A 110,977-nucleotide genomic window follows, 5' to 3' on the forward strand; every position below is an offset into this window, starting at 1 on the left:
CTGCGCGGTGCGCCCGCCGGAGCGCTCCGACCAGAGCCATTCGGCGTACTTCGCGAAGCCCTCGTTCAGCCAGATGTGCCGCCAGTCGGCGATCGTCACGCTGTTGCCGAACCACTGGTGCGCGAGCTCGTGGGCGATGAGGCGCTCCGAACCGCGCGCGCCGTCCACGTGGTTGGTGCCGAACAGGGAGAGGCCCTGGGCCTCGACCGGTACGTCCAGTTCCTCGTCGGCGACGACCACCGTGTACTCGCCGAAGGGGTACGGGCCGAACAGTTCCTCGAACAGCTGCATCATCGCGGGCTGCCGGGCGAAGTCGCGGGAGAACTGCGCCAGCAGGTGCGGGGGCACGTGGGCGCTCTGCGGAACGCCGCCGAGCCCGGGGTCGCCGAGCAGCACCGTCTGGTGCATGCCGATGGACAGGCCGACGAGGTAGCTGGAGGTGGGCGCGGACTGCTCGTACACCCAGGTGGTGGTGCTGGCTCTGGTGGTCCGGGTGAGCAGCCGGCCGCCGGCCACGACCGTGTAGGCGGAGGGCGTGTTGACGGAGATGTGGTACGAGGCCTTGTCGGCGGGCCGGTCGTTGCACGGGTACCAGGAGGGGGCGCCGACCGGCTGGCTGGCCACGAGCGCGCCGTCGGTCAGTTCCTCCCAGCCCAGGCCGCCCCAGGGGCTGCGCACCGGCTTGGGGTTGCCCGCCCAGTGCACCTCCACGGTGAAGGCGGCGCCGGCGGGCAGCGGCTTGGCCGGCCGGATGCGGAGCTTGCCGCCGCGGTGGGTGTAGTGCGGCGCCCGGCCGTTGACCAGGACGCGCCCTATTCTGAACTCGGCCAGGTTGAGGTGGAACTCCGCGAGCGGTGCCCGCCCGGCGATGGCGCTGAGCCGGGCCGTCCCGGCCAGCCGGTTGGGGCCGGGGCGGTATTCCAGAGCGAGTTCGTACCGGTGCACGCGGTAACGGGAGTCGCCGTTGGCCGGAAAGTACGGGTCCGACACCTCTGTCTTCTGGCCGCTCACTGCCGCTTCCGCTCCCTGCGCTGTGCTCGTACGACGTGCTGGTGTCCTGCTGCCGCCACTGCCGCTCCCGACCACCGCAGGGGCGGCCCTTTCAGGACCGCCACGCCTCGATCGGATTGCCCAGCCAGCGGGTGTCGGCGGGGACGGACTCCCCGGCCATCACGAGAGAGGCGGGACCCAGGGTGCTGCGGGCCCCGACCGTGCTGCCGGGCAGGACGATTCCGCCCGGGCCCAGGGTGGCGCCCTCGCGGAGGACCACAGTATCCGTCCTCAAGATCCGGTCGTGGAAGAGGTGTGTCTGCAACACACAGCCGCGGTTCACGCTGACCGCGTCGCCCAGCTCCACCAGGTCCGTTTCGGGCAGCCAGTAGCTCTCGCACCACACGCCGCGGCCGATCCGGGCCCCCAGCGCCCGCAGCCACAGGGACAGCAGCGGGGTGCCGGGCACGGATCCGGCCAGCCACGGCACGGCCAGTACCTCGACGAAGGTGTCGGCCAGCTCGTTGCGCCAGACGAAGGCGCTCCACAGCGGGTGCTCGCCGGCCCGGTGCCGGCCCACCAGCAGCCATTTCGCGGCCACCGACACCGCACAGGCGGCCAGGCCCGCGGCCAGCAGGACCGCTCCGGACAGCAGCGCGGCTCCCCAGGTCCCCAGCCCGGTCGCCGTGATCAGCGCGCAGAGCGCCGCCACGGTCAGGACGGCCAGCGCGGCCGAGCAGAAGACGGGGACGAGCCGGCACAGTTCCACCAGGCCGCGCGCCCAGAGCAGGTGCGCGGGCGGGTCGTACGTCCGGCTCTGGTCGGCGTCGGCGGTTGACCGCGGCAGCTTGACGGGCGGCAGGCCCAGGTACGAGCTGCCCTTCTTGGCCTTCTTCGGGGTGGCGGACAGGACGCCGACCAGCCCGTCGTCCGGCACGGTGCGGCCGGGGGCGGTCATTCCGGAGTTGCCGAGGAAGGCCCGGCGGCCGATCTCGGAGTGTCCGATGCGTACCCAGCCGCCGCCCAGCTCGTAGGGGGCGGTCAGGGTGTCGTCGGCGAGGAACGCGCCTTCTCCCACGGTGGTGAGGCTCGGCAGCGCGAGGACGGTGGACACCTCCGCACCCCGGCCGATCTTCATGCCGAGCAGCCGCAGCCACACGGGGGTGATCAGCCCGGCGTAGAGCGGGAAGAGCGTCTCCCGGGACAGGTCCATCAGCTGGGTGACCGTCCAGGCCTGCCAGCCGACCCTGCTGTGCGTCGGATGGTTGCCCGTGCGCAGGCCGAGGCTGAGCAGCCGTACGGAGACCAGCAGCAGCAGTGCGTAGGCGAATCCGAAGGCGAGCGCCCCCGGGACGACGGCGATCAGTGCTCCGCGCAGGGCCTGGACGAGGCCGGCGTCGGCGGGCACGAACCGGCTCACCACGAGCAGGGCGGGCACGGTGGCCAGCACGGGCAGGGCGGTGAAGCAGAAGCCGGTGGCTCCGTACATGGCCCGCCAGTGGACCGAACGCGGCGGGCGTTCCTTGGGCCAGTTGCGCTTGGCCTTGCCGAGCTTGCCGGCGGGCGCTCCGGCCCAGCGCTGGCCGGTGGGGATCTGGCCGACCACGGCCGAGCCGGGGGCCACCTCGGCCCGCTTGCCGACGCGGGCGCCGGGGAAGAGGATGCTGCGGGTGCCGACCACCGCGCCGGCGCCGACCTTGATCGTGCCGATCTCCAGCCGGTCCCCGTCCAGCCAGTGCCCGGAGAGGTCGACCTCGGACTCCACGGCGCAGCCGCGGCCGAGTTTGAGCATGCCCGTGACCGGGGGCAGGGAGTGCAGGTCCACCTCGGGGCCGATCTTGGCGCCGAGGGCCCGCCCGTAGCGTTCCAGCCAGGAGCCGGTGAGTGAGGTCGCGCCGACGTACTCGGCCAGCCGTTCGGCCGTCCACAGCCGCAGGTGCACGCTTCCGCCGCGCGGGTAGCGGCCCGCCTTCACCCCGCGCAGCAGCAGCCGGGCGCCGCCGGCCGCGATCGCGAGGCGGCCGGGCGGGCTGAAGAGCAGCGCGGCTCCGGCGGCGACGAGCCACCAGGACGCGGTCGGCGCCCACGGGTAGGGCCCGAACCAGTGCAGGACGTTGCCCAGGGCGAGCAGCGCCACCGTCCAGCGCAGGCCGACCAGGGTGAAGAGCGGGAGCAGCAGGAGCGACTGGGCCACTTTGGAGCGGAGCGGTACGGGGGCGATGGTCCGGGCCGCGCCGTCGTCCTGGACGGACTTCTCCAGCCGCCGGGCCAGCTTGCGCAGGGTGGGCTGCTGGTAGATGTCGAGGACGGCCGCGCTCGGGTAGCGGGTGCGCAGCCGGGTGGTGAGCTGGGCGGCGGCGAGGCTGTTGCCGCCGATCGCGAAGAAGTCGTCGGCGGCGCCGGTGACGGCCACGCCGAGGGTCTCGGTCCACTGCTCGGCGAGCCAGGCCTCGGTGCCGTAGAGCTGCTCGGCGGGCCCGGTGGTCTCCAGTTCGGGCAGGGGCCAGGGCAGCGCGTCGCGGTCCACCTTGCCGGAGGTGCGGGTCGGCAGCTCCTCGACCGGTGCGAGCAGCGGTACGAGGGCCGCGGGCAGCTCGGCGCGCAGCCGCTCGACCGCCGCCGCGTGGTCCCAGCCCTCCTGGGTGACGAGGTAGCCGACGAGGAGCTGGTTGCCGCTGCGGGCGGTGCGTACGGCCGCGGCCGCGCCGGCGACGCCGGGCAGGGCCTGCAGTGCGGCGTCCACCTCGCCCAGCTCGATCCGGCGGCCGCCGAGCTTGATCTGCTCGTCGGCGCGGCCGAGGAAGACCAGGCCTTCCGGTTCGGCGCGGACGAGGTCGCCGCTGCGGTAGGCGCGCTGCCAGCCGAGGGATTCCAGCGGGGCGTACTTCTCGGCGTCCTTCTCGGGGTCGAGGTAGCGGGCGAGGCCGACGCCGCCGATGACGAGCTGGCCGCTGCCGCCCATCGGCACGGGCTCGCCGGATTCGTCGACCACGGCCAGTTCCCAGCCGCTGAGCGGCAGGCCGATCCGGATCGGTTCCTCGCCGGTGAGGAGCGCGGCGCAGGCGACGACGGTGGCCTCGGTGGGGCCGTAGGTGTTCCAGACCTCGCGGCCCTCGGTGACCAGGCGCTGGGTGAGCTCGGGCGGGCAGGCCTCGCCGCCGAAGATCAGCAGCCGGACCTCGTTGAGGGTCTCGGGCTCCCAGAGCGCGGCCAGGGTCGGCACGGTGGAGACCACGGTGATCTCCTGGTCCGCCAGCCAGGGGCCCAGGTCGGCGCCGCTGCGGACCTGGGAGCGCGGGACGGGCACGAGGCAGGCGCCGTAGCGCCAGGCGAGCCACATCTCCTCGCAGGAGGCGTCGAAGGCGACGGACAGCCCGGCCATGACGCGGTCGCCGGGGCCGATCGGCTCCTCGGTGAGGAACAGCGCGGCCTCGGCGTCCACGAAGGCGGCGGCGCTGCGGTGGCTGACGGCGACGCCCTTGGGCTTGCCGGTGGATCCGGAGGTGAAGATGATCCACGCGTCGTGCTCGGGGCCTGGGCGGGAGGTGGCCGCTCCGGCGCCGGCGGGGCCGGTGACCTCGATGCGCGCTCCGGCGCCCAGCACCGCCCGTACCCCGGCCTCGCCGAAGACCAGCTCGGCGCGCTCGTCCGGGTCCTCGGCGTCGACCGGCACGTAGGCGGCGCCCGCGGCGAGCACGGCGAGGATGCCCGCGTACAGCTCGTTGGTGCCGGAGGGTACGCGTACCCCGACCCGGTCGCCGAGGCCGACCCCGGCGGCCGCGAGGGCCCGCCGGCGGCGCTCGACCTCGGCGGCCAGCGCCCGGTAGGTCAACCGGGTGGTGCCGTCGTCCAGGGCGAGCTCGTCGGGGTACGCCCGTACGGAGGCTTCGAAGATGTCGACGAGGGTGCGCGTCGGGGCGGCGGGTCCGGCGGAGAACCGGGCGGATTTGCCGGACTCCCCGCTCTCGGCCCCGTACGCGTCCCCGCCGTCGAGCAGAGTGAGTTCACCGTGCTCAGGTGTTGCAGCCATCGGCCCTCGCGTCTCGTTCCCGGAAACCGTCCGGGTCGCCGGCGGAGCCCAGGTCTGCCCGGGTTGTTCCGTTCCAGCGCCAAACAACCCACCAGTCTAGTGCGGCATCAAGGATTTTCTTGTTGAAGCCTGACGTGTGGCCGGGAAGGAACGATGGCGCCGCACCGTGGTGAACGGGTCGTGAACGGTCCGTTCAGTGCTCGGCGGTGTACCGGATCCGCGCCCACAGCGGGAGGACGAACCAGCACAGGAGGTACCAGGCCAGTACTCCGGCCACGAGCCAGGGCACGAGGGCGTCGTGGGTGGCCACCCTGAGGACCAGGAGCAGGGCCGAGGTGCAGGTGGCCAGCAGGAGGACGAGCCCGGTGAAGGTGAGGCGCGAGGCCCAGGCCACCGCCTCGCGCTTGATCCGCCGGCCCGAGACGATGCGGTGGAAGGCGACGGGTCCGATGAGCGCGCCTGTCGCCAGGGAGCCGAGCACGACGGTGACGATGTAGATGGTCTTGTCGGTCTGCGGAAGCTGGTGGAAGAGGGGGGTGAAAACGACCGTCAACAGGAAGCCGAAGAGGATCTGCACGCCCGTCTGGGCGACGCGGATCTCCTGGATCAGCTCCTGCCACTGCCGGTCCGCGCGTTCTTCCTCGCTCTCGCTTCTTCCGTCGGGGGCCTGCGACATGGCGTCTCCACGGGTCAATGGCCGAGTTGGCGCTTGAGGTCGGCCTTGTTCATGGAGGACCGGCCGTGCAGGTTGCGCCGCTTGGCCTCTCCGTAGAGCTGGTCGTACGTGGGCCCCTGCGCGCCGCTGTGGGAGCGCCGTCCGCCCCGTTCGGCGGAGGACATGTCCTGGAGCGACGTCTTGCTCGCCGTCTTGGACTCTCCGGCGCGGGCCCGTTCCTTGTTGACCGTTCTCGCGGCGATCTCCTCGGCACGCCCGGTGCTCTCGCCGCGCTTCTGCGCGCTCTCCTTGATGTGTTCGTACTGGCGTTCGCGCTTGGGGCTGAAACTGCGGGGCATGGTGACTCCTCGGTCGGAATCCGGTGTGCGGCGCCTACCCCCTCCGCGCCCGCTCACTCCCGGGTCCCGCCCGCACCCGTCAGGCGCAGGCCGGGCACAGACCCCGGTAGGTGACCTCCACGCCGGACACCGTGAAGCCGAAGCGTTCCTCCGCCGGGAGGCCGGCCAGCGGGCTTCCGGTCGGGTGGACGTCGCGGATCAGACCACAGCCGGAGCACACCAGGTGCTGGTGCGGGTGGTGCGCGTTGGGGTCGTAGCGCTTGGCCCGGCCGTCGGTGGTGACCTCCATGACCTCGCCGAGGGCGACCAGTTCGCCGAGGGCGTTGTAGACGGTGGCCCGGGAGATCTCGGGCAGCCGCTCGGCCGCGCGGGCGTGCACCTCGTCGGCCGTGAGGTGCACGTGGTCGCCGTCGAGGACCTCCGCGACCACGCGCCGCTGGGACGTCATCCGCCAGCCACGCCCGCGCAGCCGCTGCAGCAGGTCACTCATATCGGCTCACCTGTTTCAGGTTCGACGGGTACCCGCAGTCCATCGGCGGACGTCCGGGATCCGATCGGATATGGGCTTGGTGTGCTTCTTGACTTGGATTCCGTCCATCGTAGGATCGGTTTCGTAGATAGCCAAGAGACAGGAAGACTCCAGAGCGGCAGGTGACACCGTCCGGGACGGTGACCGCCTCGGCGTCGGGCCGACCGACGGGGCCGGGGCCGTGCACGGGGCCCTTGCCCGGCAGTTTCCTCGCATTCAGTTCCTGAACACCGTGATCCGCCTGGTACGGAAGGATTCCCATGTCCGAGAACCATGCCGAGAACCATGAGGCAATCGTCGTAGACGCCGCGTCGCAGGGCGGTGGCTGCCCGGTCGCACACGAGCGCGCCCCGCATCCGACCCAGGGCGGCGGAAACCGGCAGTGGTGGCCGGAACGGCTCAACCTCAAGATCCTCGCCAAGAACCCCGCCGTGGCCAATCCGCTGGGCGAGGAGTTCGACTACGCCGAGGCCTTCAAGACCCTCGATCTCCCGGCGGTGAAGCAGGACATCGCGCAGGTGCTGACCACCTCCCAGGACTGGTGGCCCGCCGACTTCGGCCACTACGGCCCCTTCATGATCCGGATGGCCTGGCACAGCGCCGGCACCTACCGGATCAGCGACGGCCGCGGTGGCGCCGGCGCCGGCCAGCAGCGCTTCGCACCGCTCAACAGCTGGCCGGACAACGGGAACCTCGACAAGGCCCGCCGGCTCCTGTGGCCGGTCAAGAAGAAGTACGGCCAGAGCCTGTCGTGGGCCGACCTGATGATCCTGACCGGCAACGTGGCCCTGGAGCAGATGGGCTTCGAGACCTTCGGCTTCGGCGGCGGCCGCGCGGACGTCTGGGAGCCCGACGAGGACGTCTACTGGGGTCCCGAGACGACCTGGCTCGACGACGAGCGCTACACCGGCGACCGCGAGCTGGAGAACCCGCTCGGCGCGGTCCAGATGGGCCTCATCTACGTCAACCCGGAGGGCCCGAACGGCACTCCGGACCCGCTGGCCGCCGCGCGCGACATACGGGAGACGTTCCGCCGGATGGCGATGAACGACGAGGAGACGGTCGCCCTCATCGCCGGCGGCCACACCTTCGGCAAGACCCACGGCGCGGGCCCGGCGGAGAGCGTCGGCGCCGACCCCGAGGCCGCCTCGATCGAGCAGCAGGGCCTCGGCTGGGCGAACTCCTATGGCACCGGCAAGGGCGCCGACGCGATCACCAGCGGTCTCGAGGGCATCTGGACCAACACCCCGATCACCTGGGACAACAGCTTCTTCGAGATCCTCTTCGGCTACGAATGGGAGCTGTTCAAGAGCCCCGCCGGCGCCCATCAGTGGCGGCCGAAGGAGGGGGCCGGCGCGGGCACCGTGCCGGACGCCCACGACGCGTCCAAGAGCCACGCTCCGACGATGCTGACGACCGACCTCTCGCTGCGGATCGACCCGGCCTACGAGCAGATCTCCCGGCGCTTCCTGGAGAACCCCGCCGAGTTCGCGGACGCCTTCGCCCGTGCGTGGTTCAAGCTGACCCACCGCGACATGGGCCCCGTCGCGCGCTACCTCGGCCCGGAGGTCCCCGCCGAGACGCTGCTGTGGCAGGACCCGCTCCCGCCGGTGACGCACGAGCTCGTCGGCGCCGGCGACATCGCCTCCCTCAAGGAGCAGGTCCTCGCCTCGGACCTGACGGTGTCCCAGCTCGTGTCCACGGCGTGGGCCTCGGCCTCGTCGTTCCGCGGCAGCGACAAGCGCGGCGGTGCCAACGGCGCGCGCATCCGGCTCCAGCCGCAGAGCGGGTGGGAGGTCAACGAGCCCGATCAGCTGGCGACGGTGCTGCGCACGCTGACGGGGATCCAGGAGTCCTTCAACGCCGCCCAGTCCGGCGGCAAGCGGATCTCGCTCGCCGACCTGATCGTGCTCGCCGGCGCGGCCGCCGTCGAACAGGCCGCCAAGGACGCCGGTTTCGACGTCACGGTGCCCTTCACGCCGGGCCGTGCGGACGCGGCGCAGGAGCAGACGGACGTGGAGTCGTTCGCCGCGCTGGAGCCGACCGCCGACGGGTTCCGCAACTACCTCGGGAAGGGCAACCGGCTGCCGGCCGAGTACCTGCTGCTCGACCGGGCGAACCTGCTGAACCTGAGCGCGCCCGAACTGACCGTCCTGGTCGGTGGCCTGCGCGTGCTCGGCGCGAACCACCAGCAGTCCTCGCACGGCGTCTTCACCACCTCCCCCGGGTCCCTGACCAACGACTTCTTCGTCAACCTGCTCGACCTGGGGACGACGTGGAAGGCGACGGCCGGGGACGAGAGCACCTTCGAGGGCCGTGACGCCGCCACGGGCGCCGTCAAGTGGACCGGCACCCGTGCCGACCTGGTCTTCGGGTCGAACTCGGAGCTGCGGGCGCTCGCGGAGGTCTACGCGAGCGACGACGCGAAGGGGAAGTTCGTGAAGGACTTCGTCGCCGCGTGGGACAAGGTGATGAACCTGGACCGGTTCGACCTCGTGTGATCCTGAGTCCGGGCCGGCCGTCCACCCCGGCCGGCCCGGACGCCTGGGAGGCAGAACTTTGGAAATGATCTTCCGGAAACTTCCGGACGACCGCCACGCACTCGAAGTCCGGGACCGGCGGGGCCCGGACGTCCGGCTGCCGGCCGGGCCGACCGGCCCGACCATGCCCCACGACCTCGTGCACGCGGCGGTCGAGAGCGCGCTCGGCATCACCGACGGGTTCTGGGGTGCCATGGCCGAGGGCGCCACCTTCGAAGGATTCGAACCGGTCGGGCCGACCCGCCACCGCCGGTCGGGACTGAAGGTCCTGCGGCGCAAGGGCGACGCGGTCATGCGGGCCGAGCTCTGCGTCAACTGGGCCTACCGCGTCTGGACCGGGCTGCCCACGGACGGGCGGGGGCTGGGCCGCAGCCCCCTCGACGACCGGCAGACCGCCCTGGCCACGGCCGCGCTCGACCGCGCGGCGCAACGCTGGTCCGAGGTCGAGGAGGGCGAAGCCCTCACCTGGCGCTGGTGACCGACGCCCCGCACCGCACGGACGCCCTCCGGCCCGCCCCGACGGTGACGCCTTCAGCCCTGCCGCCAACCGCCTCTGACGCTCCTTCAGCAACCGAGGAAGGACAGGCGGACCTGGCGCCGGGGGTTGTCCCGGTTGGTGTCCACCAGGGTGACGGACTGCCAGGTGCCCAGCGCGAGCGTTCCGTCGATCACCGGCAGCGTCGCGTGCGGCGGGACGATCGCGGGCAGGACGTGGTCCCGCCCGTGGCCGGGGGATCCGTGCCGGTGCCGCCAGCTCGCGTCGGCGGGCAGGAGGGACCGCAGGGCGCTCAGGAGGTCGTCGTCGCTGCCCGCCCCCGTCTCGATGACGGCGAGGCCGGCGGTCGCGTGGGGCGTGAACACGTTCAGCAGTCCGCACCGGCCCCGTGCCACCTCCCCGAGGAAGGCGGCGCAGGCGTCGGTCAGGTCGTGGACCGTCTCCCGGTCGCCGGTCGTCACGTCGATGGTGCGCGAAGCGAAGGTGTCGGGCATGGCCCCATCCTCACGCCGCGGCTCCCCGCAACCGTGCAGCCACGGCGGTGTCGGCCGGCCCGACGCGGGCAGGCGGCCGAATCGATGGAAGGGGGGCCGGTGGAGGGCGAGGTGTCGGTGGTCGAGGTGAAGGCCTTGACGGAGGAGCTCGTCGCGCTCGATGTCACGGCCGGGGCACGGTGGGCGGTGGGCGCGGCCCTGGAGGCGGTCCGTACGGTCGATGGCCGCGGGCCGGTGCGGGACGACGCGGGGCTGGACGACGCGGAGCGAGACGACGCGGGGCGGGCCGCGCGCGCCCGACTGCTCCAGGTCGCCGCGTGGATCGCCTTCGACGCGGAACGGCACGGCGTGTCGCGGCGGCTCCACCTACGGGCCCTGGAGCTGGCCCGGGGCGGCCGCGGGGCCGGACCGGCCACCGTGGAACCCCTGATCCTCGCGGTGCTGGCGATGCAGGAGGAGCATCTGGGGCGGCCCGGGAGCTCGCTGCGGATCGCCTCATCCGTGCTGGCCCGCGAGGACCTTCCCGGGCGCGTCGCGGCGATCTTCCAGGTGCGCGCGGGGCGGGCCCTGGCCCGGCTGGGGCGCGGGCCCGAGGCCGGGCGGGCCCTGCGCACGGCCGCCGAGCTGCTCGCCGATCCGCCGACGGACCGGGACCCGCCCTGGGCCTGGTGGTTCGACCGGCCCGAGCTCGAAGGCCACCAGGGGCTGGCGCGGGCCGCGCTGGGGGACCTGGACGCGGCGGCCGCCCTCCTCCACGGCGCCGCGCACGCCGGCGGTGATGGCCCGGCCTACCGCGTGCTGTTCGCCGCGGAGCTCGCCCGGGTCCTGGCCCGGGTGGGCGACTGGCGCGAGACCGGCACGGCCATGGCGACCCTGATCGACGCCGTGCCGGCCGTCGGGTCCGTGCGGGCCCTGCGGACGATGGGCCGGGCCGCCCGGCTCGTCGAAGGCGGCCGCCGCGTACCGCGCCGTACCCGCGAGACCGCCCGCCACCTCGCCCGGGCCCTGCGCGAAAGCGACCGGAACGCCCCTTAGGAATTGGGCAGTTGAGCCGCCACGATGACGTTGCCGTAGAGGTCGGCGAAGTGCAGGGAGCGGCCCGCGTCCCCCACCCGTTCGTTCCACACCCGCACGCCGTGGGCACGCAGGTGCGTGCCGGTCCCGCGTACGTCGTCCGTGTAGAGGACGAGCATCGGCTGGCCACCGCACTGACGGCCGATCAGGTCGCGCTCCCGGGCCGTGCCCGCGGGCATCAGCCAGAGGCCGGCCGCCGGAAGTCCTGTGGAGCCGGGCAGGCCGATGTGCAGGTAGCGGTAGCCGTCGGCCGTCCGGTCGTGCAGCACGACGAAGCCCAGGACGTCCCGGTAGAAGGCCAGGGCGGCTTCGGCGTCCGCGACGAGCAGCACCGTCCGGCCGAGGGCGGTGAAGGGTGGTTCGCGGTCGGGAGAGGGAGCCATCGGAGAGTCCTTCCGGTGTCAGTCGACGCCCAGCAGACGCCGTCGGTCGTCGGGGCGGGACGCGAACTCGGCCGCGTCCGCCCGGTGCACGATGCGGCCCTTCTGCATGACGGCCACCTGCTGGGCGGCGGACAGGGCCAGCCCCAGGTTCTGCTCGACGAGGACGACCGTCATGCCCTGCGCGCTCACCTCGCGGATCACCTCGCCCACCTGCGCGACGATCGCCGGGGCGAGCCCGTCGGACGGTTCGTCGAGGAGCAGCAGCCGTGGATTGCCCAGCAGGGCCCGGGCGATCGCGAGCATCTGCTGCTCTCCTCCGGAGAGCTGGTCGCCGCGGTGCCCCAGCCGCTCCCCCAGTCGCGGCAGCAGGTCGAGGATGCGCGCCCGGGTCCACGGCCCCCGCGCGCGGCGCCGCGGCGCCGCGATCGCTAGATGTTCCGCCACGGTCAGCGGTGCGAACACCCGGCGCCCCTGCGGGACGACGCCCACCCCGGCCCGGGCGATCACGTCGACGCGGGCTCCGCCGATCTCCCGGCCGTCGAGCGCGACGCTGCCCTCGTAGGGCCGGACGAATCCCATGACCGTGGAGATGAGGGTGGTCTTCCCGACCCCGTTGCGGCCGAGGACGGCGAGGGTCCCGCCCGCTTCGAGATCGAGGTCGACGCCGCCGAGCACGACGCCGCCGGCGTAGCCGGAGCGCAGGCCGCGCACGCTGAAGAACGGTTTCACGAGGAGACCTCCGTGGTGCCCAGGTAGGCGCTCTGGACCTCGGCGGAAGCCCGTACTTCGTCCGGGGAGCCGGTGGTGAGGTGGTTGCCGAGGTGCATGACGGTCACGGTGTCGGCGAGCTCGAAGACCATGTCGAGGTCGTGTTCGATGAGGAGGACGGTCACCTCTTCGGGCAGGGCGGCGATCAGTTTCGTCAGCCGCTCCGTCTCGGCCGGGGACATCCCGGCGGCCGGTTCGTCCAGGAGCAGCAGCCTCGGTTCGGTGGCGAGCGCCACGGCGACCTCCAGCTGTCGCCGTTCACCGTGCGAGAGCTCGGCCGCCGGCAGGTCGTGCCGGGTGGGCAGGCCGACGCGCTCCAGCAGCGTGCGCGCCTGCGCGGTCGCGGCGGCCCGGGCGCCGGCCCTCCGCCGGCCGGCGGGCCCCCTTCCGGCGCCGGCTCCGGCCCGGCGCAACGCCGCGAGCAGGACGTTCTCCAGCACGGTCTCCGGCAGGAAGAGGCTGGAGTGCTGGAAGGTCGCGGCGATGCCGAGCCCGACCCGTCGGTGCACGGGCAGCCGGGTCACGTCCCGCCCGTCGAGGAGCAGGGATCCGGCGGAGGCGGGCAGGGTTCCGGAGACGAGGCCGAACAGGGTGGACTTGCCTGCGCCGTTCGGGCCGATGACCGCGTGGCGCGCGCCGGGGCGCACGGTGAAGCTGACCTCGTCCACGGCGCGGAAGGACCCGAAGTGCTTCGAGACTCCGCGCAGTTCCAGGAGATCGGGTGCGGGATCGCTCACGCCGTCCTCTTCCGGGTCGGCCTCGACGGGAGCCGTACGCCGGCCAGTCCGCGGGGCAGTGTGTAGACGGCGACGACGAAGAGCAGCCCGAGCAGCAGCGGCCCTCGTCCGGCGACGGCCTCGAGGTTGCCGAGGTGGTCGCGGGTGGTCCAGATCAGCGCGGCCGCGGCGCAGGCCCCCCACATCGAGCCCGGGCCGCCGATGACGACGGCCAGCAGCGCCAGGGCGGCGATCTCGAATCCGGCGTCGCCGGGCGAGACGAACCGCTGTACGGAGACCCACAGCGACCCGGCGGCGCCGGCCAGCGCCGCGGCGCCGCAGTAGACGGTCAGGGCGTACCGCCGGGTGGGGTAGCCGATGGCCTTCATGCGGGCCTCGTTGTCGCGGATTCCGCGCAGGGCGAGGGCGAACGGGGTGGAGCCGAGGCGGCTGACGGCCGCGAAGAGCAGGAGGAACACGGCCAGTACGTAGAAGTAGACCAGGCCGTCGAGCTCCAGCGCGGGCAGACCGGGCAGCGGTACGACCGGCGGGATGCCGGACATGCCGTCGCTGCCGTTGGTCAGCGTCTTCCAGTTGACCGCGGCGCTGTACGCGATCTCGCCGATGGCCAGCGTCAGCATCAGGAACACCACGCCGCGGGCCCGGACGGCGAGCCACCCGGTCGGAACGGCCACGAGCGCGGACGCGCCCGCGGCGATCAGGAGTTGGAGTGCGCCGATGTCGGTGAGCCGGGTCGCGACGATCGCCGCCGTGTAGGCGCCGACGCCGAAGTACGCGGACTGGCCGAGGGTCGGCAGTCCGGTCAGGCCGGTGAGCAGGTTCACGCTCAGGGCGAGCAGGGCGAAGACGAGGACCCTGGAGAGGGTGCCGATGGCGTACGAGCCGAGGAGGAAGGGGGCCAGGGCGAGTCCGGCGACCACGGCGGTGACCAGCAGCCGCCGGGTCGCGGAGCCGGGCCTTGCCGAACGGGACGGTGCGGAGCGGCTCATGTGCGCACCGCCGGTGCGACGAGGCCGTGCGGGCGGACCACGAGCACCAGCAGCATGGTGCCGAAGAGGAGGAAGGGCGCGTACTCGGGGAGCAGGGCCACACCGAGCGTCTGGACCTGGCCGATGAGCAGGGCGCCGGCGAGGGCGCCGCGCACGGAGCCGAGGCCGCCGACGACCACGACGACGAGCGAGAGGACGAGCACGCTCTCGTCGACGCCCGGCCCCGGGCCCAGGATCGGTGCGCCGAGGACCCCGCCGACCGCGGCCAGGGCCGCGCCGGCGGCGAAGACTCCGTAGAGCACCTTGCGGATGTCGATCCCCTGGGCGCGGACCATGTCGCGGTCCGCGACGGTGGCCCGTACGAGGGCGCCGAGCGAGCTGCGTTCGAAGACGAGGTACACGAGGGTGGCGAGGCCGGCGGCGATGGCGATGAACACCAGCCGGTACACCGGATACGTGTGGCCGAGGAGGTCCACCGTCCCGCGCAGCGAGGCGGGCGGGTCGGTGGGGAGCACCTCGCCGCCGAAGGCGGCGGCGAGGAGGTCGGCGACGATGAATGTGATGCCGAGCGTGAGCACGGCCTGGTCCAGGTGCCCGCGCCGGGCCAGCGGCTGGGTGAGCGCCGTCAGCGCCGCTCCACCCAGGGCGCCCACCAGGGTTCCGGCCGCCAGGGCGAGCAGGAGGCCCGGCAGGGTCCCGTCGGAGAGTGCGTAGGCGGTGTAGGCGCCCGCGAGGTAGAGCGTGCCGTGCGCCAGGTTGAGGACGTCCATCATGCCGAACACCAGGGAGAGGCCCACGGCGATCGTGAACAGCAGCAGTCCGAAGGCGACTCCGTCGACGACGCTGACGAGGTTGCCGTCCAGCCATCCGCCCATCTCAGCCGCCCAGCCGGCCGAGGTCGCCGGCGACGGTGTTGGCTCCCTGCCGGACCTCCCGCAGGTACCAGGGCTGTACGGGCGTGCCGCCGCCGTTGAACCGCCAGGTGCCGCGCGGGCTGTCGATGTCCCCCACCGTGGCGATGGCGGCGTTGACCGTCTCCGGGGTGACGGAGGCGCCGGCCGCCCCGATCGCCTTGTCGAGGACCTGCGCCGCGTCCCAGGAGGCCATCGCGTAGGTGGTCGGGTCGGCGCCGTAGGCGGTGCGGTAGGCGGGTGCGAACTGCTTGTTGGCGGCGTTGTCCAGGTCGGCGCTGTAGTTGAGCGCGGTGAGGATGCCGGTGGCCGCCTCTCCCTGCCCCTTCAGTACGCCGCCCTCGGTGAGGAAGCCGGGCGCGTAGAGCGGGATCTTGCCGGCGAGTCCGAAGTCGCGGTACTGCTTGACGAAGTCGACGGCCGCGCCGCCGGCGTAGAAGCAGAAGACGGCCTTGGCGCCGGAGTTCTCGATCTGGGCGAGGTAGGGCTGGAAGTTCTTGGTGGCCGGGAACGGGGTGTAGACCTCCTCGCCCGCGATCTTGCCGCCCGCGGGGAGGAAGGTGGACTTGAAGCCCTCGATCTCGTCCTTGCCCGCCTGGTAGCCCGCGGCGATGAGGAAGACCGGGCCGCCGGCCTTCTCGGCGACGTGCCGGCCCAGGGCCTTGCCCGGCTCGTCGTTGACGTAGGAGGTGCGCCAGACGTACTTCGTCCCGGTCAGGGTCGTGGGTGAGGCGTTGGAGCCGACGAGCGGGACCTTGCTGGTCTCGAAGAGGTCCTTGACCCCGTTGATGGTGGCCGAGCTGACCACCCCGCTGACCGCCAGCACCCGGTCCTGCTTGACCAGCTTCTCGGCCGCCGCCTTGCCGGAGTCGGCGGTCTCCCCCTCGTCGGCGACCACGATCTGCACCTCTCGGCCGCCGAGCCTGCCGCCGTGCTGTGCGACGTAGAGCTCGAAGCCCTGCTTCATGTCGTCGCCGAGCGCCTTGTAGGTCCCGGACTGCGGGACCAGGAGTCCGATCTTCACGGGCCCGCTCTGCTTGCTGCCGTCGCCGTTGCCGAGGCTGGCGCCACCGCATGCCGTGGCCAGCAAGAGGCCGGTGACTGCGGTGATCAGACCTACGGGGCGAAACCGACCTGCCATGGGGACTCCGTACGTTGTGACCCGGCCCTGGCGGACCGGATGGTGCCGATGGGGTGCGGAATGGTGGTGCGGAACGGGTGCGGAGTGGGGGTGCCCGACGGGGTCCGGGAGAGGAGCGCGGGGTCGAGGTGACACGTGTCTATCGCGTATTGACGACGCTCGTCAATAGTTCACGAGATATGCGCGGCGAGCGCGCTCCGCCCCTTGACCCGGGTCGCTCGTATGCCGTAGCACTGACCCTCGTCAATTTCACGCTATGCCGTTACGGCAGCGGGGCCCCCGATCCGTCAGGGAGTGAAGCACCATGACCGACGATCCATCGCGGCGCAAAGTCCTCAAGAACAGCGGGGTGTTGGCCGGCGCCGCATTCCTCACCGGCCTTCCGGGCCTCCCGGGCGCTTCGCCGGCGCAGGCCGCACCCCGGGCGAACGAGCCCTCGCCCGTCGTGGACCTGCCTGCGGGCCGGCTGCGCGGAGTCATCGAGGGAGTGCTCGCCGTGTTCAAGGGCGTGCCCTACGCGGCGCCCCCGGTCGGCGCCCTCAGATGGCGGCCCGCCCAGCCGCACCCCGGATGGCAGGGGACGCGCGAGGTGACCGCCTTCGGCCCGAGCGCACCCCAGCCCTATCAGGAAGGGGCCGTCGGGCCGATCGGCAACCACGGCGCGCCCCCGTTCAGCGAGGACTGCCTCACGCTCAACGTCTGGACCCCCGCGGCCGATGCCGGCAAGCGCCCCGTGCTGGTCTGGATCCACGGCGGCGGCTTCATCTCGGGTTCCGGTTCACTGCCCAACTACTCCGGCGAGACCTTCGCACGCAACGGTGACATCGTCGCCGTGACCCTCAACTACCGCCTGGGCCCGCTGGGATACCTCTACTTCGGCGAGGACGGCGCAGGCGGGAACTTCTGGTTCACCGACCAGCTCGCCGCGCTGCGCTGGGTCCGGGACAACATCGCCCGGTTCGGCGGGGACCCGGACAACATCACGCTCGCGGGACAGTCCGGCGGCGCCTTCTCGGTGGCGGCGCTCGCCGGCGCCCGGCCCGCCGGCCGCCCGCTGTTCCGGCGGGCCATCCTGCAGAGCCCGCCGCTCGGGCTGCAGATCCCCACCCGCGCGGAGTCGCTGCAGCGCAGCGCCGCCTATCTCAAGATCGTCGGAGTGCCGGACGTGGCCGCGCTGCGGGCCGTGCCCTGGCGCCAACTGGTCGACGCCACCTTCGCGATGCTCGGCCACACCAAGCAGTGGGGGTACTGGTCGACGCCCTATCTGCCGGTGATCGACGAGGTGACGCTGGACCGCAACCCGGCCGACCTGCTGCTCAGCGGCCCCGGGGCGGACATCGACGTCCTCATCGGATGGACCCGGGAGGAGGCCAACCTCGCCTTCGCGCTCAACCCGGAATACGCCGGCGCGACGAAGGACCAGGTGCTCGCGAGGATGCGGAACACCTTCGGAGCGCGGGCGGGCGAGGCCTACACCGCGTACGAGGAGGCCCGGCCGGGCGCCCGCCCGCTCGACGTGCTCATGGACCTGATCGGCGACGACCTGTGCCGCATGCCGGCCGTCTCGCTGGCGGAACGGCGGGCGGCCCGCGGGCGGCCGGTCTGGGCGTACCAGTTCGACCTCCCGACGCCCGCCTACGACGGCCAACTGCGGTCGGCGCACTGCCTGGAGCTGCCGTTCGCGTTCAACAACTTCGACAAGTGGTCGCAGGCGCCGTTCCTGGCGGGGCTGGACCCCCGGGTCCGTGACGGCCTGGCCTCGAGCATGCACGCGTCCTGGATCTCCTTCATCCGCACCGGCGACCCCAACCCCGGCCCCATGCCGAACTGGGCGCGCTACGAACGCGGTTCCCGCACCACGATGCGGCTGGACTCGGTCACCTCGGCCGTCGACGACCTCGCCGGGTACTGGCGGCGCCTGCACCAGCCGACGGGGCGCTGAGCGGCACGAGCCCGGGCATGCGGCCCTCCCGGAGCAGGACCCGGCCGGGAGGCCGCACGCCCCGGTGGCGCCCGAAGACCGCCTGGCCTAGGGGGTGTCGGGTCCGGACCCGGACCCCGGCGGCTCCTCCGCCAGGCCCGTGACCTCCTGTACGTGGCGCAGGCCGGGCGCGGCGAGCACCTCGTTCAGCTGCTGGAAGATCTGCCGTGCGGCGACCGCGTTCCAGTCGGCGGGGAGCAGTTCGGCGGGCAGGCCCGGGTCGAGGTACGGCAGGCGGCGCCACTGGGTGAGCATCGGGACGTAGGCGCGGAAGGCCTCGGCGCCGTCGATGTCGCGCTGCCCGGTCAGCTGCGCCGCGAGGGGTCCGTAGGCCTCGGTGAAGCCCGCGTACTGCTCCTCGATCGCCGGGAAGTCCCACCAGGAGCTGACGGTCTCGGGCAGCCGGCTGAAGGCGGCGTAGTCGGCGGCGAACAGGTGCACGTAGTCGCTGAGCCCGCGGCGGACGAGCATGTCGCGGGCGTCGCCGAGGAGGCGGCCGGGCGCCAGCCACACGCCGGGGGCGATGTTGCCGAAGCCGAGCCAGGTCAGCCGGGTGCGCAGCTGGTAGCGGTAGGAGCGCTCGGACTCCGGGACGGAGAAGACGGCCATCGCCCAGCCGTCGCTCAGCTTCGCCGGTTCCAGGCTGCCGAAGATGCGCCGGTCGCCCTCGTCGAAGACGGGTTGGGCGGCCGGGCTGAGCCGGTACCCGGTGGCGCCGCGGCGCTCCGGTTCTAGGACGCCCTTCTTCTTGAGCCGGGAGATGGCCGAGCGCGCGGCCGGGCCGTCGACGTCCAGTTCGGACATCAGGGTGACCAGGTCGGCTACGGAGATCCAGCCTCCGAGGCGTCGCAGGAACGCCCCGTAGACCGTGTTGATCAACGAGCTGGGCCTGAGGGGACTGTCCGCCATGATCGCCTTCCGTCGTATGCGGTCGCGATCCTACCGAGCCGCGCGAACGCGGCGCCGTCCAGTCCCGCCGGGCCCGGGCGGGCCGGGCCCGGGCAGGTCCGGGTCAGAGGCGCGCGGCGCGTTCGAGGCGGCCCAGGTCCACGTACTTGAAGTCGGTGTCGGTGCGGGCCTCCCCGTCGGGACCGGTCGTCACGGGGGTGTTGGCGCCGTCCTGGACGACCAGCAGGCCGTTCGGGAACTTCTTGCCCAGGGGTGCACTGGTGACGGCGGCGCCGTCGCACTCCTGCGACCCGTCGGGCGCTCCGGGCCTGGTGCCCGCCGCGATGCGGAAGCTGCGGACGTACGCGTTGCCGCGCTCCCGCTCGAAGACGGCGAAGGTGTCGTCGCCCTGGCTGGAGGCGAGCAGGTAGCCGCCGTGCCCGGGGTGCTCCGGGTCGCGCCAGATGGTCAGTCCCTCCACGTCGGCGGAGATGTGCCGGCCGCCGAAGCCGGGGTCCGCGCCCGCGTCGCATTCCTCGGTGTCGGGGTTCCAGGTGCCGGGCACTCCGAAGGAACGGACCTTCTCGATCAGCCGGGCGGGCGAACGCAGGTCGGCGTCGAGCTTCCAGATGCCGACGTCCTCCTGTCCCGCGTAGAGGTCGCCGGTGTCGGGATCGATGACCATGCCCTCGACCTGCGGGAGTTCGCCCGGTTCGCCGCACGGGGTCCACGCCTTCCCGTCGGGCAGGGTGAAGGTGGAGGGCAGCGAGGTGGTGCGGACCGTGCGGTAGCCGACCTTCCCCTGGGCGTTGGGCACGAGTTCGGCGAGCGCGAGGGCGGTGGCGTGGCGCCGGCTGGTGACCGCGAAGGAACGGCCGCTGCGGCGGTCGGTGTACGCGGCCAGGCCGTAGACGGTCCGCTGGTCGTTGACCTCGTCCTGATCGGCGGAGAAGACCTGCGGGGCCGCCGACTCGTCGGTGACGTCGACCAGGGGGGCGGCGGGCCGGCGGGGGTCGATCCGGTAGACGCGCAGCTGGTCGCGGCCCCGGTCGGAGACGACGGCCACGTCGTGGCGGGCGCCGCCGGGGAAGCGGAGGCCGGTGATCAGGTCGACGTTGTTGAAGCGGCCGGGCGCGTCGCCGTCCCTCGGCGGCGGCGGCGGGGCCGGCAGGGACTGCACCTGGCGCCCGTCGAGGTCGTACACGCGCAGGCCGCCCTCCTTGGCGGTGGCGATGACCAGGCTGCGGTCCGGGTCCTTCGCGTTGCGCCAGATCGCGGGGTCGTCGGCGTTCGCGTTGCCGCCGGCCTCGTCGTCGAAGAGGGAGGGCGTCTCCAGGGAGGCCTGCACCTGCGGCAGCGACGACGGCGCGCCGTGGTCACCGCGGGCGTGCGCCGGCCCGGCGACCACTCCCAGGGCCACGAGGGTCGCCACTGCCACGACCGGCGTCCGCCTTCTCCTGATCACGCTCATCCTGCCTCCTGCTCATCGTATGGGGTGGGGGGCCTGGCCGCGGTTCGATCCCCTGGGGGTGGTCCCGGGCCGGCGCCCCCACCGTGGTCCACCCGCGGGTGGCCGCCATGGAGCGGACATGACGTGCACATGACCGAGCTGTGAAATCCCTCCAGCCGAGCGGCTTTCTTAGCGGAACGTTAGATCTGCGTGCCGGAGCTTGTCCGGGTACAACGGCCGACGCATGCTCGGGACACTTCCCCGCCACCGGGGCATTTCTCCCTCTCCCCTCGGGGACTTCCGTCAGGAGCCGCCATGTCCGCGTCCGCCGTCATGCCCGCTTCACCTCCCGGGGACGAGCGCAAGAAGCGCCGCCTCGCCCTGATCGGCGGATCACTCGGCAACCTGGTCGAGTGGTACGACTGGTTCGTCTACGCCAGCTTCGCGATCTACTTCGCCGACTCCTTCTTCCCCGGCGACAATCCGACCACGCAGCTGATGAACACGGCGGGCATCTTCGCCGTCGGCTTCCTGATGCGCCCCGTCGGCGGGTGGATCCTCGGCCGCGCCGCCGACCGGCACGGCCGCAAGAGCGCCCTCACCCTCACCGTCACCATGATGTCGGTGGCCGCCCTGCTGATCGCCGTGGCCCCGACCTACGGCCAGGCCGGCTACTTCGGCGCGCTGGTGCTGCTGCTCGCCCGCCTGCTCCAGGGGATGAGCATCGGCGGCGAGTACGCGGCCAGCGCCACCTACCTGACCGAGGCGTCGGCCCGCAACCGGCGCGGCCTCGGCTCCTCCTTCCAGTACGTGTCGATGACGTGCGGCCAGCTGCTCGGCCTGGGCATCCTGATCACGATGCAGCACACCCTCACCACCGCCCAGTTGGAGAGCTGGGGGTGGCGGATCCCCTTCGTCCTCGGGGCGTTGTTCGCGGTGGTCGTCTTCTGGCTGCGGCGCCGGCTCCAGGAGACCGACGCGTTCAAGGAGGAGTCGTCGGGCGAGGACGCCCACGACGACAGCACGCGCGGCACGCTGAAGGCCCTGTGGCTCTACCGGCGGCAGGCCGGCCTCGTCATGGCGCTCACCCTCGGCGGCACCGTGGCCTACTACACCTACACCACCTACCTCACCAAGTACCTGGTCGGCAGTGCGGGCATGCCGAAGACGACCGCCACCCTGGTCAGCTTCACGGCGCTGACCCTCTTCGCCGTGCTGCAGCCCTTCGCCGGGATGCTGTCCGACCGGATCGGCCGCCGTCCGCTGCTGATCACCTTCGCGGTGGGCTGCACCGTCGGCACGTACCCGATCATGACCGCCCTCGGGTCGGCGTCCTCGTACTGGTCCGCGCTGGGCCTGTCCCTGCTGGCCCTGGTCGTCATCACCGGCTACACGTCGATCAACGCGGCGGTGAAGGCGGAGCTGTTCCCGACCCGCGTGCGCGCCCTGGGCGTGGCGCTGCCGTACGCGATCGCCAACGCGCTCTTCGGCGGCACGGCGGAGTACGTGGCGCTGTGGTTCAAGAACAGCGGCCACGAGAAGATGTTCTTCTGGTACGTCTCCGGGTGCGCCCTGGTCTCCCTCGTGACGTACGTCCTGATGCCGGACACCCGCAACACCGCGCTCAGCCGCGCCGAGGCGGAGGCCGACTCCGGTGCCCGTGCGGGTGCCGGTGCCGATGGAGCCCTGGGGCGTCCGGCCTCGGCTCCCGTAAGCTGAGCCGACCCGGTCACAGGTCGCGAGGGAACTGTCTATGCACGCGCTTCTCGTCGAGGACGACGACCGGATGGCCCGGGCCCTCGGCACCGCTCTCGCCCAGCGCGGGCACACGGTGCGCCGGGTGGGCCGGGCCCTGGACGCCCTGCGGCACGTGCACGAGGCCGAGTTCGTACTGCTGGACCTTGGCCTTCCCGACCTCGACGGGCTCGAACTGCTGCGGCGGCTGCGGACCGTCTGCGACGCGCCCCTGATCGTGGTCACCGCGCGCTGCGAGGAGCGCGACATCGTGCAGGGGCTGCGGGCGGGCGCCGACGACTACGTCGTCAAGCCGTTCCGGATGGCCGAGCTGATGGCCCGTATCGACACGGTGCGCCGGCGGACGGACAGCCACTCCGGCCGGGCGGGCGGCCACCCCGCCGACACCACCGGCGCCGGTGGCGGGCCGGTCCGCACCGGGGACGTCGAGGTGGACCTGGCGGGCCGTACCGTCACCGTGGCGGGCGCCGAAGTACGGCTGACCCGGCGCGAGTTCGACGTCCTCGCCTTCCTCGCCGCCCGCCCGGACGAGGTGCATTCCCGCGAGGCGATCCTGGACCGGATCTGGGGGGACGCCTTCCTCGCCGCCTCCCGCTCCCTGGACGTGCACGTGGCCGGGATCCGCGCCAAGACCGGCCGCTCCCACCTGGTGCGCACGGTCCGCGGCTTCGGCTACCAGCTCGGCTCCCCCACCGCACCCACGGACGGGGACGGGGACGGCGCGCGATGAGGCGCAGGCTCCTCGCCGTGCTGATGGTGCTGATGGGGGCCGCGGCCCTGCTGCTCTGCGTCCCCCTGGCCGACGCCTACGCGCGCGGCCGCACCGAGCACCTGCTGCTGCAACGGCGTTCGGAGGCCGTGCGGTTCGCCGATCTCGCCGACCGGATGCGCACCGCCGCCGACCGGGCGGAGCTCTCGGCCGAGATCGTCCGCTACGCCGAGCTGTACGGAGCCGGGGTGGTGGTCGACACGGCGGGAGAGACCATCGCGCGGGCCGGATCGGGACCCGCGTCGCAGGCGGCCACGGACCCGGCCGCCGATGCCGGAACGGACACGGGCGACGCCGCCACCGGTACGGGCACCGGCACCGGCACCGGCACCGGCGCCACCCCGAAAGCCCCTTCCGCGGCGGCGGAGGCGCGTCGCCGCGCCCTCACCGGCCGCTCCACCGACCGGCTGCCCACCCTGCGTCCCTGGGGTCCGAGGACCGTCGTGCTCGCCGAACCGGTGGGCCGGGACGAGCGGGTCAGCGGGGCGGTCCTGCTGGCCGTCCCCACCGACGCCGCCCGCCGGGACGTGGCGGTCCGCTGGTCGCTCATCGCCGCCGGAGCGGTCGCCGCATTCGCGGCGGCGGCCCTGGTCGCGGCGGGGATCGCGCGCTGGCTGATGCGCCCGCTCCTCGATCTGGACCGGGCGGTGGAACGGTTGACGGCCGGCAGCCTCCAGGCGCGGGCCGTCTCCGACACCGGGCCGCCAGAACTGCGGCATCTGCGGCTGCACTTCAACACCATGGCGGAGGCCATGGCCGACTCCATCGGCCGCCAGCGCGACTTCGTCGCCGACGCCTCCCACCAGCTGCGCAACCCGCTGGCCACCCTGGTGCTGCAGCTGGAGAACGTGGAGCCGCACATCGCTCCCGGTCCCGGCCTCACCGAGCACACCCGCGCCCTGGACGAGGCGGAGCGCCTGGAAGAGCTCCTCGACGGCCTGCTGTCCCTGGCACGGGTGGAGTCCGGCACGGCGGAGCCGAGCGATCAGGACGTGGCACAGGCGGTACGGGACCGGGTGACGGCCTGGACCCCGGTCTTCCGCGCCGCGGGGCTGCGCCTGACGGCCGCCGGCCTGCCGGAGGAGCTGCGGGCACGGGCCCTGCCCGACGCGGCGGGCCGGATCCTGGACGCGCTCCTCGACAACGCCGTCAAGTTCGTGCCGCGTGACGGCCGGGTCGAGGTGTTCGCCGCGCGCGCGGCCGACGGGAGCGCGGTGGTCCGCATCACCGACGACGGCCCGGGCGCGCCGGAGGACCAACTGGCTCTGCTGCTCAGGCGTTTCGCGCGCTCCCCCGAGCACCAGAACGTGCGCGGCAGCGGCCTGGGACTGGCCATCGCGGACGAACTCGCCCGCGGCAGCGGCGGCGGACTGGACCTCCGCGGCAACGTGCCGCACGGCCTGATCGTCCAACTCCGCCTCCCGCCCCCGTGACGGCCCGGCCTAGCCGTACACCGACCGGTAGTAGGCGACCGCCCCCGGGTGGAGCGGCACCTCCCCGGTCGAGATGGCGAACCGTGGCTCCAGCCGCGCCCCCGCCGTGACCTCGCGAAGCAGGTCGCGCCATTGTTCGAACACGACGTGGAGCAGATCGCGCGCGGCACCCTCCCCCACGTCCGCGCGGGCGAGGAGGTAGTTGCCGACCCCGATGGTCGCGACCGGCTCCGCGAGCCCGTACACCCCGGCCGGCAGGGTGACCGCCGAGTAGGCGGGGGCGTACCGCTCCCGCAGCGCGCCCACGTAACCGTCGAGGGGCAGGAAGCGCAGCGGCAGCTCGCGCGCCAGTGCCGACAATGCCGGTGTGGGCACGCCCCCGGACCAGAACAGCGCGTCGACCGCGCCCTCGCGCAGCGCCCCGACCGAGGCGGCCAGGCCCAGTCGCCGTGCGCGGGCCGGCGCGGGGCCCTCGCTCAGCCCGGCCGCGCGCAGGACCCGTTCCGCCACCACCTGCACGCCCGAGCCCTCCGCGCCGGCCGCGACCGGACGCCCTGCGAGGTCCTGGACCGTGCGCACCGGCCCGTCCGCCGGGACGAGGAGGTGCGTGTAGTTCACGTACACCCGGGCCAGTGCCGTCACCGCGGCCGGCCGGGAGAAGGACTCGCGCCCGAGTACCGCGTCCTCGGCCACGTCCGCCATGGCCAGTGCCAGTTCCACGGAGCCCTCGTCCAGCCGGCTCAGGTTGTCCACGCTCGCCGCGGTGCCGACGGGCACGATCTCGAGCGGCCGGCCGCTCGCGGCGACGGCCTGGGCGAGGGCCTTCCCGAAGGCATTGTACGGTCCGCCTTCCGGCCCCGTCGCGAGCCGCAGCCGGCGTACCGGTCCGGCCTCGCCCGCGCATCCGGCCAGCGCGCCGACGAGGGCGCCGAGCCCGCCCGCCATCACCCGTCGGCGGCTGGGCTCTGCACTGGTCACCGGCCAAGAGTAGGCCCTGTCCGGGTACCGCCGTGGTGGCGAAGGGCTGCTTCGCGGCCCGGCATGGCAGAGTCCTCTCATGGTCATTTCGATACGCGAGCCGCGCCGTTGCTCCGCCGCGGCCGCTCTCCTCCTGGGCGCCGTCCTGTCCCTGACCGCCTGCGGCGAGCGCCGCGGCACGGACGCGGCGCCCGCCGCCCCGGACGCGCTCCCGACCGCGAGCCCGGCTGCGACCCTCGGTGCGAGCCCCACGGCCGCCGGCGCCTCCCCCTACGTGGAGCCCGGGGCCGGCGACGGCGCCCCGCACTACGGGGACAACAACGCCCACCGCCGCTCCGGCGAGATGTCCCCCGCCAGTGCGAAGGACGCCCGGAGGGAGGCCGACCGGATCGAGCCGGTGCTCAAGCGGCTCTGGGAGGAGGGGAAGTGGGACCCCGAGAGCGTGCGGTCGGCCTTGCGGCCGCTCGGATACGAGGAGGAGAAGACCGGGCCGAAGGGAGAGCGGCTCGGCGGGACGCTCGGCGTGCGGGAGATGGAGCCGCGCTTCCAGACCGACCACTACGTCACGCCCGAGGGCACCCGCGTCGGGCTGCGGGTCCACGACGACGCCTGTGTGACGGCGTTCGTGCAGAAGACCAACTACCAGGTGAAGACGAACGGCCCCTACATGGAGAGCGGCTGCTTCGAACCGCCCTTCGCCCACTGACGGCCCGCGGCCCCCGTGCGCTACCACCACGTCGACGTCTTCACCGGCCACCCCTACAGCGGCAACAGCCTCGCGGTGTTCCCCGAGGCGGATGCACTGACCGGCGGACAGATGCAGGCCGTCACCCGCGAACTGCGCCACTTCGAGTCCGTCTTCCTGCTGCGCGACGGCTCGCCCGCGCACCCGCAGCGGGCCCGGGCCCGTGTCTTCGACCTCACCGGGGAACTGGACTTCGCCGGTCACCCGCTCATCGGCGCCGCCGCCGTGCTGCACGCCCTCCACGGCGCCGCCGACCACGAAACCTGGACCCTGCGGCTGCCGGCCAGGACCGTGGAGGTCACCACCGAGCGCCGCGGTCCGGGCCGGTACGCGAGCCTCCTCGACCAGGGCGCCGCCGCCTTCCTCGGCCGCCCCGACCCGCACGGCCTCGCCGCCCTGTTCGCGCTCGCACCGGAGGACCTGGACCCCGGTCTGCCGCCGGAGGTCGTGTCCACGGGCCTGCGCTACCTGGTGCTCCCCGTCCGCGGCGACGCGCTGGCCCGCGCCCGCGTCACCGCACCCCTCGACGGGCCCCTGGCGCGCATCGGCGCCCGGTTCGCCTACCTCCTGGACGCCGCGGCCCTGGAGGGGCGGCACTGGACCAACGACGGGGTCCTCGAAGACGTGGCCACCGGCAGCGGGGCCGGCTGCGTCGCCGCCTACCTGCGCCGCCACGGCCGCATCGGCGCCGACGAGCCGGCCGTTCTGCGCCAGGGCCGGTTCACCGGCCGCCCCAGTGAGATGACCGTCATGGCCGGCGGTCACGGCGAGGACGTCCGCTCCGTGCGCGTCGGGGGCGGCGTCGCCTTCGTCGCGGAGGGCCGACTGCGCGAACTGCCGCCGCAGTGAGCTCCCGTACGGCGTACGGCCCCTTCCCCACCGCGTCCCCCCATGATCATCCGCCTGGCGGGAAGAGTACGTCGGCGTGGGCCATTCAGGGCGACCGCCGTGTGTCGGCCCTCCCTGGCGGGGCGGGGCTCCTACCTTCCGGAGGTGTACGTTCCGAATCTGCGAAAGGCATCGCCGTGAAGCGAACCGTCCGTACCACCTCCCGCGCCCTGGCCGTCCTCGCCGCCGGCACCATGCTCGGCCTGTTCGCCGCCGCCGCGCCCGCGGCCGCCGACTCGGGCCCGACGTACGTGTTCGTCGTCGGCAGCACCATCGTCCAGTCGGCCCAGGACGACATCTTCAACGCCGGCCGCGACAACACGGTCGGCTCCCACAACGGGGAGACCGCGGCCACGTCCGTCTCGGCCTTCGAGACCATGCCGCTCATCGACTGGACCGAAACCTTCTGACCGACGGGGCGACGCGTCCACGAAGCCCGAGGACAGGGGCCGATCGCCGTCCGGGCGGCCCCGTCCCCGGCCACATCGGCACCCTGTAATTCGCCAACTCAGCGCGAAATCGGCACCAACTCTTACCCACTCGCGGTCCACTTAAAAGATGCCCAAGACAACTGTGTTGTCCGACAGGTGAGTTACCAACAGGAAGTGATGGAACGTCGCACAGAGTTGCGGTACCTTCCATCACGTCGCCGCCACACCCGGGGCACAGGGCCCCATGGGACTTGCGGCGCAAAGGACCCGACACCTGTTGACGACAGCGACCGAAGTCTTCACAGTCCGGCCGTACACCCCGCACTGCCAGGTGATTAGCACCGAAGGCGACCATGCCGTCATAGGCATCTCCCCGGGGAACAGCTATTTCTCCGCCCAGCGCGTTCTCGACCTCGCCCAATGGGGGATGCGCAACTTCGAGCAGGTCGACCTCATTTACACCGACCTGCACGTAGCAGAGATGTACGAGGCCCTCGGCTACGGCGAGGACGAGGCCCGACGCAAGGCGGTCAAGAATCTGCGGGGCGTTCGCGCCAAGGTGAACAACGCCGCCGCGGAAGCCGACCCCACCGGCACCCGCCTGCGCGCCCGGCCGATGTCCTCCCTCACCGACATCCCGGCCTACCGCGCCCTGCACAGCCACCTGAACAACCTGCTCGACAACGACCCGGAGTTCCGCACGACCTGCAACTCCCTGGTCGACTCGTTCCTCTCCTCCAAGGTTCTCGACGGGAAGTCCGCCACCACGCGGCAGCGCGAGGTGTGCCTCGAGTACGTCTGTGCCGAGGCGCCCCTCTTCCTCGACACGCCGGCCATCCTCGGCGTGCCGTCTTCGCTCAACTGCTATCACCAGCTCCTGCCGATGGCGGAACTTCTCTACTCCCGCGGTTCGGGGCTGCGCGCCTCGCGCAACCAGGGACACGCCATCATCACGCCCGCCGAAGGACACCCCGATGCCCACTGACACCCTGCTCGACTTCCCGTTCTCCGCGCGCGGCGACCAACTCCCCCGTGAGATCGAGGCGCTCCGCAGCGAGCCCGTGAAGCGGGTCCGCACGATAGCCGGCGACGAAGCCTGGCTCGTCTCCTCCTATGAACTGTGCAAGCTGGTCCTGGAAGACCCCCGGTTCAGCCTGAAGGACACGTCGGCTCCCGGCGTGCCCCGCCAGTACGCCCTGACGATCCCGCCCGAGGTCGTCAACAACATGGGCAACATCACCGGAGCCGGCCTGCGCAAGGCCGTGCTCAAGGCGATCAACCCCAAGACCGACGGCCTCGTCGACTGGATGCGCGCCGAGGCCGATGCCCTCGTCGACAGCCTGCTGGCCTACGGTGCTCCGGTGGACCTGCGCGGCCAGTTCGCCAACCCGTACGCCGAGCGCCTCCACTGCCGCATCCTCGGCATTCCGGAGTCCGACGCCCCGCGCCTGGCCGCCAGCCTCGACATCGCCTTCATGAACTCGGCGTGCCCGGTCACCGGTGCCAAGCTCAACTGGGACCGGGACATGGCCTACATGGTCGAGCGCCTGGACGACCCGGCCACCACCGGGCTCATGTCCGAACTCGCCGCCCTGCGCGAGGACCCGGACTACGCCCACCTGACGGACGAGATGCTGGCCACGGTCGGCGTGACGCTGTTCGGTGCCGGTGTCATCTCCACCATGGGCTTCCTGACGATGGCGCTCGTCTCCCTCATCCAGCACCCCGAGGTGTGGGAGCAGTTGCGCGAGGCGCCGGAGAAGATCCCCGCCGCCGTGGACGAACTCCTGCGCATCAACCTCTCCATCGCCGACGGGCTGCCCCGCCTCGCCCTGGAGGACGTCACCCTCGGCGACGTCGAGGTGAAGAAGGGCGAGCTGATGCTCGTCCTGGTCGAGGCCGCCAACACCGACCCGGCCGTGTACCCGGACCCGCACGTCGTCGACATCGACCGGGCCAACGCCGGCACGCACCTCTCCTTCGGGGGCGGGCAGCACTACTGCCCCGCCACCGCCCTCGGCAAGCGGCACACCGAGATCGCCATCCAGGTCCTGCTGGAGAAGATGCCCAACCTCCAGCTCGCCGTCCCCGTCGACCAGTTGGTCTGGCGGACCCGCTTCATGAAGCGCCTTCCGGAGCGCCTGCCCGTGTTCTGGTAACCACCGGGCGCGTGCGCGCGTACGACGACTGCCCCGGCCGGAACATCCGGCCGGGGCAGTCCCCGTGGCGGTTCGCCCGCGACGCCGTGGCAGGTGTCAGGCCCCGACGTAGGCCGCGAGGTGCTCGCCGGTGAGCGTGGAGCGCTTGGCCACGAGGTCGGCGGGAGTTCCCTCGAATACGACCTTGCCGCCGTCGTGACCGGCGCCGGGGCCGAGGTCGATGATCCAGTCGGCGTGGGCCATGACCGCCTGGTGGTGTTCGATCACGATCACCGACTTGCCCGAGTCGACGAGCCGGTCGAGCAGGCCGAGCAGGTGCTCCACGTCGGCGAGGTGGAGGCCGGTCGTCGGCTCGTCGAGGACGTAGACGCCGCCCTTCTCCGACATGTGGGTGGCCAGCTTGAGCCGCTGCCGCTCGCCGCCGGACAGCGTGGTGAGCGGCTGGCCGAGGGTGAGGTACCCGAGGCCCACGTCGGCGAGCCGGTCGAGGATCTTGTGCGCGGCCGGCGTGTGCGCCTCGCCGGCGCCGAAGAACTCCTCGGCCTCGTCGACGGACATCGCGAGGACCTCGCTGATGTCGCGGCCGCCGAGCCGGTACTCCAGCACCTCCGCCTGGAACCGCTTCCCCTCGCAGTCCTCGCAGGGGGTGGCGACGCCCGCCATCATCGCCAGGTCGGTGTAGATGACCCCGGCGCCGTTGCAAGTGGGGCAGGCGCCCTCGGAGTTGGCGCTGAACAGCGCCGGCTTCACGCCGTTGACCTTGGCGAACGCCTTGCGGATCGGGTCGAGCAGGCCGGTGTAGGTCGCCGGGTTGCTGCGCCGGGAGCCGCGGATCGGCGTCTGGTCGACCGACACCACCTGCTCGCGTGCCGGAATCGACCCGTGGACGAGGGAGCTCTTGCCGGAACCGGCGACCCCCGTGATGACGACCAGGGCCCCGAGCGGGATGTCGACGTCGACGTCCCGCAGGTTGTTCGCCGTCGCGCCGCGGATCTCCAGCGCGCCGGAGGGCTCGCGCACCGTCTCCTTGAGGGCGGCCCGGTCGTCGAGGTGGCGGCCGGTGATCGTGTCGCCGGCCCGCAGGCCCTCGACGGTGCCCTCGAAGCAGACGGTGCCGCCCGCCGTCCCGGCGCCGGGGCCGAGGTCGACGACGTGGTCGGCGATCGCGATCGCCTCGGGCTTGTGCTCCACCACGAGGACCGTGTTGCCCTTGTCGCGCAGCCGCAGCAACAGGTCGTTCATCCGCTGGATGTCATGGGGGTGCAGGCCGATCGTCGGCTCGTCGAAGACGTAGGTGACGTCGGTGAGCGCGGAGCCGAGGTGGCGGATCATCTTGACGCGCTGCGCCTCGCCCCCCGACAGCGATCCCGCGGGCCGATCGAGGGCGAGGTAGCCGAGGCCGATCTCCACGAAGGAGTCGAGGGACTGCTGCAGGGCCGCCAGCAGCGGTGCCACCGAGGGCTCCTTGAGGCCGCGGACCCATTCGGCGAGGTCCCTGATCTCCATCGCGCAGGCGTCGGCGATGCTGATCCGCTTGATCTTGGACGACCGGGCCCCCTCGCTGAGCCGGGTGCCGTCGCACTCGGGGCAGGTGGTGAAGGTGACCGCCCGCTCCACGAACGCCCGGATGTGCGGCTGCATCGCCTCCTTGTCCTTGGACAGGAAGGACTTCTGGATCTTGGGGATCAGCCCCTCGTAGGTGAGGTTGACGCCGTTGACCTTCACCTTGGTCGGCTCGCGGTACAGGAAGTCCTGCATCTCCTTCTTGGTGTACCGGCGGATCGCTTTGTTCGGGTCGAGGAATCCCGACTCGGCGTAGATCCCGACGGTCCACACGTTGTCCGACTTCCAGCCGGGGATGGTGAACGCGCCCTCGGCGATGGACTTGGAGTCGTCGTAGAGCTGGGTGAGGTCGATGTCCGAGACCTTGCCGCGGCCCTCGCAGTGCGTGCACATGCCGCCGGTGCGGTTGTAGGTCGCCTTCACCGTCTTGGTCTTCGCGGCGCCGCGTTCGACGGTGATCCCCCCGCTCGCCCGGACCGTGGCGGTGTTGAAGGAGTACGCGCTGGGCGGGCCGATGTACGGCTTCCCGAGCCGGCTGAAGAGGATGCGCAGCATGGCGTTGGCATCGGTGGCGGTGCCGACCGTGGAGCGGGGATCGGCGCCCATCCGCTGCTGGTCGACGGTGATCACGGTCGTCAGGCCGTCGAGGACGTCGACCTCGGGGCGGGCGAGCGTCGGCATGAAGCCCTGGACGAAGCTGCTGTACGTCTCGTTGATCAGCCGCTGGGACTCCGCGGCGATCGTGTTGAACACGAGCGAGCTCTTGCCCGAGCCGGAGACCCCGGTGAACACCGTCAGCCGGCGCTTCGGGATCTCGATGCTGACGTCCTTGAGGTTGTTCTCGCGCGCGCCGTGCACGCGGATCACGTCGTGGCTGTCGGCACCGTGCGGCGCGGACGACCGCGCCCCCGTCCCCGTCCCCGTGGCCTTGCTCATCGTGTCTCCGTCGTTCGGGCGGGGACCGCGTGCGCGGTCCCCGTCGGTTTCGCTGGTACGGACTCTGCTGGTACGGACTCTGTTGCGGGCCGGCTCTACCGCTTCGGCTGGTTGAAGCGGAGCATGTTGCCGGCCGGGTCGCGGAAGGCGCAGTCGCGGACGCCGTACGGCTGGTCGATCGGCTCCTGCAACACCTCCCCGCCGGCTGCCTGGATGCGCTCGAAGGTCGCGTCGACGTCGTCGGTGGAGAAGATCACCCCGCGCAGCATGCCTTTGGCGAGCAGCTCCGCCATCTGCTGCTTGTCGGTCGGGGAGGCGTTGGGGTTGGCGAGCGGGGGTTCGAGGACGATCTCCACATCGGGCTGCTCGGGTGAGCCGACGGTCACCCAGCGCATCCCCTCGAACCCGACGTCGTTGCGCACCTCCATGCCGAGGACGTCGCGGTAGAACGCGAGCGCCTTGTCGTGGTCGTCGACTGCGATGAAGCACTGCGAGAGCTTGATGGTCATGCCTCCGACGCTACGAGGCGGCGGCCGATTCCGCTTCTCCGTTTCTGATCGGTCGCGTATGGATTTTCGCGATGCACGCCGGGATCGCCGCGCCGGCCTCGTGGCTGCGGGCCCGGTACGCGCTCGGGCTCTCGCCGACGAGCTCGGTGAAGCGCGAGCTGAACGACCCGAGCGAGGTGCATCCGACCTCGAAGCAGACCTCCGTGACGCTGAGGTCGCCCCGCCTGAGCAGTGCCTTCGCACGCTCGACGCGGCGGGTCATGAGGTAGCTGTACGGGGTCTCCCCGAAGGCGGCGCGGAAGCTGCGGGAGAAGTGCCCGGGCGACATGAGGGCGACATTGGCCAGCGCCGGGACGTCGAGCGGCTGGGCGTAGTCGCGGTCCATCGTGTCCCGCGCGCGACGCAGGCGTACCAGGTCCTCCAGGGTCATGGACCCAGCATCGCACGAGCGGGGCCGGGGTGTCGGCCGCCTGTGCGAACTCGGTCGGGCGGCTGCGAGCGAGCGTTCGGGAGCCGGGCCGCCCGGTACCGGTTCAAGATCAACTCACAGCCAGCCGGCCTGCGCCGCCCGCAGCCCGGCCTCGAAGCGGCTGCGGGCACCGAGCCGTTCCATGATCGATGCCATGCTGCGGCGGACGGTGCTCAGGGACACCCCCAGCCGCCCGGCGGCCGTCTCGTCGGTGAGCCCGTTGGCCAGCAGGGTGAGCAGTTCCCGTTCCTGCGGGGTGAGCCCGGTGTCCTCGTCCCGGGCCTGCCGTGCGCCGAGCGGCAGGGCGACCGCCCACACCTGCTCGAAGAGCGTCGCCAGCGCGGTCATGGCCCCGGCCGCGTGGAGGAGGACGGCGCCGCGGCGGGTGTCCGACGGGTCCAGTGGGACCAGCGCGCTGGCACCGTCGATGAGGATCATCCGAAGGGGGAGGCTGGGAACCGTGCGCACCTCGCCCCCGGACTCGGTCAGCCAGCGCGCGTACTCCAGCGTCGGAGCGCTGTTGCGGACGCTGTCCAGGCAGACCGTCCGGACCTCCACCGCGGAGCAGGATCTGGGCGTCGTTGTGCCGGGCCGCCTCGATGGACGCCGTGGAGTGTCCGCCGCCCGGCATGAACGTGCAGACCGAGGTGGTGGCCTTGTCGGCGATCTGCTCCAGCCGGCTCTGGATAGCGTCCATGCCGATGAGGCGCTCGCTGTCCGTCTCCTCACCCTCGCCTTCGCCCGCGATCCCGCTTCCGGGCTCGGCGATGTCGGCGATGTCGGCGATGTCGGCGATCATGCGGGTGACCGCGACGTGGGTCTCGTCCAGTTCCCGTCGGCGCTGCTCCAGTTCGTCCTGCTGGCGGCGGAGCAGCAGCTGCAGCCCCAGTTCGGGGTGGATCGCGCGCCACCCTCCGGGCCGGTCCGCCGACCTGCGCAGCAGGGAGAGCTCGGCAAGTCTGTCCAGCGCGTCCCGCACGTGCTGTTCCTCAAGTCCGAGCCGCTCGGCCATCTGCCCGACGCCCCAGCCCTCGGGGCGGGCGGCCAGCAGCATGTAGACGGCCTCGGTCGATGTGTCGAGTCCCAGTGCGGACAGCATCGCGGTGCTCCTACCCACGTCATCAACGTCTTTTCCAGGCGTACAGCAGCATGGGGGGGGAGACAGCGGCGGCGGTCTCGTGGGAATCGGAGTTCAGGCCGTGTCAGGGAGCAGCAGGCTGGTCACCCGGCCCGGCACCCGGTCCAGCGCCGAGCCGGGCGGCAGGCCGCCGGGGCGGGCCGCGAACCGGGACGGGGTGAGCCCCGTCATCGCCTTGAACTCGCGGATGCGGTGGGCCTGGTCGTGGAAGCCGCCGAAGGCCGCCCCCTCGGCCCCGTCCAGGCCGAGCGACGGGAGGCGCAGTGCCGCGCGGACTTCGGGCGAGACGGTGGCGCCGCGGTCGCCGCTCCGGCAGCGGGCTCCGGAGCGCGAACGATCACGACCATGCCTACCCCCCGTATAGGGCGCCTACGGTCCGGACGGCCACCAGGATGCATCAGCCCGGGCGGAATCCACAGGCGGGTCTCGGCCAATTGCCGTGCGGGCACGGCAATTGGCCGGTTCCAAGTGGTGACACCAAGCTCTCCGGAGTACTTGCTCCCACCCGTCCTCCCTTTCACCGGCCCCGGCCGGGCGGAAGGCTGTTCACCAGCCCGGAAGCCCGGGTCATTCCGGAAAACAGAATTGAGGTAATGCCGTGATCTGGGACTGAACCGACCCGACTCATCGAGGAATCGCCCGGAGGATCCGACGGGAAAGGCAGGCAGCACCGTGAAGTTCCCGGTGAACTCCCGGACCGGATCCGGGGACCGCGGGCGGCGGCCGCCGGCCTCAGCCCGCGCCCGGCCCTTCGGCCAGGACCTCCCGGATCACGTGCCGGGCGTTGCGCGCCATCGCCGGGTTGGTCGTCCGGTAGTACGGCAGGGCGATCAGCGCCTGCGAGAGCGTCCGGCCCCGGCCCCGCCTCCAGGTCGCGCCGTCCACGCCGAGCCCCTCACGGAAGACCTTCCGCGCATCGGCCGGCAGCAGGTTCCACGCCGGGAACAGATCGCACGCCGGGTCCCCCACCCCCGTGCACCCGAAGTCGATCACCGAGCTCAGCCTGCCACCGCGCACGAGGAGGTTGCCCGGCGTCAGATCGGCGTGCAGCCACACCGGCGGCCCGTCCCAGTCCGGGGCCCGCAGCGCGTCCTCCCATACGGCGGCCGCCGCATCGCAGTCGACGCCCTCCTGCGGGATCCCGCGCAGTTCCTCGATCGCCGACCGGGTGGCCCCGTCGAGCGAGGCGACCGGCCCGCCGCGGTAGGCCCGCGGCGCCCCCGGCAGGGTGATGCTCCGCATCGCCGTCACGAATCCGGCCAGGTCGCGGGCCAGCGCAGCCGGTTCGCCCAGCGCGCCCGCCTCCGGGTTCTCGCCCGCCAGCCACCGGTACACCGACCACCGCCACGGATACCCCTCGGCGGGCTCCCCGGCCCCGAGCACCTCGGGAACGGCCGTGGGCAGCCGGGATGCGAGGCGCGGCAGCCACTCCCGTTCCGTGGGGACGTCATCGGCTCCGCCCTCGAGCAGGGGCAGCCGTACGACCATGTCCGCACCCAGCCGGTACATCGCGTTGACCGTGCCGCCGGAGGGGTACCTCTCCACCGGCATCCCCGCCCACTGCGGGAACTGCCGGGCGACCAGCCGCCGTACGAGGTCGTCGTCGACGGGGTGCTGACCGGGGTGCATCTGTCCTGTGCTCACGTCCGCCATCCGACCCTGGTGGGCCGCCTGGATCAATCGATTTATCCCGGACGGTGGCGCCGTTGCCCGGAGGGGGTCTTGATCGTTCGGTTTGCTGACGGGATGTCCGGGGCGGTCCTCGGCAGGTGCGTACGTCGACAGGTGAGGCGAGTGGTCGGAATGCGAGTGGCGCGCAGGACCGTGTTGCAGGCGGCTTCGGCGGGAGCCGCGGCGGCACTGCTCGGCCGTTCCCCCGCGGCCGGTGCCCAGGACCCCGAGGCCGTTGCCCGGGACTCCGCGGCCGCGGCGGCGCCGGTCGCGCTGCGGTTCACCCGTACGACCAACGGAGCCGCGACCGCCACGGCCGGCGGGGACCGGATCGTCGCCGAGGTGCAGAACGTCCTGTGGTCGCTGCCCCCGGACGGCGGGCCCGCGACTCCCCTCACCCCGCCCGATCTGGAGCCCGGGCGTCCGGTGTTCTCCCCCGACGGCCGGCAGGTCGCGATGAGCGCCTACCGCGGGGGCGTCTTCCACCTCTGGGTGATGAACGCGGACGGCTCCGGTCTGCGCCGGCTCACCGACGGTCCCTTCGATCACCGCGCGCCGGCCTGGTCGCCCGACGGCCGCACCCTCGCCTGCTGTTCCGAGCGCGGCGGTGATCCGGTGGCCGGCAGCCCGTACCGGATCTGGGCCGTCCCGGTCACCGGTGGCCGCCCGCGCCGGCTGACGGGCCTGCCCGGGCAGGACGGGCCCGGCCAGGACGGGGAGTGGGAGGATTTCGACCCCGTCTGGTCGCCCGACGGTTCCCGCGTCCTGTTCGTCCGCGCCACCTCGACCGCCGGCACGCCGGGCGGGGACACGCTGACCGCCCGGACCATCGCCTCCGTCGCCGCCGACCCCGGCGACGGGCCCCGGACCGGGACCGTACGGATCGAGCACACCGTCACCGACGGCCGGCTGCTGGCCCCCGCGCTCTCCCCGGCCGGCCGCACCGCCTGGCTGTCCGCGGCCCCCGGCCCCCGCAAGGCCGAGAACCTGACCCTGTTCGCCGACGGCCGTCCGGTCCCCCTCGACGGTGACCTCGCGCCCGCTCCCCCGCGCTGGATCGGCGACGACGGGCTGCTGATCACCCTCGACGGCCGGTTCCGGGTGATCCGCCCGCACCGTGACGGCGGCGACGGCCGGGAGATCCCCCTCGATGCCACGCTCGACGTCACGCGCCCCCGCTACCGGGTCAAGGAGTACGTACTGGAGGCCGAGCGGAGCCGCCCGGTCCGGGGCATCCACCTGCCCGCCCTGTCCCCCGACGGCCGCAGCGTGGCCTTCGCCGCGCTGAACGCGCTGTGGACCGCACCCGTCGCCGGCGGGGCGCCGCGCAAGGTCGTCCAGGCCCCCGCCACGGCCTACGTCCAGGGGCCGGTGTGGACCCCGGACGGCCGGGCGCTGGTCTACACCGACGACCGCGACGGCCTGAACACCGTCCGCCGCCGGGAGCTCGACGGCGGACGGGAGAGCGTGCTCGCGCCGGGCGGCCGGGTCTACGGGGCGCTCTCCCCGGACGGGAAGCGGCTCGCCGCGCTGGACCTGGCCGGGCGGCTCCTCGTCCGCGATCTCGCGACCGGGACGGAGACCCCGCTGGTCCCGGCACTGGGCGGCGGCGGACTGCCCGGCCCGCCCAGCTGGTCGCCCGACGGCCGGCACCTCGCCCTGTGCGACCGCAACCGGCTCAGCCGGCGCTTCCGCGAGGGCTACAACCTCATCCGGATCGTCGACACCGCCACCGGCGCCGCCCGCCTGCACGCGCTCGCCCCGCACGTCTCGCTCGCGGACCGCTACGCCTCCGGACCCGTCTGGTCACCCGACGGCCGCTTCCTGGCCTGCGTCAGCGAGTCGGCCCTGTGGCTGCTGCCCGTCGGGCCCGACGGCACGCCCGCCGGCCCGGCCCGCCGCCTCACCGACGAGCCGGCCGACCACCCCTCCTGGTCCGGGGATGCGCGCACCCTGCTCTACCAGTCCTGCGCCCGGCTGCGCCTGCTCGCCCTGGACGGCTCCGGCGCACCCGCCGGGCCGGCCCGCACCGTGCCCGTCTCCCTCTTCTACCGGCGCCCCGCACCCGTCGACACCGTCGTGCACGCGGGGCTGCTGTGGGACGCCACCGGCTCCCCGCCCCGGGCCGACGTCGACGTCCTCGTCAGCGACGGCCGGATCACCGCCGTCGAGCCGCACCGGCCGGGCCGCCGCGCCGCCCGCACCGTCGACGCCTCCGGCGGCACGGTCCTGCCGGGCCTGTGGGACTCGCACGTCCATCCGTACCCCTACACCTACGGGGCGCGCCAGGGTGTGCTGCACCTCGCGTACGGGGTCACCACCGTGGTCTCGCTGGGCGGTTCGGCCTACGAGCAGGCCCGGCTGCGCGAGGACATCCGGGCGGGGCTGCTCGCCGCGCCGCGGCTGCTGGCCGGCGGGGAGCTCCTCGACGGCTCGCGGGTCGCCTACAGCATGGGGCGCGCCCATCGCACCCGTGCGGGATTCGCCCGCTCGCTGGCCCGGGCCGAGGCGCTGGACTGGGACTTCGTCAAGACGTACGTACGCGCCCCCTACGAGCTGATGGCCGAGGCGGCCCGCTTCGCCCACGACCGGCTCGGCGTCCTGGCCGGCTCCCACCTGTGCGCCCCCGGCATCCAGGCCGGCCAGGACCTGACCACGCACCTGGTGGCGACCGAGCGCGCGGAGTACGGCCACGGGGCGACCCCGCGGGGCCACACGTACCAGGACACCGTGGAGGTGTACGCGCGCGGCGGTTTCGACCTCGTCGCCACCCCCTTCACCGCGCTGCCGCTGCTCGGCGCCGATCCGGCGCTCGCCGCCGATCCCCGGGTGACGGCCCTGATGCCGCCCTGGGACGTGGAGGCGGTCCGGGCCGCGGCCGCGCATCCGCCGAGCCCGGAGCAGAGCGCCGTCCTGGAGCGGGAGGTTGGCGTCTACCGGCGTGTCGTCGAGGGGGGCGGCCGCCTCGCGCTGGGCACCGATGCGCCGCTCACCCCCGTCGGGCTCCACCTGCACCTCGCCCTGCGCGCGCTGCACCGGTACGGGATGTCGCCGGCGGAGGCCCTGACCACGGTGACCCGGACCCCGGCCCGGGTCTTCGGCGTCGCGGACCGGCTGGGCACGGTCGAGCCGGGCAGGATCGCCGACCTCACCCTCGTCGACGGCGATCCCTTCACCGACTTCGCGGACCTGATCCGCGTACGGGCGACCGTGCGGGCCGGTGTCCTGCGGGAACGCCCCTCCCTGGAGCGCGCCTTCACCCGGTCCGGCGCGACGCCGGACGCTGCCCCCGGGGACTGGCGGGCCGTGCTCCACCAGATGCTCCGGGACGGCTGCTGCACCGCCCCCGAGGACACCCGCTGAAGTCGGCGGAACGCGCCGTCGGCGTTCGCGGTCAGGGCTGGTCGAACCAGGCGAAGGCGGCGATCCGCCAGCCCTCCGGGGTCCGGACGAACTGGATGGTCTTGGTCCCGCCGCCCTCGAACGGCTCGCCGTCGAGGATCCCGGACTTGCGGTACTCGCCGAACCGCGAGGCGATGTCTCCCGCGATCTCGGTCCGTTCCGAGGTCTCCCACTCGGAGAACTCGGCCAGCCGGCCGCCGGACAGCAACAGCCGGCGCGGCTCGACGAACTCGTCCACGGTGTAGGAGGTGAGGTCCGGGCCGGTCTTCACGATGACTCCGCCCGGCAGCATCAGCCGGCGGATCCGTCCCACGTCGGCGGCCTTGCCGCCGCGGTTGTCGAAGGCGCCGAAGAATTCGGCGGTCACCACGTCTATCTCGGCCTTGGACATGGCGCGACAGTAACACCCGTGGGGGCGGCGGACGTCGCTCCGCTTTCAGGGGTTCCGGCCGCGCGCCTCGCGGCTGCGGCGCCGGGCGATCGCCTTGGCGTACAGCAGGTGGCCGATGGCCTCGGCGGCGAGCAGCAGGACGACCTGCCAGGGCGTGAGGTGACCGGTGCCGAGGACGACGAGCAGCGGAATGACGACTCCGGGCAGGGCCCAGGTCGCGACGTATCGCAGGGGACGGCCGAAGCGCAGTGCGATGGCGGCGTGGGCCAGGTGGTAGAGGGCGAGCCCGCCGGCGAGGGCCCAGACCGCGCCGCGGGGCAGGTGCGCGTGGCCGGCCTCCTCGACGGCGGTGGCGAGCCCGGCGGCCATGCAGATGACGGCGGCGGTGACGAAGAAGTGCAGGAAGCCGCCCACGTCGCGGGCGAGGAGGTAGGCCCGGTTGCCCTCGGCCGATCCGAGGACGAGCTCGGCCGAGGTCGCGGCGAAGTCGAAGTACGACCACCAGAGCGCGGCCAGCAGGACGAAGCCCAGTGCGGCCACGACTGCGGCCTGCGCCGTCCACACGTGGTCGGCCGAGGTCACCAGGGCGATCACCGATTCGCCGAGCACGATGATGACGAACAGCCCGACCCGCTCGACCAGATGTCCGGTGTGCACGCGGCCGGGGACCCCGCGGCCGCGGGAACCCAGCAGCAGCACGATCTCGGCGGTGAGCAGCGCGGCCCAGACGGCGTACCGCCAGGGCAGGGGCACCGCGACCGACGCGGCCCAGAGCACGGCGGAGACCAGGCAGTAGCTCAGGGGCCGCCAGCGCGGGACGCGCAGGGCCGCGGGGAAGCGGGTGGCCGGCCACCACAGCCCGAGCAGCACCAGCCGGGTGCCCGCGTAGCCGAGCGCGTACGCCGCCGCGCGGTTTCCGTCTTCGTCGGCGCCCGGCACCGCGGCGGCCATCACCGCGAGGCAGAACATGGCCGAGAGCATGAGCAGGCGGCGGCGCGGGCCGTCGTCCTCGAAGAGGTTCGCGGAGACCGTCAGGCTGGGCGGCGAAGGCGACGAAGACGAGGTCGAAGAACAGTTCCAGCCAGCCGGCGTGCCGGTCCTCCCGGGCCGGCGGTGCGGGCGACGCCGGCGGTGGGGGCGGTGCGGCCTGCGCGTTCACCGCGGACCGGCCGGGTCGCCGTGGCCGGGGTCAAGGCCCGCGGACCCGCGGCCGGTGCCGCTCATGCCTCGTCTCCCGTCCATGGGCCGTCCGTCCGGTCAGGCCGCCAGCGCCCTGGTGATCACCAGGGGCGGCCTCTCCCGCTCCGCCTGCCACGCGCGGCCGGCCGCGAGGTCCGGGTCGGCGACGGTGAGCGCCTCGTCCACGGTGGGCCGGTGCTGGACGACGTCCCGGAATCCGGCGCTCTCCAGCAGGCCCGGGTAGTAGCCGACGGGCCACGCGTGGTTGCGCATCTCCTGCCAGGATCCGTCCGTGCGCCGCAGCCGTACCGTCAGCTCGTCGCCCGGCCCGTACACCTCGCCCGTTTCGCCGACCCGCAGCGAGGCGTACTCCGTGCCGTTGCAGGCGGGATCGGTGCTCAGCAGCACGAGGGGGGAGTCCGGCCGCAGCAGGCGGCGGATCTCGCCGAACACCTCGAGCACGGCGTCCTCGGTCGGCAGCGACGCGAGCACGTGGTTGCACATGACGGCGTCCGCGCAGCCGTCCGCGAGGCCGGTCACCCGGCCGTTCTCCACGAGGTGGTACTCCGCCACCGCGGTGGCCGAGGCGCGGGCGAGCACCAGCATCTCCGGGGAGGTGTCCACCCCGATGACCCGCGCCCCCAGCTGCCGGGCCGCGCGGTCGGCCACCTGGCCCGGCCCGCATCCGTAGTCCACCAGGACCGCGCCGGGGCCGATCCGTGACAGGGCCCGGAAGACGAACGGGTACCCGAGCAGCCAGTCCGTGGCCGCCTCCACCGCCGCGAATGCCCGCGCGCCGTCACGTCCGGACCAGGCGGCGCCTTCTGCGGCGCCGCGCTGCCCGGGTCCCTCCGACCAGTCGCTCACAGCCCCACTATCGACCCAGTACGACCGCACGGCATTGTTACGACACGACCGCTAGAGGTTGATCCAGTAGCGCCGTTTGGGGCCGATGAGGGTGTCGCGGACGTCTTCCAGCACGCCGCCGTTGGCCTCGATCGTGCGGATCGACGCCTCGTTGCCGGGGTCGCAGGTCAGCAGTACCCGGTCCATGCCCAGCAGGCGGGCCTCGTGCTGGACGGCCGCGAGGGCCCAGGTGGCCAGGCCGCGGCGGCGGGCCGAGGGGCGGACGCTGTAGCCGATGTGGCCGCCCGCGTCGAGCAGGAAACCGTTCAGGTAGTGGCGCAGGTCTATGGCGCCGAGGTAGGTGTCTCCGTCGGCGATCCACCAGTACGTGGCGTGCACGCGGCCGTGCTCGACCGGCAGCGTGCGGTCCGCGTACCGGTGCAGCCGGTCCACCCAGGCCGCGAAGCCCTCCGGGCTGTCCACGTCGTCGTCGGAGCCGAGCCCGGCGCCGTCCATGGGGGCCTCGGGGCCCGCTTCGAGCTGTGCGGCGAGCCAGGAGCTGTGCAGGCGCGGGGTGGGGTTGATGAGCTCTGGCATACCTCGGACCCTAACAGTCGGATCATCCGACCCGATCCGGTGCTGCCGGGGGGTGGACCTCAGCCGGACGTGGGTGAGGGCTGCACGGGTGCCGACGATTCGGGCGCGGACGGCTTCGGCGCCGGCGACTCGGATTCCGGCGGCTTGTGGCCGGGGTACACGTGGTCCGGCGTCACGATGCTGGTGATCGCCTCGCCGAAGAGGGTGCTGGGCTCCTGGCCGTCGTGCAGGACGTCGGTGTTGAGGATGACCACCAGGGTCGCCTGCTCCTGCGGCAGGTAGACGCCCAGGCTCTCGTAGCCCGGGAGCGAGCCGTTGTGCCCGATCCAGCCCTGGACGTTGAAGAGGCCCAGTCCGTAGCCGGCGCCGGGAATGCCGAGCGAGGTGGTCTTCAGGCGCTGGGCCTGTGTGGCGGACGTCAGCAGCGTGCCCGTGGCGAGGGTCCGTGCCCAGCTGCGCAGGTTCTGGAGGTCGGAGATCATCGCGCCCGCGGCCCAGGCCCAGGACGGGTCCCAGTCGGTGGCGTCCTCGATCTTGCCGGAGGCCGTCTGGTCCGTGTAGCCCTGCGCGTGCGGTTCGGGGAATTCCGCGCCGGTCGGGAAGAGCGTGCGGCGCAGTCCGGCCGGCCCGACGACGTCCTGGTCGATGACCTCGTCGAGCGGCCTGCCGGTGACCTTCTCGATCAGCAGGCCGAGCAGGATCAGGTTGGTGTTGGAGTACTCGAACTGCGCGTTCGGCTCGAACTGGACCGGGTGCTTGAAGGAGTACGCCAGCAACTGCTGGGGCGAGAAGGGGCGATCGGGGTCGGTGGTGAACGCCTTGTCGAAGTCCGGGTCCTCGCTGTAGTTGAAGAGCCCGCTGCGCATGCCGGCCAGTTCGCGCAGGGTGATGCGGTCCCCGTTCGGTACGCCGCCGATGTAGTCGCCGATCGGGTCGTCCAGGCCGACCTTGCCCTGGTCGACCAGCTGGAGGAGGGCGGTGACCGTGAACGTCTTGGTCAGGCTGCCGATGCGGCTGTTGAAGTCGGTCCGCATGGGTGCGCCGGTCGCCTTGTCGGCCACGCCGAAGGCCCTCACGTAGCTGCCCTTGCCGGGTGCCCACAGCCCCACGATCACGCCCGGCACCTGCGCCTCGTTCATGACCTTGCGCACGGCGGCGTCGAGTTGGGCCGCGACGGCGGGCGTGAGCACGGGGAAGCCGCCGTCGGCGTCCGGGGTCGGGGCGGCGGGGGCGGCCCGTACCGGGGCGGGCGTGCCGTACGCGGAGCCCGCGACGGCCGGGGCGACGAGCAGACCCGCTGCGGCGGCGGCCGCACACGCCCGGCGGAACCGTATGTGCGTCGGAGTCACCAGATGCCTCCTGCCGTACAGGGTCAGGGCACAGCGATCACGATCAGCCTAGGCTCGTGGCGGCCGGGCCGCGAGGCGAGCGGTCCGCTACTGCAGGGGCCGCGCGCGGGCGATGACCAGGGCGACGTCGTCGTGGTCGTCCGGCCGGCGCAGGGAGTCCAGGAGCCGGTCGCAGGTCTCCTCCAGCGGGCGGCCGGTGTCGGCGAGCAGGTCCAGGAGGAGGTCGAGGCGTTCGTCGATGGGCTGGTCGCGGGTCTCGACCAGGCCGTCGGTGTAGAGCACGAGTTGGTCGCCGGGCTCCATGGCCACGGTCGTGGCCTCGAAGGGGATGCCGCCCACGCCCAGCGGCGCGCCGGTGGGCAGGTCGAGGAGTTCCGGGGCGCGGCCGGCGCGGATGAGGACGGGCGGCAGGTGTCCGGCGACGGCCACCCGGCACGTGGCGCGGTGCGGGTCGTAGACGACGTAGACGCAGGTGGCGATGGTTTCTTCGAGGGCGGCGGTGGTGCGGTCGAGCTGCTGGAGCACCTGGGGCGGGTCGAGGGCGAGTTCGGCGAGGGTGCGGGTCGCGGTGCGCAGCTGTCCCATGCTGGCGGCGGCGTTGATGCCGCTGCCCATGACGTCGCCGATCACCAGGACGGTGGTGTCGTCCGGGCCGGCGATGGCGTCGAACCAGTCGCCGCCGATCTCGCTGCTGGCCGCGGCGGGCCGGTAGCGGGAGGCGACCTCCAGGCCGGGTGTGGGCGGCGGGTGGTGCGGGAGGAGGTGGTGCTGGAGGGCGAGCGCGGTGTGGTGTGCGTTGCGGTACCAGCGGGCGTTGTCGATGCACACGGCGGCGCGGGCCGCCAGTTCGCCGGCGAGCACGATGTCGTCGTCGTTGAAGGGCAGCGGGTTGCGGGTGCGTTTGAGGTCGAGGGCGCCGAGGACCTCGCCGCGGGCGATGAGCGGCACGGCCAGGTACGAGCGCAGGCCGGCGCGGGTCAGGAGGGTGGCGGCGGTGCTGTCGCGGGCGATGCGCGAGATGTCCTGGGCGTGCACGTGGGCCACCAGCACCGGGTGGCCGGTCGTCACGGACTGGGTGACCAGCCGGTCCGCGGCGTACGCGGCGATGTCGCCCGGCGGGTCCGCGGCGCGGACGGCCTCGCTGGGGAAGGCGGACGCGACGGCCAGGGCACGGAACACGGCGGGCTCGTGGGCGGACGACCGCAGGGTCGGCCGGCCTTCGAGGACGGAGTCGAGGATGTCGACGGCGGCGATGTCGGCGAGCTCCGGCACGACGACGTCGGCGAGCTCGCGGGCGGTCTGGTCCAGGTCGAGGGTGGTGCCGATGCGGACGGTGGCGTCGGCGATCAGGGCGAGGCGCCGGCGGCTGCGGGCGATCTCCAGGGCCGCCTGGTGACTCTGGGTGACGTCGACCACGGAGGTGGCCAGGCCGAGGACCCGTCCGGTGGCGTCCTCCAGCCGGTAGTAGGACACCGACCAGGCGTGTTCGCGCTCCCCGCCGTGGGTCCGGCCGGCCGTGAACTGTTCGAGCAGCGGGGTGCCGGTCGCCAGGACCTGGCGCATGGCCGACTCGGCGGCCTCCGCGTCGTCGAGGAAGGACAGGGCCTCGCGGACGCCCCGGCCGATGTGCTGGGCGGCGGGCAGCCCGTTGATCCGCTCCAGGGTCGGGTTGACCAGGACGTAGCGCAGTTCCGTGTCCAGGACCGCGAGCCCGATCGGGGACTGGGCCACCAGGCGTGCGGAGAGGGCGAGGTCCCGCTCCAGCTGCCGCAGCCGGGTACGGTCGGTGGCGATGCCGAGGGCGTACAGCTCGCCGTGCTCGTCGAGCAGTCGCATGTTGCGAAATTCCACCAGGCGCGTACCGCCGTCCTTGTGGTGCACCGGGAAGGCGCCCGCCCAGTCCCCCGCGCCGCCCATGACGCGTGCGAAGAGCTCGGTGACCAGCCCGACGTGGTCCTTGGAGGCCAGCAGCTGGGCGGCGGGGCGGCCGAGCGCCTCCTCGGCCGACCAGCCGAACAGCTGCTCGGCCTGGGGGCTCCACAGGGCGACCCGTCCTTCGGAGTCGAGGACGACCGCCGCGACGTTCAGGACGTCGAGCAGCCCGCTGGGCGCGGCGAGCCCGACCTCGGCCCGTCCGGCCCCACCGGCCCCCAACCCGTCGATCGAACCCATCGGGGACGCTCCCTTCCGGCACCCTCGGCCCGGCGCCCACCCGCCCAGGGGCGGCCCGGGGCGCACGGCTACCTCTCATCGTGCCCCGGAACCCTCCCGGCAGCGTCCGGAGCGCCGCCCGGCCGGGTGGTGGTCATCGGCCGGGATCGGTTCACTCAGCGCGCGCATCTGCGATTCACCGCGGCCCGGGCGCCGGCGCCGGGACCACGTAGGCTCGGCGGATGGCGAAATACTTCGACGTGCACCCCGAGAATCCTCAGCGTCGCACGATCGGCAACGTGGCCGACATCATCCGCTCCGGCGCGCTCGTCGCGTACCCGACAGACTCCTGCTTCGCGCTGGGCTGCCAGCTCGGCAACCGTGACGGCATCAGCCGGATCCGGTCGATCCGGAACCTCGACGACCGTCACCACTTCACCCTGGTGTGCCAGAACTTCGCGCAGATGGGCCGGTTCGTCCAGATCGACAACGACGTGTTCCGCGCGATCAAGGCGGCGACACCCGGCAGTTACACCTTCATCCTCCCCGCGACGTCGGAGGTGCCGCGCCAGTTGCTGCACCCGAAGAAGAAGACGGTCGGAGTCCGGATTCCCGACCACGTCGTCACGCAGGCCCTGCTCGAGGAGCTCGGTGAGCCGCTGCTCTCCAGCACCCTGCTGCTGCCCGACGAGGCCGAGCCGATGACGCAGGGCTGGGAGATCAAGGAGCGGCTCGACCACGAGGTGGACGCCGTGCTGGACTCGGGCGACTGCGGCACCGAGCCGACCACGGTCATCGACTTCTCCGGCGGCGAGGCCGAGATCGTACGGCGGGGCGCCGGCGACCCGGCACGGTTCGAGTAGCCGCACCGGGTCCGGGCGCTCACGCGGAGGGGCGCACGTCCCGGTAGAGGCCCAGGTACCGGTAGGCGCCGGATTCGGCCCGGTAGAGATGGGCGATGCGCTCTCCGGTCAGGACGTGGGTGCCCGTGTCGAAGGCGAGCGGCTTGGCCAGGCCCTGGTGGGTCGTCCGGAAGATCCGCCGGGTCAGGCCGGCGCGGCCCCGCCCCTCCTCGTCCAGGCCGGTCAGGGCCGCGGCCAGCAGGCCCACGGCGTCGTACGCCTCGGTGGCCCAGCGGCCGGGCGGCGCCCCGTGCGCGGTGCGGTGGGCCCCGACGAACTCGGCGGCGGCGGGGACGGCCAGCGGGTCGGTGAAGAGGGCGCTGAACACCCAGCCTTCGGCCGCCGGCCCGGCGTCCGCGAGGAAGGCCGGTTCCATGACGTGCTGGAGGCCCACGCGCGGGCCCTGGAATCCGGCCTCGGTCAGGGCGCGGGCCAGTCGGGCCGCGCGCTGCGGTGAGGTGCCGGCGTAGACGACGGCCTCGGCCCGGGCCTCGGTCAGGGCGCGTGCGGCGCCCGCGAAGTCGGAGCCGCCGACCGGGATCCGGTGGACGGTGAGCGTGCCCATCGAGGGCGGGCTCTGCCGCAGGGTGCGCACGAACGGCCAGGTGGGCTCGCCGCCTTCGGCGTCGTCGACCAGGCCCGTGTGCCGGACGGGCCGGATCCGGCTGAGGTAGTCGATCACCGGGAGGGCGAAGCGGTCCCCGGCCGGGCGGGTGGCGCACAGGGTCCGCCACTGCGACTGGGCGGTCTCCGAGCTGTCGACGGACACCAGCACCAGGGCGAGATCGGCCGCGGCGCAGGCGGTGGCCAGCTCGGGCACGGCCGCGTCCCAGGTGGGGCCGGTGAGTGCGGCCACCGTGGGGTCGGCGGCCAGCTCCTTGACCACTTGCGCGGCGCGCGTCGGGTCCCCGCCGTCGTCGGCGACGCGCAGGGCCAGCCGGAACGCGGCGTCCTTGCGGCCGTTGTGCCGCTCCACGGCCAGTTTCATGCCGCGCTCGTGGGCCTGGCCGCTCTCCTTCCCCGGCCCGGTCAGGTCGGCCTGCAGAGCGAGGGTGAGGGTGGCGAGTTCGCGGGCCGGCGGCGGCGCCGCGCCGCGCGCCTTCCCCCGGGTGGCGAACCAGGCAGTCGGTGCGCCGACGGCGGCCAGGCCCGCGCCGGCCGCGAGCAGCCGCCTGCGCGTGAGGCCCCGTACGGGCGTCCGCGGCGCGTCGATGCGGGTCGGCTCCGGGGCGGGCAGGTCCAGGGCCCTGGTGGAGCGTTCGGCTATGAGGCGGGACAGCGGGGGCGGCAGCCAGTCCTCGGCGTCCGCGCCGGAGGGGTCGTCTCCGAGGAGGGCGCTCAGCCGGGCCGGGGTCGGCCGGGCGGCCGGGTCCTTCGCCAGGCAGGCCAGCACCGGTTCGAGCAGCTCCCCGGGAAGTCCGGTGAGTTCGGGCTCGTCGTGGACCGTGCGGTAGACCACGGCGGCGGCGTGCCCGCCGCCGAACGGGCCGTGACCGGTCGCCGCGTACGCCAGGACGCAGCCGAGGGAGAACACGTCGCTCGCGGCGCCCGCGGCGGCGCCGCCCGTCCGGGCCTGTTCCGGGGCCAGGTATCCGGGCGTGCCGATGACGGCGTCCACGGCCGTGAGCGTGTCGGCCCCCTCGGCGCGGGCGATCCCGAAGTCGATCAGCCGGGGCCCGTCGGGGGCGAGGAGGATGTTGCCCGGTTTGACGTCGCGGTGGACCAGCCCGGCGGCGTGCACCTGCGCGAGCGCCTCGGCGAGCCGTGCGCCCAGGGTCCGTACGGCCCGGACGGGCAGCGGACCGTACCCCGCCACCGCCTCGGACAGGGCGGGCCCGGGGACGAACGGGGTGGCGAGCCACGGCTCGCGCGCCTCCGCGTCGGCGGCGACCACCGGGACCACCCAGCGCCCGGTCAGCTGCCCGGCGGCCTCCACCTCGCGGCGGAAGCGGAGGCGGAAGTCCGGATTGGAGGCGTGGTCGGCGCGGATGACCTTGACCGCCACCAGGGTGCCCGTGGCGGAGCGCGCGAGGTACACCGTGCCCATGCCGCCCGAACCGAGCCGTCCCAGCAGCCTGTTGCCGCCGATCGCGGCCGGATCGGCTGGGATGAGGGGGCGCATCCGCCGCTATCCCGCCGGGGACGCGGTGGGCGCGGGCCCGGAGGCCGGGCCCACGTAGCGGATGCGGCCGCCCTCCACCTTGTGCAGGAAGTAGGTGTTGCCCTTGACCTGCCGGCGTTCGTCGAAGGCGTACTCCTTGGTGAGGCCGCGGAAGGTGCCCTGGGTGAGCCCGGTCAGCAGGTCGGCGCGGTTCGGGCGGCTGCCGCCCGCCGCGGCGGTGACGAGCCGTTCGATGACCAGGCGGGTCGCGTCGAAGGCCTCCGCGGTCCAGATCGCGGGGGCCGACCGGTACGCCGCCTGGTGCGCGCGGGCCACCTCCGCGACCTCGGGGGCTTCGGGGCCGGTGTACGGCGTGCAGAACTGCCAGCCCTCGGCCGCCTGCCCGGCGGCCGCGAGGAACTCCGGGCCTGCGATGGTGTAGTCGGCGGCGCGGGGCCCCTTGAAGCCGGCGGCCGCCAGCAGTGCGGCCGCCTTGGCCCCGCCCGCCCGGGTGCCCGTGTAGAAGAAGCCGTCGACGCCGTGGGCGAGCATGTCGGTGATCACCGGGGCCAGGTCCTGGGTGCCGCGCGGGACGACGCGCACGTAGAAGGTGGCCTCGGGCGCGAAGAGGGCGAGGGTGCGGCCCACGAGCAGGGCCGCCTGCCAGGTGTCCGTGTCGCCGTCGCGGTCGCTGAGGATCCCCATCTTCCGGACGCCCTGTTTTCCGGCCAGTTGCAGGTTGACCGCGGCGGCCTGGGCCGAGGAGATCGGGCAGACCTGGAAGAAGCTGCGCCGGTCGGTGACGCTGAAGGTGGTCGCCAGGGCGGACACGGTCACCAGGGGGACGGAGCTCTCGCCGTAAAGTTCGAGGCAGGGGATCACGGAGTCGTTGCCGGTGGGGCCGATCACCGCGAACAGGTCGCGGTTGGCGATGAGTCCGGTGGCGGCGGCCGCCGAGCGGTCGGCCCTTCCGGCGTCGTCGGCGGTGGCGACGGTGAGCGTGAACGGCTTGTCCTTGCGGGAGTTGAACGCGTCGACGGCCAGCCGCACCCCGCGCTCCTGAGCCTGCCCGGCGGCCTTCTGCGGGCCGGAGAGGTCGGCGTGCAGACCGATCACCCAGGGCCGCGGGGTGTCCGCGGCCGCGGTTCCGGGCTCGTCCCGCTCGCGCAGCGCCAGCCAGGCGGCCAGGCCGCCGCCGGCCGCGAGCACGGCGCCACCGGAGGCGAGGGCGAGGAAACGCCTGCGGGTGGGTGCGGCCGTGCCGGGTGCGGGGGCGGCCTCCGGATCGGCGACGGTCTCGTCGATCCCGGGCAGGGCGAGCAGCGCGGCGGCGCGCTCGGCGATGGTGGCGACGACCGGGTCGGGCAGCCAGTCGGTGCCCTCCCCCGGGGTGTCCTCGGTCAGCGCCGCGTCCACCTCGTCCGCGGTGGGGCGGATGTCGGGGTGCTTGGCGACGCAGGTCCGCAGGAGCGCGGTGAGTTCGGGGTCGGCGAGGACCTCCGGGCCGAACTCGGGTTCGTCGTGGACGGTCCGGTAGAGCACCGCGTCCACGGTTCCGGTGCCGAAGGGCAGGCGGCCGGTGGCGGCGTACGCGAGGAGGCAGCCGAGCGAGAAGACGTCGCCGGCCGGTTCGGCGGGGCGGCCCTCGGCCTGCTCGGGCGGGAGGAAGCCGGGAGTGCCGAGGACCGCGTCGGCGGAGGTCAGGGCGGTGTGCTCGCCGCCGCGCGCGATTCCGAAGTCGATGAGCCGGGGCCGGTCCATGCCGAGCAGCACGTTGCCGGGCTTGACGTCCCGGTGTACGAGGCCCTGTGCGTGCATCCCCCCGAGGGCCTTGGCCAGGGCCTTGCCGAGGATCCGTACGGCGCGCAGCGGGAGCGGGCCGTGGGCCGCGACGGCCTCGGCCAGGGAGGGGCCCGCGACGAAGGCGGTGGCCAGCCACGGTTCGGGCGCGTCCGGGTCGGCGCCGGTGATCCGTACGGCCCACGGGCTGTCGACCTCCGCGGCGATCTCGGCCTCGCGGCGGAAGCGGGCCCGGAAGTCCGCCTCGTCGGCGTACTCCGCGCGGATCACCTTGACCGCGGCGAGGGCCCCGTCGTCGGTGCGGCCGAGGTAGACCACGCCCATGCCGCCGGCGCCGAGCCTGCCGAGGAGGCGGTACCCGGCGATCCGGGAGGGGTCCGAGGGATGGAGCGTCTCCATCAGCCCGCCGCCTTTCCGAGCTCCTGCTTGGCCTGGATCATCAGCCGGCTGGTGCCCTGGACGACGAACCCGACCATGTCCTCGTCGGTGTAGCCCGCCGCACCCTTGCCTGCGACGGCCACGGTGACCGGTCCGAACTGGGCCTGGTGCCATCGGTAGTGGTGGGGCCCGCCGTGCTTCGTGCTGACGTACTCGCCGGACTCGCTGAAGGCGTCCTCGGTCCAGCCGTTCCCCTGTTCACCGAGGTAGAGGGAGCCGCCCCACAGGTTCTTGAGCTCCTCCCCCTCCCGCAGCTTCTGGGTCGGGCAGCGCAGGACCTCTTCCATGGCGCGGGCGGTCTCCCAGCCGGATTCCTGGCGGTTGCGGTGGACGGTGACCGTGGCGTTGAGCTGCAGGCGGCCGCGGCCGTCCTTGGCCGGAACGTGGAAGGAGCGGGTGCTCGTGGCGAGTACGTCCTCCGGCAGGCCCGCGGTCTGCCAGACGCAGTCCTCGTCGATGACGGGCCAGCGGGACGGATCGCTCTCGAACGGGGTGCTGCGCACGACTTCGGGGCCGAAGGCCGCCTCGGTGATGGCGATCCGGCCGAGCAGGTCGCGGGCCTCGGCGACCGTCTTCGGCTGCTTCGACTCGTCCAGCTCAGGCACGAGGGGGAACCCGGAACTGCTGGGCGAGGCGGCCGGCGTGCTCGCGCCGGAGCCGCCCGGAGCCGGGCCGCCCGTGGCGGGCGACGACGCGGCCGGGGTGCGGCCGGGCGCGTCGCTCGTCGCCGCACCGCCCTTGGCCGTGCCGTCGGCCGTACAGCCGACGAGTAGGAACAAGCCCGCTGCGGCGCACCCGTAGGTGTGCAGCGCGGAGCGCCGTCTGCGTGTCTCCGGTCCCCCCACGGCACGGATCGTACCCCGCCGCGACCGCGCGCAACTGGCCTATGGAAAAGCCGTGTTGGGGGCGCCCCGGACGACGGTCTCAGTGCCGCGTGCCGAGGGTCCAGGCGGACTCGTGGCGGGTGAAGCCGATGTGCGGGTAGTAGCCGACCGCGGCCGGGGCGGAGAGCAGGATCACGTTCGCCTCGGGCGCCGCCTCCTGGGTGACGCGGATGAGGTCGCGGCCCACGCCCTTGCCCTGGTAGGCGACGTCGACGGCCAGGTCGCTGAGGTAGGTGGCGTACGCGCCGTCGGTGATCGAGCGGGCGATGCCGATGAGACCGCCGTCGTCGGCTCGGGCGACGACGACGAGGTTGGCGCCGGCCAGCATCCGGGCGAACCGCTCCCCATCGGCGACGGGACGGCGCTCGGCGAGGGTGGAGGCGCGGTAGAGCCCGATGACCTCCTCGACGTCCAGGTCTGCGCCGACGACTCGCTCACAGGTCCACATACCGCTGCAACTCCTCGCACGTAATAGGCATTATTCAACAGTGATTATTACATGCAGGGGAAAGGGGAAACACAAACCGGTGGACCGGTATGCGTGACGCGCGAGCTGGGCAGGATCCGGGAGCGTCCGTCCACGGAAGGAGCGCTGTGCTCACTCACGTTCCCGCTTGGCTCCGACGGTTCCTCGAACGTTTCACCGGCACCACGGCCCGTGGCGCCGGCCCGGCGAGAAGCGGGGCCCCGCTCTTCACCGCGGATTTCGGGTCGGCCGCCCAATGGGTCGCCGGCCGCTCCTGGGCCTATCCGAACGGCGGACCCACCAACCCCGGCGACAACAAGCTCGACCATCTGGTGGCGGACCCGTCCTACAGCCGCACCGGCACCTTCCGGGCCGTCCGCCGCCCGGACGGCAACTGGAACGCGGGCCTGCTGACCACCGAGGGCAGCGACGAGGGCTTCATGGTGCGGGCCGGGGACGTACTGGAGTCCCGGGTGCGGCTGCCCGTCGAGGCCGGCGCCTGGCCGGCGATCTGGACCTGGCGGGACGGCGGCAACGAGGTCGACGTCTTCGAGTACCACCCGGACAACCCCGACCTCCTGGAGCTCTCCAACCACGTCAAGGGCGGATCGCGCTACCACCGGGACCCCGCGGTCGCCCCCGGCGGCTGGGTGGACCTGAAGGTGGAGTTCGGGGCGCGCTCGGTCGTGTGGTGGGTCAACGGCGCGCGGGTGTTCGCCGACCGGCGGGGGGTGGGGCGCAACTGGAGGGCGTACCTCATCGTCAACCTCTCCGTCTGCGCCGGGCGCTACCACCCGGCGCCCGACGCGAACGTGTCCGAGATGTCGTACGAGGTCGCGTACCTGCGCGTCCACCGCCCCTAGGAGGCAGAAGCCGGGGCGGGGGCCGGGGCGGCGCAGCTCTCGTGGCCCCAGCGGCTCCCGTTCTTGGCGATCATGTCACCAACAACGTAGGGCTTCCCGCAGGGGCAGCTGCCCGGGAACTTCGCCTTGATGGCCCGGGACGCGCGGCCCGGTGCGGCCCCTTCGGCCGTCCGCTTCCTCGCCGTGCCCGCCTTCTGGCGCGCGGGCGCGGCCGGGGCCGGTACCGGCAGGTCCGCGTGTCCGAGGGCGGTGCCGGCGGCCTCCTGCGTACGGGCCGCGTCGCTGGCGGCCTGGTCGGCGATCGCGTTCAGGAGGTCACCGTCCTCCCGGTGCGCCGGAACGTAGACGAACGTCACGTCACGCTCGGCCAGCAGCAGGTCGATCTGCTCGACGAGTCCGCGGTTGGCGACGGGCTGGCCGGAGGCGGTCTTCCAGCCGTTGCGCTTCCAGCCCGGAAGCCACTGCGTCACGGCCTTCATCGCGTACTGGGAGTCCATCCGCACCTCGACGGACGTCCCGGGGGCGAGCGCCTCGAGCAGCCGCTGGAGGCCGGTCAGCTCGCCGATGTTATTGGTGGACCGGCCCAGCGGCCCGGCCTCCCAACGCTCGGGGCGTCCCTGGGAGTCGGCGATGACCCAGCCCCAGCCGGCCGGCCCGGGATTACCTTTCGCCGCTCCGTCACAGGCGGCAATGATGCGATCAGACATCCCCCGATCATGCCTCATCCCCCGGGGTGGCGAGCGGTCGGCTCGGGAGCACGTCCTTGGCCGCCAGGCGGGAGCCCGCGTAGCAGAGCCGGTAGACGTCGGCCTGGTCCAGGAGGCTGCCGTGCGAGCGGTAGTACGCGCACTCCGTGCCCGGGGGTGCGGGCAGTGCCCTGAGGACGTCCGGTACGTACCGGAACTCACGGTCCGGGAGCAGGTGCGCGAGCTCGCCGCGCTCCTGGCCGGTCCGGAGGGCCGCGAAGTCCGCGGGGCGCAGCACGCAGGCGGTCAGCTGGTGGGCCAGGTAGAGGGCGGAGCCGAGGAGGACCAGACCGAGTCCGGCGGGCGCCGCGAAGGCGACGGCGAACCGGCGCCGGGTACTGCGCCGGGCGGCCGCGAGGCCGCGCGCCGATTCCGAACCGGTGTCCTGCAGGAGCTCCGCGTCGGCTCCCGGCCGCCGGGGGCCCACCTGGTGCGGCAGGGTGGCGAGCACCTCGAAGCCGCCCCGGCGGGGCGCGGCCTGCAGCGTTCCGCCGATCAGCCGGACCCGTTCGCGCAGGCCGGTGAGCCCGCGGTGGCCGGAGGCCGGCGCGCCGGCGGGTACGGGGACGGGCGACGGGCCCGCGGGCGGGGCGGAGTTGGCCACCCGTACCTCGGTGCGGGCGCCCTGGTGGACGATGCGGATCCGGATCGCGGCGCCAGGGGCGTGTTTGATGGCGTTGGTCAGCGACTCCTGCACCACGCGGTACGCCGTGCGGTCCACCAGGGGCGAGAGGGCCCCGGCCTCCCCCTCCTTCCGCAGCTCCACCGTGACGCCGGACTCCCGCACCCGGGCCACGAGTTCCTCCACCGGCTCCACGGAGGAGGCCGTCGGATCCCCGTGCGGTCCGTGGCCGCCCGGGCCGTCGGTTCCCTCGCGTACGACACCGATGGTGTCCCGCAGGTGGCCGACGGCGTCCGAGACGGCCGCGCGCAGCACGGCCAGGTCCGCCCGGTCCTGGCCGGACAGGGTGGGCGAGAGTTCCAGGGCGCCGGCGCGCAGGGCGATCAGGCTCAGTTCGTGGCCGAGCGAGTCGTGCATGTCGGCGGCGATCCGGGTCCGTTCCCGCAGCCGGGCCTGCTCGGCGACGAACCGCTGCCGCTGTTCGAGGCCGCGCGCCCGCTCCCAGCCCCCGCGCACCAGGGCCAGCCTGGCCTGCCGGTAGCGGCCCGCCAGCCAGGGCAGGAGGAGGGCCGAGGGGATCATCGACACCGCGTAGAACCAGTACACGGCGCCGACGCCCAAAACGGCGCACAGCACGAGGTCGACGGCCATGCAGGCCCCGAAGAGCAGGAGCGCCGCCCCCGTGCGGGTCGACCGGACGCCGAGGAGGTACGTCAGCAGGGCCAGGGCCACGAGGTACGGGCTCGCCGTCGCGGTCGGCTCGGCCAGGCTCAGCGCGCACACCGCGTTGGCCAGGAACACGGCCGCGCCGGGCCGTTTCCGGCTGCCGGGAACCGCCACCGCCAGGATCGACAGGGGCAGGACCAGTCCGAGTACCGGGGAGGCTTCGGCGACGCGCTCCCGGTAGCCGAAGACGCCCGCGCCCGCGAGAGCCGCCCACAGCGCGGCGTCGCGCACGGCCGGGCCGGTCCCCCAAGCGGCCAGAGCCGTCGGCGTCCTCACGCGTGCCCCGCCTTCCCCCTCGTGTTCCCCCACGTCACCGGCCGAGGCTAGTTGACGTCATGCGTCACGGCGCCGCAGGACGGCCCGGCCGGCCAGATGGGCGGCGGCCGTCCAGGCCAGCACGATCAGGAACCCGACCGCGGGCGGGTAGGGGGCGCCCTCGCCGGCGCGCATGAAGTGGCCGCCGGCGCTCTGCGGAAGGTAGTCGTACACCGTCAGGAGGAAGGAACCGCCGAGTGCGGTGCACATGCTCAGGAGGACGGAGAGCAGTACGACGACGGCCGACAGGGTGCCGGCCGCGGTCCGCAGGGCGAAGGACAGCCCGACCGTGAGTACGGCGGTCAGGGCGTGGTAGAGGCCCATCGCCAGGACCTGGGAGAGCGCCTCGGCCGGGTTGAGGGCGGCGTGCCCGCGGAAGGGCGTCCAGGCCACGGCCATGCCGAGGATCGCGAACAGGACTCCGGCGGCGAAGGCCACCGCGGCCGCCACGACCGCCTTGGCCAGCTGCAGGCGGTGCCTGACCGGCACCCACTGGAGCGAGGTGCGGGCGCTGCCCGTGGCGTACTCGGCGGTGACCGTGCTCATCGCCAGGACGACGATGACGAACTGTCCGAGGACGGCGGAGGAGACCGGGGCGTTGCCGAGTGGCTGGACCGGCCTGTCGTCGATCCGGGCGATCGAACCGTAGTAGAAGGTGAAGACCCCCGTCAGCAGGACGCCCGCGAGCAGGCAGGCGTACGGCGCGCGGACGGACCACAGCTTGGTCCACTCGGCGCCGACCGCACCGGCGAATCCGCCGCGGGACGCCGCGGCACGGGTGGTGGGCGGCAGGGGTGACGTGGCTGATGTGGCTGACATGTGTTTCACACCTCGGTCGTTGCGGTCGGGGCGGGGCCGGCGGACACCTGCGGCCGCCCTCGCGCCGCCGTTCCGTACTCGACGCTGTGCTCGGTCAGTTCCATGTAGGCCTGCTCCAACGAGGCCGGAACCGTGTGCAGTTGGTGCAGCCGGACGCCCAGGTGGTGGGCGAGGTCGCCGATCTCCGCGGCGGCCCGGCCCCGGACGACGATCTCGTTCCGCTCACCGCCCTGGGACTCGACGGACACCTCGTCGTACGCGCCCAGGTGGCCGGCCAGACTGTCGAGGTCACCCGGGTCGGCGGTGCGCACGCGCACCGAGGCCGAGGCGCCGGCCGCGAGGAAGTCCGCCATCGGGGTGTCGGCCAGCAGCCGGCCCCTGCCGATGACGACGAGCCGGTCGGCCGTGAGCTGCATCTCGCTCATCAGGTGGCTGGAGAGGAAGACCGTACGGCCCTGGGCGGCCTGGGCGCGGACGAGTTCGCGCACCCAGCGCACCCCGTCGGGATCGAGGCCGTTGACCGGCTCGTCGAGGATGAGCACCTTCGGATCGCCGAGCAGGGCGCCCGCGATGCCGAGCCGCTGGTACATGCCGAGCGAGAAGGCCCCGGCGCGCCGGCGCGCCACCTTGGCCAGGCCCACCGTCTCCAGTACCTCGTCGACGCGGCGGACGGGGATGCCGTTGCTGCGGGCCTGCGCGATCAGGTGGCTGCGCGCGGAGCGGGCGGGGTGCAGGGCCTTCGCGTCGAGGAGCGCCCCGACCTCGCGGACCGGGTGGCGCATCGAGGCGTACGGCCGGCCGTCGATGAGCGCCCGGCCGGCGGTGGGCCGGTCCAGGCCGAGGATCATGCGCATCGTGGTGGACTTTCCCGAGCCGTTGGGGCCGAGGAAGCCGGTGACGCGTCCCTCCTCGATGTCCAGGGTCAGTCCGTCCACGGCGACGGTGTCGCCGTAGCGTTTCGTCAGGCCTCGCAGGGTGATCACGGGGGTTCCCTTCGGTGTTCGCGGTACTGCCACGACCGTAGGAATCGCCCGGTCCGCCGCGCATCGGCCGCAGGTCGGCGATCGGCTCCCCTACTTTCGTCAGGGGTCCCCGCCGAACGGCCGGGCCGCCGCCCGTCGTTAGACTGCACCGGTGGTCCAGGTGCTGGTGGCAGACGACGAGGCGATGGTCCGGGCGGGCGTACGCGCGATCCTGGCGAGGGATCCGGGGATCGAGGTCGTCGGCGAGGCGGCCGACGGGCACGAGGCCGTCGACGCCGTGCGCAGGCTCCGGCCGGCGGTGGCCCTGCTCGACATCCAGATGCCCCGGCTCGACGGGATCGCGGCGGCCGCCCGGATCCACCGCGAGCTGCCCGGCACGGCGGTGATCATGCTGACCACCTTCGGCGAGGACGAGTTCATCGGGCGGGCCCTGCGCGAGGGGGCGAGCGGCTTCCTGCTCAAGGCGGACGACCCGAGGGAGCTGCTGACGGGCGTGCACGCGGTGGCGGCGGGCGGCGCGTACCTCTCGCCGAGGGTCGCCGCCCGGGTCATCGCGGGGCTGCGCACCGGGCGGATGGCGGGCGGAACGCCGCCGCGGGCCGCCGTGGAGCGGCTGACGGAACGGGAGAACGAGGTCCTGGCGCTGCTGGGCATCGGGCTGTCCAACGCCGAGATCGCCTCTCGCCTGCGTCTGGTCGAGGGCACGGTCAAGGCCCACGTCAGCGCGATCCTCGGGAAACTCGGCGTACGGAACCGGGTGGAGGCGGCACTCGCCGCCCACGAGGCGGGCCTGACCGAGAAGCCGGGCAGCTAGCCCCTGCCGGACGTTTCTGCTGCCGTGAAGGCGCCGCCGAGGAGGACCGGGACGACCTCGCAGACGTCCGGTTCGGTCGCGAGGGCCACGTCGCAGGCGAAGCCTGCGGCCGTGAGTTCGCGGCCGGACGCGCTGCCGGTGACGGAGGTGACGGCATCCGGCGTGGCCTGGTGGCAGTCGGCGGCGGCCGCGGCCTCGGGGGACAACGGGCCACGGCCCAGCGTCCGCAGGGCCGCGAGGACCGCTCCGGCGCCGAGGAGGTCCTCCAGCGCCGGGCGCAGGCTGCCGTCGGGCCAGCGTTCGCCCGAGGCTATGACGGCGACCGGGCGGTCGGGGTTTCCGTAGCCGTGCCGGGCGAGCCAGTGGGCCACTGCCGTCGCGTTGCGCAGGCACGCCGCGACCACGGTCGACCGGCCGGCCGCGGCCGCGATCGAGGAGCCGTTGGGTGAGGGCAGGACCAGTCGCGGGACGACGGGGGCGCGCCTCAGCGCCGCCGGCGACAGCGACCACGGCGATTGCGGGGTGGCCGCGCGCCGGCCGACGGCCACCCGCGCGCCCCTCTCCTCGGCGAAGGCCGCCGCGGACTCATCACGCCAGGCGTAGGGGAAGACGCGCATCCCGCGCTCCACCGCCACCGTCACCGAGGTGGTGAACGACAGCACGTCGACCACCACCAGACACGCGACGTCCCCCGCGAGCCGCTGCGCGCCCACGGGACCCCAGTCGAAGCGTGCCCCGCTGCCGTGCTGCGCGAACAAGTCGTCCATGGGTGACGAGCCTGCCACGGTGTCGGGGCGTCCGCGCCGGCGGGCTCGCGGTCACCGGTTCAGGAGCCGGGGCCGGGGCCGGATCCGGGCCCGGTGGCCGTGAGCAGGTGGCACTTGTCGAAGTTCATGCATCCGCAGGCGAGGCAGTCCGCGACCGCGTCGCGCAGGAGCTGTGTCTGCCGGATGAACAGGTCCAGTTCGGGGAGCTTGCGCTCGGCGAGCGCGCGCCACTGGCGGGTCGCTCCGCGGTCGGTGTCGGTGTCCAGCAGGGCGCGGATCTCGGCCAGGGTGAACCCGGCCCGCTGGGCCATCTTGATCAGCGCGATCCGCCGTACGGTGCCGGCCGGATAGACACGCCGGCCCGCGGCCCGCTCGGCGGACGGCAGCAGACCGATGCTCTCGTAGTAGCGCAGGGCCGACGGCCGCATCCCGACCTGCCGGGCGAGCTCCCCTATTCCGAGCTTCCGCACCGGTCATTCCCCCTTGACTTCAAGCGCGCTTGAACCAGAAGTCTGACCTGGTGACTTCCCCACAGACAACTCGCCTACTGCCGCAGGCCTACCGGCCGCTGTTCGCCCATCCCCCGTTCCGGAGGCTCCTGCCCGCGCTGGCGGCCTCCGATCTCGGTGACGGAATGAGCGTGGTCGCGGTGGCATGGCTGGCCATCGAGATCGCGCCGCCCGGCCGGTCCGGGATGCTGCTGGGAGCCGCGCTCGCCGCGTACGCCCTTCCCGGGGCGGCCGGTGCGCTCCTCTTCGGGCGGTGGCTGCGCCGCCTCCCCGCCGCACGGCTGCTGGCGGCCGACAGCCGGATCCGCGCGGTGCTCCTCGGGTGCGTGCCGCTGGCCTGGGCCCTGGACGTGCTGCACCCCGTGCTGTACGTGGCCCTGCTCGCGGGCTCGTCGGTCCTGCACGCCTGGGGCAACGCGGGCAAGTACGCGCTGCTCGCGGGGCTGCTGCCGGCGGAGCAGCGGCTGGCCGCCAACGCGCTGGTGAGTTCCAGTGCCTCGGCCTCGATCGTCATGGGCCCCGCGCTCGCCGGATTCCTGGCGGCGGTGATCAGCCCTGCCTGGCTCATCGGTCTGGACGCGTTGTCGTTCGCCCTGCTCGCCGCCCAGGTGGGCCGGGTGCGGGGCGCGTCCGGCGGGGCGGGCCAGGACGGCGAGGCGGGGCAGGAAGGCGGGCCGGGGACCGCGCCCGTCGACGCCGACCGGTCGGCCGCAGGCATGCACTTGTTGCACAAGCAGCCGGAACTCCTCGGTGTCCTCGCCCTGACCTGGTTCTTCAACTTCCTGTACGGACCGGCGGAGGTCGCACTGCCCCTGCACGTCACCGATGACCTGCACGCGGGGGCCGGCCTTCTCGGCCTGTACTGGGCGCTGTTCGGAGCGGGCGCCGTACTGGGCGGGCTGGCGGCGGGCGCCCTGCGCAGGTTCCCGCTCTGGCCGGTCACCCTGACCATCGTCGCCGGCTGGGGGCTGGCCCTGGTGCCCTTCGGCCTCGGCGCGCCCGCGGCCGTCACGCTCGCCTGCTTCACGCTCGGCGGGTTGATCTACGGTCCGTTCACGGCGCTGTCCTACACCCTGTTCCAGGACCGGACACCGGCCGCCTGGCTGACCACGGTCCTCGCGGCCCGCAGCGCCGCCCTCCTCACCGCCGGGCCGGTGGGCACCGCGCTCGGCGGACCCCTCATCGCGCTCATGGGGCCGCGGGGGGTTCTGGCGGCGTCGGGGGTCGCGACCGTCGCACTCGCCCTGGTCGCGGCCGTGATGCGGGTCCGGACCGGTCGGCGGGCGGCGTCCCGCCTCGCCTGAGCCGGTCCGGAGCCCTCAGGACCCGCCCGGCGGGGTGACGGCGGATCTGATCTCGTCGGCCAGCAGCCGGGCCGCGGTGTCCGCCGCGCCGGCCACGAGGCGGGTGCGGGTGAGGCAGAAGGCGAGGCCCCGCGCCCGGTCGGCGAAGGCGATGCTGCCGCCGCTGCCGTGGTGCCCGAAGGCCGTGCGTTCGCCGCCCGTCTCGGGCAGGCCGAGGAAGTAGCCCAGCCCCTTGGCGTACCTGCCGAGGAGCATCAGGTCCTTGCCCTCCACGGCCACCTCCGCGGCCAGCGCCATGCGTTGCGGGGAGAGCAGCCGTACGCCGTCGACCTCGCCCGACAGCGCGGCGTACAGCCGGGCGGCGGCCCGCGCGGTCGTGGTGCCGCAGGCGGGCAGGTCGGCCAGCAGGTACGCCCGGCGGTTGGCTAGCTCGGCGACGGTCCACACGGCCCGGTTGGGGGCCACGTACCGGCGGAACGGCGCGGTGGGCGGAAGGCTCTCCAGCCAGGCCGCCCAGTTGCCCTCCACGAGCGGCGCCGTACGGGCGAGTTCGCTCTCGGGCAGGCCGAAGAAGAGCTCGTCGGCCACGCCCAGCGGTTCGGTCACGTAGGTGCGCAGGGCCTCGGCCGGGGTCAGGCCGGTGATCCGGCGTACCGTCTCGCCCAAGATCCAGCCGAAGGTCCAGCCGTGGTACCCGCTCGCGGTGCCCGGCTCCCAGAGCGGTTCCTGTGCCGCGACGACCGCGCACATCGTGTCCCAGTCGCACAGCTCCTCCGGGGTGATGGCGGAGGGGAGCTGCGGTACCCCGATGGTGTGCGTCAGGGCATGGCGTACGGTGGCCCGCTCCTTGCCGCGCGCCCCGAACTCGGGCCAGTAGTGGGCGATGGGGGTGTCGTACGCGATCAGCCCGCGCTCGGCGAGCACGTGCACCAGGGTCGCGGTGAAGCCCTTGCCGGTCGAGAAGCTGTGGATCAGCGTGTCGGATCCGAGCCGGCGGCCACCGGGCCGGTCGGCCCAGCCCGCGTGCGCGTCGACGATCGGCTCGCCGTCGAGGTAGGCCGCCACCTGGAGGCCGCTCTCCCGACCGGACTCCACCAGCTCTTCGAGAATCCCGCCGACCCGCGCCCGGACGTCCGCGCTCACCCTGCGATGCACCTGTGCATCATGCACCAGGGCCGTGCGGCGATCGCCGCACGGCCCTGGTGTCGCATGTCGGATGTTTCGGCACGTCAGTGATCACATGGTGACGACGTCAGGACGAAACGGTTCTCCGGCAGTCGTGGGACTAGGCGGGGGTGATGTTCTCCGCCTGCGGGCCCTTCTGGCCCTGCGTGATGTCGAACGTCACGGCCTGGCCCTCCTGGAGCTCGCGGTAGCCCGAGGCGTTGATCGCCGAGTAGTGGGCGAAGACGTCCGGGCCGCCACCGTCCTGGGCGATGAAGCCGAAGCCCTTCTCAGAGTTGAACCACTTCACAGTTCCCGTAGCCATGTTCATGCCTTCCGTTGACGTACGTCCTCCACACGGCGTGGAAGACGGAGGTGATCGCCCTGGTCCTACGGCACAACACAGCAAAACTGCCCACACCGAATGGCACGGGCAAGGCACTTGGAACCACGACAGCTACCCGTGAAGGTACACGCCTGCACGCACGGTCACCAGGGGGAATGATCTCGCCTTAACGGCGGGATTCTGCCGGTGCGCGGACCGTAAGGACCCGGCCGTCCCGAAATGTGTCGAGTGGGGCCCCCGGAATGCCGTAGGGTGAGGTCTACCGACGCGGGGTGGAGCAGCTCGGTAGCTCGCTGGGCTCATAACCCAGAGGTCGCAGGTTCAAATCCTGTCCCCGCTACTGCTCACGAGGCCCGGATCCTGACGGATCCGGGCCTCGTGCCATTTCCCCGTACGGTCTCCGGCCGGAGCGCGGGTCGGGGGCGGCCGCCCGCCGGAAACCCGGCCGACGACCATGTGACGGCCCTCACACGACGAACTGTCGTCCGGTGTCAACCGGATGCGGGGCGGCAGGCGTATGCCCCGTGAGAGGTGCACATGGATTCGGGAGCGATTTTTTGACCGTCGAGGAGTTCGAGGAGTTCTACGCGCAAGCGGCGGGACGGCTCACAGGACAGCTGTACGTGATGCTCGGTGACCATCACGAGGCACAGGACGTGGTGCAGGAGGCCTTCGTCAGGGGCTGGGGGCGGCGGCGTCAGCTGGACCGGGACGGCAGGCCGGAGGCCTGGATCCGTACGGTCGCCTGGCGGCTCGCGGTCAGCCGCTGGCGGGGGCGTCGGCGGACCGCCGACGCCTGGCGGCGCACGGCGCCCGCGCCCCATGTGGAGGGGCCGGGGCCGGAGGCGGTCGCCCTCGTGGAGGCGCTGCGGCAGCTGCCCCCGAAGCAGCGCCGGACGATGGCGCTGCACTACCTGTGCGATCTGACCGTCGAGCAGATAGCCGCCGAGACCTCCCTGTCCGCGAGCACGGTCAAGACCCATCTGTCCCGGGGCCGGGCCGCGCTCTCCCTCCGCCTGCAGGACCCCCGCACCGAGGAGGCCCACGATGCCTGACTCCCACGACCCGCTGCGGTCCCTGTTCCGGGAAGCCGCCTCCGCCGCCGAGACCCGCACCGGGCTCCCGCCCGTCGCCGTCATCGAGCTGCGCGGGGAACGGGTACGGCGGCGCCGGATCGCCGGTCTCGCCGCCGCCTGCTGCCTCGTCCTCGCCGGATCCGGCGCGGCCCTCGCCGCGTTCCTGCCGGAGAGCCCGGGCCCGGTCCTCCCGGCGAGCACCCCCTCTCCCCTGGCCCCGTCCTCCGGGCCGACCCCGACGCCGTCCACCTCGTCGTCCCCCACCCCGACGACCTTTCCGTCCTCCACTCCGACCATGAGCGCGACCCCGCCCCGCCACACGACGGCGCCGCCCGGCGCTCCCACCGGCACGACGTACCCGGGCGCGTCCGCGACTTCCACGCGGCTGCCCGGGTAACCCCCACCCGCGCCACTCCCCCATCCCCGCCCGCGGACCCCGGCCTTGCACCCCGGCCGGTGGTTCCGCATGCCCTCACAGGGTCAGGAGATCCCGTATGTCCGTTTCCGCCCCGCATCGGCCGGCCGAGATCGCCGACCCGCGCACCGCCGGGCCCCACGTCCCCGACGACGAGGGCCGCACCGACCGCACGCACCGCACCCGTCGTGCCGGCCGTGCCCGCCGGACGCTGTCCCGGCTCGGTCCGGGCGACCGCGAGGTGCTGTGGCTCTACCTGCTGACCCGCGTCGGCATCTGGACCACCGCGGGAGTCGTCGGCTGGCTGTTCCCCTCCGGCGGCAACGCCCGCCGGCCCGCCTCGCCGCTCGCGGCCTGGCAGCAGTGGGACTGGACGCACTACATGCACATAGCCAGGGACGGCTACTTCCCCGGCCGGGCCGGACCCTGGACGGCCGGCTGGGACAACCGGGAGGCGTTCTTCCCCGGCTTCCCCCTCACCCTGCGCGCCGTCCACACGGTCATCCCCGACTGGGCCGCAGCCGGAGCGCTGATCTCGTTCCTCGCGGGCGGCGTCGCCGTCCTGGCCCTCGCCCGCATCGCCCGCCTCCGGCTGCCCGACCAGGACGCGGGCCGGCGTACGGTCTTCTTCTTCCTGCTGTCGCCGTGCGCCGTGTTCCTCGCCGCCGGATACACCGAGGCGCTGTTCCTCGCCCTGGCCCTGCCCGCCTGGCTGGCGGCGCAGCGCCAGAACTGGCGGGCGGCCTCGGTCCTGGCCTGCCTGGCCTGTTCGGTGCGCGTCACCGGGCTGTTCCTCGTGGCCGCGCTCGTGCTCCACTTCGTCCTCACCGCCCGGGGCCGCGCCTGGCGCGCGGCGCCCTGGCTGTGTCTGCCCGCCCTCGCCCCCGCGCTGTACTCCTGGTACCTGCAGACGCGGACCGGGGACTGGATGGCCTGGAAGCACGCCCAGGAACGCGGCTGGTACCGGGACTTCCACGCGCCGTGGGAGGCCTGGGCGAACACCTGGGAGGCCGCCTTCCACCACACCCAGCCCACCGGGTACGCGCTGATGTGGCAGGCCGAACTCCTGGCCATGCTGGTCGGTGTCGTCCTGATCGCCGTACTGGTACGGGGCCGCCGCTGGCCCGAGGCGCTGTACATCGCCCTCACCCTGTGGGCCCTGGGCACCTCCTACTGGTACACCTCGGTCCCCCGTTCCACGCTGCTGTGGTGGCCGCTGTGGACCGCACTGGCCGCCTGGAGCCTGCGCCGCCCCCGGCTGCAGTCCGCCTACCTGTACGTCGTCGGCCCGCTGGGCATCACGGTCGCCCTCACCTTCCTCACGGGCCGCTGGGCCGGCTGAGGACCCGGTCAACGCTCTGCCACCGTGCCCTGCGGCGAACCGGCCCCCGCCCGGTCCGCTGGCGCGCATACTCGGTGCATGGCCGACACCACCACAGTCGAGGTCGACACCGATGTGCACGACCGGCTCGCCGTCCTCGCCGCGGACCGCGGACTGAGCCTGCGGGCGTACCTCGCAGAACTCGCCGCCGCCCAGGAGAACGAGGCCGCCCTCGCCCGCGCGGCGCGCGCCTTCGAGAAGGCCCTCGAACGGCCTGGTTTCCGCGAGGGCTTCGCCCGCGACTTCGGCGGCCTCGCGACGCACCGGCTCTCGGAGACCCGGAACCGGCCGCCGCTGGGCCGGGCCGTCGGCCGCGAGGACCAGGCCTGACGGCACGTCACGGCCCGCTCGTACCGGCGAGGCGCCCCGCCTCCAGGACGGCGGTACGGTCGGCCAGAGCGGCCGCGGCCGCCAGGTCGTGGGTGATGAACACCAGGGCGAGGTCCTGGTGTTCGCGCAGCCCGGCGAGGAGTTCGAGCACGGCCCCGCGGGTGGCGGGGTCGAGGCCGGAGGTGATCTCGTCGCAGACGAGCACCCGAGGCCGCGCGAGCAGGGCCCGGGCCAGCGCGGCGCGCTGGAGTTCCCCGCCGGACAGCTCCCCCGGCCGCCGGCCGGCCGGGCCCGCGCCCAGGCCGAGCGCCTCCATCGCCCGGGCGGCCTCCGCGCGGGCGCCCCGCACGTCGGCGCCGTGCAGCCGGACCGCCGTCCGGGCCACCTGGTCGAGGACCGGCCGGTGTTCGTCGAAGGCCGCCTTCGCGTCCTGGAACACGTACTGCACGGCGGCCAGTTGGGTCCGGCTGCGCGCGCGCAGGCTCTTCGGCAGCGGTTCGCCGTCGAGCAGGATCCGGCCCCGGTGTCCGGCGTGCAGCCCGGCCAGGCATCGCCCCAGGGTGGTCTTGCCGCTTCCGGAGCGGCCGACCAGGGCCAGGCACTCGCCCGCCCCGACCGAGAGGGCGACGTCGTGCAGCACGTCGACCGTGCCGCGCGCGGTGCGGTGCCCGGCGGTCAGGGCCCGCGCCTCCAGGACGACCGGCCCGGCCGGGCGGGGTGCGCGCGGGACGGCGGACCTCCCGTGCACCGGGTCGCCGAGCACGGCGCGCACCGGTCCGCGCTCCACGACCCGGCCCGCGCGCATCACGACGACCTCGTCGGCCAGCCGGCGCACCACGTCCGTGTCGTGGCTGAGCAGGACGACGGCGATGCCCCGTCCGGCGAGAGCTGCCAGCTCCGCCACGACTGCCTGCTTGGTGAGCGCGTCCTGTCCGGTGGTCGGTTCGTCGGCGACGATCACCCGGGCCCCCAGGAGCAGCGCCTGGGCCAGGACCACGCGCTGCTGCTGGCCGCCGGAGAGCTGGTGGGGGAAGCGTCGCAGCGTCTGCGCGGGATCCGGGAGCCGGGCCGCCTCCAGGGCTTCGAGCACCCGCCGGCGGACCTCGCGGCGGCCGCCTCCGCGGCGGGCGGCGACATCGCCCAGCAGGGCGCCGACGCGCCGGGCGGGGTTGAGTACGGCGGCGGGGTGCTGGGGTACGTAACCCACCGGGCCGGCCCGTTCCGTCAGCACGGCGCCCTCGACGCGGGCGCCCGGCGGGTACTCGCCGAGGAGCGCGAGGCCCGTGGTGGTCTTGCCGCTGCCGGAGGGGCCGATGACGGCGGTGATCCGGCCGGCGCGGGCGGTCAGGCTCACCCCGTCGACGATGGCCCGGCCGCCGATCTCGACCCGCAGGTCCCGCACCTCTGCCACGGTGGTCATGTCCGTACTCCCTTCCGGCGGTGTCCCGGCGGGCCGGGAACTCCCGCGTGCAGCGCCGCGTCGCACAGCAGGTTGGCGCCCATCGACAGCGCCGCGATGAGCAGGGCGGGCACCACCACGGCCCAGGGCTGCAGGAACAGGCCGGTCCGGTTGCGGTCGACCATCACCGCCCAGTCGGCGGCGTCCGGAGCGGCGCCGACGCCGAGGAACGCGGCGGTGGCCACCAGGTATAGGGCGCCGGTCAGCCGGATCCCGGCGTCCGCGGCGAGGGTGCGCCGCAGGGAGCGGGCCACGTAGCCGAGGGCCGTGCGCCACCAGGATTCGCCCTGCATGCGCAGCGCTTCGACGGCCGGCCGGGCGCAGACCTCGACCGCCGCCGCGTGGACGACCCGGGCCGCGTCGGGTACGGCGGCCAGTGCGACCAGAGCCGTCATTCCGGCGGGGCCCGGCGTGAAGGTGGCCGCGACGAGCAGCACCATGAGCAGCGAGGGTACGGCGATCAGCACGTCCAGCGGTCTCATCAGGGCCTCCTCCAGCCAGGTCCGGCGGGTGAGGGCGGCGGCGAGCCCGAGCGGCAGGGCGAGGAGGTAGGCCAGCAGGGTCGCGCCGAGCGCCACGAGGACCACGGACCGGCCGCCGAGGAGAATCTGGCGCCAGACGTCGCGGCCGCTGAAGTCGGTGCCGAGCCAGTGGTCCTGGCCCGTGGCGAAGGAGACGGACCTCGGTCCGGCGGGGCCTGCGGCCAGCGGTCCGAGCAGGGCGAGCAGCAGGGGTACGGCGACGAGCGCGATGCCGAGGGCGTAGCGCGCCGGGCGGCGGGTCAGGGTCACGCGGCCACCTCCGAGCGGGGGGCGAAACGGCGTGCGACGAGGTCGGCGCCGAGGTTGGCGAGGACGGTGACGACGCCGAAGACGACCGCCATGCCCTGGACGACGGGTACGTCCCGGGCGGCGACGGCCTCGATGAGGACGGTGCCGAGGCCGGGGACGACGAACAGCGCCTCCACGACGATCACTCCGCCGAGCAGCCAGTCGCAGGTGCGCGCGAGCTGCTGGGTGGCGGGTGCCAGGGCGTTGGGCAGGGCGTGCGCCCAGCGGATGCGGGAGCCGGACAGTCCGCAGCGGCGGGCGTGGGCCGCGTACGGCGAGGCCATCGCCTCGATCATCCCGGCGCGCACCAGCCGGCTGAGGGTGCACACGGGCCGGGCCGTCAGCACGAGGACGGGCAGGACCAGGACCTCGGGCCGCTCGAAGGGATCGGCGGCGACGGCGGTGGCCGGGAGCCAGCCCAGGTGCAGGGCGAACAGCGCGGCCAGCAGCACGCCGAGGGCGAATTCCGGCACGGCGTGCACGGCCAGGGTCAGGGCGCTGACGGTCCGGTCCACGACGCCTCCCTCGCGGCGGGCGGCGAGGACTCCGAGGCCCACGGAGAGCGGGACCAGCACGGTGAGCGTGGCGGCGGCGAGCAGCAGGGTGGGGCCGAGGCCTTCCGCGAGGCGGTCGCCGACGGGCGCTCCGGTGACCAGGGAGGTACCGAGGTCGCCGTGGAGCATGCCGGTGACCCACTCCAGGAGCCGTTCGGCGGCGGGCCGGTCCAGCCGCATGGCCGCGCGGATGCGGGCGATGCGTTCGGGGTCGGGCTGGTCGCCGGCGAGCGCGACGGCCGCGTCGCCGGGCAGCGCCTCGGTGAGGGCGAAGACCAGCAGGACGACGGCCGCCGTCTGCCCCAGGCCGAGGAGCAGACGGCGGCCGGCCCAGGGGAGGCGGCCCCTCACGCGAGCCAGAGCTTGTCGAAGCGGGCCCAGTCGAGGGTGTTGGCGGGGGCGGCCTCGGACACGCCGCGGACCTTGGGGGCGGTGGCGACGATCCAGTCGGCGAAGCCCCAGATCAGGAAGCCTCCTTCGTCGTGGAGCCGGCGCTGCATCCGCTCGTAGAGGGCGGTGCGCTCCTTCTCGTCGGGGGTGGACTGGGCCTGCTGGTACAGGTCGTCGAAGTCCTTGTGCCGCCACTTGGTGGCGTTGGTGGTGGAGGCGGTGAGCAGCCGCTGGGAGACGTGGGATTCGATGGGCATGGCGCCGGACCGGTAGGAGGCGAAGGTTCCGGAATCGAGGATGTCCTTCCAGTACGTCTCCTTGTTGCCGACCTTGACCTCGACGGTGACTCCGGCCTTGGCCGCCTGCTCCTTGAAGATGCCTGCGGCCTCGATGAAGCCGGTGGCGGCGGGCGCGGTGTCGAGGGTGACCTTGAGTCCTTCGGCTCCGGCCTCCTTGAGCAGGGCCCGGGCCCGTTCGAGGTCCTGGACGCGCTGGGGCAGGCCGGAGGCGTAGTACTGGCAGCCCTTGCCGAAGAGGTCGTTGCCGATCTCCCCGGCGCCGGAGAGCGCGCCGTCGACGAGTTCCCGGCGGTCGGCGATGAGGAAGAAGGCCTGGCGGACCCGCTTGTCGTCGAAGGGCGGCCGGTCGGTCTTCATGACGAAGCCCTGCATGGCGCTGCCGGGGAGCCGTACGACGTCGATGCGGCCCTTGCCCTCGTGGGCGCGGGCGGTGGCCGGGTTCAGTTCGTGGGCGTACTCGACCTGGCCGCCCAGGAGGGCGTTGACCCGGGCGGACTCCTCGCCCGCAATGACGAATTCGAGTTCTTCGAGGTGGGGGGCGCCCTCCCAGTAGGCGGGGTTGCGCTTGACGAGGAGGCTCGCGCCGGGCTTGAAGGAGACGAAGGTGAAGGGGCCGGAGCCGACGGGCCGGTCGAAGGCGGTGGTGTCCTTGGGGACGATGTAGGCCCCGAAGGCCGCGAGGGTGTTGGGGAATTCGGCGTACGGCCGCTTGAGTCTGAACTCGACGGTGGCGGCGTCCACGGCGCGGCTCGCGGCGAGGTCGACCGGCTCCAGCGAGGCCTTGGCACGGAAGGTGCCCTTGGGGTCGGCGATGCGGCGGTAGCTGTAGAGGACGTCCTCGGCCGTGACGGGCCGGCCGTCGTGGAAGGTGGCCCGGCGCAGGGTGATCCGCCAGGTGTCGAGGGTCTCGTTGGGCTCCCAGCGTGCGGCGAGGCGCGGCACGGGGGCGAGGTCGGCGCCGAAGTCGGCGAGCTTGTCGAAGAGGGCCTTGGCGCGGGCCGCGTCGACGAACAGGTTGGCCGCGTGGGGGTCGAGGGTCTCGCCCGGGCCGCCGCCCGCGAAGGCGGCGCGCAGCCGCCCCCCGGGCCTGGGGGTGGCGTCCGCGGTGTTCTTCGCGTCGGTGGCGGTGCCGGAGCCGGTTCCGCAGCCGGCGGCGAGGGCGAGGGTGGCCGCGCTGCCGGCGATGAGGAGGGTTCTCCGGGCGGGGCCGGTGGGGCGGTCGTTCATGACGGGCTGTCTCCGTTGCCGTGGTGAGGGTGGTGAGGGTGGTTCGGGTGCTGCACGCGGGCCACGAGGTGCAGGCGGTCGGAACTCGCCGTGGGGAGCGGGGTGTCGCCTTCGCTCCAGGGCGGTTCGGTGCGGGGGCCGGGCCGGTCGTAGAGGTCCAGGGGCTCGAAGCCGGCGGTGGTCAGGAAGTGGCGGAGCTCCTGGGGGAAGAGCAGGCGCCAGGCGGAGTGCTGGACGGCCGGGGGCGATCCGTCGTCGGCGGTCCAGACCCGGCGGCGGCGCAGGAGCTGGGCGGCGTGGTCGATGTGGAGGGTGGTGTGCGAGGTGTACGTGGTCCCGTGCCGGGTGAATCCGGCGGTGCGCGGGCCGTCGAGCAGTTCGGTGGTGCCGAGGAAGAAGGCGCCGTTGCGCATCTCGGCGACGAGCAGCCCGCCGGGGGTGAGGTGGGACCGGCAGCGGGCGAGGAAGGCGGTGAGGTCCTCGTTGGTGTGGCAGTAGAGGAGGGAGCTGTCCAGGCAGACGACGGCGTCGAAGCGGGCTCCGAGGTCGAAGTCGCGCATGTCGGCCCGGTGGTAGGCGGGGCCGGGGTGGCGGGTGCGGGCGTGCGCCAGCATGGCCTCGGAGGTGTCGATGCCGGTGACTTGGCGGCCGGCCTCGTGGTGCAGCCAGGCGGCGTCGCGGCCGGTTCCGCAGCCGACGTCGAGGACGCGGGGGCCGGCGCCGTGGCGCGCGAGGACGTCCTCGGCCCAGCGGGCGGCCAGGTGGTCGGGGTCGGGGAAGCGCTCTTCGTACAGCTCGGGATGGTCGGTGAGGAGGTTGCCGGTGCTCATCGTTACTCGCTTCTCGGGCGGGCGCCGTCGCACCGGCGGGCGGGACCGGGGTCCGGGCCGGGCCCTGGCCCTGGCCCTGGCCCTGGCCCTGGCCCGGATGCGGAGGCGGAGGCGAATGCGGAGGCGGCGGGCAGGGCCCGTCTTCGGTCCAGCCGGGCGACGGCCGCCGCGGAGGCCAGCCCGAGGGCGAGGCAGCAGGCGAAGGGCAGCCAGGCGGCGCCGGTGTGCCCGGCGGTGTCCATCGCCCAGCCGACCGCCGCGCTGCCGAGGGCGGCCGCGGTGCCGGACACCGCGTAGAAGAGCCCGTAGTAGGTGCCGGTCAGGCCCTCCCGGCCGAAGGCCGGTATCAGCTCCATCACGAACGGCTGGGCGATCATCACGCCGACGTGCAGGAGCAGGGCGCCGGCCAGGACGGCGAGCAGGGCCGCCGGGTGCGGGGCCGGGGCTCCCGCGACGAGCAGGGGCGGGACGAAGCCCAGCCCCATGACGGCCAGGCCGGTGGCGATCCAGCGGCCGCGGCTGCCCGCGGACTCCAGCCTCCGGGTGATGCGCAGTTGGAGGAGGAGGTTGGCGAGAGTGCCGGCGAGGAACAGCAGGCCGATCGAGCCGTCCCAGCCGGAGGCGCGCACGGCCGCGTGGGGCAGCAGGAGGTAGAGCTGGTTCTGCAGCCCGTACATGCCGATCATGGCGACGGAGAAGGCGAGGAAGCCGCGGCTGCGCGCCGCTTCCCGCCAGTCGCCGAGCAGTCCGGTGTCCGGGGCGGGGATCCGCCGGGCGGGCAGCACCAGGAGCTGCGCGAGGGTGAGGACGGCGAAGACCGCGGCCGCGGTGACGGCGGCCGCCCGGAAGTCCACGAGGAGCAGCAGGGTGCCGAGCAGCGGGCCGAGCAGCGACCCGGCGGTGGCGAACACGTTGAACAGCGCGAAGGCCTCGGCCTTGCGCTCGCCCGCCTCCTGGGCGACGTAGGTCCGTACGGCGGGGTTGAACAGGGCCCCCGCGAGCCCGCTGAGTATCGCGGCGGTGAGCAGCAGCGGCAGGGTGTCCCCGAGGGCGAACAGGGCGAACCCCACCGTCCGCAGCGCGCAGCCGGCGATGATCACCCCTCGGGCGCCGAGCCGGTCGGCGGCCGAGCCGCCGATCAGGAACAGGCCCTGCTGGCTGAGGTTGCGCAGGCCCAGGACCACGCCGACGACGGCTGCGGAGAGTCCGAGGTCCTCGGAGAGGTGGGTGGCGAGGTAGGGGACGAGCAGGTAGAAGCCGGTGTTGACGCCGAGTTGGTTGACCAGGAGCAGGCGTACGGCGAGCGGGAAGCCGCGGACGGCGGCGAGGGTCTTCACCGGCCCGTCTCCCCGTCGGCGAGTCTGACGCCGAGGCCGGCCCGGTCCGCGGCGCGTACGGTGCCGTCGGTCCCGCCGATGCCGGTCCAGGGGTCTTCGGCGAGCAGCAGGTGCCCGTCGAGGTCCACCCAGCGGGCCCGGTCGGCGAGGTGCACGGCGGGGGCGATGCCCAGGGAGCTGGCGGTGAGGCAGCCGAGCATCAGCTCGGTGCCGGTGCCGCGCAGGGCCTCGTGGATGCGCAGGGCGGCCCGGACCCCGCCGCACTTGGCGAGTTTGACGTTGACCCCGTGGACCCGTCCGGCCAGTGCGACGGCGTCCTCGTAGGAGACGGCGTCCTCGTCGGCGATGACGGGGATCGGGGAGTCCCGGGCCACGCGGGCGAGGGCGTCGGGGCGGCCGGGGGCGATCGGCTGTTCCACGGCGGTGACGCCGAGTGCGGCGAAGCGCGGGAGCAGGTCGAGGGTCTGGCGTTCGCTCCACGCCCCGTTGGGGTCGAGCAGCAGGCTCGCGCCGGGGGCCCCGGTGCGTACGGCGGCCACGCGCGCGAGGTCTTCGGCCGGGTCGGGGGATCCTGCCTTCACCTTGAGGGCGGTGAAGCCGCTCAGGGCGAGCCGGGCGGCCTGCGCGGCGGCCGGTACGGGCCCGGTGATGCCGATCGTACGGGTGGTCGCGGCGGCGGGGGCGGCGGGCGTGCCCAGCAGGCGGTGGGCGGGCTCCCCTGCCCGCTTGCCCACCAGGTCCAGTACGGCGGCCTCGATCGCGGCCAGCACCCCCGGCGGCAGGCCGTGCCAGGCCGGGTGTCCGGCGCCGGTCTCCGCCCAGGCGGTCTCCGGGTCGGGGAAGCGTTCGGTGGCGGCGCGCACCGATTCCAGGTGGCGGTGGATCCGGTCGGTGGGCAGCCCGAGGTAGTCGCTGCTGACGGCCTCGCCCCAGCCGCGCAGTCCGCCGTGTTCGACCGATATCCACACGGCGTCGCGGCGGGTCATCACGGAGCGGGAGATGCGCAGGGGTTCCGTGAGGCGGAGGTCGGCGGTGTGCCGGGTGAGCTTCACGCGGCGCCCCCTCGGGCGGGGGCGAGCACGGTGGCGCAGCGGGCCCAGCCGGCGGCCTCGGCCGCGTGGGGGTGCGGGATCTGCAGGGGGCGGACGGCGAGGGCGCAGGTGTCCAGGCCGTGGGCGTGGCAGAAGTCGTCGTCGTAGACGGTGCCGAGGTAGCGGTGGGGTCCGTCCGGGAAGACGGTCGCGACGACCGCGCCGGGCTGTGTGCGGGCCGCCCAGGCGGCGACGAGCGCGACGGCTCCGGTGCTCCAGCCGCCGCTGACGAAGGCGGAGCGGGCGAGCCGACGGCAGGCGTCGACCGCTTCGGCGGGCCCCACCCAGTGCACCTCGTCGAAGGCCTCGTAGGCGACGTTGGCCGGGTGGATGCTGCTGCCGAGCCCGCGCATCAGGCGGGACCGGGCGGGCTGGCCGAAGATGGCCGAGCCGACGGAGTCGACGCCGATCACCTTCAGCCGGGGCCAGCGGCGGCGCAGCGGGCCGGCCAGGCCGGCGCTGTGTCCGCCGGTGCCGACGCTGCACACCAGGACGTCGAGGTGGTCGAGCTGGGTGGTCAGTTCGGTGGCGAGGGTGAGGTAACCGGCGGCGCTGTCGGGGTTGTTGTACTGGTCGGGCCAGTAGGCCCCCGGCGTCCGCCGCAGCACCTCGCGCAGCCGGGCGATCCGGGCGGCCTGCCAGCCGCCTTCCGCGGCCGGGCGGTCGACGAGTTCGAGCCGGGCTCCGTAGGTGCGCAGCAACTGGCGCATGGACGGTTCGAGTTCGGTGTCGCCGACGAGGACGACGGGGTGGCCGAGGGCCTGGCCGGCGAAGGCGAGTCCGACGCCCAGGGTGCCGGAGGTGGATTCCACGACGGGGGCGCCCGGCAGCAGTTCGCCGCGGTCGCGGGCGCCGGTGAGCATGGAGACGGCGGCGCGGGCCTTCATCCCGCCGGCGCCGAGGCATTCGAGCTTCGCCCAGAAGCCGGGATGGCGGTGCGGCAGGTCGGTGCGGATCCGGGCGAGCGGGGTGCCGCCGAGCAGTGGCAGGAGGTCGGGGTTGGCGGTGTGGGCCGCCGGGCGGGGCAGGATCGGGGCGAGGGTCACCGGGCGCCCCCGTAGCGGTGGACGACGCCGGGGCCGCCGTCGAGCCAGAAGAAGGGGTAGGGCTCGGCCGAGACGGCGCTCACCCCGGCGCCCAGGAAGTGGGGCAGGACGGCGCTGCCGGTCTGGGCGAACATGACGAGGGGTTTGCCGGTCGCGGCGGCGTGGTCGAGCAGCGGCTGGAAGGTGCCGTTGCCGAGGGTCATGCCGGAGGCGAGGACGGCGTCGCAGCGCTCCAGCTCGGCGAGGGCGTCGGTCAGGACGGGCTCGCCCCATTCGGTGGTGCCGCCCTTGAGGTCGCAGGGCGCGTACGCGGTCCCGCGCTCGCGCAGTTGCTCCAGCAGGGAGTTGACGACGCCGACGACGAGGACCCGCTCCGCTCCCGTCGCGGGGAGCAGGTCGGCCACCGCGCGGGCGCGGGCCCGGGAGCGGTGCAGTGAGCTGCCGGCCGGGATCGGGTAGGGGCGGGCGCCGTTGTCGGGCGTGTGCGGGCGCACGTGCATCAGGTAGGCGTCGAGGGCGGCGATCCGTACGGGCGCGAGCGGGTGGTCGAGCAGTTCGGCGACGGTGGCTCCCGCGCAGTCTTCGAGTGCGGCCGGGGGCAGGGCGCCGGGTTCCACGGCGCAGGAGCCGACGGCCGCGGCCAGCCGGATGCTGAGCACCTCGTTGCGGTAGCCTCCGGAGCGGCCTTCGTGGCGTACGGCCTGGGCGGTGGTGAAGGCGAGCGCGACGCGCTGCCCGGCGGGGTCGGGCCCGTGGGCTCCCGCACGCACGCGCGCGAGGAGCTCGTCGACGGTCCGCACGGCCGGTGTGCGAAGGGAGGGGGTGGAGACGGCGGCGGTCACGCGGTCACCGCCGCGGGCAGCTCGGAACAGGTGTAGGAGGGGCGCAGTCCGGCCAGCAGGTGCTCGGCGGCCGCCCGGGCTCCGCCGCCTTCGGTGTCGGCGGTCATGACGTGGCCGAGGTACTCGTTGTTGCTGGTGGCGGGCAGTACGGCGCGGCCCGGTTCGGCCAGGGTGAGCTCCAGGACCTCGGGCCGCAGGCGTACCTCGTCGGCGCCGTCGATGCCGGTGAGGGTGCCGGCGCCGTCGGGCAGCAGGAAGGCGATGGCGGCGCTGCGCACCCCCGTGGGACGGACGGAGAGGTCGGGCGCGCGGCCGAGCGCGAGGTCCACGCAGGTGGCCGCCAGGTCGACGCCGGTGACGTGGCGGACCAGTTCGGTGATGCGGTTGCCGGCCGGGCGGGGGTTGACCTCGATCAGGCGCGGACCGGCGGGGGTCAGTTTGAGTTCGGTGTGGCAGACGACGTGGTCCAGGCCGAGTGCCCCGACGGCGCGTACGGCGCTTTCGGCGGCTTCCTTCGCCAGGTCCGGGGCCAGGCCGGCCGGGAACATGTGGCCGGTCTCGATGAAGGCGGGCGCGCCGCCGATGCTCTTGTCGGTGATGCCGACGACGTGCGTGGCGCCCCCGTGGGAGACGGTCTCCACGCTGATCTCCGAGCCGGTGAGCAGTTCTTCGAGGAGGAGGACGGGGGCGCGGCGCTGGCCGCGGGCGTTGACGGGGAACTCGGCCAGCGCCCGGCAGGCCCGCTCCAGTTCGCGCGCGTCGTCCACCCGGCGGACCAGCATTCCGGCGCACAGGTCGACGGGCTTGACGACGAGCGGATAGCCGAGGTCGCGGGCGGCGGCGAGTGCCGCGGCGGTGTCCGCGCAGACGGCGAAGCGCGGGCCGTCCACCCCGGCCCCGGCCAGGACCTGGCGGGTGAGGTCCTTGCGGCAGGCGTTCCCGACCGCCTCGGGGGTGGGTCCGGGCAGGCCGAGCCGCTCGGCGGTCCGCGCGACGGCGGGCAGGTAGTAGTCGCAGGAGGAGACCACTCCGTCGAAGGCGAGCACCTCGTGCAGCCGCTCGACGAGCGGGAGCAGGGTGTCCGTGTCGTTGGTGTCCGCCGTGACGATGTTGCGTGCGCCGAGCAGCGGGTGCGGCCCGTCGGCCGGCGCGGCGCGCAGATAGTGGTGCAGGTCCCGGGTGAGGAAGCTGAACGTGTGTCCGCCTTCACCGATCGCCCTGGGCAGGAGCCTGCTCATCGATCCGACCCAGCTTTCGACAACCAGCAGATGTCCCACAGGAGTTCCTCTCAGACCGGCATGACAGCACTTGGGCGCGCGGGCGGCACGGTGCGCCCGGCAGGAGGCGCCCGAACCGAACCCGGCAGACGTTATCCGAAATCGTTTTCATTTCCAATACGCCGATTTTCGGGTACGGTCTGGAGGCATGGAAGAACTGAGACAGCATCAGGAAGTGCGCGTGGGGGCGTACGAGGTACGGCACGCCGGGCCGCAGGACGTCCGGGGAGCGCGCAGCGTCATGCTCGACACCTTCTACCGGGAGTTCACGTACGGGTACGTGCCCGAGTGGCACTCCGACGTCGTCGACATCCGCGGCACCTATCTCGACCACCCGCGCCACACCCTCGTCGTGGCCGTGCGGGACGGGGAGGTGGTGGGCACGTGCGCCGTGCACTCCCGCGGGCCCGTCCACCCGCCACATCCGCGCTGGCTCGCCGAGCGCTACCCCTCGGGCAGCACCGCCCAGCTCCTGCGGGTCTACGTACGCCCCGCGCACCGCAGGCACGGGCTGGCCCGGGCCATGGTCCGGGAGGCGTGCGCGTTCGCGGCCGGCGTGCCGGGCTACGAGCGCGTCTACCTGCACACGAACGTCGACATCCCGGGCGCGGAGCGGTTCTGGCGCAGCCTGGCCACCGAGGTCTGGGACGCCCGCACCACGGGCGAGCACGGCGGATTCGGGACGGTCCACTTCGAGATCCCGGCGCCCTGGGCGCTGCCGTGACTCCCGGCTCCGGCGCGACTGCGGGCCGTGCTGTGACTCCGCCCACCCTCCCTTGACCGATCAAGGAAGGGTTACCTAAGTTCGAATCATGAGCCCGCAGCCCCCCACTCCCCCCGCCGGCCCGGACGACGCGGCCGCCGAGCCCGCGCTGGTCGGCTTCACCGTCGACCTCACCTCCCAGGAGGTCCTCCGGCGGGCCCAGGTGATGGAAGCCCTCGGCCCCGACTGGGACCCGATCGAGGTGCTGCGCGGCGAGGAGGCGGCGTACGACCTGCTGTACTCGGGGCTCGACGAGGCCCAGCAGCGCATGTACGACGAACTGGTCGCGGCCGGCGTGCTCCCCGGGCGAGGACACGGCCGTGCTGCCGCTTGACCCGCAGGCCGACATCGGCCGCCGGGCCTGGGTGGCCTGCCCGAACTGCGAGGACACCCGTGGGTGCGAGCCGTGCGGGGAGCGCGGCGCGTGCTCCGCGCACTGGCGCTACCTGCTCTCCAACACGGGCAGCCTGCTCCACCTGCAGTGCCCGGGCTGCACCCACGTCTGGGTGCACGAGAGCGGCTTCGGCGCCACCCGCTCCACCCTGTGGAGCCGAATCACCGGCGGCCCGTCCCACCCCTGACCCGCCTCCGTCCCGCCCCTCGGCGGTCGACGGGCCGGGCCCGCGGGAGGTGCCTATCCTCGAAGAAGGGGCTGCTCCGAGCCCTGGAGGACGGCTGTCATGACCGAGTCGAGCGAAGCGGTCCAGGCGGACCGCACCCTGAAGGCACGGCACCGTGCGATGTGGGCGCAGGGCGACTACCCCTCCGTGGTCTCCCACGTCATCCCGGAGCTCGGGGCCCGGCTCGTACGGGAGTGCGGCGTCCGGCAGGGCGACCGGGTCCTCGACGTCGCTGCGGGCTCCGGCAACGCGGCCATACCGGCGGCCCTGGCCGGGGCCGACGTGGTGGCCTCCGACCTCACCCCCGAGCTGCTGGAGATCGGGCGGCACCTGGCCGCCGTACGGGGTGCCCGGCTGGAGTGGCGGGAGGCGGACGCCGAGGCCCTGCCGTTCGCGGACGGGGAGTTCGACATCGTGATGTCGTGCGTCGGCGTCATGTTCGCCCCGCACCACCGGCCCGCCGCCGAGGAGATGCTGCGCGTCTGCCGCTCCGGCGGCACGATCGGGCTGGCCAACTGGACCCCGCAGGGCTTCGTGGGCCGGATGTTCGCCACGATGAAGCCCTTCGCTCCCCCGCCGCCGCCCGGCGCCGAGCCGCCGCCGCTGTGGGGGGACGAGGAGCACGTCCACGAGCTGCTGGGCGACGCGGTGACCGACGTCGACGCCCGCCGCGAGACGGTCCGCGTGGACGCCTTCGCGCGGCCCACGGCCTTCCGCGAGTTCTTCAAGGCCTGCTACGGGCCGACGATCGCCGTCTACCGCGCCGTCGCCGGCGATCCGGACCGGGTCGCCGCCCTGGACTCCGCGCTCGACGCCCTCGCCGCCGAGCACACCGTGGACGGGGTCATGGAGTGGGAGTACCTCCTGCTGACCGCCCACCGCCGGGGCTGACCGGACACCGCCAGGGCTGACCGGCCCCCTGGCCGGCCCGGTGTCCCGCCCCGGTCAGTCGACGGCCGGATGCACCTCCGGGTGAGCGTCCCACCACTCCTTGTGGAAGGCGTTGTTGTCCACATTGGCCAGGTAGGCGCGGGCCGCGGCCCGGTAGAGCAGTTCCGCCTGCCCGGCCGACAGCGCCGAGCGGTTCCAGGCCACGCGGATGCGGCCCGTGATGGGGGTGCCGACGAGCGGGCGCATCACCGTGCCCTCCCCCGGCGGGGCCGTCGGCTGGCAGAGCGAGACCGCGCGGCCCGCGGCGATCAGGTCGTGCTGCATCTTGCGATCGGTGATCCGGTAGCGCAGTGACGGGCTGAATCCGGCCTTCGCGCAGGCGGCGACGAGGGCCTCCGGACCGCCGTCGTCGTCCTCGACCAGGGTCAGCCACGGCTCGTCGGCAAGGTCGGCCAGGTCGACGCGGTCGAGGCCCGCGAGGGGGTGCTTCGCCGACAGCCGGATGCAGAAGGGCTCCTTCGGGATCAGCGTCCTGGCCAGGGTGCCCTCGGGCAACGGGACCTCGTGGTCGTTGACCTCGCCGTACACGATGGCGTCGTACCTCCCCGCGCCGAGCATCCGGGCCAGCGCGGTCACCGAGTCCTCCAGGTCCACGGCGATCTCCCGGCCGGACATGGACAGGTCCGTCTGGGCGAGGAGGCCGTCGAGCAGCACGAGCAGGATGCAGCCCAGGCGCAGCGGACCGCCGGCGGACAGGGCGCGCGCGTCCGCCCCCAGGGCGTCCATCTCGCTGAGCACGCGGCGCGCCCTGGCCAGGACGAACTGCCCCAGCGCGGTGGGTTCCACCCCGCCCCGGCCGCGCACGAACAGCTCGCCGCCGGTGACCTGTTCGATGCGCCGCAGCTGCGCCGAGAGTGCGGGCTGGGAAACGCCGAGCCGTCGCGCCGCGCCCCCCAGGCTGCCCGCCTCCGCTATCCGGCAGACGGCTTGCAGATGCCTCAACTCCAGCTGCATCCGGGCAGCGTACGCAGCCGCCCGTCGCGGCACCATAACGCGGGCCTTATGCCTGCCGGGATGTCCCATTCTCGTCATGTTCACGCTCATACTCGGCCGCGAACGAACACTCATCCCCGACCCCCCACGATCGGAGTGGACGTTGCAGCCCAGAAGATGGACGGCGGCCGTGGCGGCGATGGCGCTGACCGCAGGTCTCGCCGGCACCCTGGCCGGGACGGCGTCGGCGGCGCAGCAGGCGCAGCCCGCCCCCTCCCAGAAGGACGCACCGGCCGCGCGCGCGGTCGCGGCGGCCGACCAGGCCGTCGACAGTGGTCTCGACTCCCTGGTCAACTCCTCGCAGGAACAGTACGAAAGGCGCCTCGTCACCCCCTGGGTGAAGGACCTCTACTCCGTCTCGTACGAGCGCAGCTACCGCGGCCTGCCGGTCGTCGGCGGCGACGCGGTCGTGCTCGCCGACGGCACCGGCAAGGTCCGCGCCCTCCAGTCGGCCTCCTCCGTACGGATCGACGTGGCGACCCGCGCCTCGGTCTCCGCGAAGGACGCCGAGTCCACCGCACGGGCGAGGCTGGCCTCGGTCGACAAGGTCGAGAGCAGCCGGCTCGTCGTCCGGCTCAAGGACGACAAGCCGGTGCTGGCCTGGGAGACCGTGCTGAGCGGCCGTACCAGCACCGCTCCCAGCAGACTGCACGTCTTCACGGACGCGCGGACCGGCGCCTTCGTCGACAGCTACGACGAGGTGGTGGCCGGCTCCGGCAACAGCAAGTGGAACGGGCCGGGCCCGATCTCCCTCGACACCACCAACTCGGGTTCCACGTACACGCTGCGCGACCCGAACCGGACCGGCCTCAGCTGCGCCGATTACAGCAACGGCACGGTCTTCACCAAGTCCTCCGACTCCTGGGGCACCGGCAATCCCACGAGCAAGGAGACCGGCTGCGTCGACCTGATGTTCGCGGCGCAGAAGCAGTGGGACATGCTCGCCCAGTGGCTCGGCCGCAACGGCGTCAGCGGCAACGGCCGCAGCTTCCCCGGCAAGGTCGGCCTGAACGACCTCAACGCCTACTGGGACGGCAGCTCGGTCACCATCGGCCGCAACAGCGCCAACGAGTGGATCGCCGGCGTGGACGTGGTGGCCCACGAGTACGGGCACGCCATCGACTCCAACACCCCCGGCGGCACCAGCGGCCAGGAGTCCGGTCTCGGCGAGGCCACCGGCGACATCTTCGGCGCGCTGACCGAGGCGTTCATCAACCAGCCGGCCCCGTACGACACCCCGGACTACACCGTCGGCGAGGTCATCAACCTGCAGGGCCGGGGCCCGATCCGCAACATGTACAACCCGCCGGCCGTCAACAACGACCCGGCCTGCTACAGCTCCGCGATACCCGGCACCGAGGTGCACAAGGCCGCCGGCCCGATGAACCACTGGTTCTACCTGCTGGCCGAGGGCAGCAACCCGGGCGGCGGCAAGCCGACCAGCCCCACCTGCAACCAGTCCACGGTCACCGGGGTGGGCGTCCAGAACGCCGGCAAGATCTTCTACGGCGGCATGCTGCTCAAGACCAGCAGCATGTCCTACAAGAAGTACCGCACGGCGACCCTGAGTTCCGCCAAGTCGCTCGACGCCACCTGCGACCTCTTCAACAAGACCAAGGCCGCCTGGGACGCGATCAGCGTGCCCGCCCAGCCCGCCGACCCGACCTGCACCCCGAGCGGCCAGAACAACGACTTCTCGATGGCGCTGAACCCCTCGTCGGGCACCGTCCAGCAGGGCGGTACGGTCACCACGACCGTCGGCACCACCGTCACCACCGGCACCGCCCAGTCGGTGACGCTGACCGCCAGTGGTCTGCCGGCCGGGGTGAGCGCCTCCTTCAACCCCGCCACCGTGCAGTCCGGCCAGTCCTCCGTACTGACCCTGACCGCCACCGCCAACGCGGCGCCCGGCGCGTCCACCGTCGTCGTCAAGGGACAGGGCGCCGCCCTCTCCCACACCGTCGACTACACGCTCAACGTCGGCGGCACCCAGCCCGGCAACGACCCGCCGGACATCAGCGTCGCCAACGTGCAGGCGCACCTGGCCCAGTTCGGCACCATCGCCTCCCAGAACGGCGGCCACCGCCGGGCGGGCAGCGCCGGCTACACCCAGTCGCTGGCCTACGTGAAGGGCAAGCTGCAGGCCGCCGGCTACACCGTGACCGAGCAGAACTGCTCCTCCTGCACCTACCCGTCGAACAACCTGATCGCCGACTGGCCGGGCGGCCCGGCCGACCAGACCGTCATGTTCGGCGCCCACCTGGACGGCGTCTCGGCCGGCCCCGGCATCAACGACAACGGCTCGGGCTCCGCGACCCTGCTGGAGAACGCGCTCGTCCTCGCCCAGAAGAACCCCACCATGACCAAGCACGTGCGCTTCGCCTGGTGGACGGACGAGGAGCAGGGCCTGAACGGGTCCGAGTTCTACGTCAACCAGCTGAGCAGCGCCCAGCGCGCGGCCATCAAGGGCTACTACAACTTCGACATGGTGGGCTCCACCAACGGCGGCTACTTCATCAACAACGTCAACTCCGCCACCGCGGCCCCGCTCAAGGCGTACTGGACCTCGCTGAACCTGGCACCCGAGGAGAACACCGAGGGCCAGGGCCGCAGCGACGACTACTCCTTCCAGCAGGGCGGCATCCCCACCTCCGGCTACGCGGCCGGGGCCAGCGCCCGCAAGACCTCGGCGCAGGCCGCGAAGTGGGGCGGCACGGCGAACGCCGCCTACGACCCCTGCTACCACAGCTCCTGCGACACCACGAACAACATCAGTGCCACCGTGCTGGACCGCAGCGCCGACGGCGTCGCCTACGCCGTGTGGAAGCAGGCCGTCGGCGGTGAGACGCCGGCGCAGGACTTCTCCATCGGTGTCAGCCCGTCCGCGGGCAGCGCGGCCCCCGGCGGTTCCACCACCGCCACGGTGAACACCGCCACCGTGAGCGGCGCCGCCCAGACCGTCGCCCTGTCCGTCACCGGCGCGCCGGCCGGCGTGAGCGCCACGCTGAGCCCCGCGTCCGTGCAGTCCGGCAGCTCCTCCACGCTGTCCGTCCAGGTCGGCGCGAGCACCGCGCCCGGCACCTACACCCTGACGGTCACCGGCTCCGGCACCGTCAGCCACACCACCACCTACACGCTGACCGTCACCGGCGGCGGCAGCTGCACACCGCGCCAGCTCGTGGTCAACGGCGGCTTCGAGAACGGCGCGAGCCCGTGGAGCGCGACCGCGGGCGTCATCACCAACCAGTCCGGGCAGGCCCCGCACGGCGGCACCTACAAGGCGTGGCTGAACGGGTACGGGTCCACCCACACCGACAGCGCCTCGCAGTCGCTGGCCGTCCCGACGGGCTGCGCCTCGTACCGGCTGGCGTTCTTCCTCCACATCGACACGGACGAGGACGAGAACGTCGTCTACGACCGGTTCACCGTCTCCGTGGGGGGCCAGACGCTGGCGTCCTTCTCCAACCTGGACGCGAACTCCGGCTACGCCGAGAAGTCCTACGACCTCTCCGCGTTCGCCGGTCAGACCGTCACCCTGAAGTTCAACGGCGTGGAGGACCAGTCCCTCCAGACCTCCTTCGTCGTGGACGACGTCACCCTCCAGGTGAGCTGACGCCCGCCCGGCCCTCCGAAGTCCGGCCCGGTCCCCGTACGGCGGGGGCCGGGCCGGACGCCTGCCGTACCGCGCCGACCGCGGCCACGCACCAACCCGCCACCCAGACGGCGCCGACCGCCAGCGCCGCGAGCGCCGTGCCCATGTCGGGGGGCGTGTCGCCGAGGCCCGGGGCCACCCCCGCCGCCCGCGCGCCGAAGCCGGCGACCCCGGCCCCGACCATCGCGATGCCGGCCCAGGAGACGGCGACCGCGGCCCACCGGACGGACCGGGCGGCGGGCGGGCGTACCAGCAGCAGGGCGACGAGGGCCATCAGCAGACCGAGGCCGGCGTTGCCCAGCTGGGCGGCCGTGACATCGGCGACCCGGGCGTAGGCCTCCTGCGGTGCGGGGAAGCCCGGCATGCCCAGCTCGCCGTCCCGGGCGAGGTCGATCTTGCTCACGGTGTAGGCGAGCGCACCGGCACATGCGGTGAGCGCGCCGATCTGCCGGTTCCTCGGTGATCGGGTCATGGCCCCATCCTGCTGCGCGGGCCCGCGCCGCCACCTCCTCCCCGCGTACGGTCCTGCTCCCCCGCGCGGGGGAGCAGGACCGTACGCGGGGCACGCGTCACGCGGAGCCGCCGGCGAACTCGGCTTCGAGCACCTCGGTGAAGAGGCCGATCGGGTCGCTCCAGTCGCCGTTGAGGCTCTGGGAGACGAGGTGCCCGCCGTCGCGGGTGCCGTAGGTGTAGCAGAACGATCCGGTGAAGGCGCCGCCCATGCCCCAGACCCGCCGGCCTGAGGACAGCTCCACGGAGGCCACGGCGAGGCCGTAGGAGGTGTGGGGGATCCACTTGCCCTCGGGGGTGGGGAACACGGTGAACATCTCCTCCTGCTGGGCGGGCGGCAGCAGCCGTCCGCCCAGCAGCGCGCCGAAGAACCGGTTCAGGTCCCCGACGGTGGAGACCATCCCGCCGGCCGTCCAGGCGAAGCTCGCGTCGAGCTCGGTCACGTCGTGGATCTCGGCATCGGGTGCGGGCAGGTGGTTCTTGCTGTAGAGGCGGGTGTGCGGTCCGCGCAGCTCGTGCTGGTCCTCGCCCGGCAGGTAGGTTCCGGTCAGTCCGAGCGGGCGGACGATGCGCTGTTCGAGCTCGTCGGCGTAGCTCCGGCCGGTCACCTTCTCGATGACGAGGCCGCTCAGGATGTAGCCGGTGTTGCTGTAGGTCCAGCCCTCGCCCGGCGCGAAGTCGGGGGCGTGGGACATGGCGACCTCCACCAGCTCCTCCGGGCGGAACCGGTCGTAGCGGTGCTCCAGGAAGGCGGGGCCGTAGTGCCGGGACGTCAGCGATTCGTCCTGGGCGTAGTTGAAGAGCCCGCTGGTCATCCCGAGTAACTGGCGGAGGGTGACCGCGCCGCCGTCGTTGCCGTTGCCCCGGACCAGGCCCGGCAGCCACTGCTCGACGGTGTCGTCCAGGCCGAGCCTGCGCTCGGCCGCCAGCTGGAGGAGGAGGGTGGCCGTGAACGTCTTGGTGGCGCTGCCGATGCGGAACTGCTCCTGCGGCAGCCGCGCGCGCCCCGTCGCCGTGTCCGCCACCCCCGCCGCCCCGAACCAGCGGCCCGCTCCGTCCTGCACCTCGGCGACCATGCCGGGGAGGCCGCTCTCGCTCACGGCCCGGTCCAGGACCTCCTGCACGGCCGAACGTGAACTCGTCTTCTGGGGAACGGACTTGGTCATCTCGGTCTCCTCGATGCGGCTCCGGCGTCTTCCCTGAGTGAAAAACGCTACGCCGCGGGGCCCCTCGGCGCTGGCCCGCTCCCGGCCAACATCGAGAAGACCGGGACAACCGGATTGCACCTCTTCCCTTCTACGGCGTCAGCCGGTATCCGGGAGGGTTGCGGGGAGGTCGGCCGGCAGCCGTTCCGTGCACGGCCGAACCGGGCGGCCCGCCGTCACTTGGAGGTGCCGCTCCCGCCCCGCTCGGGGGCGATCATCGCGGTCAGGCCGAGGTCCAGCTCCGCGCCGTCGACGAGCAGCGCCTCGATCGTGCGGGAACGCGGGTCGATGTCGGCCTCCATGCCCTCGCCCCGGTAGTGGGGGTACCCGGAGGAGCCGGTCTCACCGGTCGCCTCGACCGTGGCCACGCGCAGGGCCCTGTCGGCGGCGGAGGCCCCGCGCAGGTTCTCGATGTGCTCGGGCACCAGCAGGATCTGGAAGCTCTGCGGCTCAGTGGTCATGGCTCGAAGCTACCTGATCAGGTGCCCCGGAGCGGGCGCTCACACGCCCCACCTCGTACGCTCTCCAGGACCCCCTGAAGCGAACGAAGAGGCAACACCATGAGCGGCGATTCCCCGAGCAAGATCCTCCTTGTGGCGAAGGACCGCACCCTCCGGGACCTGCTGGAGCGCCTCCTCGCCGGCCGGGGGTTCGCCGTGGTCGACGGCGGGAGCGGGGTGGACACCGTCGCCCTGCTGGGCAGCGCCGGCCCGATCGCCCTGGTGATCTGCGAGCGCACCGGTCCGGGTCTGGACGAGGTGGCCCTGTTCGAGGAGATCCGCCGGCACCCCGACCACGGGCGCGTGCCGATCCTGGCACTGCCGCCCGCGGACCCGGAGTGCACGGTCCGCGCGCTGGAGGCCGGGGTGAGCGACTGCCTCGCGAAGCCGTTCCACCCGACCGAGTTCCTGTCCCGCGTGGAAGCCCTCGCCCGTCCGGCCGCGGCCTGATTCCGCTCTTCGGTCTCCGGCCCGTCGTCGGGATCCGGCCGGTCCGGGCCGGCGCGTGCGATTGGCCGGAGATCGCCCTGGTCCGGCCGGCCCGGGGTTCCTACGATTCGGGCACCCGGTCTTCACCGATCGGGAATTGTCAGGGACATGCCTAGATTCCCCTTCCCGGGCATGCCCCGTTCCACCCTGCACACCGGTCTGTGACGACCCGGCCCCGCTCTGGCCGGCCGCACCCCCCACCTTCCGGCACGCGGGCACACCCGCCTGCGCGCCGTCCGGTACCGAAGCAGTGGATTGGAGAACCATGTCCGGTGCATTCCTCGTGAGCGGCGCGATCGGCGCCCTGCTCACGGCCACCGTCCCCACGCACGCCACCCCGTCCGCCATCGTGGACCCGCCGCCCGACCGCATCGTGATCGAGGTCGCGACCGTCAACGGATCCGGGTGTCCCAAGGACACCGCGGAGGTCGCGGTGTCCCAGGACAACACCGCGTTCACCGTGACCTACAGCCAGTACCTCGCCCAGGTCGGCGGTGGCGCACCGCCCACCGCGGCGCGCAAGAACTGCCAGCTCAGCCTGATCGTGCACGTGCCCCACGGCTTCACCTACGCGGTCGCCAGCGCCGACTACCGCGGCTACGCCTCGCTCGCGCCGGGCGCGAAGGCCACCGAGAAGGCCTCGTACTACTTCCAGGGCTCGCCGGACACCGCCGCGCGCACCCACAACTTCAGCGGGCCGCAGGAGGACAACTGGCAGGCCACCGACGTGACCGACTGGGCCCAGCTGGTGTGGGCGCCGTGCGGCGTGCAGCGCAACTTCAACATCAACACCGAACTGCGCGTCTCCAGAGGCACCTCGTCCCCCTCGTCCACCAGCTACATGACGATGGACTCCACCGACGGCAGCATCAACACCATCTATCACCTCGCCTGGAAGCAGTGCCCCGGCAAGTGATCCGCCCCGGCCGCCCCCCGTTGCGCGTGCGCGCGCAGCGGGGGGCGGTACCCGCGTTCGCGGACCAGGCGGGCGGCGAGTGCGGTGAAGGCCCGGGACGCGGCGCTCTCGTAGGCGTTCTCGCGGCGCAGCAGGGTGACCGTGCGGGACGGGAGGGCGGGGTCCAGCGGGACGGGGCGCAGGTACGGGTGGTCGTCGGTGACCGCGGCGGGCAGCACGGTCGCCAGTGAGGTGCGCCGGACGATTTCGGTCAGGGCCTGGACGGAGTTCGCCTCGACCGCGATGGGCGGCCGCACGCCGTGGGCGGCGAGGTAGGCGTCGACGTGTCCGCGGGTGGCGAAGTCCCCGCTGAGCAGTGCCAGTCGGCGCGCCGCCAGCTCGCGTACGGGGAGGGGCTCGGGATCCGCATCGGCAGCGGCGACCAGGGCGAGGGTCTCCGTGAACAGCGGGGTCGCCTCGATGCCCGGCAGGTGCGGCCCCTCGAAGGCGAGGCCGAGGTCGTGGTCGTCGGCGAGCAGGCCGGCTTCGATGCGGTCCTGCGGCATCTCCCGGAGCTCCAGGGTGATCCCGGGGTGGGCGGTGTGGAGTGCGGCGACGAGCGGGCCCACGAGGTACGCGGTGAAGGTGGGGGTCAGCGCGAGGCGCAGGTGGCCGCGGGTGAGGTCGGCGAGGTCCATCAGGGCCCGCTCGGCGGCCGCGAGGTCCCGCAGGGCGGCGCGCGCGTGGTGGACGTACGTAGCGCCGGCGTCGGTGAGCCGTACGGCGCGGCCGGTGCGGTCCAACAGCTGGGCGCCCACGGTGCGTTCGAGCTGTTTCACCTGCTGGGACAGGGTTGGCTGGGAGATCCGCAGCTCCTCGGCGGCGCGGGTGAAGCTGCCGTGTTCGGCGACGGCGATCAGATAGCGCAGGTGACGCAGTTCGAGAGCCATGCGGACAACTATAGATGTCATCGATGGCAGGCATGGATATTGCGTCTTGGACACAATAGATGCAGGTCATGCATGGTGGAACACGTCAAGCCCCCCGGGGCCCACCCCCATCGAAGGGAGTGACCGTGCAGGACCTCTCGGACGGCGTCGCACGCTTCCGGCGCGAGGTGTTTCCGGCGAAGGCGGAGCTCTTCGCCGAGCTGGCCGGTACGCACCGGCCCGCGACCCTCTTCATCGGCTGCTCCGACGCCCGCGTGGTGCCGGAGCTCCTCACCCAGAGCGAGCCGGGCGAGCTGTTCGTCGTCCGCACCGCCGGGAACCTCGTGCCCGCCTACGCCCCGGGCCCGGACGGGGTGACGGCCAGCATCGAGTACGCCGTCGCCGTCCTCGGTGTCACCACCGTCGTCGTGTGCGGGCACTCCGCCTGCGGGGCGATGACGGCCCTGGCCGAGGGCACGGACCTGGGCGCCGCCCCTTCCGTCGCCGGCTGGCTGCGGCACGCGGACGCCTCGGTGGCCCGGACGGCGGGCGCGGGCCCGGACCGGGTGTCCGCCCTGGTCCACGAGAACGTACGCGCCCAGCTCGCGAACCTCGCCACCCATCCCTCGGTCGCCCGGGCCCGGGCCGCGGGCACCCTCACCCTGCGCGGGTGGGTGTACGACATCCGCTCCGGCGACGTCGCGGAGGTCGGCCCCCTCGCCGACCGCACGGCGGCGCTCACCCCGCGAACCGCCTGAAACCCCTCCCCCGAACCCCCGCCTCCCTCTGAACCCCCTCACCCCCGAAGGACGTCCCGCCATGCCGCACGCCCAGTTCGACCCCACCGCCCGCCAGGCCCTGGCCGTCGCCGTCGTCGATGCCAAGACCCGCAAGGACCTCACCTGGCAGCAACTCGCCGACGCCGCCGGCCTGTCTGTCGCCTTCGTCACCGCCGCCCTGCTCGGCCAGCACCCCCTCCCCGAGCCCGCGGCGCACGCGGTGGCCGGGCTGCTCGGCCTCGACGGGGACGCGGCGCTGCTCCTGCAGACGATCCCGACCCGCGGCCCGGTGACCGGTGGTGTCCCCACCGATCCGACGATCTACCGCTTCCACGAGATGCTCCACGTGTACGGGACCACCCTGAAGGCCCTGGTCCACGAGCAGTTCGGCGACGGGATCATCAGCGCGATCAACTTCAGGCTGGACGTGAAGAAGGTCGCCGACCCCGAGGGCGGCGAGCGTGCCGTCATCACCCTGGACGGGAAGTACCTTCCCACGAAGCCCTTCTGACGTACGCCGAAGAGCCTCTCGCCCGGTCGGGCGGGAGGCTCTTCGAGGTGAGGTTCGGTGCCCACGGTGACGGCCGTCGGGCCGGCGCGCGCCGGTTCTGGGGTGGATCCGCGGATCCGGGTGGAACAAGCCGGGGCCCCGTGGGCACTCGCGCAGGCGTCGGAGGCCCCGGCTCGTACAAGGGGACGGCGTCAGCTGCCCGACGAGATGTTGCCCGACAGGACCGGGATGTTGCTCAGGATGTGCGAGAGCGGCTCGTCGCCCTTGGCCTGGGTGGAGTTCTCGGTGCACTGCTGGTTCTGCGGGTTCGACAGGACGTTGACGTCCTGGATGCCGAGCTGGCCGGCGGCAAGGACGTTCTGCAGGTTGAGCTTCGCCGGCAGGCCGATGCAGGGCTTGTTCAGGGTGCCCTGGACCAGGCCGAGCTGCGGGCTCAGGTCGCCGTGGGTCTTCTGGTTGCCGTAGATCTGCTGGGAACCGTTGCCGTTGACCGTGGTGACCCCCTGGTCGTTGCCGATGGCCATGGCCGGGGCGGCCAGGGCGGCGCCCACGCCGACGATGGACGCGGTGGCGGCGGCGGTGGCCAGAATCTTCTTCAGCATCAATGGGTCCTTATGTCGCACGAGTGCATGGTGGATGAGCGCCTTGATCAACGCACCGGCCGGCGACAGGTTCCGCCGGTTCACCCGATCGGCCGCTCCGGCACCTCGGGGCCGCGTACGGCCAGACTCAGCTCGACGACGTAGTGCTCCTCCACCCGGCCCTCCGGGAAGCGCCGCATGAGGAGGGCGCGTTCGTCGGCGAGGAAGGCGTCCGTGCCGGGCTCGCCGACGAGGAAGAGGGAGTGCGTGGACAGCTTGGCCAGGTGGGTGTCGACGGGGACGCGGCGCGACCACGCCAGGCGGCGGACGGTGAAGCGCAGCCCCTCCTGCGAGCGGGCGCGCTCGTTGATGTACCAGCCCGGGCCGAACCGCTCTTCGAGGCGCGCCTGCTGATCCGCGATCCAACCGACCGTGACGTCCGGGTCGTTCTGCCAGACCGCCAGCGCCCCGCCGGGGCGCAGCACGCGCAGCGCCTCGGGGCCGGAACGGGCCGGGTCGGTCCAGTGCCAGGACTGTGCGTACGTGAGCAGGTCCAGGCAACCGGAGGCCAGGGGCAGCCGGTTGCCGTCCGCGCGGACGAGCGGCGTCCGGGGGTTGCGGCGCCGGAACTCGGCGGCCATGCCCTCGCCGGGCTCCACCCCGATCACACGGGCGCCGCGCGCCTCCAGCAGGGCGGTGGCGATCCCGGTACCCGCCCCGACGTCGGCGACCCGGGCGCCGGCCAGCGGAAAGCCGGCCAGCTCCGCCAGCGTGTCGAAGAGCGCGGGCGGATAGGAGGGGCGATGGTCTGCGTAGCGCGCGGCCGCGGCGCTGAATGAACGAGCACGGGATTCGGTCGTCATGCCGTCCATGATGCCGTTGGCCCCGGGCGCTGTGGAGCGGGCACGGGAGGCGGGTCGGCGCGTGGTGGCCGCACGATATGTCACGGAGCTGGTCGGGGCGTTGGAGCGGTACGCGGGGCGTCCCGCGCTCGGGACCGGCCCGGTCGTCCTGGAGTTCCAGGAAGTACTGGACGGTGCCTGCCGGGTGTCCGCGGTGCTCTCCGAGGAGGGGATCGGGCGCGGTTCGGGGCTGGCCTGTGTGGCGGGCACGAACCGGCCGGAGGTGCTGCTGGTACGGATCGCCGCGCACCTGCTGGCGGCGCGGCTGACCCAGGTGCTCGCCGGACCGGCCCTGTACGGGCTGGACTTCATCCTGCGGGACTGCCGGCCGGACCTGGTGGTGCACGACGTCGCGGTGCCCGGCACCGGGGCTCCGCGCCTCGCCCTGGACGAGCTGCTCCGACGGGCCGCCCGGCGCGAGGCGGCGGCGGTGCCCGTACGGGCGCGGGAGGACGACGTGGCGCGGGTGACGTACACCGGCGGGACCACGGGGCTGCCCAAGGGGGTGGCCTCCACCTTCGGCGCGATGGCCGCGCGGAACGCCGTACACGCGGAGGGCTGGGCGGAGTCGGTGTACCTGTCGGTCACCTCGCTCGCGCAGCGGTCGGGTGGGCGCTGCCTGGAGCAGCTGCGGGCCGGGGGGCGGGTGGAGATCCTCGACCCCTTCGGGACCCGGGAGTTCGCGGCCGCCTGCCTGCGGCTGGGGCCGGTGTCCACGTACCTGACGACCTCGATGCTGTACCGGCTGCTGGCCGACCCGGCGACGGCCCCCGGGATGCCCGGGCTGGAGAGCGTCTCGTACGGCGATTCGCCCGTCCACCCCGAGCGGCTGCGGGAGGCGGTGACCCGCTGGGGCGGCCGGTGGCAGCAGGGGTACGGCACGAACGAGGCGGCGGTGATCTGCCGCCTCTCCCCCGCCGACCACGAGGCCGCGGTGGCCGGGCGGCCCGAGCTGCTCGCGTCGGTCGGACGGCCGGTCCCGGGGGTGGAGGTCGAGGTGCGGGACGAGCGGGGCGCGGCGCGGGCGGCCGGTGACACCGGCGAGGTGTGGATGCGGTCGGCGGCGATGATGGCCGGGTACTGGGGCCGGCCCGGGCTGACGGCCGGGGTGCTGCGGGACGGATGGCTGCGGACGGGGGACCTCGGACACTTCGGCGAGGACGGGTATCTGTACCTCGACGACCGGGTCATGGACGTGGTGATGGTCGACGGGGACAACGTGTACTGCGTGCCGGTCGAGGCGGCGCTCGCCCGCCATCCCGCCGTGGCACAGGCCGTGGTGGTGGGCCGGCACAGCGAGCTCACCGGCGAGGAGGTGTGTGCCTTCCTGGTACCGGCGACCGGGTTCTCCGCCGGGGCGGAGGCGGCCGCCGAGGCCTGTGACCTGGTCGAGAACGAACTGTCCCGGGCGCACCGGCCGACCGCGGTGTTCTGGGAGCGGACGATCCCGCTGACCGCGCGGGGCAAGCCGGACAAGCTCCGGCTGCGGGAGCGCGCGGCCGCGGCCGCCACCGCCGAGGAGGAGGGGGACGGCGGCGGGAGCCGTGGAGGGGCGTAGCCGACGGGAGTGGGCCGCTCAGCGCCGGGTGGCGGCATAGGTCCAGAAGTCCCGCATCACCTGCGGCGGGGTGGGGCCGGTCAGTTCCCGCTGGGTCAGGAGGACGGTAACCGTCCCGGTGGCGGGGACCACGTGGGCGGCGGTGCCGGTGCCGCCGATCCAGCCGTACCGGCCCGGGACGTTCCACGGGTCGCGGTGGGTCACGTCGACCGAGCCGCCGAATCCCCAGCCCTGGCCCTCCAGGAACAGGGTGGCTTCCTCGCGCTGGCGCGCGGTGAGGTGATCGGTGGTCATCTGCCGTACGGACTCCGGCCGGAGCAGCCGCCCGCCCTCGTACGCGCCCTCCGCGAGCAGCATCCGGCCGAAGGCGTGCACGTCGTCGACGGTGGAGACCAGCCCGCCGCCGCCGGACGGGAACGCGGGCGGGCTGCTCCACTGGCCGTCGGGCGCGTCGACCAGCTCCGGGGCTCCGCCGTCGGGGCCGGCCCGGTAGGAGCTGGTGAACCGGTGGCGCTGCTCCCGCGGCACGGCGAAGGCGGTGTCGCGCATCCCCAGCGGCGCGAAGACCCGCTCGGCCAGGAACTCGTCGAAGGGCTGTCCGCTCGCGCGGGCGACGAGCACCCCGAGGATGTCGGAGCAGGTGTGGTAAAGCCACGCCTCTCCCGGCTGGTGCAGGAGCGGGATGCGCGCCAGGATCGCCGTCCACTCGTCCGGCGCCGCGACCTGTCCGGGGTGCGGCGGCCCCTGCTTGAGCTCACTGAACAGCGGGGCCACGGCGGGCAGCGAGAAGTCGGCGGGAAAGCCGTAGCCGGCGCGGAAGGTGAGGAGGTCGGCGACGGTGACCGGGCGGTCGGCGGGAACCACGTCGTCGACGGGTGAGGACGGGGTACGGACGACCATCGGCGCGGCGAGCTCCGGCAGCCAGCGGGCCACCGGGGCGTCGAGGCCGAGCGGCCCCTCCTCGATCAGCATCATGGTCGCCGCGGCGGTGACCGGCTTGGTGATCGAGGCGATCCGGAAGAGGGAGTCGCGGGCCATGGGGGCGGTGCCGGAGGTGTCGAGGGAGCCGACGGCCGCGCACTCGACGTCTTCTCCGCGGGCCACCAGGCCCACGGCGCCGGGCAGTGATCCGTCGGCGACGTGGGCCTCCAGGAGACTGCGCAGGTCGCTCACGCTCATGGTCCACCTTCTCGTACGTGCGGATGCTCGTAGGGAAGACTGCCGCCGGGGCGATGAATCATCGGTCCGACACGCATCGGTCCGGCGCGCATCGGTCCGGCGCGCAGGGGCGGACGCGGCCGCGGTCACCGCCGGCCCACGGTCGCTACGCGGCCGGAACCACCGAGGCCCTTATGGCCGCGGCCCACTCCTGCAGCAGGGCGGCGTGCCGGATCCGCTCCGCGTCGGAGAGGCGGCCCTCGGCGCGGGCGAAGAGGCAGCGGATGTCGGCGTTGATCTCGGCGAGGGAACGTTCGGCCGTGGAGTGGTCGTCAGGGGTCGGGCTCACGTGATCAAGAGTAATCGGGGGGTGTGACAGCCGTGGACCATGTCCGCAATGCGGACGCCCCGCTCATTCGGCGATCCTGGCGGCCCGGGACTGGAGGTAGCGGCGCTCCGGGAGGCTGAGGGTGAGTCCGGCGGCCTTCGCGTAGGCGGCGCGCGCCGCCGTCCGGTCGCCCGCCATCTCCAGCAGGTGGGCCCGTACGGCTTCGAGGCGGTGGTGGCCCGCGAGGCGCTCGTCCGCGTCCAGCGCCGCGAGCAGGTCGAGGGCCTGCCGCGGCCCGTGCACCATGGCCACCGCGACGGCGTGGCCCAGGCGTTCCACGGGACCGGGGACGAGCCGCATCAGCACCTCGTACAGGGCGAGGATCTCCGCCCAGTCGGTGTCCGCGTCGCTCGCCGCCTCGTCGTGGACGGCCGCGATCGCGGCGCGCAGCTGGTACGGCCCGAGCGGGGTGCGGGTGAGGGCGTCGCTGACCAGGGCGACCCCCTCGGTGATGGCGGCGCGGTCCCAGCGGGAGCGGTCCTGCTCGGCGAGGGGGACCAGGCTGCCGTCGGGCTCGGTACGGGCGGCGCGGCGGGCGTCGGTGAGGAGCATGAGGGCGAGCAGGCCGGCCACCTCGCCGTCGTCCGGCAGCTGCGCGTGGACGGCGCGCGTGAGGCGGATCGCCTCGGCGGCGAGGTCGGCGCGCTGCAGATCGCGGCCCGAGGTGGCGGTGTAGCCCTCGTTGAAGATCAGGTAGAGCACGTGGAGCACGTCGGCGAGCCGTTCGGCGTGGTCCGGGTCGAGGTCCCGCCCCCGGTCCCGCCCTCGGTCCTGCCCGTCGTGTGGGAGGCCGAACGGTGCCTCCGCGGCCCTGATGCGCCGTTTCGCCCGGCTGATCCGCTGTCCCATCGTGGCCTCGGGCACCAGGAAGGCGCGGGCGATCTCGGCGGTGGTGAGGCCGCCGACGGCGCGCAGGGTGAGGGCGATCCGGGCTTCGGGGGACAGCTCCGCGTGGCAGCAGAGGAAGAGCAGGGCGAGGGTGTCGTCCTCGGCCGGGGCGCGCTCCCCCGGTGGCGGCTCCACGAACGCGTCACGCGGGGTCAGCGCGGCGGCGGTCTCCTCGCGGCGCCTGCGCGCGTCCTCGCTGCGCAGCTGGTCCGTGAGGCGGCGGGAGGCGACGCGGATCAGCCAGCCGCGCGGGTTGTCCGGGCGGCCTTCGCGGGGCCACTGCCGTGCGGCGGCGAGCAGGGCCTCCTGTACGGCGTCCTCGGCGGTGTCGAAGCTGCCGTAGCGGCGGACGAGCGCGCCGAGGACCTGCGGCGCCAGCCGGCGCAGCAGGTCCTCGTCCGCGGGGGTGGGGGCCGTCTTCACATCTCGGTTCCCGAGGCGGTGTCGACGGGTTGGACCACGACCGGGTAGTTCGGCGCGCCCTCGGGGGCCGGGCAGGCGTAGGCGCGGGCGGCGATCTCCGCGGCCCGGGCGAAGTCGGGGACGTCGACGATCCAGTAGCCGGCGAGCACCTCCTTGGCCTCTCCGTACGGTCCGTCGGAGATCACGGGGGCACCGTCGGCGCCCACGGTCACCAGGCGGGCCTGGCGGGGTTCGGTGAGTCCCTGTCCGTCGACCCACTCGCCCGACTCGACGAGCTCGGCGTTCAGGGCGCCCATGTGGTCGTACATCGCCTTCAGCTCCGTCTCGGACCATGCCGGGCCGCCGCTGTCCGCCTTGCCGAACATGGCGTCGTAGTCGGCCTGCTTCCCGAGGACCATCAGCATGTACTTCATGGGGTGCCACTCCTTGTGTTCTACGTGTTCTGCTCACGGGCTCCTGGACCGGGAGCCTCTCGCATGGGACGTCGGAGCTGTCCTTCCCATTTCGACACGTGGGCCGGTACCGCGCGAGACGGCCGTGTCCCGTCGACGACCTGGTCACCGCCGGCCGGGTTTCCGTGACCGAACCGTCGCCGCCCCGAGGCCCGATCGGGCTCGTCGGCCGGTCAGGTGATTGCTAGGTTCCTGCGGAAGCCGGCCGACCCCGGCCGACCGACCCTGGGGGAAACCGATCTCATGCCCGCTACCCGAGGCCCCCGCAGGGGCCTGTCCGCCGCGGCCGTCGCCGCCGTCCTGCTGGCGGGTTCCACCGGGTGCGGGGACAAGGGTGCCGAGGGCCCGGCGGCGGCCTCGGTCCCGGCCTCCGCCCAGGTGCCGGCGTCCGCCTCCGCGTCGGAGTCGGCGGCCGCCGACTCCGCCTCGGCTTCTGCCTCCGCGTCCGTTCCGGCCTCTCCTTCCGCTTCCTCCACGTCACCGGCCGCGCCCACGACCCGGGCGGCGACGCCGCCCCCGGCGCCGACCCGGCTGACCGTCGCGGTCGACACCCGGGGCGGCCGGCTCGCCCTCGTACGCGGGGGCGCCGCGCAGGAGTTCACCGTGACCCTGCGGAACGGGAACACCGCCGAGTACCGGCATCTGCTGGTCGCCTTCCAGATGGAGTCCCTGGTCGGCGAACCCGGCGACCAGCCGGGCAGCGGGCCGGGTTTCCTGCTGGAACGTTTCGACCAGGCCTCGGGCGCGTGGCGCCCGGCCGAGTTCCGCGTCGCCAACGACGTCAAGCCGCTGTCCCTGTTCGCGGGCGGCGGCCCGCTCGCCCGCGAGGCCGTGCGCGTCGAGCGCTACCGGCTGCGTGCGACCTCCGGCGGGCCGACGGGCAGCAGCCCGGTGGTGGTGTCCTTCATCGACACGGACGCCGACCGGCAGGCCGCCGCCCATGCCGTCCTCGGACACTCCACCACCCGCTAGGACGAAGCTCCCGAGCACGCCTCCCCGGCTGCGAGCGCGGCGGTCCGCCAGGCGGCCGTGACGGCCCGTCGGGCCCGGTCCGTCGCCTCCGGCACCCGGTCGGGGAGGTGCAGCGGCGAGCCGATGTGCACGTGCAGGCAGGGCCTGCGCAGCGGGGCGGTGACCACTCCCGCGAGCTGCTTGGCGCTGCTGCCGGAGCACAGGCGGCGGGATCCCGCCTGGCCGACGGGTACGACGGGAGCCCCCGTCGCGGCGGCGAGCCGGGCCAGGCCGCTGCGGAAGGGGCCCGGGGCCGCCTCCCCCGCGTCGCGGCGCGACGGCAGGCCGCCTTCGCCGTAGAGCAGCACGCTGCGGCCCGAGGCGAGGGCGACGGCGGCGGCGTCCAGGGAGTCGGCGGCGCGGGCGGTGCCGCGGTGGACGGCGATGTGCCCCTCGCGCCGGAGCGCGGAGCCGAGCAGGGGTACGCGCCACAGGCCGCCGGTGGCCAGGATGACCGGCTCGATCCCGTACCGGCGCAGCGCGGCGACCACGACGGCCGGATCGGCGAGGGAGGTGTGGTTGGCAACGAGGATGCTGGGCGCGGCGGGCCGCGCGCCCGGGTCGGCGGTGACGGTCAGCCTCCCGAAGGCGGGGACGAGGGCGGCGGCGATTCGGCTGAGCATGGACGGCCCCGTTCGAGTGCGGCGGTGGTGGTGCGGTCCATGGTCGACGGGCGGGGAGCCACGGTCATGAGTAGGCGTACTCAATCGAATGTGACCGAACTGTCACAGGATCAAGCACACGGAACGAGCGGGGTCGCGACCGACATCTAGCAGTGCGGCGGGGCTCCTCGGGGCCCCGCCGCACAGTATCGGAACGGTGTGAGCAGCAAGGCGGGGCTGGGATGAAGGCGGTAACGGTGGCGGGCGGTTCCTCGGACGACCCGGAGATCGAACAGGGGACCACCGTCCCGGAGACGGAGCCCGTTGTCGCCCCCGACAGCAGGGGCAGCGACGAGGCGAAGACCGGGGCCGGGGCCAAAGCCGAGGCCACGCCCCAGGCCGACGCCGATGGCGAAGCCGCCGAAGCCGGGGCCGAGGTCGGGGCTGCGGGCGAGGCCGCAACCGGGCCCGCGACCCCGACGAAACCCGAGGCCGACACCAAGGCCGAAGCTGAAGCTCAAGTTGAGCCTCAGACCAACGCCGAGGCCGAATCGGAGCCCGAGGCCGAGGTCGAGGTCGACGCCGAAGCCGGGGCGGAGCCTGAAGCCGAGGCCGCACCCGAGGGCAAGGCCGCGGCTGAGCCCGGGGCGCAGGCGGAACCCGAGGCCGACGCCGAGGTCCTCGAACCCGCGGCCGGGGCTGAGCCCGAGGCCGAAACCACGGCTGGGACCCGAACCCCCGCCGCAGCGAAGGCCCTGGCCGATGCCGAAGGCGGGGTGGAGCGCCAGGCCGAGGCCGAACCGGAGGTCGACGCTGCCGGCGCAGCCGCAACCCAGGCCGCACCCTCGGCCCACGTGGCTGGAGCCGACACCGGAGTTGGGGCTGAGCCTGACGCCGAAACCGCAGCCGGGACCGGAACCCCGGCCGCATCCGAGGGCGACGCCGAAGGCGAGGTGGGGCGCCAGGCCGAGGCCGAACCGGAGGTCGACGCTGCAGGCGAAGCCGCAACCCAGACGGCGCCCTCGGCCCCCGTGGCCGGGACCGTGGCCGGGACCGGGACCGTGGCCGGGACCGGGACCGTGGCCGGGACCGGGACCGTGGCCGGGACCGGGACCGTGGCCGGGACCGGGACCCCGGCCGAGGGCGATGCCGAAGGCGGGGCGGAGGCCCAGGCCGAGGCCGAACCGGAGGCCGACGCTGCAGGCGAAGCCGCAACCCAGGCGGCACCCTCGGCCCACGGGACCGGGACCGTGGCCGGGGTTGATCCTGAGTCCGCGGCCGCAGCCGCGGCCCTGGCCGGCGCCGAGGGCGACGCCACGGGCGGGGCGGAGGCTCAGGCCCGGGCCGAAACGGAAGCCGACGCTGCCGGTGGAGCCGCAGGTGGGACCGGAACCCCCGCCACAGCCAAGGGCGATACCGAAGGCGGGGCGGAGGCCCAGGCCGAGGCCGAACCGGAAGCCGATGCTGCCGGCGAAGCCGCAACCAAGGCCGCACCCTCGGCCCACGGGGCCGGGGCCGACACCGGATCCGGGGCTGAGCCTGAGTCCGACGCCGCGGCCGCAGCCGAGGGCGATGCCGAAGGCGGGGTAGAGGCTCAGGCTGGGGCCGGAACGGAGGTCGACGGCGGTGGGGCCGCGGGTGGGGCCGGGGCGGAGGCTACGCAGGTCATCGCCGTGCCCAGGCCGCGGCGGGTCGCGTCGGGCGGCTCTCCGAGGGTGCCCGCCTGGGCGCGGGCGGACGCGGACGCCGAGCGGACGAGCGAGTTCGTGGCGCTCAAGGACCTCGACGTCCCCCCGCCCGCCGCGCCGGAGGCGAAGCCGGCGGCGCGGGTCCAGCCCCGGCCGCCGGAGGCACCCCCGCGGCCGCTGCCCGCGCTCGATCTGCTCGCCGAGCTCACCAACACCCCTCCCACGCCGGAGACCCCCCGCCGGACCGCCCTGCGCCGCGTCAAGGTGTGGACGCCCATCCTGCTGGTCCTCGCCGGCGCGTACGTCGCCGCCCAGATGCTGCGCCCCCTGCCCGCCCCGCAGATGGTCGCCGCCGAAACCGGCCTCACCGTCGACGGGCAGTTCTCCCTGCCCTGGCCCGGCAAGGGCCAGGGGGCCGTTCGCGTCGTCGGCTCCGGCGACCTCGGCACCTTCGGCGAGCAGAAGCCCGTCCCGACCGCCAGCGTCGCCAAGGTGATGACGGCCTACGTGATCCTCAAGGGCCACCCGCTGCGCAAGAGCGACCCCGGCCCCGAGATCACGGTCGACGAGAAGACCGTGGCGGACGGCACCTCCGAGAACGAGTCCCGGATCTCGGGGCTCACCGTCGGCCAGAAGTTCAGCCAGCAGGACATGCTCAAGATGCTGATGATCCCCTCGGGCAACAACGTGGCCCGGCTGCTGGCCCGCTGGGACACCGGCACCGACTCGGAGGCCGCGTTCGTCGAGAAGATGAACGCCGCGGCCAAGGAGCTCGGGATGAACAGCACCACGTACACGGACCCGAGCGGTCTGGACGCGGGCACCGTCAGCACCGCCACGGACCAGCTCAAGCTCGCCGAGGCCGTCATGAAGGACGAGACGTTCCGCTCGATCGTCGTCCTGCCCAGCGCGGCCATCAACGGGCTGCCCCAGAAGCTCACCAACAACAACGTCCTGCTCACGGACCGCAGCCTGAGCGTCGTGGGCATCAAGACCGGCTCCAGCACGCCCGCCGGCGGGACCCTGATGTGGGCGGCGTACAAGTCGGTCGGCGACAAGGACCATCTGATCCTCGGCACGCTGATGGACCAGCGTGTGGACGGCCCGGACCTGAACGCCGAGAAGAGCCTGGCTCTGGTGCAGGAGAACAGCAAGAAGATCATCAAGGCGGTACGGGGGGCCCTGGCGTCGACGCCGGTCATCCGCAAGGGCCAGCCGGTGGGGTACCTGGACGACGGGCTCGGCGGCCGGATGCCGCTCGTGGCCACCAAGGACCTGAACGTGATCGGGGTACCGGGCCAGCAGCTGAAGCTGTCGCTCGTCGCCGGCCCTTCCCCGCTGCCGCACTCCGCAAAGGCCGGCACCGAGGTCGCCGTACTGACCGTCGGTGAGGGCGAGGGGGCCAAGAGCGTGCCGGTGGCGGTCCAGACGGACATGGCCGAGCCCTCGTTCGGCACCCGCATGACCCGCCTCGGCTAGAACGGCCGGCCGGAACGGAGGCGGGGGGGGGGCCCCCGGCGCGCCCCCCCCCCCCCCGGGGGGGCCCCCCCCCCGGCCGCCCCGGGGGGGGCCCCCCGCGGGCCCCCCCCCCGCCCCCCCCCGCCGCCCCCCGCCGGGGGGCGCGGGCGGGCCCCCCGGCGGGCGCACCGGCGCGGGGTTGGGGGGGGCCCCCCAACCCCGGCGCGGGGGGCGCCCCCGCCCCGCCCGGGGCCGCTCCGGGGCCCCCCGGCCCGCCCCCGCCTCCGCCGTTCGGTACCCCTCAGGCCTGCCGAAGCGGGTCAGGCACCGTGCGGCACCCGCGACGGACGGCCCGAGCCGCGCGTCAGGGAGTATCCGAAGATGCCCGCGGCGGCTGCGAGCAGCCCGCCCATCGCGGTCCAGATCCAGCGGTCCGACCACCAACCGCCCGACCAGCCGTCCTCCGGCTCGCGCAGGGACGCGGTCACGGTGCCGGCGACCAGGGGCGTGGAGAGGGCGCCGTCCACCGCGTGGACGCCACCGGTCTCCTTCACGTCGGCCTCGACCGCCGCGCGCACCGGCAGGCCCAGGTCCTCCTCCGGCAGGCCCACGACCGTCAGGCGGACGTAATAGCTGCCCGGCAGCGGGTCGTTGGCCCACGGCTCGGCGCCGGACCGGACGGTGCGCAGGGTGCAGGACAGTTCGACGGTGGCGGCTTCCTTCGCCGCGGTCGCGTTCTGCGTGCCGTACGTGCACGCCTGCCGGCGCCGCAGTCCGTCGTACACGTCGAGCTGCCAGGTCGAGGCACCGTGCCGGGTCGCCGCTTCGGGGAGCGTGACCGCGGCCTTCACCGTGGCGCGCTGCTGCGCGTCGAGCGGCAGCACCCAGTAGAGGTAGTCGCCGGTGGACGCGCCGGCCGTGGCCTTCTGGCCCGGCCGGAACGCCGCGGCGGTACGGAAGCTGGTGCCAGCCTCGGTGGGGGCGGACTCGGCCGTGCCCTTGGCCGGGGTGGCGGTGGGGCTCGCCGAGGGCGTGTCCGCGACCGCCGTGCCCACGGCCGTACCCGCCACCGCGAGGGCGGCGGTTCCGGCGAGCAGGGCGGCGGTCAGTGTGCGTACGGTACGCATCAGTTGGTCCTCCAGACGGAGATGCGCCAGCGCGAGATCCAGCCCCACACCAGACCGGCCAGCAGTCCGGCGAGGGCCAGCACGGCCAGCAGCCACCAGCCGCGGCCGAGGCCGAACGCGGCCACGTCGGAGGCCCCGTCGGGTCCGTCCACCAGGTCGATGGTCAGCTCGACGGGCATGCCCGGGGTGGTCTTGACGGACGCGGGAGCGGAGAAGGAGTTGCTGACCTGGATGCAGACGGTCTCCGCCGCGGGCTTCGCGTCTCCGTCCGCGTCCTCGTCGTCGATCTCGGCCTTCGGGTACCGCAGGCCGGTCGAGAGGACGTCGGTGCGCCCGTCGCCGGCCTCCGAGCCTCGTACGATCTCGCGCCCGTGGACGGTCGTGGCGCGCAGCAGGACTCCGTAGTCCTTGTTGACGGCCCGGTCGGCGCCGATGCTGACCGAGGCGCGCAGTTCCTGGCCCGGGAGGACGTCCACCCGGTACCAGCGGTGCTCGCCGAAGGTCTCGCGGTCGCTGTAGAGGCCGGCTTTCAGCTGCGGGGCGCCCTCGCACTGCTTGGCGCCCTCGGTCGCGACCGGGTTGACGACCGGGTCCGCGGCCCGGTCGACGAGTTGGCGCACTCTGCTGGAGAGTTCCGCCTTGTGCTGCACCGAGGTGTACGTACCGCCGGTGGCCTCGGCGATGCAGGTCAGCTGGGCCCGCGTCTTGGCGTCGGGCACCAGGCCGAGGGTGTCGATGACCAGGTGGATGCCCTTGGCGGCGATGTCGCGCGCCACTTCGCAGGGGTCGAGCGGGGCGCAGGTGTCCTCGCCGTCGGTGATGAGCACGATCCGCTTGGTGGCGTTGCCGCCCTCTAGGTCCTGGGCCGCGCCCTGGAGGGCCGGTCCGATCGGCGTCCAGCCGGTGGGGGCGAGGGTCGCCACGGCGGTCTTCGCCTCGGTCCGGTCGAGCGGCCCGACCGGGTAGAGCTGCTTGGTGTCCTTGCAGCCGAGCGCCCTGTCCTCACCGGGGTAGGTCGCGCCCAGGGTCCGTATGCCGAGTTGCACCTCGGCGGGTACGGCGTCGATGACCTCGTTGAAGGCCTGCTTCGCCGCGGCCATCCGGGACTGGCCGTCGATGTCGGTCGCCCGCATGGAGCCGCTGACGTCCAGGACGAGATCGACCTTGGGGGGTTCCTTCGCCGTCGGTCCGTCGGCGGCGGTGGCGCTCGCCGGGAAGAGCCCGACGGCCAGGGCGGCGAGCAGGCCGCACGCCCCGGCCGCCAGCCGTTTTCTAGTGATCATCGCCGGATCGTATTGAGGATCGTCCGGCAATCCAAAACCGGGTGCCTGCCGTGGCTTTCAGGGGTACGCGGCCTTCCGCCGGGCGTCCCGGCGGCGGAGCGGGCCGGCGGGCGGGGGCGGACCGGGCCGGCGGACGGGGGCGGACCGGCGGATATCCGGGTGCATGGGGCGCGGCGCCCGATCTATTCTGCCGGGATGAGCACCCGTACCTTCCGCATCACCGTCCGCGGCTCGTTCGACGGTCTGACCGGGGACCAGCGGGCCGAGCTGCTCGCGGCCGCGCCCGAGCACGACATGCTGCGTGCCGAGTTCACCGTCGAGGGGCACCTCACGTACGACCTCGCGGCCCGTCCCTTCTTCACCTTCCGTTTCCTCGAATCGGGCGAGACCGAGGAGGACGTCCTCGATGCGACGGCCCGTGCGGAGCTGGCGGCGGAGGGCTGGCTGACCGAGCGCGGGTACGGCTTCAAGCAGTTGAAGTCGCAGGCCCAGGACCTGTCGCAGGCTCCGCTGGGCAAGCGCGGGCGCCGGGAGGCGGCCCGCGCCGACGGCCGGGCCTGACCGCGGCCCGCCGGCCGCGCCTCGCCCGTCAGGCCGTGCCGTCCGCGGCGAAGACGGCCCCGAGGTGGGCGGCCAGCGACTGCGGGGCGGGCGGGGCGAGGCGGGCGCCCAGGTAGCCGTCCGGGCGGATCACGAAGGCCGTCGGCCGGTCGGCGGCGTAGAGGCGGGCGAACTCGCCGCGGCTGTCGCGGTAGACGGGCAGCGGGGTCGCACCGGCCCGGCCCTCGGGCAGGGCATCGGGCGGGGCGTCGGCGGGGAGCACCACGCAGACCTCCACCCGTCCGCCGGAGGACTCCCCCGCCGTCCGTACGAGTTCGTCGAGGCCGGGCCCGGTGCCGTACAGCAGCAGGAGGTGCTCGCGCTCCCGCAGGAGGTCGTACAGCCGCAGCGGGTAGGCGGCGATGTGCCCGGTGAGCCCGCCGCAGTCCGGCGCCCGGTCGCCCGGGCGGGGGCCGCGGCCCTCGCCGGGCGGGTCCACGACCGGGCTTCCCCGGTAGCCGACGAGGAGTTGGGCCTCGCGCAGCATCAGGGTCTCCGGGTCGTCCGGGTCGGACTCGAATCCCTGGGCGGCGTGCCGCACGGTGCGGCCGACGACTTCCTCGCCGACGGGCCGGCGCTCGGCGTCGTAGCTGGCGAGGAGGCCGGGACGGGCCGCGTCCCGGACCGCGAGGGCGAGTTTCCAGGCCAGGTTCCAGGCGTCCTGGATACCGGTGTTCATGCCCTGGGCGCCGGTCGGCGGGTGGATGTGCGCCGCGTCCCCGGCGACGAAGACCCGGCGGTCCCCGTACCGGTCCACGATCCGGTGGCTGATGCGGAACACCGAGGCCCAGCGGATGTCGGAGGCGGTGGTCGGCTGCGGTGACAGCCGGTCCAGGACGGCCTGGATGTCCGCCAGTCCGGGGGCCCGGCTGCTCTGCAGGCCGTGGGCGATGCCGTCAGAGGCGGTCCCGGTCTGCCGGTCGGTGGAGAGTTCGGGCGGCACCATCATGGACATCCGGTACCGGCCCGGCCCGGGCAGCGGGATGCAGACCAGCAGGTCGTCGACGGCGCCGTCGCCGCCCCGGTGCACGGAGCGCACGCCGTAGCCGTGCGGCACGTCCCAGTCGACCCGCACGTCGGCGAGCATGTACTCCTCGGGGAAGGCGCCGCCCTCGTAGCTGAGTCCGAGCCCCTTGCGGACGATGCTGTGCGCGCCGTCGCAGCCCACCAGGAACCAGGTCCGTACCTCTTCCTCGGCGCCGGAGGGGGTGTGGAGCCGGGAGGTCACCCCGTCGGCGTCCTGCCTGAACGACACCAGCTCGGTGCCGCGTTCGACCGTGGTCCCGAAGCGGACCAGGAACTCGTCGAGGATGCGCTCGGTCTCGTACTGCGGCAGCGCCGCGAACCCGTAGGGCACTTCGGGCGGCAGGACGAGGTCGAGGCGCGGCTGCTCGATGCCGTTGACGTACATGTACTGTCCGCGCATCGGGACGGCCGCCTCCAGGGCGGCGCGGACCAGCCCCATGCGGTCCCAGAGCTCCAGGGTGCGCGGCTGGATGCCCACGGCCTTCGCGAACGGCAGCCGGGCCGGCAGCCGGTCGACGATCCGGCAGGAGACCCCGCGCCTGCGGAGCTCGGCGGCGGCGGTCAGCCCGACCGGGCCGGCGCCGACGACCAGGACGTCCGTTGCATGGGTACGTGCCACTGGAGCCTCCCGGCGTGCGGCCCCCTGTGGGGCGTTGCCCCTTCATGGTCGCCGCGCGCCGGGTGTCCGGCATCTTTACTCGATCACGAGGTCGACGTCGATGTTGCCGCGGGTGGCCCGGGAGTAGGGGCAGACCTCGTGGGCCTGCTTCACCAGCAGGGCCCCCGTCTCGCCGGCCAGGGACTCGGGGAGCTCGACGCGCAGGGTGACGCCCAGGCCGAAGCCGGCGCCGTCCTTGCCGATGGAGACCTCCGCGGTGACCGAGACCTCGCTGGTGTCGGCCTTGGCCTGGCGGCCGACGAGGCCGAGCGCGCTGGCGAAGCAGGCGGCGTAGCCGGCCGCGAAGAGCTGCTCGGGGTTGGTGCCCTGCCCGTTGCCGCCGAGCGCCGGGGGCATGGCGAGGGCGAGGTCGATCTGGCCGTCGGAGCTGACGGTGCGGCCCTCGCGGCCGTTGGCGGTGGCGACAGCGGTGTAGAGCGCGTCCATGAGAGTTCCTCTCGCAGAAATGAACCGTGGCGGCGGCCGGTGGTCGACCGCGCTCCATCAGTAGAGCACGCAATTCAGTTGTGCGCAATTAAATGCCCCGCAAGCTCGCCGCGGGTACACTTGCCGTCATGACCGAGCAGCCCACCGCGACCCACCCCGACCAGGACTTCCTCCGCCTGGACGGCCAGATCTGCTTCGCGCTGAACGCCGCGAGCCGCGCGTTCGGCGGCCTCTACCGCGTCGTCCTCAAGGACCTGGGGCTCACCTACCCCCAGTACCTGGTGATGCTGGTGCTCTGGGAGCACGGCGAGCTGCCGGTCAAGGAGATCGGGCAGCACCTCCGGCTGGATTCGGGCACGCTGTCCCCGCTGCTCAAGCGGCTGGAGACGGCCGGGCTGGTCCGCCGCGAGCGCAGCACCGAGGACGAGCGCTCCGTCCACGCCCACCTGACCGGGGAGGGCGCCGCGCTGCGCGTCCGCGCCGCGGAGGTGCCCCGGCGGATCGCGGCCGCCACCGGCTTCGAGCTCACCGAGATCCTCGACCTCCAGACCCGCCTGAACCGCCTCACCGCCGCGCTCGACGCGGCCGTGCCGCGGGAGGCCGGAGAGGCGTAGGCCCCTCCCGCGCCGGACACTGGTCCGGGAGGCGGGAGGCGGGAGGCAGTCGATGGAACCGGTGGCGGCGCTGGACCGGATCGCCTTCCTGCTGGAGCGCGCACAGGCCCCCACCTACCGGGTACGGGCCTTCCGCACGGCGTCCGCGGCGCTCACGCGGATGGGCGGGCAGGAGGTGGCCGAGCGGGCCGCGGCCGGCACCCTGGAGGCCGTCAAGGGCATCGGTCCCAAGACGGCCCAGGTCGTACGGGAAGCCCTCGGCGGGACGGTGCCGGCCTACCTGCAGACCCTGGAGGACGAGGCCGCCGCCCTCCCCGAGGGGCCCCCGGCCACCCCTGCCGCCACCGCACTGCGGGCGGCCCTGCGCGGGGACTGCCACATGCACTCGGACTGGTCGGACGGCGGCAGCCCCATCGAGGCGATGGGCCGGGCGGCGGCCGCGCTGGGCCACGACTGGGCCGTGCTGACCGACCACTCGCCGCGGCTGACCGTCGCACGGGGGCTCTCCCCGGAGCGGCTGCGCGAGCAGCTGGCGGTGGTGGCCGGGCTCAACGACACGTGGGCGCCCTTCCGGCTGCTCACCGGAATCGAGTGCGACATCCTCGACGACGGGGCGCTGGACCAGGAACCGGAGCTGCTGGAACGGCTCGACCTCGTCGTCGGCTCGGTGCACTCGAAGCTGCGGATGGACGCTCCCGCGATGACCCGGCGACTGCTGGCGGCCGTCCGCAATCCGCTGATGGACGTCCTGGGCCACTGCACGGGGCGGCTGGTCACCGGCCGCACCCGCCCGGAGTCGCAGTTCGACGCCGAGGCCGTCTTCGCCGCCTGCGCGGAGTCCGGTACCGCCGTGGAGATCAACAGCCGGCCCGAGCGCCTCGACCCGCCGCGGCGGCTGCTGCGCCTGGCGGTGACGGCCGGCACCTTCTTCGCGATCGACACCGACGCACACGCGCCGGGCCAGCTGGACTGGCAGGTGCTCGGCTGCGAACGTGCCGTGGAATGCGATGTTCCGGCGGGGCGGATCATCAACACCTGGACCGCGGACCAGCTCCTGACCTGGACCGATACCCGACGCACCCCCTGAGTGTCCTCACACGGGCAGCGCCCCGACGCTCTCGGGCGCGAAGAACTCCGCGGGCGAGGTGACTCCCGCGGCCACCCTGGCGAAGCCGTCCATCGCCGGGCCGCTGCGCGACACGGCGCCGAGCACCTGGAGCATCTGCGGCGGGGGCGGGTCCAGGGTGGCGAGCTCGGTGGTGAACTCGTACATGGGCAGGACCTGTCCGTCCCGGCTCTCCTGGTAGTCCTTCATGGCCGCGTCGAAGGTCCGTTCGCCGGCGAACGTCCGGTCGAGCGCCCGCACGCACAGTTCCGCGTCGCGGAAGGCGTCCTGGATGCCCTGGGCCGTGATGAAGTCCTTCAGGTACCCGGCGTCGCCGACGAGCGCCCAGCCCGGCCCGTACGGACGGCGCAGGAAGTTGGGGACGGCCGCGCCGACGAGACGCTCCACGCGGCGAGCCGACGCGACCCGGTCGGCGAACGACGGAACCAGGCCCAGGGTGGCCAGGTATCCGGCCTCGATGTCCGCCCGGTTGGTCTCGAAGTCGCGCATCGGCACCCCGCAGATCACCACGGTCAGGCCGTCGTTGGTGGGCCAGGCGGCGAAGGCCCGGTCCGGCCGGACGTAGGTCTCGAACCGGCCGTCCATCGGAAGGCCGGTCCAGTACGCGTAGTAGCTGCACTGGAGTTTCGGCTTCTCGGCGTAGGCGGCCGCGCCGACGGTCCGCGCCACCAGGGAGTGGGCCCCGTCCGCGCCGACGACGACGCGGGCGTACTCCGTGACGCTCTTCCCGCCCGCCCCGTGCCCCCTGATACCCGTGACCGCGTCGCCCTCCACCACGAGGTCCTCGACCGTGAAGCCCTCCCGCACCTCCGCGCCCGCCCGGTCGGCGGCATCGACGAGGATCTTGTCCAGGACCGTACGGCGCGGCGCGTACCCGGCCGGGAACCCACGGCCCGCGGGCGACCCTTCGATCGTGAAGGGGCCGAAGTCGAAGGAGTAGGTGGCGATCGGCGGGCAGCCGCTCGCGATCACCTCGGGCAGCAGCCCCCAACGGTCCAGGGCCGCGAGACCCGGCGGGTGGACGAGGTGGGTGGAGACCGTGTCGCTCGGGAACGTGGTCCGGTCGGCCAGGAGCACCCGGTAGCCCTTGCGGGCGAGCAGCATCGCCGTCGGCGCTCCGGCGCACCGCGCGCCGACGACCACGGCGTCGTAGATCTGGTTCGACATGACGTCACCTACCGTCGGTCGGTGCCGTGGGCGCGCGGGCGCCGCACGGGTTCCTACGGTTTTCGTACGGTGGAAACGCTAGGCGGCGGACCGGGCCGTCCGCGTCGGCAGAACGTCCACTCCCGGGCGTGGGCATTTGTGCCCACGCCCGCGTGCGCGCGAGGGTCAGACGAGGCCGTGCCGGTGTGCGTAGGCCGTCGCCGCCGAGCGCGACGGCACTCCGAGCTTGGCGAAGATGTTGCTGAGGTGACGGGCGACCGTCTTCTCGCTCAGGAACAGGTCGTCCGCGACGGCCCGGTTCGACTTCCCCACCGCCACGTGCCGCAGCACCTCCCGCTCCCGCGCCGTGAGCCGGCCGGCCGCCCCGTTCGCGGCCTTGAGCACGAGCTCCTCGGCACGGAGCAGGTCCGGTACGGCGCCCAGCTCCCGGAAGACGGCCGTGGCGGCCTCGATCTCCAGCCGTGCGGTGATGTCGTCGCCGCTCTCCCGGCAGGACAGGCCGATGAGCAGGCGGGTCCGCGCGGCCTCGTACGGTGCGTCCAGGTCCCGGAACGTCGCCACCGCGTGGCCCAGCACCGCCTGGGCGCCGCGCGCCTCGCCGGCTGCCAGGAGCACCGCGCCCCGCGCCTGTCCGCCGATCGCGCTCAGCAGCGGGGAGTCCACGGCCTCGGCGGTCGCGGCCAGTTCCTCCGCCGCGGCGCGCGCCTCCTCCAGCTCCCCCGCCGCCAGCATGATCTCCACGTACGCCGGCAGGATCCGGCAGCGCGCGATCCCGTCGCCGGACGCGTCGAGCGCGGTACGGATCGCGCGGGCGGCGGCCCCCGTGTCCCCGGCCGTGAGCAGGGACAGCGCGAGCCCCGGCTGTGCGCCGTGGCCGAGCCTGCTGGCCTCGCGGTACGCCGCCCGCGCGCGCTCGGTCTCGCCGCGCAGCCGGTGGAGTTCGCCGAGCTGGTAGTACGCGGCGTCGGCGGAGCCCGCCGTCGGGTTCGACCGCAGCCACCGGCAGGCGCGGTCCGCCTCGTCCAGGGCGTCGTCCCAGTCCCCGTGGAGACGCATGAACTCGACGCGGTGGGCCAGGCAGACGCCCCGGTAGGGCACCAGTTCCTGCTGCGCGGCGCACCAGCGGGACAGTTCGGCCGTCCATTCCCGCGCCCGGCGCAGGTCGAAGACCTCGTGGCAGGCCGCGATCACCGCGCAGTAGGCGAGGCCGGACACGATCGGGGAGACCTCGCCCGCCGTCACCCCGACCATGGCCTCGTCGAGGAGGCGGATCCCCTCCTCGGCCCGGCCGGTCCTGATCAGGCTCTCGCCGATGCAGACCATGGCGAAGTTGGTGAGGTCCGGGTCCTCGAAGCGCGTCGCGACGGCCAGGGCCCGTTCGGCGACGGCCAGGGTGTTCTCCGCCTCGCCGGCGAAGTAGCTGCGCAGCGCCTCCAGCGCCAGCAGGTAGCCCTCCTCGACGGTGTCCGGCCCGACCGTGTCCGGCTCACCGGTGTCGAGCAGCCGCCGCGCCCGCGCCGTCCAGCCGGCGCAGCGGGACCACTCCCCGCTCAGCACCAGGTCGAGCCCGAGCCAGAACACGCAGCGGACGGCGCGCGGCACGTCGCCGCGGGTCAGCCACGCATGGTGGGCGCGCGTCCACAGGTCGTCGCTCTCGGCGTCCCGGCCGGTCAGGTGCGCGGCCAGGGCGAGCCGCTCCAGATCCTCGGGATCGAGCGGGTGCCGGCGGTCGGCCTCCGAGAGGACCACGTACACGTCGCCCCACGCGTGCCGCGCCAGTGCTGCTCCGGCGGACCGCTGCGCTGCGGCTGGCTCCATGGCCCCATTCTCCCCGAGGTGCCGCCGGATGAGCGGCAGGCTCAGGGGCGGAGCTCGACGAGCAGCAGGACCACGTCGGCCGCGGCCACCGCCATCGTGGTCAGGAACGGGAGCCTTCCGGTGGGCCGGCGGGCCGCGAGGAGCAGGGCCGCCGCCGTGGCGGCCAGCAGCGCCCAGCCGTACGCCGTCACCCGCCCCGGCGGTCCCGCGACCAGGGCCGCGGCCGAGCCGAGGACGAGCAGGGCGGCTGCCGCGGCGGAGCGCCGTACGCCGAGCCGCTGGGGCAGCCCCACGACCCCGGTGGCGAGGTCGTCCTCGATGTCGGGCAGCACATTGGCGAAGTGCGCGCCCGCGCCGAGCAGGGCCGCGGCGGCCGTGAGCCAGGGGGGCGGCCAGGGCGCGCCGGGCAGCCCGAGGGTGACGAAGGCGGGGAGCAGACCGAAGGCGAGGGCGTACGGGGCCCAGGAGGCGGCCGTGC

At 73.6% G+C, this 110,977-nt stretch carries 103 protein-coding genes and 1 tRNA gene (2 of these 104 only partly in view); 37 read left to right on the top strand and 67 right to left on the bottom strand.

All coding sequences use genetic code 11. From position 1 onward, the window contains the following. From ACIPYQ_RS32355 to ACIPYQ_RS32375, 5 genes are all read right to left on the bottom strand, one after another. A protein-coding gene (locus tag ACIPYQ_RS32355; protein ID WP_401257627.1) for a M1 family metallopeptidase crosses the window boundary here: on the bottom strand, positions 1 to 1,011 show its 5' portion. The gene continues 399 nt to the left of window position 1, outside the view; the window shows 1,011 of its 1,410 coding nt (coding positions 1–1,011); its start codon is at positions 1,009 to 1,011; its stop codon lies beyond the left edge, outside the window. A 91-nt stretch (positions 1,012 to 1,102) separates the two neighbouring features. Further along, a complete protein-coding gene (locus tag ACIPYQ_RS32360; RefSeq protein ID WP_401257629.1) occupies positions 1,103 to 5,020 on the bottom strand; it encodes a Pls/PosA family non-ribosomal peptide synthetase in 3,918 nt (1,305 codons plus the stop codon). A gap of 193 nt (positions 5,021 to 5,213) precedes the next feature. After that, positions 5,214 to 5,696, bottom strand: a complete 483-nt coding sequence (locus tag ACIPYQ_RS32365; RefSeq protein WP_401257631.1) for a DUF6328 family protein — start codon at positions 5,694 to 5,696, stop codon at positions 5,214 to 5,216. 14 nt (positions 5,697 to 5,710) lie between these two features. Continuing rightward, the gene (locus tag ACIPYQ_RS32370; protein WP_401257633.1) at positions 5,711 to 6,034 is read right to left on the bottom strand and encodes a plasmid stabilization protein; all 324 of its coding nucleotides are present in this window, start codon (positions 6,032 to 6,034) and stop codon (positions 5,711 to 5,713) included. Between the two features lie 79 nt (positions 6,035 to 6,113). Continuing rightward, positions 6,114 to 6,524: a Fur family transcriptional regulator gene (locus ACIPYQ_RS32375; protein ID WP_401257635.1), complete on the bottom strand. Its 411-nt coding sequence runs from the start codon at positions 6,522 to 6,524 to the stop codon at positions 6,114 to 6,116. Between the two features lie 299 nt (positions 6,525 to 6,823). Here ACIPYQ_RS32375 and katG point away from each other — a divergent pair, with 299 nt between their 5' ends. After that, positions 6,824 to 9,064, top strand: coding sequence for a catalase/peroxidase HPI (gene katG / locus ACIPYQ_RS32380; protein ID WP_401257637.1), 2,241 nt, complete (start codon positions 6,824 to 6,826; stop codon positions 9,062 to 9,064). Positions 9,065 to 9,128: 64 nt separating this feature from the next. Then, positions 9,129 to 9,581: a hypothetical protein gene (locus tag ACIPYQ_RS32385; protein WP_401257639.1), complete on the top strand. Its 453-nt coding sequence runs from the start codon at positions 9,129 to 9,131 to the stop codon at positions 9,579 to 9,581. Between the two features lie 86 nt (positions 9,582 to 9,667). Here ACIPYQ_RS32385 and ACIPYQ_RS32390 read toward each other — a convergent pair whose 3' ends face one another. Then, on the bottom strand, positions 9,668 to 10,093 hold the full coding sequence (locus ACIPYQ_RS32390) for a secondary thiamine-phosphate synthase enzyme YjbQ (protein WP_361755861.1): 426 nt from the start codon (positions 10,091 to 10,093) through the stop codon (positions 9,668 to 9,670). 99 nt (positions 10,094 to 10,192) lie between these two features. On the opposite strand from ACIPYQ_RS32390, the gene ACIPYQ_RS32395 reads away from it, so the two are divergent. After that, complete coding sequence (locus ACIPYQ_RS32395; protein WP_401257641.1) at positions 10,193 to 11,128, top strand: hypothetical protein; 936 nt, start codon at positions 10,193 to 10,195, stop codon at positions 11,126 to 11,128. Here ACIPYQ_RS32395 and ACIPYQ_RS32400 read toward each other — a convergent pair. The 6 genes from ACIPYQ_RS32400 to ACIPYQ_RS32425 are packed head-to-tail and all read right to left on the bottom strand — an operon-like array spanning position 11,125 to position 16,096. After that, a complete protein-coding gene (locus ACIPYQ_RS32400) occupies positions 11,125 to 11,550 on the bottom strand; it encodes a VOC family protein (RefSeq protein ID WP_401257643.1) in 426 nt (141 codons plus the stop codon). The genes ACIPYQ_RS32395 and ACIPYQ_RS32400 overlap by 4 nt on opposite strands. An 18-nt stretch (positions 11,551 to 11,568) precedes the next feature. Then, positions 11,569 to 12,279: an ABC transporter ATP-binding protein gene (locus ACIPYQ_RS32405; RefSeq protein WP_361755870.1), complete on the bottom strand. Its 711-nt coding sequence runs from the start codon at positions 12,277 to 12,279 to the stop codon at positions 11,569 to 11,571. Further along, positions 12,276 to 13,055 (bottom strand): ABC transporter ATP-binding protein, encoded by a 780-nt coding sequence (locus ACIPYQ_RS32410; RefSeq protein ID WP_401257646.1) that lies wholly within the window; start codon positions 13,053 to 13,055, stop codon positions 12,276 to 12,278. The genes ACIPYQ_RS32405 and ACIPYQ_RS32410 overlap by 4 nt, the downstream gene beginning before the upstream one ends. Further along, on the bottom strand, positions 13,052 to 14,044 hold the full coding sequence (locus ACIPYQ_RS32415) for a branched-chain amino acid ABC transporter permease (RefSeq protein ID WP_401257648.1): 993 nt from the start codon (positions 14,042 to 14,044) through the stop codon (positions 13,052 to 13,054). Before ACIPYQ_RS32415 ends, ACIPYQ_RS32410 begins: the two co-directional genes overlap by 4 nt. Next, positions 14,041 to 14,919: a branched-chain amino acid ABC transporter permease gene (locus ACIPYQ_RS32420; protein WP_401257650.1), complete on the bottom strand. Its 879-nt coding sequence runs from the start codon at positions 14,917 to 14,919 to the stop codon at positions 14,041 to 14,043. The genes ACIPYQ_RS32415 and ACIPYQ_RS32420 overlap by 4 nt, the downstream gene beginning before the upstream one ends. Position 14,920: 1 nt before the next feature. Continuing rightward, the gene (locus ACIPYQ_RS32425; RefSeq protein WP_401257652.1) at positions 14,921 to 16,096 is read right to left on the bottom strand and encodes an ABC transporter substrate-binding protein; all 1,176 of its coding nucleotides are present in this window, start codon (positions 16,094 to 16,096) and stop codon (positions 14,921 to 14,923) included. Positions 16,097 to 16,400: 304 nt separating this feature from the next. Here ACIPYQ_RS32425 and ACIPYQ_RS32430 point away from each other — a divergent pair, with 304 nt between their 5' ends. Then, the gene (locus ACIPYQ_RS32430; protein ID WP_401257654.1) at positions 16,401 to 18,038 is read left to right on the top strand and encodes a carboxylesterase/lipase family protein; all 1,638 of its coding nucleotides are present in this window, start codon (positions 16,401 to 16,403) and stop codon (positions 18,036 to 18,038) included. 87 nt (positions 18,039 to 18,125) lie between these two features. Here ACIPYQ_RS32430 and ACIPYQ_RS32435 read toward each other — a convergent pair whose 3' ends face one another. Beyond that, positions 18,126 to 18,986 (bottom strand): PaaX family transcriptional regulator C-terminal domain-containing protein, encoded by an 861-nt coding sequence (locus tag ACIPYQ_RS32435; RefSeq protein ID WP_401257656.1) that lies wholly within the window; start codon positions 18,984 to 18,986, stop codon positions 18,126 to 18,128. A 103-nt stretch (positions 18,987 to 19,089) separates the two neighbouring features. Then, the gene (locus ACIPYQ_RS32440; protein ID WP_401257658.1) at positions 19,090 to 20,436 is read right to left on the bottom strand and encodes a phytase; all 1,347 of its coding nucleotides are present in this window, start codon (positions 20,434 to 20,436) and stop codon (positions 19,090 to 19,092) included. 312 nt (positions 20,437 to 20,748) lie between these two features. Here ACIPYQ_RS32440 and ACIPYQ_RS32445 point away from each other — a divergent pair, with 312 nt between their 5' ends. The 3 genes from ACIPYQ_RS32445 to ACIPYQ_RS32455 are packed head-to-tail and all read left to right on the top strand — an operon-like array spanning position 20,749 to position 24,372. Continuing rightward, positions 20,749 to 22,134: an MFS transporter gene (locus tag ACIPYQ_RS32445; protein WP_401257768.1), complete on the top strand. Its 1,386-nt coding sequence runs from the start codon at positions 20,749 to 20,751 to the stop codon at positions 22,132 to 22,134. 34 nt (positions 22,135 to 22,168) lie between these two features. Beyond that, on the top strand, positions 22,169 to 22,900 hold the full coding sequence (locus ACIPYQ_RS32450) for a response regulator transcription factor (RefSeq protein WP_401257660.1): 732 nt from the start codon (positions 22,169 to 22,171) through the stop codon (positions 22,898 to 22,900). Continuing rightward, positions 22,897 to 24,372, top strand: a complete 1,476-nt coding sequence (locus ACIPYQ_RS32455) for an ATP-binding protein (protein WP_401257662.1) — start codon at positions 22,897 to 22,899, stop codon at positions 24,370 to 24,372. The genes ACIPYQ_RS32450 and ACIPYQ_RS32455 overlap by 4 nt, the downstream gene beginning before the upstream one ends. A 9-nt stretch (positions 24,373 to 24,381) precedes the next feature. Here the strand turns inward: ACIPYQ_RS32455 and ACIPYQ_RS32460 are convergent, their stop codons facing one another. Further along, positions 24,382 to 25,350: a TAXI family TRAP transporter solute-binding subunit gene (locus ACIPYQ_RS32460; protein ID WP_401257664.1), complete on the bottom strand. Its 969-nt coding sequence runs from the start codon at positions 25,348 to 25,350 to the stop codon at positions 24,382 to 24,384. A gap of 79 nt (positions 25,351 to 25,429) precedes the next feature. Between ACIPYQ_RS32460 and ACIPYQ_RS32465 the strand changes: the two genes are divergently transcribed. The 5 genes from ACIPYQ_RS32465 (at position 25,430) to ACIPYQ_RS32485 (ending at position 29,573) form a co-directional block, all read left to right on the top strand. Beyond that, positions 25,430 to 26,056 carry a hypothetical protein gene (locus ACIPYQ_RS32465; protein WP_401257666.1) on the top strand — a complete coding sequence of 209 codons (627 nt, stop codon included), beginning with the start codon at positions 25,430 to 25,432 and terminating at the stop codon, positions 26,054 to 26,056. A gap of 15 nt (positions 26,057 to 26,071) precedes the next feature. After that, on the top strand, positions 26,072 to 26,944 hold the full coding sequence (locus ACIPYQ_RS32470) for a PhzF family phenazine biosynthesis protein (protein ID WP_401257668.1): 873 nt from the start codon (positions 26,072 to 26,074) through the stop codon (positions 26,942 to 26,944). Positions 26,945 to 27,120: 176 nt separating this feature from the next. Further along, on the top strand, positions 27,121 to 27,393 hold the full coding sequence (locus ACIPYQ_RS32475; protein WP_401257669.1) for a hypothetical protein: 273 nt from the start codon (positions 27,121 to 27,123) through the stop codon (positions 27,391 to 27,393). A 265-nt stretch (positions 27,394 to 27,658) separates the two neighbouring features. Then, complete coding sequence (locus tag ACIPYQ_RS32480; RefSeq protein ID WP_361755909.1) at positions 27,659 to 28,399, top strand: tRNA-dependent cyclodipeptide synthase; 741 nt, start codon at positions 27,659 to 27,661, stop codon at positions 28,397 to 28,399. After that, a complete protein-coding gene (locus tag ACIPYQ_RS32485) occupies positions 28,389 to 29,573 on the top strand; it encodes a cytochrome P450 (RefSeq protein ID WP_361755912.1) in 1,185 nt (394 codons plus the stop codon). The genes ACIPYQ_RS32480 and ACIPYQ_RS32485 overlap by 11 nt, the downstream gene beginning before the upstream one ends. Positions 29,574 to 29,669: 96 nt before the next feature. Here the strand turns inward: ACIPYQ_RS32485 and ACIPYQ_RS32490 are convergent, their stop codons facing one another. The 5 genes from ACIPYQ_RS32490 to ACIPYQ_RS32510 form a co-directional block, all read right to left on the bottom strand. Next, positions 29,670 to 32,072: an ATP-binding cassette domain-containing protein gene (locus tag ACIPYQ_RS32490; RefSeq protein ID WP_401257672.1), complete on the bottom strand. Its 2,403-nt coding sequence runs from the start codon at positions 32,070 to 32,072 to the stop codon at positions 29,670 to 29,672. Between the two features lie 95 nt (positions 32,073 to 32,167). Then, complete coding sequence (locus ACIPYQ_RS32495; RefSeq protein ID WP_030711955.1) at positions 32,168 to 32,581, bottom strand: VOC family protein; 414 nt, start codon at positions 32,579 to 32,581, stop codon at positions 32,168 to 32,170. Between the two features lie 10 nt (positions 32,582 to 32,591). Further along, positions 32,592 to 33,011 carry a helix-turn-helix domain-containing protein gene (locus ACIPYQ_RS32500; protein ID WP_401257674.1) on the bottom strand — a complete coding sequence of 140 codons (420 nt, stop codon included), beginning with the start codon at positions 33,009 to 33,011 and terminating at the stop codon, positions 32,592 to 32,594. A 114-nt stretch (positions 33,012 to 33,125) separates the two neighbouring features. Then, complete coding sequence (locus tag ACIPYQ_RS32505; protein ID WP_401257676.1) at positions 33,126 to 33,608, bottom strand: LuxR C-terminal-related transcriptional regulator; 483 nt, start codon at positions 33,606 to 33,608, stop codon at positions 33,126 to 33,128. A 1,312-nt stretch (positions 33,609 to 34,920) separates the two neighbouring features. Further along, complete coding sequence (locus tag ACIPYQ_RS32510) at positions 34,921 to 35,817, bottom strand: aminoglycoside phosphotransferase family protein (RefSeq protein ID WP_401257769.1); 897 nt, start codon at positions 35,815 to 35,817, stop codon at positions 34,921 to 34,923. Between the two features lie 174 nt (positions 35,818 to 35,991). Between ACIPYQ_RS32510 and ACIPYQ_RS32515 the strand changes: the two genes are divergently transcribed. After that, positions 35,992 to 39,222 (top strand): amidohydrolase family protein, encoded by a 3,231-nt coding sequence (locus ACIPYQ_RS32515; protein WP_401257770.1) that lies wholly within the window; start codon positions 35,992 to 35,994, stop codon positions 39,220 to 39,222. A gap of 31 nt (positions 39,223 to 39,253) precedes the next feature. On the opposite strand, the gene ACIPYQ_RS32520 is transcribed toward ACIPYQ_RS32515, so the two are convergent. The 6 genes from ACIPYQ_RS32520 to ACIPYQ_RS32545 all read right to left on the bottom strand — a co-directional run bounded on the left by ACIPYQ_RS32520 (position 39,254) and on the right by ACIPYQ_RS32545 (position 45,795). Beyond that, complete coding sequence (locus ACIPYQ_RS32520) at positions 39,254 to 39,652, bottom strand: DUF4440 domain-containing protein (RefSeq protein WP_361755925.1); 399 nt, start codon at positions 39,650 to 39,652, stop codon at positions 39,254 to 39,256. A gap of 45 nt (positions 39,653 to 39,697) precedes the next feature. After that, on the bottom strand, positions 39,698 to 40,687 hold the full coding sequence (locus tag ACIPYQ_RS32525) for a low temperature requirement protein A (protein ID WP_401257771.1): 990 nt from the start codon (positions 40,685 to 40,687) through the stop codon (positions 39,698 to 39,700). A 222-nt stretch (positions 40,688 to 40,909) separates the two neighbouring features. Further along, a complete protein-coding gene (locus tag ACIPYQ_RS32530) occupies positions 40,910 to 41,698 on the bottom strand; it encodes a class I SAM-dependent methyltransferase (RefSeq protein WP_401257679.1) in 789 nt (262 codons plus the stop codon). 51 nt (positions 41,699 to 41,749) lie between these two features. Continuing rightward, positions 41,750 to 42,274 (bottom strand): GNAT family N-acetyltransferase, encoded by a 525-nt coding sequence (locus tag ACIPYQ_RS32535; protein ID WP_361755931.1) that lies wholly within the window; start codon positions 42,272 to 42,274, stop codon positions 41,750 to 41,752. Positions 42,275 to 42,333: 59 nt separating this feature from the next. Beyond that, positions 42,334 to 43,623 (bottom strand): serine hydrolase domain-containing protein, encoded by a 1,290-nt coding sequence (locus ACIPYQ_RS32540; protein WP_401257680.1) that lies wholly within the window; start codon positions 43,621 to 43,623, stop codon positions 42,334 to 42,336. 87 nt (positions 43,624 to 43,710) lie between these two features. Further along, the gene (locus ACIPYQ_RS32545) at positions 43,711 to 45,795 is read right to left on the bottom strand and encodes a SpoIIE family protein phosphatase (protein WP_401257681.1); all 2,085 of its coding nucleotides are present in this window, start codon (positions 45,793 to 45,795) and stop codon (positions 43,711 to 43,713) included. A gap of 221 nt (positions 45,796 to 46,016) precedes the next feature. On the opposite strand from ACIPYQ_RS32545, the gene ACIPYQ_RS32550 reads away from it, so the two are divergent. After that, a complete protein-coding gene (locus ACIPYQ_RS32550; RefSeq protein WP_361755940.1) occupies positions 46,017 to 46,637 on the top strand; it encodes an L-threonylcarbamoyladenylate synthase in 621 nt (206 codons plus the stop codon). Between the two features lie 19 nt (positions 46,638 to 46,656). On the opposite strand, the gene ACIPYQ_RS32555 is transcribed toward ACIPYQ_RS32550, so the two are convergent. From ACIPYQ_RS32555 to ACIPYQ_RS32570, 4 genes are all read right to left on the bottom strand, one after another. Continuing rightward, entirely contained in the window at positions 46,657 to 48,798 is a 2,142-nt protein-coding gene (locus tag ACIPYQ_RS32555; protein ID WP_401257683.1) for a bifunctional serine/threonine-protein kinase/ABC transporter substrate-binding protein, read from the bottom strand. Positions 48,799 to 48,804: 6 nt separating this feature from the next. Next, positions 48,805 to 50,976 (bottom strand): bifunctional serine/threonine-protein kinase/ABC transporter substrate-binding protein, encoded by a 2,172-nt coding sequence (locus tag ACIPYQ_RS32560; RefSeq protein WP_401257685.1) that lies wholly within the window; start codon positions 50,974 to 50,976, stop codon positions 48,805 to 48,807. Next, positions 50,976 to 51,860, bottom strand: a complete 885-nt coding sequence (locus ACIPYQ_RS32565; RefSeq protein ID WP_401257687.1) for a hypothetical protein — start codon at positions 51,858 to 51,860, stop codon at positions 50,976 to 50,978. Before ACIPYQ_RS32565 ends, ACIPYQ_RS32560 begins: the two co-directional genes overlap by 1 nt. A 79-nt stretch (positions 51,861 to 51,939) precedes the next feature. After that, positions 51,940 to 52,347 (bottom strand): GNAT family N-acetyltransferase, encoded by a 408-nt coding sequence (locus ACIPYQ_RS32570; RefSeq protein ID WP_401257689.1) that lies wholly within the window; start codon positions 52,345 to 52,347, stop codon positions 51,940 to 51,942. A gap of 146 nt (positions 52,348 to 52,493) precedes the next feature. On the opposite strand from ACIPYQ_RS32570, the gene ACIPYQ_RS32575 reads away from it, so the two are divergent. Then, positions 52,494 to 53,228: a beta-glucanase gene (locus tag ACIPYQ_RS32575; protein ID WP_361755955.1), complete on the top strand. Its 735-nt coding sequence runs from the start codon at positions 52,494 to 52,496 to the stop codon at positions 53,226 to 53,228. Here ACIPYQ_RS32575 and ACIPYQ_RS32580 read toward each other — a convergent pair. From ACIPYQ_RS32580 to ACIPYQ_RS32595, 4 genes are read right to left on the bottom strand one after another with little or no spacing between them, the layout of a single operon-like run. Beyond that, a complete protein-coding gene (locus ACIPYQ_RS32580; protein WP_401257691.1) occupies positions 53,225 to 53,935 on the bottom strand; it encodes a ribonuclease H in 711 nt (236 codons plus the stop codon). The genes ACIPYQ_RS32575 and ACIPYQ_RS32580 overlap by 4 nt on opposite strands. 7 nt (positions 53,936 to 53,942) lie before the next feature. Then, positions 53,943 to 55,598 (bottom strand): sensor histidine kinase, encoded by a 1,656-nt coding sequence (locus ACIPYQ_RS32585; protein WP_401257693.1) that lies wholly within the window; start codon positions 55,596 to 55,598, stop codon positions 53,943 to 53,945. Between the two features lie 57 nt (positions 55,599 to 55,655). Next, a complete protein-coding gene (locus tag ACIPYQ_RS32590) occupies positions 55,656 to 56,456 on the bottom strand; it encodes an ABC transporter permease (protein ID WP_401257695.1) in 801 nt (266 codons plus the stop codon). Between the two features lie 5 nt (positions 56,457 to 56,461). Further along, positions 56,462 to 57,439: an ABC transporter ATP-binding protein gene (locus tag ACIPYQ_RS32595; protein ID WP_401257697.1), complete on the bottom strand. Its 978-nt coding sequence runs from the start codon at positions 57,437 to 57,439 to the stop codon at positions 56,462 to 56,464. 160 nt (positions 57,440 to 57,599) lie between these two features. On the opposite strand from ACIPYQ_RS32595, the gene ACIPYQ_RS32600 reads away from it, so the two are divergent. Continuing rightward, positions 57,600 to 58,253, top strand: a complete 654-nt coding sequence (locus tag ACIPYQ_RS32600) for a response regulator (RefSeq protein ID WP_401257772.1) — start codon at positions 57,600 to 57,602, stop codon at positions 58,251 to 58,253. Here ACIPYQ_RS32600 and ACIPYQ_RS32605 read toward each other — a convergent pair. Further along, the gene (locus tag ACIPYQ_RS32605) at positions 58,250 to 59,020 is read right to left on the bottom strand and encodes a 2-phosphosulfolactate phosphatase (RefSeq protein ID WP_401257699.1); all 771 of its coding nucleotides are present in this window, start codon (positions 59,018 to 59,020) and stop codon (positions 58,250 to 58,252) included. The genes ACIPYQ_RS32600 and ACIPYQ_RS32605 overlap by 4 nt on opposite strands. 59 nt (positions 59,021 to 59,079) lie before the next feature. Next, positions 59,080 to 59,490, bottom strand: coding sequence for a MerR family transcriptional regulator (locus ACIPYQ_RS32610; protein WP_401257701.1), 411 nt, complete (start codon positions 59,488 to 59,490; stop codon positions 59,080 to 59,082). A gap of 50 nt (positions 59,491 to 59,540) precedes the next feature. Here ACIPYQ_RS32610 and ACIPYQ_RS32615 point away from each other — a divergent pair, with 50 nt between their 5' ends. Then, a complete protein-coding gene (locus ACIPYQ_RS32615) occupies positions 59,541 to 60,833 on the top strand; it encodes an MFS transporter (RefSeq protein ID WP_401257702.1) in 1,293 nt (430 codons plus the stop codon). 15 nt (positions 60,834 to 60,848) lie between these two features. Here the strand turns inward: ACIPYQ_RS32615 and ACIPYQ_RS32620 are convergent, their stop codons facing one another. Next, positions 60,849 to 61,976 (bottom strand): serine hydrolase domain-containing protein, encoded by a 1,128-nt coding sequence (locus ACIPYQ_RS32620; RefSeq protein ID WP_401257703.1) that lies wholly within the window; start codon positions 61,974 to 61,976, stop codon positions 60,849 to 60,851. A gap of 142 nt (positions 61,977 to 62,118) precedes the next feature. Next, the gene (locus tag ACIPYQ_RS32625; protein ID WP_030384970.1) at positions 62,119 to 62,322 is read right to left on the bottom strand and encodes a cold-shock protein; all 204 of its coding nucleotides are present in this window, start codon (positions 62,320 to 62,322) and stop codon (positions 62,119 to 62,121) included. 287 nt (positions 62,323 to 62,609) lie between these two features. Between ACIPYQ_RS32625 and ACIPYQ_RS32630 the strand changes: the two genes are divergently transcribed. The 5 genes from ACIPYQ_RS32630 to ACIPYQ_RS32650 all read left to right on the top strand — a co-directional run bounded on the left by ACIPYQ_RS32630 (position 62,610) and on the right by ACIPYQ_RS32650 (position 65,545). Further along, a tRNA-Met gene (locus ACIPYQ_RS32630) sits at positions 62,610 to 62,683 on the top strand. Positions 62,684 to 62,900: 217 nt separating this feature from the next. Next, positions 62,901 to 63,398, top strand: coding sequence for a SigE family RNA polymerase sigma factor (locus ACIPYQ_RS32635; RefSeq protein ID WP_401257706.1), 498 nt, complete (start codon positions 62,901 to 62,903; stop codon positions 63,396 to 63,398). Beyond that, on the top strand, positions 63,391 to 63,816 hold the full coding sequence (locus ACIPYQ_RS32640) for a hypothetical protein (RefSeq protein ID WP_401257707.1): 426 nt from the start codon (positions 63,391 to 63,393) through the stop codon (positions 63,814 to 63,816). The genes ACIPYQ_RS32635 and ACIPYQ_RS32640 overlap by 8 nt, the downstream gene beginning before the upstream one ends. A 97-nt stretch (positions 63,817 to 63,913) precedes the next feature. Beyond that, entirely contained in the window at positions 63,914 to 65,176 is a 1,263-nt protein-coding gene (locus ACIPYQ_RS32645; protein ID WP_401257709.1) for a mannosyltransferase family protein, read from the top strand. 78 nt (positions 65,177 to 65,254) lie between these two features. Next, complete coding sequence (locus tag ACIPYQ_RS32650; protein WP_362243583.1) at positions 65,255 to 65,545, top strand: antitoxin MazE7; 291 nt, start codon at positions 65,255 to 65,257, stop codon at positions 65,543 to 65,545. Between the two features lie 7 nt (positions 65,546 to 65,552). On the opposite strand, the gene ACIPYQ_RS32655 is transcribed toward ACIPYQ_RS32650, so the two are convergent. The 10 genes from ACIPYQ_RS32655 to ACIPYQ_RS32700 are packed head-to-tail and all read right to left on the bottom strand — an operon-like array spanning position 65,553 to position 76,727. Then, positions 65,553 to 66,965: an ABC transporter ATP-binding protein gene (locus tag ACIPYQ_RS32655; RefSeq protein WP_401257710.1), complete on the bottom strand. Its 1,413-nt coding sequence runs from the start codon at positions 66,963 to 66,965 to the stop codon at positions 65,553 to 65,555. Beyond that, positions 66,962 to 67,795 (bottom strand): ABC transporter permease, encoded by an 834-nt coding sequence (locus ACIPYQ_RS32660; protein WP_401257711.1) that lies wholly within the window; start codon positions 67,793 to 67,795, stop codon positions 66,962 to 66,964. Before ACIPYQ_RS32660 ends, ACIPYQ_RS32655 begins: the two co-directional genes overlap by 4 nt. Then, positions 67,792 to 68,739: an ABC transporter permease gene (locus tag ACIPYQ_RS32665; protein WP_401257712.1), complete on the bottom strand. Its 948-nt coding sequence runs from the start codon at positions 68,737 to 68,739 to the stop codon at positions 67,792 to 67,794. The genes ACIPYQ_RS32660 and ACIPYQ_RS32665 overlap by 4 nt, the downstream gene beginning before the upstream one ends. After that, on the bottom strand, positions 68,736 to 70,304 hold the full coding sequence (locus ACIPYQ_RS32670; protein WP_401257713.1) for an ABC transporter substrate-binding protein: 1,569 nt from the start codon (positions 70,302 to 70,304) through the stop codon (positions 68,736 to 68,738). Before ACIPYQ_RS32670 ends, ACIPYQ_RS32665 begins: the two co-directional genes overlap by 4 nt. Further along, positions 70,301 to 71,134: a class I SAM-dependent DNA methyltransferase gene (locus ACIPYQ_RS32675; protein ID WP_401257714.1), complete on the bottom strand. Its 834-nt coding sequence runs from the start codon at positions 71,132 to 71,134 to the stop codon at positions 70,301 to 70,303. The genes ACIPYQ_RS32670 and ACIPYQ_RS32675 overlap by 4 nt, the downstream gene beginning before the upstream one ends. Before the next feature lie 2 nt (positions 71,135 to 71,136). Further along, on the bottom strand, positions 71,137 to 72,471 hold the full coding sequence (locus ACIPYQ_RS32680; protein WP_401257715.1) for an MFS transporter: 1,335 nt from the start codon (positions 72,469 to 72,471) through the stop codon (positions 71,137 to 71,139). Next, entirely contained in the window at positions 72,468 to 73,523 is a 1,056-nt protein-coding gene (locus ACIPYQ_RS32685; protein WP_401257716.1) for an enolase C-terminal domain-like protein, read from the bottom strand. The genes ACIPYQ_RS32680 and ACIPYQ_RS32685 overlap by 4 nt, the downstream gene beginning before the upstream one ends. Beyond that, positions 73,520 to 74,608, bottom strand: a complete 1,089-nt coding sequence (locus ACIPYQ_RS32690; RefSeq protein WP_361766838.1) for a pyridoxal-phosphate dependent enzyme — start codon at positions 74,606 to 74,608, stop codon at positions 73,520 to 73,522. The genes ACIPYQ_RS32685 and ACIPYQ_RS32690 overlap by 4 nt, the downstream gene beginning before the upstream one ends. Further along, positions 74,605 to 75,450 carry a Rossmann-like domain-containing protein gene (locus ACIPYQ_RS32695; protein WP_401257717.1) on the bottom strand — a complete coding sequence of 282 codons (846 nt, stop codon included), beginning with the start codon at positions 75,448 to 75,450 and terminating at the stop codon, positions 74,605 to 74,607. The genes ACIPYQ_RS32690 and ACIPYQ_RS32695 overlap by 4 nt, the downstream gene beginning before the upstream one ends. Continuing rightward, positions 75,447 to 76,727 carry an ATP-grasp domain-containing protein gene (locus ACIPYQ_RS32700; RefSeq protein ID WP_401257718.1) on the bottom strand — a complete coding sequence of 427 codons (1,281 nt, stop codon included), beginning with the start codon at positions 76,725 to 76,727 and terminating at the stop codon, positions 75,447 to 75,449. Before ACIPYQ_RS32700 ends, ACIPYQ_RS32695 begins: the two co-directional genes overlap by 4 nt. Positions 76,728 to 76,875: 148 nt before the next feature. Here ACIPYQ_RS32700 and ACIPYQ_RS32705 point away from each other — a divergent pair, with 148 nt between their 5' ends. The 4 genes from ACIPYQ_RS32705 (at position 76,876) to ACIPYQ_RS32720 (ending at position 79,001) form a co-directional block, all read left to right on the top strand. After that, positions 76,876 to 77,451, top strand: a complete 576-nt coding sequence (locus tag ACIPYQ_RS32705; protein WP_361766829.1) for a GNAT family N-acetyltransferase — start codon at positions 76,876 to 76,878, stop codon at positions 77,449 to 77,451. Positions 77,452 to 77,539: 88 nt separating this feature from the next. Continuing rightward, positions 77,540 to 77,824: a DUF6400 family protein gene (locus ACIPYQ_RS32710; RefSeq protein ID WP_401257719.1), complete on the top strand. Its 285-nt coding sequence runs from the start codon at positions 77,540 to 77,542 to the stop codon at positions 77,822 to 77,824. Continuing rightward, positions 77,811 to 78,071: a hypothetical protein gene (locus ACIPYQ_RS32715; RefSeq protein WP_401257720.1), complete on the top strand. Its 261-nt coding sequence runs from the start codon at positions 77,811 to 77,813 to the stop codon at positions 78,069 to 78,071. Before ACIPYQ_RS32710 ends, ACIPYQ_RS32715 begins: the two co-directional genes overlap by 14 nt. A 99-nt stretch (positions 78,072 to 78,170) precedes the next feature. Beyond that, a complete protein-coding gene (locus tag ACIPYQ_RS32720) occupies positions 78,171 to 79,001 on the top strand; it encodes a class I SAM-dependent methyltransferase (RefSeq protein WP_401257721.1) in 831 nt (276 codons plus the stop codon). Positions 79,002 to 79,055: 54 nt separating this feature from the next. On the opposite strand, the gene ACIPYQ_RS32725 is transcribed toward ACIPYQ_RS32720, so the two are convergent. After that, on the bottom strand, positions 79,056 to 80,015 hold the full coding sequence (locus ACIPYQ_RS32725; RefSeq protein ID WP_401257722.1) for a LysR family transcriptional regulator: 960 nt from the start codon (positions 80,013 to 80,015) through the stop codon (positions 79,056 to 79,058). Between the two features lie 178 nt (positions 80,016 to 80,193). Between ACIPYQ_RS32725 and ACIPYQ_RS32730 the strand changes: the two genes are divergently transcribed. After that, positions 80,194 to 83,667, top strand: coding sequence for a M28 family peptidase (locus tag ACIPYQ_RS32730; protein WP_401257773.1), 3,474 nt, complete (start codon positions 80,194 to 80,196; stop codon positions 83,665 to 83,667). On the opposite strand, the gene ACIPYQ_RS32735 is transcribed toward ACIPYQ_RS32730, so the two are convergent. The 3 genes from ACIPYQ_RS32735 to ACIPYQ_RS32745 all read right to left on the bottom strand — a co-directional run bounded on the left by ACIPYQ_RS32735 (position 83,648) and on the right by ACIPYQ_RS32745 (position 85,882). Beyond that, the gene (locus ACIPYQ_RS32735) at positions 83,648 to 84,178 is read right to left on the bottom strand and encodes a hypothetical protein (RefSeq protein ID WP_401257723.1); all 531 of its coding nucleotides are present in this window, start codon (positions 84,176 to 84,178) and stop codon (positions 83,648 to 83,650) included. The two genes, ACIPYQ_RS32730 and ACIPYQ_RS32735, sit on opposite strands and share 20 nt — an antisense overlap. Before the next feature lie 97 nt (positions 84,179 to 84,275). Continuing rightward, complete coding sequence (locus ACIPYQ_RS32740; RefSeq protein ID WP_401257724.1) at positions 84,276 to 85,382, bottom strand: serine hydrolase domain-containing protein; 1,107 nt, start codon at positions 85,380 to 85,382, stop codon at positions 84,276 to 84,278. Between the two features lie 215 nt (positions 85,383 to 85,597). Beyond that, on the bottom strand, positions 85,598 to 85,882 hold the full coding sequence (locus tag ACIPYQ_RS32745) for a hypothetical protein (RefSeq protein WP_361766808.1): 285 nt from the start codon (positions 85,880 to 85,882) through the stop codon (positions 85,598 to 85,600). Positions 85,883 to 85,981: 99 nt separating this feature from the next. Between ACIPYQ_RS32745 and ACIPYQ_RS32750 the strand changes: the two genes are divergently transcribed. Further along, complete coding sequence (locus tag ACIPYQ_RS32750; protein ID WP_361766805.1) at positions 85,982 to 86,371, top strand: response regulator; 390 nt, start codon at positions 85,982 to 85,984, stop codon at positions 86,369 to 86,371. A 304-nt stretch (positions 86,372 to 86,675) separates the two neighbouring features. Beyond that, entirely contained in the window at positions 86,676 to 87,326 is a 651-nt protein-coding gene (locus tag ACIPYQ_RS32755) for a DUF4360 domain-containing protein (RefSeq protein WP_361766802.1), read from the top strand. Here ACIPYQ_RS32755 and cynR read toward each other — a convergent pair. Beyond that, entirely contained in the window at positions 87,293 to 88,255 is a 963-nt protein-coding gene (gene cynR, locus ACIPYQ_RS32760; RefSeq protein WP_401257725.1) for a transcriptional regulator CynR, read from the bottom strand. The two genes, ACIPYQ_RS32755 and cynR, sit on opposite strands and share 34 nt — an antisense overlap. Before the next feature lie 125 nt (positions 88,256 to 88,380). On the opposite strand from cynR, the gene ACIPYQ_RS32765 reads away from it, so the two are divergent. Both ACIPYQ_RS32765 and cynS read left to right on the top strand, forming a co-directional pair. Further along, positions 88,381 to 88,992 carry a carbonic anhydrase gene (locus ACIPYQ_RS32765; protein ID WP_401257726.1) on the top strand — a complete coding sequence of 204 codons (612 nt, stop codon included), beginning with the start codon at positions 88,381 to 88,383 and terminating at the stop codon, positions 88,990 to 88,992. 61 nt (positions 88,993 to 89,053) lie between these two features. Continuing rightward, the gene (cynS, locus tag ACIPYQ_RS32770) at positions 89,054 to 89,524 is read left to right on the top strand and encodes a cyanase (RefSeq protein WP_401257727.1); all 471 of its coding nucleotides are present in this window, start codon (positions 89,054 to 89,056) and stop codon (positions 89,522 to 89,524) included. Positions 89,525 to 89,715: 191 nt separating this feature from the next. Here cynS and ACIPYQ_RS32775 read toward each other — a convergent pair whose 3' ends face one another. Next, the gene (locus ACIPYQ_RS32775) at positions 89,716 to 90,126 is read right to left on the bottom strand and encodes a rodlin (protein ID WP_401257728.1); all 411 of its coding nucleotides are present in this window, start codon (positions 90,124 to 90,126) and stop codon (positions 89,716 to 89,718) included. Between the two features lie 80 nt (positions 90,127 to 90,206). After that, entirely contained in the window at positions 90,207 to 90,968 is a 762-nt protein-coding gene (locus tag ACIPYQ_RS32780; RefSeq protein WP_401257729.1) for a class I SAM-dependent methyltransferase, read from the bottom strand. Between the two features lie 64 nt (positions 90,969 to 91,032). Here ACIPYQ_RS32780 and ACIPYQ_RS32785 point away from each other — a divergent pair, with 64 nt between their 5' ends. Next, on the top strand, positions 91,033 to 92,565 hold the full coding sequence (locus ACIPYQ_RS32785) for an AMP-binding protein (RefSeq protein WP_401257730.1): 1,533 nt from the start codon (positions 91,033 to 91,035) through the stop codon (positions 92,563 to 92,565). 18 nt (positions 92,566 to 92,583) lie between these two features. Here the strand turns inward: ACIPYQ_RS32785 and ACIPYQ_RS32790 are convergent, their stop codons facing one another. From ACIPYQ_RS32790 to ACIPYQ_RS32805, 4 genes are all read right to left on the bottom strand, one after another. Next, positions 92,584 to 93,744: a serine hydrolase domain-containing protein gene (locus ACIPYQ_RS32790; RefSeq protein ID WP_401257731.1), complete on the bottom strand. Its 1,161-nt coding sequence runs from the start codon at positions 93,742 to 93,744 to the stop codon at positions 92,584 to 92,586. A 145-nt stretch (positions 93,745 to 93,889) separates the two neighbouring features. Further along, positions 93,890 to 94,072: a hypothetical protein gene (locus ACIPYQ_RS32795; protein WP_361766778.1), complete on the bottom strand. Its 183-nt coding sequence runs from the start codon at positions 94,070 to 94,072 to the stop codon at positions 93,890 to 93,892. Between the two features lie 63 nt (positions 94,073 to 94,135). Then, the gene (locus tag ACIPYQ_RS32800; RefSeq protein ID WP_401257732.1) at positions 94,136 to 95,422 is read right to left on the bottom strand and encodes an RNA polymerase sigma factor; all 1,287 of its coding nucleotides are present in this window, start codon (positions 95,420 to 95,422) and stop codon (positions 94,136 to 94,138) included. Then, positions 95,419 to 95,835, bottom strand: coding sequence for a YciI family protein (locus ACIPYQ_RS32805; protein WP_362243052.1), 417 nt, complete (start codon positions 95,833 to 95,835; stop codon positions 95,419 to 95,421). Before ACIPYQ_RS32805 ends, ACIPYQ_RS32800 begins: the two co-directional genes overlap by 4 nt. A 282-nt stretch (positions 95,836 to 96,117) precedes the next feature. Here ACIPYQ_RS32805 and ACIPYQ_RS32810 point away from each other — a divergent pair, with 282 nt between their 5' ends. Next, complete coding sequence (locus ACIPYQ_RS32810) at positions 96,118 to 96,846, top strand: hypothetical protein (RefSeq protein WP_401257733.1); 729 nt, start codon at positions 96,118 to 96,120, stop codon at positions 96,844 to 96,846. Here ACIPYQ_RS32810 and ACIPYQ_RS32815 read toward each other — a convergent pair. Next, positions 96,843 to 97,508: a lysophospholipid acyltransferase family protein gene (locus tag ACIPYQ_RS32815; protein ID WP_401257734.1), complete on the bottom strand. Its 666-nt coding sequence runs from the start codon at positions 97,506 to 97,508 to the stop codon at positions 96,843 to 96,845. The two genes, ACIPYQ_RS32810 and ACIPYQ_RS32815, sit on opposite strands and share 4 nt — an antisense overlap. Positions 97,509 to 97,729: 221 nt before the next feature. Between ACIPYQ_RS32815 and ACIPYQ_RS32820 the strand changes: the two genes are divergently transcribed. Further along, complete coding sequence (locus ACIPYQ_RS32820) at positions 97,730 to 100,654, top strand: serine hydrolase (protein WP_401257735.1); 2,925 nt, start codon at positions 97,730 to 97,732, stop codon at positions 100,652 to 100,654. A 299-nt stretch (positions 100,655 to 100,953) separates the two neighbouring features. Here ACIPYQ_RS32820 and ACIPYQ_RS32825 read toward each other — a convergent pair whose 3' ends face one another. Next, on the bottom strand, positions 100,954 to 101,760 hold the full coding sequence (locus tag ACIPYQ_RS32825; protein ID WP_401257736.1) for a hypothetical protein: 807 nt from the start codon (positions 101,758 to 101,760) through the stop codon (positions 100,954 to 100,956). Continuing rightward, positions 101,760 to 103,043, bottom strand: a complete 1,284-nt coding sequence (locus ACIPYQ_RS32830; RefSeq protein ID WP_361766314.1) for a VWA domain-containing protein — start codon at positions 103,041 to 103,043, stop codon at positions 101,760 to 101,762. Before ACIPYQ_RS32830 ends, ACIPYQ_RS32825 begins: the two co-directional genes overlap by 1 nt. Before the next feature lie 195 nt (positions 103,044 to 103,238). Between ACIPYQ_RS32830 and ACIPYQ_RS32835 the strand changes: the two genes are divergently transcribed. Then, the gene (locus ACIPYQ_RS32835; protein WP_401257737.1) at positions 103,239 to 103,604 is read left to right on the top strand and encodes a DUF6204 family protein; all 366 of its coding nucleotides are present in this window, start codon (positions 103,239 to 103,241) and stop codon (positions 103,602 to 103,604) included. Between the two features lie 28 nt (positions 103,605 to 103,632). On the opposite strand, the gene ACIPYQ_RS32840 is transcribed toward ACIPYQ_RS32835, so the two are convergent. Then, positions 103,633 to 105,288: an FAD-dependent monooxygenase gene (locus tag ACIPYQ_RS32840; RefSeq protein ID WP_401257738.1), complete on the bottom strand. Its 1,656-nt coding sequence runs from the start codon at positions 105,286 to 105,288 to the stop codon at positions 103,633 to 103,635. A 75-nt stretch (positions 105,289 to 105,363) separates the two neighbouring features. After that, positions 105,364 to 105,774, bottom strand: a complete 411-nt coding sequence (locus ACIPYQ_RS32845) for an organic hydroperoxide resistance protein (protein ID WP_030770995.1) — start codon at positions 105,772 to 105,774, stop codon at positions 105,364 to 105,366. A 128-nt stretch (positions 105,775 to 105,902) separates the two neighbouring features. On the opposite strand from ACIPYQ_RS32845, the gene ACIPYQ_RS32850 reads away from it, so the two are divergent. Together ACIPYQ_RS32850 and ACIPYQ_RS32855 are read left to right on the top strand one after the other, a co-directional pair. Beyond that, positions 105,903 to 106,388, top strand: coding sequence for a MarR family winged helix-turn-helix transcriptional regulator (locus tag ACIPYQ_RS32850; protein ID WP_401257739.1), 486 nt, complete (start codon positions 105,903 to 105,905; stop codon positions 106,386 to 106,388). A 52-nt stretch (positions 106,389 to 106,440) separates the two neighbouring features. After that, positions 106,441 to 107,475, top strand: coding sequence for a PHP domain-containing protein (locus ACIPYQ_RS32855; RefSeq protein WP_401257740.1), 1,035 nt, complete (start codon positions 106,441 to 106,443; stop codon positions 107,473 to 107,475). Between the two features lie 6 nt (positions 107,476 to 107,481). Here ACIPYQ_RS32855 and ACIPYQ_RS32860 read toward each other — a convergent pair whose 3' ends face one another. The 3 genes from ACIPYQ_RS32860 to ACIPYQ_RS32870 form a co-directional block, all read right to left on the bottom strand. Then, positions 107,482 to 108,681 carry an NAD(P)/FAD-dependent oxidoreductase gene (locus tag ACIPYQ_RS32860; protein ID WP_401257741.1) on the bottom strand — a complete coding sequence of 400 codons (1,200 nt, stop codon included), beginning with the start codon at positions 108,679 to 108,681 and terminating at the stop codon, positions 107,482 to 107,484. 165 nt (positions 108,682 to 108,846) lie between these two features. After that, complete coding sequence (locus ACIPYQ_RS32865; RefSeq protein ID WP_401257742.1) at positions 108,847 to 110,499, bottom strand: LuxR C-terminal-related transcriptional regulator; 1,653 nt, start codon at positions 110,497 to 110,499, stop codon at positions 108,847 to 108,849. Between the two features lie 41 nt (positions 110,500 to 110,540). Continuing rightward, a protein-coding gene (locus ACIPYQ_RS32870) for a UbiA family prenyltransferase (protein WP_401257743.1) crosses the window boundary here: on the bottom strand, positions 110,541 to 110,977 show its end. The gene runs 496 nt beyond the window's last position; only the last 437 of its 933 coding nucleotides appear in the window; its start codon lies off the right edge, out of view; it ends in the stop codon at positions 110,541 to 110,543.

Origin of the sequence: Streptomyces sp. NPDC090045 (assembly GCF_044747975.1) — a bacterium.
Taxonomy (GTDB): Bacteria; Actinomycetota; Actinomycetes; order Streptomycetales; family Streptomycetaceae; genus Streptomyces.

Coding starts and splice junctions, on each gene's coding strand:
- ACIPYQ_RS32360 (WP_401257629.1), bottom strand. CDS start 5,020: ATGGCTGCAACACCTGAGCACGGTGAACTCACTCTGCTCGACGGCGGG.
- ACIPYQ_RS32365 (WP_401257631.1), bottom strand. CDS start 5,696: ATGTCGCAGGCCCCCGACGGAAGAAGCGAGAGCGAGGAAGAACGCGCG.
- ACIPYQ_RS32370 (WP_401257633.1), bottom strand. CDS start 6,034: ATGCCCCGCAGTTTCAGCCCCAAGCGCGAACGCCAGTACGAACACATC.
- ACIPYQ_RS32375 (WP_401257635.1), bottom strand. CDS start 6,524: ATGAGTGACCTGCTGCAGCGGCTGCGCGGGCGTGGCTGGCGGATGACG.
- katG (WP_401257637.1), top strand. CDS start 6,824: ATGTCCGAGAACCATGCCGAGAACCATGAGGCAATCGTCGTAGACGCC.
- ACIPYQ_RS32385 (WP_401257639.1), top strand. CDS start 9,129: ATGATCTTCCGGAAACTTCCGGACGACCGCCACGCACTCGAAGTCCGG.
- ACIPYQ_RS32390 (WP_361755861.1), bottom strand. CDS start 10,093: ATGCCCGACACCTTCGCTTCGCGCACCATCGACGTGACGACCGGCGAC.
- ACIPYQ_RS32400 (WP_401257643.1), bottom strand. CDS start 11,550: ATGGCTCCCTCTCCCGACCGCGAACCACCCTTCACCGCCCTCGGCCGG.
- ACIPYQ_RS32415 (WP_401257648.1), bottom strand. CDS start 14,044: ATGAGCCGCTCCGCACCGTCCCGTTCGGCAAGGCCCGGCTCCGCGACC.
- ACIPYQ_RS32420 (WP_401257650.1), bottom strand. CDS start 14,919: ATGGGCGGATGGCTGGACGGCAACCTCGTCAGCGTCGTCGACGGAGTC.
- ACIPYQ_RS32425 (WP_401257652.1), bottom strand. CDS start 16,096: ATGGCAGGTCGGTTTCGCCCCGTAGGTCTGATCACCGCAGTCACCGGC.
- ACIPYQ_RS32430 (WP_401257654.1), top strand. CDS start 16,401: ATGACCGACGATCCATCGCGGCGCAAAGTCCTCAAGAACAGCGGGGTG.
- ACIPYQ_RS32435 (WP_401257656.1), bottom strand. CDS start 18,986: ATGGCGGACAGTCCCCTCAGGCCCAGCTCGTTGATCAACACGGTCTAC.
- ACIPYQ_RS32440 (WP_401257658.1), bottom strand. CDS start 20,436: ATGAGCGTGATCAGGAGAAGGCGGACGCCGGTCGTGGCAGTGGCGACC.
- ACIPYQ_RS32445 (WP_401257768.1), top strand. CDS start 20,749: ATGCCCGCTTCACCTCCCGGGGACGAGCGCAAGAAGCGCCGCCTCGCC.
- ACIPYQ_RS32450 (WP_401257660.1), top strand. CDS start 22,169: ATGCACGCGCTTCTCGTCGAGGACGACGACCGGATGGCCCGGGCCCTC.
- ACIPYQ_RS32455 (WP_401257662.1), top strand. CDS start 22,897: ATGAGGCGCAGGCTCCTCGCCGTGCTGATGGTGCTGATGGGGGCCGCG.
- ACIPYQ_RS32465 (WP_401257666.1), top strand. CDS start 25,430: ATGGTCATTTCGATACGCGAGCCGCGCCGTTGCTCCGCCGCGGCCGCT.
- ACIPYQ_RS32480 (WP_361755909.1), top strand. CDS start 27,659: ATGGGACTTGCGGCGCAAAGGACCCGACACCTGTTGACGACAGCGACC.
- ACIPYQ_RS32485 (WP_361755912.1), top strand. CDS start 28,389: ATGCCCACTGACACCCTGCTCGACTTCCCGTTCTCCGCGCGCGGCGAC.
- ACIPYQ_RS32490 (WP_401257672.1), bottom strand. CDS start 32,072: ATGAGCAAGGCCACGGGGACGGGGACGGGGGCGCGGTCGTCCGCGCCG.
- ACIPYQ_RS32495 (WP_030711955.1), bottom strand. CDS start 32,581: ATGACCATCAAGCTCTCGCAGTGCTTCATCGCAGTCGACGACCACGAC.
- ACIPYQ_RS32500 (WP_401257674.1), bottom strand. CDS start 33,011: ATGACCCTGGAGGACCTGGTACGCCTGCGTCGCGCGCGGGACACGATG.
- ACIPYQ_RS32510 (WP_401257769.1), bottom strand. CDS start 35,817: ATGCACCCCGGTCAGCACCCCGTCGACGACGACCTCGTACGGCGGCTG.
- ACIPYQ_RS32515 (WP_401257770.1), top strand. CDS start 35,992: ATGCGAGTGGCGCGCAGGACCGTGTTGCAGGCGGCTTCGGCGGGAGCC.
- ACIPYQ_RS32520 (WP_361755925.1), bottom strand. CDS start 39,652: ATGTCCAAGGCCGAGATAGACGTGGTGACCGCCGAATTCTTCGGCGCC.
- ACIPYQ_RS32535 (WP_361755931.1), bottom strand. CDS start 42,274: ATGCCAGAGCTCATCAACCCCACCCCGCGCCTGCACAGCTCCTGGCTC.
- ACIPYQ_RS32545 (WP_401257681.1), bottom strand. CDS start 45,795: ATGGGTTCGATCGACGGGTTGGGGGCCGGTGGGGCCGGACGGGCCGAG.
- ACIPYQ_RS32550 (WP_361755940.1), top strand. CDS start 46,017: ATGGCGAAATACTTCGACGTGCACCCCGAGAATCCTCAGCGTCGCACG.
- ACIPYQ_RS32555 (WP_401257683.1), bottom strand. CDS start 48,798: ATGCGCCCCCTCATCCCAGCCGATCCGGCCGCGATCGGCGGCAACAGG.
- ACIPYQ_RS32560 (WP_401257685.1), bottom strand. CDS start 50,976: ATGGAGACGCTCCATCCCTCGGACCCCTCCCGGATCGCCGGGTACCGC.
- ACIPYQ_RS32570 (WP_401257689.1), bottom strand. CDS start 52,347: ATGTGGACCTGTGAGCGAGTCGTCGGCGCAGACCTGGACGTCGAGGAG.
- ACIPYQ_RS32580 (WP_401257691.1), bottom strand. CDS start 53,935: ATGTCTGATCGCATCATTGCCGCCTGTGACGGAGCGGCGAAAGGTAAT.
- ACIPYQ_RS32590 (WP_401257695.1), bottom strand. CDS start 56,456: ATGTCAGCCACATCAGCCACGTCACCCCTGCCGCCCACCACCCGTGCC.
- ACIPYQ_RS32605 (WP_401257699.1), bottom strand. CDS start 59,020: ATGGACGACTTGTTCGCGCAGCACGGCAGCGGGGCACGCTTCGACTGG.
- ACIPYQ_RS32625 (WP_030384970.1), bottom strand. CDS start 62,322: ATGGCTACGGGAACTGTGAAGTGGTTCAACTCTGAGAAGGGCTTCGGC.
- ACIPYQ_RS32640 (WP_401257707.1), top strand. CDS start 63,391: ATGCCTGACTCCCACGACCCGCTGCGGTCCCTGTTCCGGGAAGCCGCC.
- ACIPYQ_RS32645 (WP_401257709.1), top strand. CDS start 63,914: ATGTCCGTTTCCGCCCCGCATCGGCCGGCCGAGATCGCCGACCCGCGC.
- ACIPYQ_RS32650 (WP_362243583.1), top strand. CDS start 65,255: ATGGCCGACACCACCACAGTCGAGGTCGACACCGATGTGCACGACCGG.
- ACIPYQ_RS32655 (WP_401257710.1), bottom strand. CDS start 66,965: ATGACCACCGTGGCAGAGGTGCGGGACCTGCGGGTCGAGATCGGCGGC.
- ACIPYQ_RS32670 (WP_401257713.1), bottom strand. CDS start 70,304: ATGAACGACCGCCCCACCGGCCCCGCCCGGAGAACCCTCCTCATCGCC.
- ACIPYQ_RS32675 (WP_401257714.1), bottom strand. CDS start 71,134: ATGAGCACCGGCAACCTCCTCACCGACCATCCCGAGCTGTACGAAGAG.
- ACIPYQ_RS32705 (WP_361766829.1), top strand. CDS start 76,876: ATGGAAGAACTGAGACAGCATCAGGAAGTGCGCGTGGGGGCGTACGAG.
- ACIPYQ_RS32710 (WP_401257719.1), top strand. CDS start 77,540: ATGAGCCCGCAGCCCCCCACTCCCCCCGCCGGCCCGGACGACGCGGCC.
- ACIPYQ_RS32720 (WP_401257721.1), top strand. CDS start 78,171: ATGACCGAGTCGAGCGAAGCGGTCCAGGCGGACCGCACCCTGAAGGCA.
- ACIPYQ_RS32725 (WP_401257722.1), bottom strand. CDS start 80,015: ATGCAGCTGGAGTTGAGGCATCTGCAAGCCGTCTGCCGGATAGCGGAG.
- ACIPYQ_RS32730 (WP_401257773.1), top strand. CDS start 80,194: ATGGCGCTGACCGCAGGTCTCGCCGGCACCCTGGCCGGGACGGCGTCG.
- ACIPYQ_RS32735 (WP_401257723.1), bottom strand. CDS start 84,178: ATGACCCGATCACCGAGGAACCGGCAGATCGGCGCGCTCACCGCATGT.
- ACIPYQ_RS32740 (WP_401257724.1), bottom strand. CDS start 85,382: ATGACCAAGTCCGTTCCCCAGAAGACGAGTTCACGTTCGGCCGTGCAG.
- ACIPYQ_RS32745 (WP_361766808.1), bottom strand. CDS start 85,882: ATGACCACTGAGCCGCAGAGCTTCCAGATCCTGCTGGTGCCCGAGCAC.
- ACIPYQ_RS32750 (WP_361766805.1), top strand. CDS start 85,982: ATGAGCGGCGATTCCCCGAGCAAGATCCTCCTTGTGGCGAAGGACCGC.
- ACIPYQ_RS32755 (WP_361766802.1), top strand. CDS start 86,676: ATGTCCGGTGCATTCCTCGTGAGCGGCGCGATCGGCGCCCTGCTCACG.
- cynR (WP_401257725.1), bottom strand. CDS start 88,255: ATGGCTCTCGAACTGCGTCACCTGCGCTATCTGATCGCCGTCGCCGAA.
- cynS (WP_401257727.1), top strand. CDS start 89,054: ATGCCGCACGCCCAGTTCGACCCCACCGCCCGCCAGGCCCTGGCCGTC.
- ACIPYQ_RS32775 (WP_401257728.1), bottom strand. CDS start 90,126: ATGCTGAAGAAGATTCTGGCCACCGCCGCCGCCACCGCGTCCATCGTC.
- ACIPYQ_RS32780 (WP_401257729.1), bottom strand. CDS start 90,968: ATGACGACCGAATCCCGTGCTCGTTCATTCAGCGCCGCGGCCGCGCGC.
- ACIPYQ_RS32790 (WP_401257731.1), bottom strand. CDS start 93,744: ATGAGCGTGAGCGACCTGCGCAGTCTCCTGGAGGCCCACGTCGCCGAC.
- ACIPYQ_RS32805 (WP_362243052.1), bottom strand. CDS start 95,835: ATGAAGTACATGCTGATGGTCCTCGGGAAGCAGGCCGACTACGACGCC.
- ACIPYQ_RS32810 (WP_401257733.1), top strand. CDS start 96,118: ATGCCCGCTACCCGAGGCCCCCGCAGGGGCCTGTCCGCCGCGGCCGTC.
- ACIPYQ_RS32815 (WP_401257734.1), bottom strand. CDS start 97,508: ATGCTCAGCCGAATCGCCGCCGCCCTCGTCCCCGCCTTCGGGAGGCTG.
- ACIPYQ_RS32820 (WP_401257735.1), top strand. CDS start 97,730: ATGAAGGCGGTAACGGTGGCGGGCGGTTCCTCGGACGACCCGGAGATC.
- ACIPYQ_RS32825 (WP_401257736.1), bottom strand. CDS start 101,760: ATGCGTACCGTACGCACACTGACCGCCGCCCTGCTCGCCGGAACCGCC.
- ACIPYQ_RS32830 (WP_361766314.1), bottom strand. CDS start 103,043: ATGATCACTAGAAAACGGCTGGCGGCCGGGGCGTGCGGCCTGCTCGCC.
- ACIPYQ_RS32835 (WP_401257737.1), top strand. CDS start 103,239: ATGAGCACCCGTACCTTCCGCATCACCGTCCGCGGCTCGTTCGACGGT.
- ACIPYQ_RS32845 (WP_030770995.1), bottom strand. CDS start 105,774: ATGGACGCGCTCTACACCGCTGTCGCCACCGCCAACGGCCGCGAGGGC.
- ACIPYQ_RS32850 (WP_401257739.1), top strand. CDS start 105,903: ATGACCGAGCAGCCCACCGCGACCCACCCCGACCAGGACTTCCTCCGC.
- ACIPYQ_RS32855 (WP_401257740.1), top strand. CDS start 106,441: ATGGAACCGGTGGCGGCGCTGGACCGGATCGCCTTCCTGCTGGAGCGC.
- ACIPYQ_RS32860 (WP_401257741.1), bottom strand. CDS start 108,681: ATGTCGAACCAGATCTACGACGCCGTGGTCGTCGGCGCGCGGTGCGCC.
- ACIPYQ_RS32865 (WP_401257742.1), bottom strand. CDS start 110,499: ATGGAGCCAGCCGCAGCGCAGCGGTCCGCCGGAGCAGCACTGGCGCGG.